We start from the raw sequence: 115,343 nt of genomic DNA, 5'->3' as shown, positions 1-115,343 counted from the left end.
CAGGTGGTCGCGAAGTTCGCCGACATCGACCTGCACCCGGACGTGGTCTCCAACCACCAGATGGGCTACGTCTTCGAGGAGTTGATCCGCCGCTTCTCCGAAATCAGCAACGAGACCGCCGGTGAGCACTTCACGCCGCGCGAGGTCATCAAGCTGATGGTCAACCTGCTGCTCGCGCCTGACGAGGACGAACTGGTTACGCCGGGCATTGTCCGTAAGGTCTACGACCCGGCCTGTGGCACCGGCGGCATGCTCAGCGAGGCCCAGGACCACATCCAGGAGCACAACCCGCATGCCACCGTCGAGGTGTACGGGCAGGAACTCAACGGCGAGACGTACGCGATCTGCCGGTCCGACATGATGCTCAAGGGCGGCGACCCGACGAAGATCGCCTACGGCAACTCGTTCAGCCAGGACGGCCACGAGGACGAACGCTTTGACTACATGCTCGCCAACCCACCGTTCGGGGTGGAGTGGAAGAAGGTCGAGAACTACATCAAGGCGGAGCACGCCCGCGGCCATGCCGGCCGGTTCGGCGCGGGCCTGCCCCGGATCAACGACGGCTCGCTGCTGTTCCTCCAGCACATGGTTTCAAAGATGAAGCGCCCCGAGGACGGCGGCAGCCGGCTTGCGATCGTCTTCAACGGCTCGCCGCTGTTCAGCGGGGCTGCCGGGTCGGGGGAGTCGGAGGTCCGCCGCTGGGTCCTGGAGAACGACCTCCTGGAGGGCATCGTCGCTCTGCCTGACCAGCTTTTCTACAACACCGGCATCTCCACCTACTTCTGGATCCTCACCAACCGGAAGGACCCGGCCCGCCGGCGCAAGGTCGTGCTGCTCGACGGTCGAGACTACTGGACCAAGATGCGCAAGAGCCTTGGCGACAAGCGCAAGATGCTCACCGACGAACACATCGCCGAACTGACCCTGGCGTACGTCGACGCATTGTCCATCGCGGACGACCCGGAGCACCCGCAGCACGCCAAGGTGAAGGTCTTCAAGACCACAGACTTCGGCTACCAGCGGATCACCGTCGAGCGCCCGCTGCGGTTGCGCTTCGAGGTCACCGAGGAGACGGTCGCGCTGCTTGCGGAGGCGAAGGCGGTACTCAAGTATGCAGAGCGGGAGTCGCTGCTGGCGGCGGCGAAGTCGCTAATCGGTGTGAAGTCTGGGACGCGTGCCGAGTTCGCGATGGAGCTGAACGGGCTTGGCAAGTTGCCGGCGGTGTTGGAGAAGGCAGTGTGGGAGGCGTTCTCGGTCAGCGACCCGGAGGGGGAGCTGCAGACCGACCGCAAGGGCAAGCAGATGGCAGACGCAGACCTGCGGGACAACGAGAACGTGCCGCTGGACGAAGACATCCACGACTTTCTTAAGCGAGAGGTGGTGCCGCACGTCCCCGACGCCTGGATCGACGAGACAAAGACCAAGATCGGGTACGAAATCCCCTTCTCGCGCCACTTCTACGTCTACAAGTCCCCACGCCAATTGGTCGAGATTGATGCGGATATCAGGGCGCTCGAAGCGGAGATTCAGGCTCTCTTGAGCGAGGTGACCCTATGAGGTCGCTGCTCCACCTCGCCCGTTATCAAAATGGGCGTGCGTTCGGTTCCCAGGAGCTGGGACAAGTAGGTGTTCCCATTGTGCGCATCCGTCAGCTAGTGGACCCTGCCGCGGATATAGACTACTTCGACGGCTATGTCCATCCACGGAACGTCATTGATAATGGTGACTTGATCTTCTCGTGGTCTGGCTCGTTGGTGGTCCGTCTCTGGGACCGAGGACAAGCTGCTCTGAATCAGCATCTCTTCAAGGTGCTGCCCGCCTACGACGTCGACAAGCGATGGCTCCGATGGGTACTGGAAGGCTCGATGCCACGCTTTTTGGGGCTCATGCATGGCTCGGCAATGACCCACCTCACAAGCAATATGCTACGAGACGTCAAGGTCGATGTCCCGTCCCTGGATGAGCAGCGACGCATTGCCGATTTCCTCGACGACGAGATGGATCACATCTCAAAGGCTTCATCGGCACACCAGCGCCTACGAGCAACCTTGGCGGAGCGGCGCTTTGCGTTCGTTCATCACGCAGTAACAGGGGCCCACATCCCAAGGGCTCGTGTCGCTTCTGATCTTGGCTGGCTCTCGTCGCTTCCGTCGGGCTGGCGAACTGTCCCGCTGAAGTACGTAGCCAAGCTTGGGAGCGGACACACGCCGAGTCGGACCGTGTCCGAGTATTGGAAAGATTGCAACATACCCTGGATATCTCTATTCGATGTGGGTCGAATGCGGGACGTACGCCAAGAGTGCATGACGAATACCAGTCAACAGATTAGTGAACTGGGGATGGCAAACTCTTCGGCCTGTCTGCATCCTGCTGGCACCGTCGTCCTATCTCGCACCGCATCCGTCGGGTTCTCAACGATAATGGGAACGAATATGGCGGTCAGTCAGCATTTCGTCACTTGGACCTGTGGTCCGCGGCTTCTGCCTGAGTACCTGCTCTTCCTGTTGCGGAGCATGAGTCAGTACTTCGAGAGCGTGCAGGTGGGGACGACCAATGTGACGGTCTTCATGCCTGATTTGCACTCGATCCGTATCCCTCTGCCGTCTGTGGTTGAGCAGCGATCGATCGTTGAAGAAATTCACACTAGGACCGGCCGCATCGATGCGCTAGATGATGTCCTGAAGCGTCAAATCGCACTACTTGAAGAGCGACGGCAAGCGCTGGTAACGGCGGCGGTCAACGGCCAAGTCGGAGTGACGACGACGCGGGGGGTGGAGGTATGAGTCCTCTCCATCACGAGCGGTCGTTCGAGGCGACGATAGCGGCGTCATTGCTCCTCACGGGGTGGTTGCGTGGGGCGGCCGGCAACTTCGACCGACAGCTCGGGCTTGACACCGCTGAACTGTTTGCCTTCATTAAGGCCACGCAGGCGGACAAGTGGTCGAAGCTGCTGGCGTACCACGGCAACAACCCGGACGAGGCGCAGCGGGACTTCGCCCAGTACCTCGCCAGGCAAGTCGACGAGCGTGGCCCCCTCGATGTCCTCCGCCGTGGCGTCAAGGACAAAGGCGTCCTCATCAAGCTGGCCTACTTCAAGCCCGCCCATGCCATCACTGAAGACGCGCTCAAGCTATACCGCGCCAACCGTCTCACCGTCATCCGCCAGCTCGCCTACTCGACGAGCAGCAAGAACACCCTCGACCTGGTCCTCTTCGTCAACGGCATCCCCCTCGCCACGGCCGAGCTGAAGAACCCGCTCACCGGTCAGACTGTCGAGGATGCCAAGAAGCAGTACCGCGAGACCCGCGACTCGAAAGAACTGCTCTTCGCGAGGCGTACCCTCGTGCACTTCGCCGTGGATCCCGACCTGGTCTTCGTCACGACGAAGCTGGCGGGCGACAAGACCCGGTTCCTGCCCTTCAACACCGGCTCCGAGGGGCCGGGCGTCTCCGGCGGCGCTGGCAACCCCCCGGCGGGGGCGTCCGGTTACCGCAGCTCCTACCTCTGGGAGCAGATCTGGCACCCGGACACCTGGATGGACCTCGTCCGGCGGTTCCTGCACACCGACAAGGAATCCAAGGCGCTGATCTTCCCGCGCTACCACCAGTGGCACGCGGTGACCAACCTGGCCGACCACGCCGCCCGCAACGGCTCCGGCCACAACTACCTGGTTATGCACTCGGCCGGATCGGGCAAGTCGAACACCATCGCCTGGCTGGCGCACCGGCTCTCTAGCCTGCACACCGCGCCCACCCTTGACGAAGACGCCCGGGCCAAGGGGCTGCGCCCCAACGAGCCGGTCTTCGACAAGGTCATCATCATCACCGACAGGGTAGTGCTGGACCGGCAGTTGCAGGACACGGTCTTCCAGTTCGAGCACGTGCCCGGCGTGGTGCAGCGAATCGACAAGGACTCTGCCCAGCTCGCTGCCGCTCTCCAGGGCGAGACCGCCAAGGTCGTCATCACCACCATGCAGAAGTTCCCCTACGTCCTCAACCAGGTGCAGGGGCTCCGCGGGAAGCGATTCGCCGTCATCGTCGACGAGGCACACTCGTCGCAGTCCGGCGACTCGGCCGCCGCGCTGAAGAAGGTGCTGCTGAAGCTCGGCAGCGACGACGTCGACTCGTCTGGTGACCTGCTCACCGCGTCGGCGCTGGCCCGGGGTCGACACGAGACGCTGTCGTACTTCGCGTTCACCGCCACCCCGAAGCCGAAGACCCTGGAGCTGTTCGGCACGCCGCACCCGGTGGCCGGCAACCCGCAGCCGTTCCACACGTACTCGATGCGGCAGGCCATCGACGAGGGCTTCATCCTCGACGTGCTGCGCAATTACCTGACCTACAAGTCGTACTGGAAGTTGGCCAACGCCAACCCCGACGACCCGGAGGTCGACCCGAAGAAGGCCGGGGCTCAGCTCGCCCGCTTCGCCAGCCTGCACCCCACCATGCAGGCGCAGAAGGCCGAGATCATCGTCGAGCACTTCCGCAAGCACACCGCTCCGCGCCTGGGCAACCGCGCCAAGGCCATGGTGGTCACCAGCTCGCGCGAGGCCGCCGTCCGCCTGCACACTGCCATCAAGAAGTACGTCGAGATGCAGGGCTACGTCGGGTGCGACGCCTTGGTTGCCTTCTCCGGCGACTTGGAGGTCGACGGCGTCGAGCACACCGAGGCGCGGAGCAACGGCTTCAGCGAGGGCGAGTTGCCCGAGCGGTTCGCGTACACCGCCGCCGACGACAAGCATGCTGGCACGCCCAAGGCCAAGCAGCCGACCGAGTATCGGATCCTGGTCGTTGCCGAGAAGTATCAGACCGGCTTCGACCAGCCGTTGCTCACCACGATGTACGTCGACAAGCTGCTCAAGAACGTTGCCGCCGTGCAGACCCTGTCCCGGCTAAACCGCACCCATCCGCTCAAGGCCCAGGGTGACGTCTTCGTCCTCGACTTCGTCAACGAGGCCGGCGACATCGCCGAGCACTTCAAGCCGTACTTCGAAACCGCCGCCACCACCCCCACCGACCCCAACCTGCTCTACACCGCCCAGAACGCGGTGACGGCCTATCCCGTCCTGGTCAACTCGGAGATGCAGGCGTACGTCGACGCCCTCCTCGCCGCCGAGCAGAAGGCAACCAGCGACACCGCGCTTCAGCGGGCTCACGGGGCGCTCTACCGCTTCACCGAGCCGGCCGTCCAGCGCTTCAACGCCCTGGCCGCCGACGACTCGGAGGCTGCGGATGCCTTCCGGTCCGCGCTGCGCGACTACACCCGGATGTACGCGTTCCTCAGCCAGGTAGTGCCCTACCACGACGAGGATCTGGAACGGCTCTACCTGTACGGGCGCGCACTGCTCAACCGGTTGCCCCGGCGGCAGGATCCGAGTGTCGACATTGGTGAGGTGGAGCTGACTCATCTGCGGGTCAGCAAGACCGGCGAGCATGACGCGTCGCTGTCGCCCGAAGGTGAGCAGATGCTGCCTGGCTTCCTCGGCGGGGCAGCGGGCCAGCAGCACGACCTGGAAAAAGTCGTGTTGTCTGAGCTGATCGACGCGTTCAACGACAGGTTCGGCATCGGGCTGGGCGAGTCGGACAAGGTCTGGGTCGAGCAGCAGATCGTCGCGCTCGCCGAGGATGGCACCCTTGAAGCCGCCGCGATGGTCAACGACGAGAGCAACTTCGGTGTGGTCTGCGACAAGCGTATCGAGGACGTGATCCTGTCCCGGCATGACGACAACGGCAAGCTGATGCAGCGCTATCTGGACGATGACAGCCTGCGCTCCCAACTGAACCAGTTCGCCCGCCGGCAGGCGTACCAGATGATCCGCCGCCGCAAGGGCATCGCCTGAGCGCTCAGACCTGCCGCCTGCCGAATCCCTCGAGAAAGGCAACGTCCTCTTGGTGTCGTCAGAAAACTACGTCCACTTGTGGATTGCCAGTGACGCGAAGGCCACCGCGGCCGCGTTGACCGAGGTGGGAGTCAGAGGCCGAGCCCGTGTGCACGAGTGGGGCAGCGTCACCGACATCACCCCGGAAGCCCCGATGAGCCGGGAGGCCGCGAGCCGCCGGGCCGCCCAGCAGATCATGCTGCTGGCGGTCGTCTTCGGTGGACTGTGCATGGCCGGCGGTGGGGCGTACGCCGGGATGCTCATTTCAGGCGGGCTCGTTCTCGCCGTGGTGGCGATCGTCGGCTCGGTCAGGGCCGAGCAGCCAGGCAGGGTCAGGACGCCGAACATGCGTAGCTTCCCCGACATCCACCGGGTGCTGACCACACCCCAGGAGCAGCGGACATTCCGGGCGCTGGTCAAGCTCGCCGAGCGAGTTGGTCGCACGCTGCCTGAGCTTGACGAGCTGGTGGAGCCGAACGAGGCCGGGGAGCTTTTGGCGCAAGCCCTGTGGGACGGTGCCAAGGACCTCGCTCGCAAGCAGGAGATCCGGGCTGTTCGCGACGACCTGCGACGGCACGAGACGCACGCCTCAGACGAGTCGAGCCGTGCCCATCGCGATCTCATGCACCAGCGGCAGCAGGCAGACGCGCTGTGGGAAGAGGTCAACGGCGACCTCGCAAGGCTTGTCGCGCAGCTGACCGCCGCTGCCGAGTCTGGCGAAATGTTCATCCGGGACCGTGACCTGGATGTCACCCTGCAGCGGACCGAGAAGGCGCTCGCCGAGCTGTCCACCGACCTCATGGTCGGCACCTCCGGTGCCAGTGAACAACTCGCAGACGAGACGACGGCGGTGCTCAACGCCTACCGCGAACTGAATGACTTGTACGGTGGCAAGCACTAACAGCACCCACAGCTGCAATTGACCGCGACAGTGAGGGCTTGATGCGGGCACAGGAGCGCGTCGCCGACCGGTACGAACTGACGTACCCGCTCGGTCATGGCGGCATGGGGGAGGTGTGGGGTGGTTTCGACGAAAAGCTCGACCGGCCCGTCGCCATCAAGTTCCTCCGCAAGCTCACCATTCCTGAGAACGAGCGGGACAACGCCGTCGAACGGTTCATGCGGGAGGCGCGAGTCACCGCCCGGCTGGACCACCCCGGGGTGCCCAGCGTCCACGACGTCGGCCACCACGGCGACGACGTCTACATCGTCATGCAGCTCGTACCGGGCTTGCTTCTCTCTGATCTGATCGCCGAGCGTGGCCGGCTCGCCGTGCCCTGGGCAGCCGCCATCGGCGCGCAGATCTGCTCGGTGCTCGCCGTCGCGCACGCCGCCTCTCTGGTGCACCGGGACCTCAAGCCGCAGAACCTGATGGTTACCCCGACCGGATCGGTCAAGGTCCTCGACTTCGGGGTGGCAGCGCTGCTCGGCCCGGACGTGCCCCGGCTGACCGCCACCAGCCACACGCTCGGCACGCCCACCTACATGGCTCCCGAACAGGCGCTCAACAGCGCCGTCGGGCCTCGGGCCGACCTCTACGCGCTGGGTTGCGTGCTGTTCGAGCTGCTAACGGGCCAGCCGCCGTACCGCGCGGAAAGCGCGCTCGGCCTGCTGCACCGACACCTGAACGACCCGATTCCGTCGGTCAACGACCATCGCGCCGGTGTGCCCGATGGTCTCGTGCGGCTTGTCGGCCGGCTGCTCGCCAAGGACCCGCAGGACCGGCCCGGATCCGCCGCCGAGGTGTATGAGCTCTTGGCGCCGCTCGGAGTAGTCGAGCCTGGCGTGGCCGACGACCTGGCGGTAGCGGTCGCGGACGGTCACTCCGTCGATCCGACAATGCCCCACCGTTATCCGTTCGGCCCGCTACCGCCCCGTGCGCCGATGGTGCCGACCAGAGTGGACATCGTCAGGCCGCGCTCGGTACCAGAGGTTGTCGGGCCGTTGTCCCTCGACGAGTTGGCCGAGGTCGAGGAGCGTGCCTGGGAGTTGGCCGAGGATGAGCGGTTCACACAGGCCGCCGACCTGCTCGAAACAGCGTTGCGTCCGGTGAGGCAGGGGCACGGCGCCAAACAACCGAGGATCTTGGAGCTGCGCCTCCACCTAGCCAACCTGTATGTCCTCGCCGGGGCGTTCCGGCAGGCGCTGCCAGAGTTTCAACGACTCGTTCCCGACTTGGGGGAACGCCCGGTCCCCGACCAGGAGCTGATCTGGCAGTGCCGGCAGCAGGCAGCGGTGTGCCAGGCCGAGCTGGGCGAGACGACAGCCGCGCTTGCCGAGTTGCGGTCGCTGCTCGCCGAGCAGCAGCAGCTCATGTCGCAGGACTCGCCAGAGCTGTTCGCGCTGCGGCAGCAGATCGCCATGCTCGCCGCCGGCGTCGGCGACGTCACCGACGCATGTCGCCAGCTCAAAGGCCTCCGGTGGGACGTGCACCGGCAGTACGGATCGCACTCAGCCGCTGCCGCTGAAGTGGAGGCGCTGCTGGATCACCTCGACCGGCTGGGCGAGGACTCGATGCGTACAGAACGCTGACTACCGCTCGACCTGCGCCTTTCTGGCACCCCGTACGCCGCGCTCGTTGACGCCCGGCTCGACACCGGGCACCGTGCATCTTCCCGTGAGCGGGAAGAGTCGGGCCGAGATCGCCCCCGCCGACGGAAATTCGTCGCCGTACTCCTCGCTGCGGTGGGTTCTGATTTGGTTGATCGTCAGGAACCCGCCCGGGGCGAGTGAGGTGAAGGCCGAAATGATGTGGGCGCCGATGTCGCGTCGCTGGGACCGGCGGATGTGCGGCGCTTCCTCGGTCAAGGCATGGCGCGTGTCGTCCCCCTGATCGCGCGCCTCGGCGGCCGCGGCCGGATCGATCCCGAGAAGCTCGAGGAGACGCTCGCGCATCAGCGCTCGCCGCCGATCGTAGAACGCCAGGAAGTCGGTCAGCGGCGGCAGCTCGCCAAGGTCGTTGCGGTACAGGTAACCGGCCTGAGCGGCGGGATCAGGGTAGGCCCGTTGGACCCACTCCCAGGGCAGGGCAGCCCGCTTGTCGACATTCTCCGTGCCCTCCAGGAGCTGGAGGTTGGCCAGCCGGTCGACCCGCTCGAGGTAGGCGGGAATGTCCTGGTCAGCGATCCCCGCAGCGCGCAGCCGGGCTGCGGTGAATCTGCTGCGTGGGTATACGTGGTCGACATGGAACGCGTTGCGTACGTCGATGCCCGGATAGAGCAGCGCCAGCAGCGCGAACGACTTCGTCGCTCCGTACTTGAGGTCGAGCAGATCGTCGATCTCGAGTGGATCGAAGCGGAGAGGTTTGCTCTGTCGCGACATCTCCCGTTCGAGGGACTCACGGGGAAACCCGGTGCGCGCTTCCGCGTCCAGCACCGCTCGGAGCCCACCGAGCAGCGTGTCGAGCCCGCTGCCCCAGATGCCACCCTTGATCACGGCCCGGAGCAGCCATCGGCGGATTTCCGCTCGGTCCTGGGCGTCGGCCGCTCGGCGCAGGTAGCCCGTGTCGAGCCGGCGGAGGTGTGCGTAGTGGGCGAGTGGGATGATCACGCTGTTTGCGGGCAGCGTGGCGGAGGAGAAACCGAAATCGCTGAGTAGCTGGGCCGCGAGTCGTAGCGCTCGCTCGATGTCGTCCCAGCCCTCTTCCATGGCGAGCATCGTGTGGCGGTCGAAGTTGTCGACCCTGAACCGGATGTCGCTTCTGCCCAGCAGGACCAAGCCGCTCTTCAGGACGCTGTTCTTGTCGAGGCTGAAGCCCTGCCCAGTGCGGTTGAGGTCGTCAACCAGCGCGTGAATCTCCTCCCGTGCGTCCCGCTCTCGCCACTGTGACGTGGCGATGCTCAGCAGCAGGTCGCTGAAGGAGAGGGGGACCGCGCCGCTGTTGACCCGAATGAAGATGTTGAGCACCTTCTCGAGACTCTGATCCTCTTCCTCGAAGTAATTGATCAGCGTCTGGCGTTTGACGACCTCGTAGAGCTTGAAGAGCACCCGTCCGGCGGCGTTGGGTAGCTCGTGGCGAGCCGTGATGTCGAAGACCTGGTCACCCTCGCTGATGCTTCGGATCTCCGAGACCGGGAACCAGAACGTGCCTGCGTCGCGGGCCTTGGCCTCATCGGAGGTCAGGAAGCGGAAGTGGTAGGCAAGCTCCAGCTCGTCATCGTCGCCCCGGGCCAGCAGGTTGATGTGGAGCCGCTTCGTCGGGTAGGCGAGGGGATTGTTCACCCTCATTCTCGGCAGCCTCTCGGCGTACGAGCCACGGAGGCCGATGTTAAGTGCCGTCAGCCGCTGCTGACCGTCGAGTATGGCGGTCACGTCCTTGCCGCGTTCGACGTCGAGAGTCGGGCAGTGCGGCGAGTTCTTTGCGTGATAGGTCCGCACGAAGTCGTAGAAGGTATAGGACTTGACCTTGTCCCCGTTGACCTTCCAGAACAGGAACGATCCGATCGGGTAGCCACGCATGAGGCTGTCGAACAGCTTGCAGATCCGGTCGGGTCCCCAGACGAACTCGCGCTGAATCGCGGGAAGGACATAGTCGTGCCGGGCCATCCGCTCAAGCGCGGCGGCAATCGTGATGGGTGCCTGAAACGGCACGTGACCTCCCTGGTCCGTCACCGGCAAGTGCGGAAAATTAGCGGGTGAACGAGCACCTTCCCATGCGGGGGCCGGTGCCGCCAGGCCGCTTGGATCGGCTCGGCGTGCGTCTCAGTAGGAGCGCGTGATTGCTGCGTGGGTGCCGGCGACAACGCTGGCGTTGTGTCGCTCCACGGCACGGGCTGCGAGTAGGGAGCCTAGGACCAGGTAGGCGATCCAGGTCAGGGGCATCGTCACGATGCCGACGAAGAAGAATAGGAGGAGGAAGTTGATCCAGAAGAGCCCCCAAAAGGACAGCATCAGGATGACACCGGAAGATGTTCGACCGGCATACAGGTTGCCCACGCCGAAGATGCCGAAGAGGCCCAGGACCAGCTCAAGGGCGACGGCAGCACCGGCAGATTTCTGCGGTACGAGCACCGCCTGGGGCACGACGTACACCGACTGCGTCGGTACCGGAACGTGATGGTGCTGAGCAACGGGGACTGGTAGATGCTCGGTCTGCGCCGGCTGCCACTGTTGGTAGGGGTCGGGATGAGTCACTGCACGAGTCTCGCGTGAGAATAGTCCGCGAGTCACCCGCCGTTTGGTCCCGCGCATCGGACTGCAAGGGCCGTCCCCACGTCCGTGCGGTCACGAGGGTATACGACTTCAGCGGGTCAACGTGTTGTGGCGGGCACCGTCGACGAAGGCGCTCCAAGCGATCGGGCGAAAGGTGAGAGCCAATCCGGCCTGATCCTTGGAGTCGCGCACCGCGATGATGCCGGGAAGATTGTCGGCAACCTCGACGCAGTCGCCACCGTTGTCGCCGCTGCGGGTGCTCTTGCGCCAGATGGCGCCGGTCAGGTCAGTCATGCCGCATCTCCCAACGATCCGCTTGATCATGTCAGTCGATTCTGCCTCGCCGAGGGCCAGCGCATCCAGCCCGCGCCAGACGCGCTCATAGGCGGCCAACTCGTCGGGCTTGTCGAGGTAGAGCGCCCCGGTCAGCGATTCGCTGTAAACCACTGAGGGCTCTGGCGCGGCACGGCCGCCCTTGGTGGGCGGAAAGTCGAGGATCACGAAGGATCCCGCAACCGCGCCGGGCTGCGGGCCTGCTGCCAGTGGCAGCACCCGGACGCTGACGTTCGGTAGCTCGGACAGTTTGGTGAGGTGAGCGAGCTGTTCGGTCATGACCGGCGAGCCACCAACGCCACGGCGGAGTACCGCCTCAGACAGCACGGACTCAAGCGTGGGAGCTGCCGGAAACCGCCGAAAGAGCAATGCCTGCCGTTGAAGTCGGACCTGTACGGCCCGCTCGCGTTCCTCCTCGCTCAGGATCCCGCCGAGGCGGTAGAGCGCGTGGGCGTACTCCTTGGTCTGCAGAAGCCCAGGGATGAGCGATTCGTCATAACGACGGAGGTGGGCGGCGGCGGATTCCAGCCCCACGTACAGCTCGAACCAGTTCGGCACCGCATCCCCGTACGCGTGCCACCAGCCCTTCGACTTCGTCTCCACGGCCAGCCCGCGCATCGCCTCGGTCATCTCGGGCGACACCCCGTACAGCTCGCACATCGCCTTGACGTCGAGCACCCGGACCGAGCCCTGGCCGCATTCGAGGCGCCAGATTTTCTGCCGGCTGTATTCGAGGGCTTCGGCGGCGGCGTCGAGGGTCACCCCGGCCTCGTTGCGGAACTGTCGCAGGAGCCGGCCGAGTTGTCGGCGTGGCACTGTCGATCCGATGTCGTCGGGCATCCGCACACTCCCTGGTTCCGCCACGCAACACTGCGTGACCTTCTCCTGCAACTCCTACGGGTTGCAGCAAAGAAAGTCAATGCACAACGGCGAAAACGCTGTCTGGAACGTTGCGTTTCCACTGCGGAGTGTCGCAGGGTGGTCACAGCACGGCGGCCGGCGGGTCCCCCCGAACGGCCGCCGTGCTTCCCGAACACCCCTCGCTCCTCCGCGTCCGGAAGGCAGGCAGATGAACCCCAGAAACCAGCGACCAGGGCCACCTACCTACCACTCTGCCGCGTACACCAGTCTGCTGCCGTGGCAGGTGCGCGAACGCCGCTTCCCGCCGACCGGGTTCGGACGTCGCGGTCTGAACCCCGACGACGTGTACGCCTTCCTCGACCGGGGCGCCGGCGACATGGCCGCCGTCTACGCCGCTCTCGCCGAGAGCCGCCGCGAGACTGCCCGGATCAAGGCCGGCCTGCTTCGCGGGCAGACCGATCAGGCCCGTGCCCGCAACGAGCGGGGCCACACCCGGTGAGCCAGCGGTATGTCATCCACCTGCCCGTCGTCGCCAACGACCTGCCTGCCGCGCAACGCCTGGCCCGGGTCATCGGCCGGTGGATGCTGGTGCTGCCGATGGCAGATCCGGGGGAGACCACCGTCTCCGAGGAGGACCAGCAGTTTCTCCGCCACCGGGTCTTCTGCGACCTGCGGATGCCCGGCGGCCGACGCTGCCTCCTCCACGACGGCCACGACGGCCACTGCTCCCGCCGCTTGCGCCGATGAGGGAAGCGATGCCAGCGGTCGGACAGTATGGACGAGGCCGATCTGGCGGGCCATGATGCGGCGGCAGGCCGGGGCTGTGGCAGGCTCCGCCGGTGACGATCACGACGGCAGGTGCGCGATTTCTCGCCGCCTTCAACGACATTGAGAAGCACTTCCGGTCTACTCTGCGGGCCGATGTGGCGGTCGGGTTCGCCCAGCTGATCCGGGACTATGGGCAGCGGAGGCCTCTGTCGCACCATCAGAAGAATGCCCTGGTCGCGTTTGCCTCGCTGCGGAACGCGATCAGCCACGGCACCTATTACGGCGGCCGGCCGATCGCCGACCCGGTCGAGGTCGTCGTGCAGGAGATCGAGCATCTCCGACAGCAGATCATCGAACCGCCGTTGGCGCTGACCGTCCTCAAATCCGGCAATGTCTGCAGGGTGCATCCGGACGATCCGATTAGCATCGCGCTGGAACACGTCCGTGCCTTCGGGTACTCACAGTTGCCGGTGTACGACGACGCCTACGTGGGCGTGCTGACCACCAACGCCATCGCGCGGTGGCTCGCCGATCAGTTGGTCAAGAACACGGGAATCGCCGAGGAGGAGCCGGTCCGGCAGGTGCTTAGTTTCGCCGAGCCCGGGGAGAACGCCGTTCTGGTCTCCAGGGCGATCACCGTGGTGGAGGCGATTGACCGGCTCAGCCGAAGCCGGCTTGCCGGGCAACTGAATACGACGCTCATCATCACTCAAAACGGGATGCGGACCGACAAGCCGTTGCGCCTGGTGGTTCCGTTCGACCTACCGATCTTGAGTAAGGCGCTCGCCTTCAACTGAGCTGTCCAGGCATGGGGCGGCGTCTCGGACTCGGAGGTGAATTCCAAGCCGGCGACGCCGCCGCTGTGTGGAGGAGCCGGTCAAGCGGCGGGCGAGCCCAGGCGGAAGCCGCCGAGCTGGTTGATCAGCGCGTCGTCGCGGGTCACCTCGTAGCCGCGTTCACGAAGCTCGGCCACCAACCCGCCCTCGCCAGCAACCGGGATCTCGAGGTAGTCGCCGTCATGGACGGTGACCTGGCGCTTGCCGCAACGGTCCTGGAGGTCCTGCGGCAGCACCGTGAACGCCCGCTTGGTGACCATGGGCGGCCAGTTTCCGTCCGCGACCGCACCCACTTCGGTGATGTCGAAGGGCATGTCGTCGGCGTACCCGTCCTTCGGGTCGTGGTATTCCCGGCCGGCGGGGTTCCACAGGTGGGTCATCCGGACCTGGCGGGCCTCGCCCCAGGTTCGCGCGTCGGCGAGCGCCTGGATCTCCGCGGCCTCCTCGGTCGCGGTGCCGGCGTCAGCGAAGACGAGGCAGTCGTGCGCCGTGGCGTGGCCGTAGACCAGGTGCTGGTGTTGCGTCGTCATGGCGGAGATCCTGCCTCAGACAGAAGACTTCCAAGATCGTCGTACGGCCGGGGCCCTCTCCACCTGTCGGTCGACCGCTAGGCTGGCTCTCCACGGTCTCCCCACCTGGAGGGATGCCCATGTCCGACAGCGTCTTCGCGCAGTTCACCGTCACCGACGACCAGCTCGACGTCGGGCTGATCGTGCAGCCGGCCATCAACGCGGCCCTGGTGCACAACCGGGTGCCGCTGGTCCGTCACCTCACGCTCGTCAACCGAGGTGCGGTGCCGCTGACCGATGTCACGGTGACCCTGGAACTGCGCGGCCCGGACGGCGCCCTGACAGAGCCGTGGACGCGTACCCTCGCCGCGCCGTTGCGGCCCGGTGCCAGCACGAGCTGGGACGACTTCCGCGACTTCACCCCCGACCGCACGCTGCTGTACCGCACCGACGAGGCATTCCCGGTCGACTACACCCTTCGGGTGCAAGCGCAGGAGGAGGCACTGACGCTTGTCGCCCCGTCGCGAGTGTTGGCGCACAACGAGTGGTTCAACAGCCCTGTCCTGTACGACAGCCTGGCGGCCTTCGTGCAGCCGAACACCAAGGCCGTGGAGGCGGTCCTACGCGCAGCCGCCCAGCTCCTGCTCGCGCGGACCGGCTCCGGCTCGTTGCAGGGCTACCAGGAGGGCTCGGCGCGAGCGGTGCTGATCGCCGGCGCCGTGTACGAGGCGCTGCGCCAGCTCGAGATCACCTACCAGACGCTGCCGGCGTCCTTCGAGCACACCGGCCAGAAGGTGCGCACCACGGCGGCGGTGCTCGACGGGCGGCTCGGCAACTGCCTCGACCTGTCCGTCACGTACGCCGCGTGTCTGGAGGCGGCGGGGCTGCACCCGCTCATCTTCATCAGCGCGGGGCACGCCTTCGGCGGCTTCCTGCTGGAGGAGGAACGGCTGGGCTCGGCCGCGGTGACCGAGACCAACCTGCTGATCTCCATGGTGGACTCCGGCCGGGCCGTCCCGGTCGAGCTGACCCGCATCGGGCCGGGCGCGCAGTCGGCGACCTTCACCGAGGCGGTACGCGTCGGGCTCGGCCACTTCCGCGGCGACGGCGACCGCATGCAGGGCGTCGTCGACGTGCACCTGGCCCATCGCTCGGGGATCCGCCCGCTGCCGTCAGCCGACGAGTTGGTCGCCACGCCGCTGCTGAAGGAAACGACTGCCGAGGCGACGCCAGAGACAACAGCGTCCCTCGACCTGCCGCCCGGCGTCGCCGCCGCGAAGCTGCGTCAGTTCGCCGACGAGGGCGAGGAGGTGCCGTACCAGTCCGACGGGTCGCCGGCGCGCGTCCAGCAGTGGAAGAAGTCGCTGCTCGACCTGAGCCTGCGTAATCCGCTGCTCAACCTGCCCAAGCGCGGCCGTGGGCTGGACCTGCACGTGCCCGCCGGTGCGCTGGCCCTGCTCGACGACCTCATCCACGACGGCCGCCAGGTGCAGGTCATCCCGCAGGACGACATCAGTCACGTCCACGAGCTGGCCGGGTCGCGCCGGGCGCAGGACCTCGACGGCGAGATCCTCACCCGGGAGCTGCGTACCGACCGGCGGGTCTACGGCGCGGTCACCGACGCCCGCTACAAGACCGCGATGCGGGCGCTGCAACGCGAGGCGCGCACGATGGAGCAGGAGACCGGCAGCAACTACCTCTACCTGACCATCGGCACCCTGGTGCACACGAAGACGACCGGGGGAGAGGCGTACGCGCCGCTGTTCCTCCTGCCGGTGCGCATCGAGGGCGGCAACGGCCGTCGTCCGTACGCGATGGTCATCGACGGCACCGAGGTCGCCAGCCCGAACTACTGCCTGATCGAGTGGTTGCGGGTCAAGCACAGCGTGCGGATCCCGGAGCTGGAGCGACCGGTCCTCGACGAGCACGGCATCGACATCGCCAAGACCCTGGCCGCGATCAACACCGGGCTGCTCGACAACCGGCTCAACTACCGTATCGACGAGACCGCAAGCCTTCGGCTGGTGCAGTTCTCCACCTTCCAGATGTGGCGGGACCTCACCGACCACTGGCCCCGGTTCCTGGAGAACCCGGTCGTCCGGCACCTTGTCGAGTCCTCCGGCGCCACGTTCGACGATCCCGCCCGCCCGGAGCACGACGTCGAGATCGCCGTCGACGAGGCCGACCTGCACCTGCCCATCCCCGCCGACGGGTCGCAGATGCAGGCCATCGTGCGCGCCGAGCGCGGCCACTCGTTCGTCCTGGAGGGCCCGCCGGGCACCGGCAAGTCCCAGACCATCACCAACATGATCGCCCGGGCGGTCAGCGCGGGCCGGTCGGTGCTGTTCGTCGCCGAGAAGCAGGCCGCGCTGGAGGTGGTGAAGCGCCGCCTCAGGCAGGTGGGCCTCGGGCCGTTCGCGCTCGACCTGCACGGGCGCAAGCAGTCCCTCAACGCGATCCGCCAGCAGCTGCGCGACGCCCTCGACCAGTACGACCAGGGCGGCGACGGCTCGTGGACGGCCGTCGAGACGGCCTACCGGACGCGGCTCGCCCCGCTGGCCGAGTATCCGGCCCAGGTGCACACCGCAAACCCCGTCGGGATGTCGCTCTGGTCGGCCTACGAGCAGACCCTGGCGTACGGAGACGGCCCGGTCGCCCCGATCCCGGTGGCCTACCTGCACGCGCCCGCCCCGGCACGCGCGCAGGTCGAGACGACCCTGCGGGAGTTTCCGGCGGCCGCACGATCGGCCCGACTCCGGGCCGCGCACCCGTGGGCGCTCAGCGGTTGCCGCACCCTCGACGGGTTGCACGGCGCCGCGGTCACCGAGATCGCCGGTGAGCTCGAACGCCTCCGCGCCGACCTCGCCACCCACCCGCACCTGGTCGAGTTGCTGCGGACGCTGCCCGCCCCGGAGACCGTGAGCGAGCTGCAGGCGGGCGCGTGGCTCGCCGTACGCGGACTGCTGCCGGACCGGCAGACCACCCTGCACGCCAGCGACCGACGGTGGGACGAGGCGGTGGCCCGGCTCCAGGCGGACCTGGCGGCCTTCCGGCAGGGCTTCGCCGGTGAGCTGGCCGACTTCCGGCCGGACGTGTTCGCCCGGCCGGAGTTGACCGCCTGGCACGCCGAGGCGCAGGGGGTCGCCAAGAGGCTCTTCGGCAAGCGCAAGCGTTGGCAGGCAATCGTGGATCGGCTGGCGGTGCACCTGGTCGCCGGTGCGACGCTCGACGTCGATCGGGTGGAGGTCACAAGCGGTCGGCTGGTGGCGGCCCAGGCGCAGGCGGCGGCCCTCGATCAGCAGTGGGTGGCGGTGGGCGGACTGCGGCTGTCGCAGTGGCAGCCCACGGACCCCGACGCGCAGGAGCGGCTGGCCGAGGCGATCGAGGCGACCCAGGTCGGTCGGACGCTCCTGGCCCGGCACCCGCAGGCCTGGGAGCTGTTCTACGGCGGGTTCACCGATGTCGACGCGGTGTTGCTCGACCGGGTCGCCTCGCGGTGGCGGGCCTGGCGCGGCGTGTTGCGCTCCGGCGGGTCGGAGCTGAGCCGGTGGGCCGCCGGAGCGCACTGGGTCGACGCCTGGCAGCGCGACGGCGTGGCCTGGCTGCACGAGCTGCGGAGCGAGGAGTTGTTCCCGCTGCGCCGGTGGGCGACCGTCCTGACCCATGCCGACGTGCTCGCCTCGGCCGGTCTCACCGACTACCAGGACCAGCTACTGCGCGCCGAGGTGGCCGGGCATCTCGCCGAGGAGGTCTACCGGCGGGGAGTCGCCGCGGCGTCCCTCGCCGAGCGGATGCGGGCCGGCGGCCTGCAGTACTTCGACCCGGAACTGCACGACGACGAGATCAGCCAGTTCGAGGCGGCCGCCGGTGAGCTGCGGTCCGCGCTGCCGACGCAGCTGCCGTCGGTGCTGGTCCGCCGCCGCCCCTTCAGCCCGGCCGACAGGCGTGGCCGCTTCGCCGACTTCGCGGCGGAGCTGCGCCGCAAGCGGGGCGGGCGGTCCTTCCGGGAGCTGTTCGAGCAGTACCCGGACGCGGTGCTCGCACTGACTCCGTGCGTGCTTGTCAGTCCCGCGTCTGCCGCGAACTTCCTGGCGCCGGGGAGCCAACGGTTCGACCTGGTCGTCTTCGACGAGGCCTCGCAGATCCGCGTGGCGGAGGCGATCGGCGCGATGGGCCGGGGCAGCGCAGCGGTGGTGGTCGGTGACTCCCGGCAGATGCCGCCAAGCAGCATCATGCAGGCCAGCCACAGTGTGGACGAGGTCGACGTGGGCGACGGCCCGGTGCCGGAGGACCTGGAGAGCATCCTCAGCGAGGCCGTCGAGTCGGGGCTGCCGCAACGGTGGCTCTCCTGGCACTACCGCAGTCACGACGAGTCACTGATCGCCTTCTCCAACCGCTACTACTACGACAACAAGCTCTCCAGCCTCCCGTCGCCCGGTGCCGCCAGCTCGGCGGGCGTCAGCTGGCGGCGGGTCGACGGCCAGTACGACCGGGGCGGGTCCCGCACCAACGAGGTCGAGGCGCGGGCGATCCTCGCCGACATCACCCGGCGGCTGCACGAGCCGGCGACCGCCACCCAGTCCGTCGGCGTGGTCACCTTCAACATCCAGCAGCGGGACCTCATCCTCAACCTGCTGGAGGAGAGCACCGATCCGATCATCCGCGAGCACCTCTCCGGCGCGGTCGCGGAGCCGATCTTCGTGAAGAACCTGGAGAACGTGCAGGGCGACGAGCGGGACGTCGTCCTGTTCTCCCTGGCCTTCTCCACCAACCCGGAGACCGGTCAGCTCCCGCTGAACTTCGGTCCGCTCAGCCAGGCCGGCGGCGAGCGGCGACTCAACGTCGCCATCACCCGCGCCCGCCGCCAGGTCGTCCTCTACTCGTCCTTCGACCCGTCGGACATCGACCTGTCCCGTACGTCCGCGTTGGGCACGCAGCACCTGCGGGCGTACTGCGAGATGGCCGCCGCCGGCGCGGAACGCCTGGGTGACCTCACCGCCGACCGCACCGAGCGGCGCAGTCGGATCCGCGCGGAGGTGGCCGCGGCGCTGCGCGACCGCGGCCACGAGGTCCGTACCTCGCACGGTCTCTCCGACTTCACAGTGGACATCGCGGTACGCAGACCAGGCGCACCGCTGTGGCAGGTGGCCGTCATGCTCGACGGTCCGGAGTGGGGCGCCCGCCCGACGGTGGCCGACCGTGACTCGGCGCCCGCGCTCCTCCGCTCGATCATGGGTTGGCCGGAGGTCGTGCGGTTCTGGCTGCCAGCGTGGATCCACGACCGGTCGGCGCTGCTCGACCGGGTCGACGAGGCGGTCACCCGGGCCGACGCCGCCACGACCGCCGAACCGGAGCCGTCGGCGGTCGCCTCGGCACCCGACACCATCGCGTTGCCACAGCCGCGCTCGGAGTCGGATGTGGAACCGCCGCGCCCGACACCGCCCGCCGAGGTGCCCCAGCCGCGCCTCGCGCTGGACGAGGAGCCGTTCCGGGAGGTGTCGGCGCCACCGGTCACCGCACTCGCCGCACCGCAGGTCACGGCACCCTCGGATGCGGACACGATCACGGTGAGCCCGTTCGTTCCGTACGTCCCGACCCCGCTCGGAGACCAGGCCGACCTCGACCTGCTGGCCACCGATCGGGCGGTACGTGAGCTGATGCGGACCGCCCTCCACGAGATCATCGAGGCCGAGGGACCCATCGAACAGCACCGGCTCGCACGCCTCGCCCTCGCCCGGTTCGGTTTCCTCCGGACCCGGGAGGACCGGCGTACCGCAGTGCTCTCGCTCGTCGACTCCCGTCGTCTGTACCCGCACCCGAGCGTGAGCCGGTACGCCTGGCCCGAGGACACCGACCCGCAGACGTACCGCGCGTACCGGGTCACGCAGGCGAGCAACGACCGCGCGTTCGAGGAGGTGCCACCCGAGGAGGTGGCCAACGCCCTCGTGCACGTGCTGCGGGGCGTACCGAGCATGGACGAGGAACGGCTGTTGCGCGCCGGCCTGGAACGGCTGGGCTACCGCCGCCGCACCGAGAAGATCGACAAACTACTCCGGTACGGGCTGCACGTCGCGGTGACAAGCGGTCGCCTCCGCTTCGACCAGGACGGTCGCCTCACCCAGGGTTGACCAGAGCCCTTCACTCGTACGGGTACCAGACCGTGTTTCAGCCCGCGGCGTGCAGCGGCCGTTCGTAACGGCTGACAATGGTGACGGGGCCCTGTTGTTCCCGCTGGCCGGGTGCACCACCCACGGCCACGTCACCGCGGTGAACGAACCCGGAGGCCTCGTAGTAGGCGCGTAGCCGACGATTGGATGCCACGCAGTCCAGGCGGAGAGCATCCCGGCCATCAGAACGGGCGGTGTCCGCAGCCCAGGCCAGGATGACGGCGCCGAGACCGCCTGCCCAGCGGCACACGGCCATCCTGTGCACGTACGCCGCCTGCCCGCTGATGTCGGCCCAGACGGGATCCGCCCAGTCCAGCGTGACGGTCCCGGCGATCCTGTCGTTGATCGCGATCAGCCAGGTCTCACCGCGGCGACACGCGTCATCGATCCAGCCCGCCTCGAAACGCGCGGGCCACTGACTGATCCCGCGTTCGCGCAGCCATGCCGCCGCCTCGTCGAGGACGCGGAGCACGTCGGGTATGTCGTCGACTCCGGCACGCCGAAAGGTGACCGTGTCGTCGCTGCCACCGCCAACCATCCGGACATGATCGCAGAGACTGCCGAGTGACCGGGCAGGGTGGCACCCACCGCTCGCCAGCCGTAACCAGCCCGCTGCCTCCGAACTATCTGTCGCGGTGCACTATCTGGTCTGTCCGGAGCGTGACCATGGCGACCGTACGGCCATCGGCGTCGGCGAACTCGACTTCGTACGCAGGCGGTGGGCCGTTGAAGACATGCACGACGGTTCCCGTTGCCCCGGCGGGCAGTTCTTCTCCCGGAATGGCTTCTCGGAGTTCAATCACGTCGTACAGCTCCACCATGTCAACCTTCCTTTGGCGGGAACGATATTGTCACCATCCGAGGTGCAGGTGCCCCGCTCTCCAGTATCCAGGCTGTGCGGACTGTGATCGTGCCATCGGGGCCGCTCAGGGGTAGGTCCACGTTCCACCGCTGGCCGAACTCGTCCGCCTTGCCGAGCAGGGGCTTGCCGGCGATTACGCCTTCGCGAATCTGCTGCAGGATTGCGTCGGCGTCGTCCGGGCCGAGGCCAGTGGCGGAGTTGATGACGCGATACTTGTTCTTGCCGACAGGGTGGTCCGGGTTCATGGCGTAGGCGGTGATCTTCCGTGAGTCGATCTCGGCCTGAGTGAAGTCCGGTCGGCTGGGATCAGCCGAAATCTTCGTCGGCCCGGGATTGTCGGGCCTCGGGGGATCGGGCGACTGCTTCTGGAGCCGACCCAGCGCCTGCTTGAGTTTCTCGATGAGGTCGCCGAGCCGGCGCATCTCCGGAATGAGCCGCCGCAGGCTGGCCAGCAGCCCGCGCAGCAGCCGTGCGATCCGCGCACCCCACGACGCGACCAACGTCGTCACCTGCTCAACGACCAGCGGCGCGGCCAGTCCGCCGGTGATGACGAGTTCGCTCGCGTACACGATGAGGCGGGACACGCAGGTGGCGATGGCGTCGCGGACCAGGAGCCGGACGGCGGCCACCAGGCCGGCGGCGCCTTCGGTGATCGCGGCCATGGTGTCGGCGCCCTGGGCGAGGCCACTGATGGCCTGCTGTTGTTCGGCGGCCCAGCCCCGGTAGGCGGGACCGGCGCTACCGCCCCAGCCGGCGACGTCGGTGCGAACGGCGCGGGTCAGCGCGCCGGCCTCCTCGCGCAGCGATGCGGCGACGTTGCGCCAGGTCTGGGCGTGTGCGGTGATCTGCGCGGGGTCGCCGGCGAGCCAGTCCAGCGCCTCACTGAGCGGCTTGACGTGCTCGATGAGCCAGGCGATCCCGTACTGGAGCAGGGCGCCGACCGGGTCGGAGACGAAGGCGAGGGCGTCCAGGCCGGCGCTCACCACGCCGAGGCTGCCGTCGATCCAACTGCCGTTGCGGACGCCCTGCGCGATGAGTTCGATGTCCTCGCAGATCCACACGCCCGCCCAGGCGCTGGGCGGGGTGTCCGCAGCGGCGGCGACGAGTGGATTGGACGTCACCGCTGCTGCCGCACCCCGTCGAGCAGTTGCCTGGCGTGGGCGTCCGAGTGTCGGTAGCGGTCCGCGCTGGTCCGCAGCCTCCCGGCGGTGTCCCGCACGGACCCGGCCGCGGAGCCGATGCCGTCGACCAGGGTTCGCTGCAGGCCGTCGAGCAGCGTCGGCATCAGCGCGCAGAGCTGCCCGTAGGCGTCGGTGCCCAACCGGACGTGCTGGCCGGCCTGCTGGGCGGTGTCGAGGCTGTCGGCACAGCGATCGAGACGTGCGGCGTGGGCGGTGAGGTCGTCCGGGTCGACCTCGATGCCGTCACCGGCGGGCATCGTCTGATCCCTGGTCGGGGAGAAGTCGGCTGCGGTACGAGTCGATGATCGCCCGGGTGCTCGCGTCGTCGCCCAACGACTCCGTGGCCGCGTCGCTGACCTGTCGGAGCAGGTCGGCGCGCGCGGCGGTGGTGGTCTCCAGGATCTGCCGAGCGGTGTGCGCCGCGGGTTGGTGCCGGATGAGCTCGTCGAGCCGCAGGTCGACGAGCAGACCAGCCGAGTCGACGGTGACGTGGACAGTCCGAGCGGCGTTGCGGGCGGTGCCGGTCAGCTCCCGCATCGTCGCCGACAGAGTCCTGGCTCGTTCCGCCCGCTCGGCGAGCGATGATTCCCACTCGTCAAGTCGGCCTTCGGCCGCGTCGAGCGCGGCGTCGTCCACCCACATGTCGACCCTCCCCAGGAACCGACGACATCACCGGCACGCTACCAACCAGTCGCACTGCGTGCGTGCCCTCAGGGTGGTCGCCGGCCCTCCGCGCGATCTTGCACTTGCTGTCGCGACAAATGACGCAGAGTCCCGCATCTCGGCGACAGAAAGTGCAAGATCGACGCAACAGGCGCGGTGGGCCCGGGTCCGCGGCGGCCCGTCACGAGGTGTCCGATTCCGAACCACGTGCCGATCGGCTCGACAAGGATTGTTCCCGTGACGAGCAGCAGTCCCCTGCGGGGATGGAGCAGTCGGACCGCCTGGGAGGGGCGGTTCAACGCTCCGCTGCGCGCGTTCCTGCGCACCGAGACCGGCGGTGCCCGGGTGGTGCTGGTCGCCGCGGTGCTGGCCCTCGGCTGGGCCAACCTGCACGTCTCGTCGTACGAGTCGGTGTGGGGCACCTCGCTCTCGGTTCGGCTCGGCGACTGGTCCGTGTCACACGACCTGCGTACCTGGGTGAACAGCGGCCTCATGACCTTCTTCTTCCTGGTGGCCGGGCTGGAGTTGCGCCGCGAGTTCGACATCGGCGAGCTGCGGGAGCGGCGACGGCTGGCGTTGCCGATGCTCGCCGGGTTCGGCGGCATGCTGCTGCCGATCGCGATCTATCTCGTGATCAACGCCGGCCACACCACGGCCGGGGGCTGGGGCGTGGTGATGGCCACGGACACGGCGCTCGCGCTCGGCGCGCTGGCCGTCTTCGGGCCGCGCTTCTCGGATCGGCTGCGGGGTTTCCTGCTGACCGTCTCCGTCGTCGACGACGTGCTCGCGATCGCGGTGCTGGCCATCGCGTACCCGCATCATCCCTCGCTGTCGGCGCTGCTCGTCGCGGTGGTGATCTTCGGTGTTGTCCTGGTCGTCCGGGCCCTGGGTGTGCGGTTCGGGCCTGTGTACGCGGTGCTGGGGGTGGCCGCCTGGGTGGCGGTCTCGGAGTCCGGTGTCGATCCGGTCGTGGTGGGTCTGGTGATGGGGTTGCTGACCTACGCGTACGCCCCGGACCGGAGCGACCTGCGGCGGGCCAGCGACCAGTTCCGCCTCTTCCGTGAGCAGCCCACCCCGCAGCTCGCCCGGATGGCGCGGGCCGGGCTGATTTCGGCGGTGTCGCCCAACGAGCGGCTCCAGAGCATCTACCATCCGTGGGCGAGCTACCTGGTCGTGCCGCTCTTCGCGCTGGCCAACGTGGGGATCGTGATCGACGGCGACCTGCTCGCCAGGGCTGTGGTCTCGCCGGTGGCGCTCGGTGTGGTGGTCGCGTACGTCGTCGGTAAGCCGGCCGGGATCGTGGCCACCTCGTGGTTGGTGGCCCGGCTGAGCGGTAACCGGTTCCGGCCACCCGTCGGCTGGGCCGCCGTCGTGGGGGTCGGCACGGTTTCCGGCATCGGGTTCACCGTCGCGCTGCTCATCGCCACCCATGCCCTGAGCGGCCCGGCCCTGGACGAGGCGAAGCTCGGCATCCTCGTCGCCACAGCCGGCGCGTCCCTCGTCACCTGGCTGGTGTTCCGCGCTGTCGGACGACTGTCACCGGCACGGCGTGCGCGGGCGCTGTTGGGCGTCACCGAGGGGATCGTCGACCTGATGCTGCCGGTCGACCCGGAGCGTGACCACATGCGCGGGCCGGTCGAGGCGCCGGTGACGGTCGTGGAGTACGGCGACTTCGAGTGCCCCTACTGCGGGCAGGCCGAGCCGGTGGTCCGGGAACTGCTGGCCGACTTCGCGAACGTCAGGTACGTCTGGCGGCACCTGCCGCTCACCGACGTCCACCCGCACGCCCAACTCGCCGCCGAGGCCGCCGAGGCGGCGGGGGAGCAGGGCGCGTTCTGGGAGATGCACGATCTGCTGCTCGCGCACCAGGACGCCCTCGACCCCACCGAGGTGCTCGGCTACGCCGAACGGCTCGGCCTGGACCTCGACCGGTTCCGGGAGCACATGGTGAAACGGATGGGCGTCGACCGGGTCGCCGAGGACGTCGACTCCGCAGACCTCAGCGGTGTCACCGGCACCCCCACCTTCTTCATCAACGGCCGGCGGCACCACGGCGCGTACGACATGACGGCGCTCTCGGCGGCGGTGCGGGGGGCGTTCGCCAGCGCGAGGCTCCGCCCGGAGTACCACCCTCGACCTCCCGGACGACGCGAGGGCGGGCCGTCGTACCCGGCGTGATCGGTCGTGGGGGCGCGGGCGGCGCACGGGCCGCCACCTGATGAGGGGCGTTTCGGGCCGTTGTCGCACCTGCGTGGCGGGCCAAGACCCATGCTGCACGGGGGGACAGGAGCCGCGATGGCCCGCAGCAGGGGCGTCCGAGCCCGAAGGGACCGATCATGTCCAACGCCAGCCGTGCCGATGGCGCAACGACACGGTCGGGTTCCACGTCCGGCGCGGTGCGGGTCACGTTCGCCTTCTGGATCACGCTTGTGGGCACCACCGTGCCGACGCCGCTCTACCCGCTCTACGAGATGGAGTTCGGCTTCTCGTCGTTGACGGTGACAGTGGTCTACGCGCTGTACGCGTTGGGCGTGGTCGTCGGGTTGCTGGTGTTCGGTCGGCTCTCCGACCAGATCGGTCGACGCCCGGTGATCCTCGTCGCGCTGCTGCTCTCGGTCGCCGCGGACGCCGTGTTCCTGGCCGCCGTGGACCTGGCGATGATCATCGTGGGTCGGGTCCTCGCCGGTCTCTCCGCCGCGCTGATCATCGGCGCGGCCACCGCGGCGCTGGCCGAGTTGATCAGCCCGCGGCACCCGAAGCGGGCCGCCACCGTGTCGATCTTCGCGAACCTGGGTGGCCTCGCCACCGGCACCCTGCTGTCCGGGATCGTGTCGGACGTGGCGCCCGACCCGCTCCGGCTGCCCTGGGTGATCGTGCTGGTCCTGGCGGTGGTCGCGATCATCGCGTTGCGCGGCGTACCGGAGACGGTGCGGGAGCGCTCGCCGGTGACGCTGCGGGTGCAACGGCTGCACGTGCCGGCGACCATTCGCGGCGCCTTCGTCCGCTCGGCGATCACCGCCGGCTCGGGGTTCGCCGCACTCGGGGTGCTCACGTCGGTCAGCGGGCTGTTCCTCGGCATGGTCCTGCACGAGACCTCGCACACCCTGGCCGCGCTCGTGGTCTTCGTGGCGTTCGCCGGTGCCGCGTTCGGGCAACTGCTGACCCGCGTCCTGTCCTCGCGTGCCGCGCTGGCCAGCGCCTGCGTCGGTCTGATCGTGGGGGCGGGCCTGCTCGCGTTCAGCATGTGGATGGCGCTGCTGGCGACGCTCGTCCTCAGCGCGGCGATCATGGGGGTCGCGTCCGGGGTGGCGGTCGGCGACGGCATCGCGACGATCACGATGAAGACCGAACCGCAGCATCGGGCCGAGGCGGTGTCGACCTTCTTCGCGATCCTGTTCGCCATGCTCGGCGTGCCCGCCGTCGGGGTGGGCCTGCTGATCCAGAGCGCCGGCCTGCGTCCCGCCGGTGAGATCTTCAGCGCGGTGGTGGCGGTGCTCGCCCTTGTCGTCCTGCTCAGCCTCTTCCGCGGCGACCGGACGCGCCCCGCGCACTGAACGCCGACCGGACGCGCCCCGCGCGCTGAGCCTCGGCCGCTCCCGGCCCGCGCGCGGCGCACCGGCCGGGCCGGTGTGCGTGCGGATCCGGACGTCTTGCGTTCGCACCGCGGAGCCGAGTGAGGTGTGGTCATGACGTTCACCACCCGGCCCACGCTGCGGGGCACCTTCGGCATGGTCTCCTCGACGCACTGGCTCGCCAGCCAGTCGGCGATGGGCATCCTGGAACGCGGCGGCAACGCCTTCGACGCGGCGGTCGCCGCCGGGTTCGTCCTGCACGTGGTCGAACCCCACCTCAACGGGCCGGGCGGCGAGGTGCCGGCCATCGTGGCCACCGCGCGGGACCCCCGGCCGAAGGTGCTGTGCGGGCAGGGCCCCGCGCCGGCCGGTGCCACAGTCGCGCACTTCCGGTCCCTCGGGATGGACCTCGTCCCCGGCGCCGGACCGCTCGCGGCGGCCGTACCCGGCGCCGTGGACGCCTGGCTCCTGCTGCTGCGCGACCACGGCACGTGCACCCTCGCCGAGGTGTTGGAGCCGGCCATCGGCTACGCGGGCGCCGGCCACCCGCTCGTGGGCCAGGTCGGTGCCACAGTGGCGGCCGTCCGGTCGCTGCTCGAGAAGCACTGGCCCACCTCCGCCGCGCTCTGGCTGCGCGGCGGCCGCCCACCGGCCGCGGGGGAGTTGTTCGCCAACCCGGCGTACGCGGACACCCTGCGCCGGCTGGTCGAGGCGGGACAGGCGGCCGGCGCGGATCGGGAGACGCAGATCGAGGCCGCGCGCCGGGCCTGGAGCACGGGTTTCGTCGCGGAGGCGATCGACACGTTCAGCCGCCAGCCGTTCCGGGACTCCACCGGACGGCCGCACGCCGGGCTGGTCACCGGCGACGACCTGGCCGCGTACTCGGCGACCTGGGAGGCACCCGCCACCCTCGACTGGCACGGCTACTCGGTGGCGAAGACCGGCTTCTGGGGTCAGGGCCCGGTGCTGCTGGAGGCGCTTGCCACCCTGGACGCGCTCGACGACCCCGGCGCGTACGACCCGGCGACGGCGGCCGGTGTGCACGCCCAGGTCGAGGCGCTCAAGCTCGCCTTCGCCGACCGGGAGGCCTGGTACGGCGACGGCGTCGACGTGCCCGCCACGGCCCTGCTCTCCCGGGAGTACGCGCGCGAGCGGGCGGCCCTGATCGGCGATCGCGCGTCGGCGGAGTTGCGGCCGGGGCGTCCCGACGGGGCGCGGCCACGCCTGCCGGCCCACGTCCGAAGCGCTGCCGCGCGGCGTGGGCACGCGGCGGACCCGACGACGGGGGAGCCGACCGTGCGGTCGGACGGGGTGACCCGGGGCGACACCTGCCACGTGGACGTGGTCGACCGCTGGGGCAACATGATCTCCGCGACGCCCAGTGGTGGCTGGTTGCAGAGTTCGCCGACCATTCCGGAACTCGGCTTCCCGCTGGGCAGCCGGTTGCAGATGTGCTGGCTGGAGGAGGGGCTCGCCTCCTCGTTGGTCCCGGGCCGTCGACCGCGTACGACGTTGAGCCCGACGATCGTGCACCGCGACGGCGAGCCGGTGCTGGCCTGCGGCACCCCCGGCGGGGACCAGCAGGACCAGTGGCAGTTGGCGTTCCTGCTGCGGCATCTCGTCGGCGGCCAGCCGCTCCAGGAGGCGATCGACGCGCCGGCGTGGCACACGCTCAGCCTGCCGGGGTCGTTCTATCCCCGCGACGTCGAGCCCGGCGTCCTGGTGGTGGAGGACCGGCTCGACGAGGGCGTGCGGGCGGCCCTGCGGGCGTACGGGCACCGGGTGCGCGTCACCGACGGGTGGAGCCTGGGCCGGCTCTGCGCGGTGACCCGTGATCCGGCGACGGGCGTGCTGTCCGCCGGTGCGAACCCCCGGGGGATGCAGGGTTACGCGTGCGGCCGTTAGACGCCGCGCGCGAACAGCGCGAGGCGGACCCGGTTGGGGCTGTCGGTCTTGGTCATCAGGCTGGTGATGTGGGTCTTGACCGTGGTGACGCCGATGTGCAGCCGGTCGCCGATCTCGGTGTTGGACAGGCCCTCGGCGACCAGGTCCAGCACGTCCCGTTCGCGGGCGGTCAGACCCTGCACCACCCGTGGCGACTCGGGTCGGGCGTGCACCGCGCGCTGGACGAGCCGCCGCAGCACCTCCGGGCTGAACGGGCTGTCACCGACGGCGGCCCGCCGGATGCCGTCGAGCAACTCGGTCGGGGGCGCGTCCTTGAGCAGGAACCCGCAGGCGCCGGCGGTCAGGGCCGGGTAGAGGTGGTCGTCGTCGCCGAACGTGGTCAGCACCAGGACGCGGGTGGCGGGGCGGTCGGCGAGGATCCGGCTGGTCGCGGTGATCCCGTCGACACCCGGCATCCGCAGGTCCATGACGACGACGTCGGGCAGGAGCCGCCCGGCCAGCGGGATCGCGTCCCGACCGTTGTCGGCCTCACCGACGACCTCGATGTCGGGTTGGGCGTCGCAGAGCATGCGCAGCCCGGCGCGGATCAGGTGCTGGTCGTCGACCAGCAGCACCCGGATCACGCCGGCTCCGGCGCGGGTGATCCGGCGGAGGCCGTGCGTTCCCGGGGCACCGGGTGGCCGGGCGACTCGGCGGCGGAGGCCGGGAGCACGGTACGCACCCGCCACCCCGTCGGGGTTCGGCCGGCCTCCAGCCGACCGCCGAGGACCTCGACGCGCTCGCGCATGCCGGTGATGCCGTGCCCGCCGCCGGTCGGCACGCCCGCCGGCACCCCACCGTGCCCGGTGTCGGCGACCTCCCAGTGCACGGCACCGTCGCGCACGGCGATCACGACGTGCGCGCGCGCGGACGTACCCGCGTGTTTGGCCACGTTTGTCAGCGCCTCCTGGGTCAGTCGCAGCACCGCCAGACCACGGACCGCGTCGAGCGAGCCGATCGCCGGGTCCAGGTCGGCCTCCACGGTGACACCGGCCTGGCGGGCCCGGTCGATGGACGCGCCGATCGCCGCCGGCAGCGCGGAGGGCTCGATCGCGGTCAGCGCCGCGTCACCGCGTACCCCGTCGGGGTTGCGCAACACCGCGACCAGCCGACGCAGCTCCGCCAGGGCCGCGGTGCCGGTGCCGTGCACGTCGTCGAACACCTCGCCCACCCGGGGATCCAGGTCGGTGAGCACGTGCCGGGCCACGCCGACCCGCAGGACCATCGACGCCACGTGATGCGCGACGACGTCGTGCAACTCGCGGGCGATGGCCGCGCGTTCGTCGGCGCGTGCCGCGCGGTTCTCCGACGCGTGCTGGCGCTGCTCGGCCACGGCCCGCTCGACGGCCTGTCGACTCAACTCCCGGTTGGTGCGGATGACGAGGCCGAGCAGCACCGGCACGCCAACCTCCAGGGTCAGCCCGACGACGCCGGAGGCGACCTGGTCGCTCGGGGCGCCGATCGTGTCGGCCAGGTCGACCGCCACCAGCAGCGCGCCGCAGAGCCAGATGACCCGGGGGCGGTGTGCCCGCATGGTGACCTCGAGCAGCGCCCAACTGGCACCGACCTGGTTGATCGTGAAGTCCTCGACCAGGCCGAGCGCGACCGCCAGCAGGGCGGTCTGGATCACCAGGTTGACCACCGGCCGGCGGTGTGCCGCCAGCGCCACCGCGAACGCGACCACCGCGAGGATCCACTGTGTCGTGCTGGTGGTGCGGCTGTGGGGGATGAGGAGCAGGAAACCCAGCCCGCTGAGGTCGAGCAGCACCATCCGTACGAGCGTGTCCCGCATGTCGAACAGTCGCCCCGGCCATCCCACGGTGGTCAGCCTAGGTGCTGCGCGCCGGTGGCGGCAGCCGACGGTCGCCGCCACCCGGTCCGGACCGCGAGGTACGCGGCCAGGCCCAGCGGTCCGAGCAGGATGGTCAGCAGCAGCACCGGCGCCATCACCAGCGCCGGCACCCCCCGTTCCCTGCTGTCCAACCAGGCCCAGCGCCCGACGAACAGATCGAAGGCGATCATGTGGGCCCAGCCCGCCGCCGCCCCGGTGGAGGTGCCGAGCAGGTCACGCACCCCGTCCACGGTCGGCGACCGCACGGCCGTCAGCACGTCGCCGAACGCCGGGATCACCAGCAGGGCGTAGATCACCACGACCGGCAGCACGATCAGCGGCGAGGAGATGATCCGGGCGGTCCACGACCAGCGCGGCAGCAGGATCATCAGCGCCCAGAACGGCGCGGCCACCGTGAACGTCAGGGAGAACAGCGTCTCGGTCACGCGGCCAACGCCAGTTCCGGGCGGCGTCGGCGGACCAGCACCATGCCGCTGGCGGCCGCCGTCGCGACCACCAGGGCCGCGACCGCGGCCAGCGTGCCGGCGTCCGGGCGCAGCAGCGGCTGTCCGCGCAGCGCCTGCCAGGTCAACAACACGATGAGTACGCCGTACGCGCTGCCCGCGACGACCAGCAGGCGGACGCGGGTACGCGCGTCCAGCCGCGTGGCGAACCGGGTCAGCAGGATCGCCAGGATCGGCAGCGACTGAAGGGCGTGCAACCCCACGAAGTGCCCGATCCGCAGGTCACCACCCGTGGTGCTCCAGCCGACGATCGGCAACCCCGGCCCGCCGTCGGGCACGCCGACGCTGTGCGCCCCGCCGATCCCCTCGATCCCCGGGTCCTGCATCGGCAGCACCATCGGCACCGCCGCGAGCATGCCCAGCAGGGACAGGCCGAGGCCCCACCCGACGGCGGTCGCGGCGACCCGGTCGGGGATCCGCTGGATCAGGACCACGATCCCGATGATGAGGTGCGCGACGAACAGGAACATGATCGCCAGGCCCGTCGACGCGGTCAATACGATGTTCAGGGGGGAGGAGATGTTGTAGTGGCTGGTCTCGCCGCGGAGCATCTGACCGACGATCCACGCGTTCTCGACGACCGCCACCGCGACGATGACGACGGCCGCCCTCTCGACGGCCCGGCTGCGTCGGGGCAGCAGGGAGAGCATCCAGGCGAGCGTCGCGCCGTACAGCACGAAGGACACGCCGAACTTGAACGGCTTGAGCCAGACCGGCGCCCCGGTGAGGACGCGCGAGTCGGCGAAGACGCCGACCGCGGCGATGACGGTGAGCACCGCCATCACGGAGACCAGGACCATCAGTGGGCGGTTCCAGTGCGTCGCCCGACGCAGCACGGTAGTCATGCCTGTAGATGCTCGCGGACCCTCCCGTGGAAAGCGTCCGACCGCGAGCCCCGGTTGCGGCCGGCGGTCGGAGCGGGCCTCCTCCCTGGGTAGGAGATGAATGCCGTCGAGTTTCGGCCCGGCCGGGCCGGCCGTCCGCTTTGCGATATGCCATCGGAGCGCGTACGTCCTGTCATTTCATGGAACGGCACGAAATTACCCCTTTAGGGTAAGGGCGCCTATCACGACTACATCCTCCGATAGCTTTCGAAGTAGAGGAAAACTCGTATTCCTCCCTTCGTGTGCGTAAAGGAGTCAGTGATGAAGCGCAGCGTTGCGCTCGCGGCAGCCCTCCTGGCGGGTCTGACCAGCGTCGGATCAACCCCCGGGACCGCTCTCGCCGACGGTGGCGGCCCCGGATACCACGACGACCGCAAGGGGGGTGACTACCACCACGGCGACGAGGGCGCGCTCTTCGTCCAGACCAACAAGGCCGAGGGCAACACCATCAAGGTGTACGACCGCGACGAGGACGGCCGTCTCACCAAGGCGGGTGAGTACGAGACCGGCGGGCTGGGCGGCTTCACCATCGGCGCGCCGCTCGACGCGCTGGCCTCGCAGGGCTCCCTTATCTACCACAAGGGGTTGCTCTTCGCCGTGAACGCCGGCAGCAACACCGTGACCGTCTTCGGTGTCGAGGGCACCAAGCTGCACAAGCTCCAGGTCGTCTGGTCCGGGGGCCTGCTGCCGGTCAGCATCGCCGCCCGTGGCGACCTCGTCTACGTCGTCAACGCCGGTGGCGAGGGTTCGGTGCAGGGCTTCGAGCTGAACAAGGGCCACCTGTCGCGGATCGAGGACGCCAACCGCTCGCTCGGGCTGCACAACGGCAACCCGCCCGCGTTCGCCACCGCCCCGGCCCAGATCAAGATCGACCCGGACAGCGAGTTCGTCCTGGTGTCGACGAAGGGCAACAACGTCATGTTCAGCTACGAGATCGGCCGCCACGGCGAGCTGGCCTCGAACCCCGTCATCAGCGACGCCGGGAACACCCCGTTCGGCTTCACCTTCGACAGCGAGGACTCGGTGCTGGTCACCGAGTCGGGCGCGAACGCGGTCAGCCGGTTCGAGCTGGACGACGACGGCACGCTCGACCAGGTCGGGGAGTCGGTGCCCAACGGTCAGCAGGCGCCGTGCTGGATCCAACGCGTCGGCGACTACTTCTTCGTCGCCAACGCCGGCAGCTCCACCATCAGCTCCTACCGGGTGAACGACGACGGCAAGCTCGAAATCGTCAAGAACGTCGCCGCCGACACCAACGGCGGGTCGATCGACATGACCACGAGCGACGGCTTCCTGTACGTACAGAACGCCACCGCCGGCAACGTGCAGGGCTACGAGGTGAACGAGGACGGCTCGCTGAAGCTCGTCACCACCGTGGAGGGCCTGCCGAAGTTCGAGAACGGCATCGGCATGGAGGGCATCGCCGCCTCCTGAACGGCGTCACCCGCTGGTCCCGGTCGCTCGCCGACCGGGACCAGTTCCGTGTGCTGCCCGCCCCGAGGACCACGCCCTGATCCGACGCTACGAACCGTCGGCCTGCCGGAGCGCGGCGGCCAACTCCGCCGAGCTGTGGTTGGCGCCGACTCCCTCGACGAGGATCGCCTCGCCCGCGAGGTGCCTCGTCCGCAGGGGTTTGATCTCCTGGTACGCGGGCGAGTGGTACCAGGAGCGGGCACTGGCCAGATCGGGGAACTCGATGATGACCAGGTCGCCCGGCCAGCTACCCTCCAGCACCTCGATGGGCCCGGCGTGGACGATGAACCGGCCACCGAAGGGCACCAGCGTGGCATCGATGCGCTCCAGATATTCCAGCACCTCGGCATGGACGGGTGCCCGGCGCAGATGAGCAAGCGCGTACGCGGTCATGATTCTCCTTCGTCGCGGACGGGGTTGTCGCCCTGCCGGAAATGATGGCGAGCGCCCGTGTTCCCTGTCGATTACGTCGCAGGTAATGGGGCCAACCCCGTGCTGTTCACTAAGGTCGGGGCGTGACGACCAGGACCGGGCCGGGCCGAACGGTGGGGGAGCTGCTGCGCGACTGGCGTCGAACCCGCGGGTTGAGTCAGCTCGACCTGTCGATCGGGGCGGGGGTGTCGACCCGGCATCTGAGCTTCGTGGAAACCGGGCGGTCCCGGCCCAGCCCGGACCTGATCCTGCGGCTGGCGGAGCAGCTCGACGTGCCACTGGCCGAGCGCAACACGGCCCTGCTCGCCGGCGGATACGCCCCCGCCTATTCCCGCCACGAGTTGGGCGACCCGGAACTCGCCCCGCTCCGGGCCGCCGTACGGCAGATGCTCGACGGGCACGACCCGTACCCCGCGGTGCTTGTCGACAAGCACTGGCGGCTCGTCGAGGCCAACCCCGCCGTCGCCCTGTTCACCGCTGGCGCGAAACCCCATCTGCTGACCCCACCGATCAACGTGCTGCGGCTCAGCCTGCACCCCGACGGCATGGCGTCGCGAATCACCAACCTGTCCGAGTGGCGGGCTCACCTGCTCGCACGGCTGCGTCAGCAGGCCGCGACGACTGGCGACCCGGTCCTGTCCGACCTGCTCGACGAGCTTCGCGGCTATCCCGGTGGCGACGACGCCGTGGCGCCGACCAGCGCCGACCGGCCACGTGTCGTCATCCCCCTGCGGTACCGCCACGGGGAGCGGGAGCTGTCCTTCATCAGCACCACCACCCTCTTCGGCACCCCGCTGGACGTCACCGTCGCCGGGCTGGCTGTCGAAGCCTTCTTCCCCGCCGATCCGGTGACCACCGCCGCGCTGCACGCCCTCGGCGCGCCCGGAGCAGGCACGCGCTGACCTCGGCGCCCACCGTCACGGCCGGGGCGCCGGTCGGCGCGCCTCGGCCGAGGCGACTCCTCCGTGTCCGCCGTGCCAGCGTGGCGGCGTGCGTTTCAGAATGAACCGATCGGTCATATTTTCCGTGTTCCCGGTGAGTCACCCCCCTGAGTCGCGGAGGCACGATGTCAACGGTTCGAACTGGTCCGGTCATCGGACTGCTCGTGCAGATCGCGCTGCTGGCGGTGCTTGCCGGGACTGTCGGTCTGGGCGCCGCGGGTTGGGTGGCCGGCCTGGCGTACGGGGTGGGCCTGTGCCTCCTGCTCGGTCGGGGGTTGTCCCGGTCGGGTGCGCGGGGCCTCGGCCCGGCCGACCGGGTGACCCTGGGCCGGGCGATCCTCGTCGGCGGCGTGACGGCCCTGGCCGCGGACGCGCTCACCCGGCCGGCGCCGATCGCGGTGCTTGTCGTCCTGACGGCCGTGGCGTTGGCCCTCGACGCGGTGGACGGGTACACGGCCCGACGCACCGGGACCACAAGTGAGCTGGGCGCCCGCTTCGACATGGAGATCGACTCCTTCCTGGTGCTGGTGCTCTGCCTCCACGTCGCTCCGGCGGTGGGCGCCTGGGTGCTCGCGATCGGCGCGATGCGCTACGTCTTCGTCGCCGCGAGCTGGGTGCTGGGCTGGATGCGCGGGTCCCTGCCGCCGCGCTACTGGCGCAAGGTGGTCGCGGCGATCCAGGGCGTGGCGCTGCTGGTGGCCACGGGAGACGCGCTGCCCGGACCGCTGACGACAGTCGTGCTGGTGGCGTCACTGGCGCTGCTGATCGAGTCGTTCGGCCGCGACGTGGCGTGGCTGTGGGTGACCCGGCACCGTCGCCGCACCCCGCTCCACACCATCCCGGGCGTACCGGCCACGATGGTCCACGTGAGCGGCCACCGCCCGACGGTCGCCGTGGCTCGCGGCGACATCGCCCGCGTCTGAGTCGCCCGTACGCCGCACACCGCAGGACCATGGAAGGATGCCCGGGTTGTCGCTCTTGACGCGAGTACGTGAGCTGCCGAGCCAACGGCGAAAGGCGATGAGGGACGGACTCCCGGCTGCTACCGCCGACGACGGCACCGAGGGCGCGGGGCGAGCGGCGCGTACCGTCGTCGCCCGGCTGACGACAGTCCTGGCCGCGCTGCTCGTGGTGTTCGTCCTCACCGTGCCGTACGACTTCGGCCGCCTCACCCCGGCGGCGTTCGTCCGGATCCCCCTGGAGGCGCTGCTGGTCGTGGCCCTCCTGCTCGCCCTGCCGCGGCGGGGCAGCCGACTGGTCGCCACCCTCGCCGGCGTGGCCCTCGGCCTGCTCGGCCTGCTGAAGCTGCTCGACCTGGGGTTCACGGCCGCGCTCAGCAGGGCGTTCGACCCGGTGCTCGACTGGGCGTTGCTCGACGAGGGGTTCGCCTTCCTCAGCGAGTCCTACGGCCGGCCCGCCGCCATCGGCGTCGCGGTGGTCCTGGCGGTGGTGCTCGTGGGACTGCCCGTCCTGGTGACGTTGTCGATGCGGCGACTGCGGCGGCTGGTGGTCGGGCACCGCACCGGGACCACCCGGGTGGTGGCCGCGCTCGTGGTCGTCTGGGTGGCCTGCGCCGCCTTCGACGTGCGGGTGGGGCCGGCCGTACCGGTCGCCGACACGTCCGCGACGACCCTGGCCAACGGCCACGGCTTCCAGGTGCGTCTGCGCCTCGACGACCGGAAGACGTTCTCCACCCTGATCGAGGCCGACAGGTTCCGTGACACCCCGGGCGACCAACTGTTGACCGCGCTGCGGGGCAAGAACGTGGTTGTCGCCTTCGTGGAGAGCTACGGACGGGACGCCGTCGAGGACCCGGAGTTCGCGCCGCAGGTGGGTGCCGTCCTCGACGGCGGCACCAGCCGGCTGGGCACGGCCGGCTTCGCCGCGCGGAGCGGTTTCCTCACCTCACCGACGTTCGGTGGCGGCAGTTGGCTCGCGCACGACACGTTGCTCTCCGGCCTCTGGATCGACAACGACCAGCGGCACCGCACCCTGCTGGCGAGTGACAGGTTGACCCTCAACGGTGCCTTCCGGCGGGCGAACTGGCAGACCGTGGGTGTGATGCCCGCGGTCAGCAGGGCGTGGCCGGAGGGGTCCTTCTTCGGCTACCAGCGGTTCTACGACGCCAGGGCGCTCGCGTACCGTGGCCCGAAGTTCAGTTTCGGCACCATGCCGGACCAGTACACCCTGGCCCGCTGGCAGCGCCTGGAGCAGGCGAGGCCGGACGGCAACGTGATGACGGAGCTGGCGCTGGTGTCCAGTCACGCGCCCTGGACGCCCGTTCCGCCGATGCTCGACTGGGCGTCCCTGGGCGACGGCGCGGTCTTCCGCTCCGCCGGGGCGGGCGAGTCGGACGACGACCGGCGCCGCAGCGCCACCCAGATCCGGGCGGACTACCGCGCGTCCATCGAGTACACGCTGAGCACGCTCATCTCCTACGTGCAGACCTACGGAGACGACGACCTCGTGTTCGTCTTCCTCGGCGACCACCAGCCCGCCGCGGTCGTCACCGGCGAGAACGCCAGCCACGACGTTCCGATCTCGATCATCACGAAGGACCGGGCGGTCCTGGACCGGATCTCCGGGTGGGGCTGGCAGGACGGGCTGAAGCCGGGACCGTCGGCACCGGTCTGGCGGATGGACAGCTTCCGGGACCGGTTCCTGACCGCCTTCGGACCGTGATCCGGCCCCCGTCGTACCCCTCTCACGGACTGGACCCAGACGCATGACGGCTACCACCGACACCAGGATCGCCGCGCTCCGGAGCGATCCGGCGATGTCCCCGCTGCACCTGTCACTCGACGTCTACTACGGCGATCCCGCACGGGACGCGCGGATGGACGCCTTCTACTCCCGGTTCGTCACCAGCGGGGATCTCGTCTTCGACGTCGGCTCCCACGTGGGCGACCACATCGGCAGCTTCCGTCGCCTCGGCGCCCGCGTCGTCGCCGTGGAGCCGCAGCCGCTGTGTCTGCGCGCCCTGCGTGCGATCTACGCCGACGACGACCAGGTGACGCTCGTCGGAGCCGCGTGTGGCGCGGTCCCCGGCCGCACCCGGTTGCACGTGAACTCGGCCAACCCCACCGTGTCGACCGCCTCGCCCGACTTCGTACGGGCGGCCCGGGGCGCGGGTGGGTGGGAGGGCGAGGTGTGGGACTCGGTCATCGAGGTCCCGGTGGTCACCGTCGACGCGCTGATCGACGAGTACGGCACACCACGCTTCACCAAGATCGACGTGGAGGGTTTCGAGGACGAGGTGCTGGCCGGCCTGAGCCGGCCGCTGCCGGCGCTCTCGTTCGAGTTCACCACTATCGCGCGCGCGGTTGCCGGGCGGTGTCTCGATCGCCTGACCGTGCTCGGTCTCGACGGCTTCGACGTCGCGCTGGGCGACGACAAGTCGATGACCTTCGAGCGGTGGGTGCCCGCGAGCGACATGGCGGCACACCTGCGCGACCTGCCACACGAGGCGAATTCCGGCGACGTCTACTGCGTGTCCGGTGTGCGCCAGACCGCCGCCGCCGTCTGAGCATCGAGGTCGGCGGGTTCCGAAGGATCGGCGGGCACCCCGACCAGCGGGGTCACCAGCGCCTCCGGCGCAACGGATCGCGTACCCTCCGTGGATGACGCTCGATGATCTTCCACTGGCCGAGTTCGCGTTTCCGGGGCCGTTGCGCGACAGCCTCGTCGCCGCGATCCTGTCCGGGGCGAAGACGTCGACGGCCGGGCTGCTGATCGGGTACGAGCGCGCGAACGAACCGCTCCCCGAGGTGGGGCAGCGGTCCGCCGTGGTGGACTCCGCCGGCCGTCGGGTCGCGGTCATCGAGCTGACCGACGTACGAGTGCTCCGGCTCGCCGACGTCGACCTGCGGCACGCCGTGGCCGAGGGCGAGGGGGACGAGTCGGTGGCGCAGTGGCGGGCGGGGCACGAGATGTTCTGGCACAGCCCGGAGGTACGCGCCGAGCTAAACGACCCCGGGTTCACCGTCGACGACGACACCCCGGTGGTCACCCAACGCTTCCGACTGGTGCACGTCGTCCGAACCGCGATCGGTCCACCGTGGAGCGAGGGGTCACCTATGCTCGGCGCGTGATCACCCCAGCACTGGAGATTCGCGGCCTGGTGAAGTCCTTCGGGGCGCATCGCGCGGTGAACGGGATCGACCTGACGGTCCACTCGGGCACGTTCCACGGCATCGTCGGTCCCAACGGTGCGGGCAAGTCCACCACCATCGGGATGGCCGTCGGACTCGTCACTCCGGACGCCGGTGAGATCCGGATCCTCGGGCACGACGCGCTGCGCGACCGGGCCCTGACCCGCGCGCTGACCGGGGTGTTGCCCGACGGCCTCGACTTCCCGGAGCGCCTCACCGGCGCCGAACTGCTGCGCTACAGCGCCGGCCTACGGGGGCTGCACCGGGTCGCGGCAACCGAACGGGCCGCCGAGCTGATCGAGGTGCTCGGCCTGGCCAAGGGCGCCGGCACACCGCTCGCCGACTGCTCGACCGGCACCCGCAAGAAGCTCGGCCTCGCCCAGGCGCTGCTGCACGCGCCACGGCTGCTCGTGCTCGACGAACCGTTCGAGGCGGTCGACCCGGTCTCCGCGGCCACCATCCGCCGGGTGCTGCGCCGGTTCGTGGCCGGCGGCGGCACCTGCGTGCTGTCCACCCACTCGATGCTGCTCGTCGAGCAGATGTGCGACGAGGTCACAGTCGTCCATCAGGGCCGGGTCGCCGCCGCCGGGCCGGTCACCGAGGTCGCCGCCGGCAGCAGCCTGGAGGAACGGTTCGTCGAGTTGGTCGGCGCCGACGCCTCCGGCAGCGCCGGCCTGGACTGGCTGACCGAGGCACGATGAGCGCGCAACCTGACGCCGCGCTGGCCGGCGCCCTGCGGACGATCGCGGTGCCGGCCCGGATGCGCGCGGCCATGCTGCGTCGCTCACTGCGCGAGCATCCGGGACCCACGGTGGCCGGCCTGGCCGGTCTGCTCGCCGCCGGCTGGCTGATCCGGTACGCGCTGCGCGGTGACCAGCACACCCTCGCCCTGCTCGTCGGGGCGTGGGTGCTCGGCTGGATCGTGTTGCCGCTGCTGCTCGGCGGCGGGCGTGGCCGGGTCCGTCCAGCACACCTACGGTTGGAGCCGATCGGCGGCGTCCCGGCCGCGACAGGTCTGCTCGCCGCGTCGGCGATCGGCATCGGCCCGGCCGTCTCGCTCGTAGCGCTCGCCGCGCTGCCCGTGCACGCCGCTCGGCACGGCTTTGTCGCGGTCCTCGTCGCCGCCGTCGGCGCGGTGCTGCTCTGGCTCTGCGGACTGATCGGCTCGGCGATCGCACTGGAGATCGTCGGCCACGCGGGCGGTCCGGCCGGGGCGCTGCTCACCGGCGTCTTCACCGGCACGGCGATGGGTGTCGCCGGGTCGCTCTGGGCGGTCTTCCCGTGGGTGTCGGTCCTGCTCGTGGCAGCGCCGGAGGAGGTCGTCCAGGCCATGGGGTACGTGCCGAGCGCCTGGCCGGTCACCGCCGCGTCCGGACCAACCGGGCAGGGGGTGCGCCTGATGGCGGCCCTGGTGGGCATCGTGGCGCTCGGCGCCGCCGCGTACCTCATGCTGGTGCGAAGGGTGATCACCACGGGCGTGCCGTTCCGGCCGCGCGGGACCACCGCGCTCCCGCTCGTCCGGCGCGGCGGCGACCAGCCGGCCGCGCGGCGCGGGACCACGGCAGCGGCCGGGGACCGGCGTCCGGAGCGCGGTTGGCGGGCGTGGGTGCCGGCGGCGACGCGGGCGGTCGCCGGCCGTGAGCTGCGGGCCTGGATGCGGCATCCGCTGCGGGTGCAGTACCTGGCGTTCGCGGTGGTCTACGGCGCGCTGCTCGCCGGGCTGCCGCTGCTGTCCGACGTCGACCTGCTGCTGCCGTGGGCCGGGTCGTTCGCCGTGCTCGGCGCGGCGGCGATGTCGGCCGGGCTGGTCGGGCTGGACGGCACCGCGTTGTGGCTGCCGCTCACCACGCCGGGCGGCGAACGGGCCGAGGTCCGGGGTCGGGCCCTGGCCTGGCTGGTGCTTGTCACCCCGATCGGGGTGCTGCTTGCCGTCGCCGGTGTCCTCCTCGCACCCGACGTCGACCCGCTGGCCGCGCTGTCCACCCTGCCGGCGCTGCTCGGGGCGGGCGCGGCGGTGCCGGTGTGGGTGTCGCTGCTGCGGGTGCGGCCGGTCGCCGACCCACGGCACCCCACCTCGGCCGACAACCCCACCGACATCGTCAGCGTGCTGGTCGCCACCGGGTCGGGGCTGGTGGCCGCCGCGCCGGTGCTCGCGCTTGTGGTCTGGGGTCCGCCGGAGGTGGCGCCGCTGCTGCCGCTGGTCGGGCTGGTCAGTGGTGCCGCCGCCTGGTGGAGCGGCATCTGGTTGGCCGACGAACGCCTCGCCCGACGCGCGACCGACGTGCTCGCCGCAGCCGGCCAGCGGAGTCGGCCCCCGGAGACGGTGCTCCCGCTGACCTGGGACGCCGCGTGGTACCGGGAGAACAAGCCGACCGCCTGGGCACTCGGACTGCTCACGGTGGGGTGGATCCCGGTGATCCCCCAGGGGGTGCTGCCGTTGGCGTTCGGGATCGACAGCGGATGGATCGTGGCCGGTCACCTGAGCGGGAGCGCGCACACGGCGGTGGGGTTGGCCATGGTCGGGCTGGGCGTCGCGATGCTGCTCGCCGGCCTGGTGCTGTGGGACCGCCGACCGCGGCCGGCGGCTCTTGATCGCCAACGTATCTTCTAGTCATGAGAATGGATGGCGCCTCGGCGTACGTGGTTCGGCGGAGCCGGACCCGGACCGGGCTCACGTTGGCGCTGTACAGCCTGTTGCCGGTGACGGCGATCGTGATCGGCCTGCAGGACCTGTCCGTGCGCTTTCTGTTCGTCATCCTCGGGGTGCTGTTCGAGGTCATCTTCCTCGCCACGTCACGTCGTCGCGTCAGCAGCGCGATGCGGCGGGAGCTGCTCTTCGCCATCGATGAGCAGGGCGTCTACCTGGGCCCGGACGACTTTGGTCGGCCGGCGATGCGCGAGAAGTGGTCAAACATCGACGCCATCGTCTACTTCCAGGGTCGGGTGTGGACGACGCAGAATCTGCCACCCACGACCCGTCACGTGGGCATCGTCCACGGTGGCAGGATCGTCATGTCCCGGGGGAGGGGCGGCTGGTGGTTCAACGTCAGGCGGGCCTCCGCGGCCGCCGCCCGGTTCGGCGGGGGAACGCCGGTGCTCAAGGCGCCATTTTACGGCCACATCTCGCGCGAGTGGTTCCACACCATCCCCCTGCCGCCAAACTGGCTCGCCACCCACGCCGGATCTCGCGCCAGGTGACTCCCCGGCACACGAGCTGATCAGAGCGGGCTTTCCCGCAGGCGTTACAGCATCGCCAGCGGGGCCAGGGTCACGCCGTCGACGCCGTCGAGCCCGATCAGCTCGCCCACTCCGGACCCTTCTCTGTTCAGGGGCATCTCGAACCGCCACGACTCGTGCGTCATCTGCGGTTGGAGCTGCGTGGACAGGTCACCCTTGCCCTTGCACCGCTCGCGCAGGCGCTCGTACGCGGCGTTGCGGTCCTCAAGCTTGATCGACTTCGCGGTCGGCAGCGCCCGGACGGTCTTCTCCACGGCGGCCCGTTGTTCGGTGGTCGCCGACGGCTTCAGCCGGACGACGACGCCGATCCGCGATGGCTGGGGGTCGACGCTCGCGATCCTGAGCGTCACGTCCTCCACGCCGTCGACCTCCGCGATCACCGCCTCGACCGCCTCGGCGATCGACGCGTCGGTGACGGTGGCGTGCAGAAGCTCACGCACGTACTCCGGCTTGAGGGCCGCCAGCAGGTCGGGCTTGTCCTTCAGATCCGCCTTCTGACGCTCGTACGCCTGCTCGCGGGTTTCGAAGGACACCTCCGTGACGCTGGGCATCGATCGAAGCCGCTGCTCCACGGTGTCCTTCTGCGCCACCGTCACGTCGGCGGCGAGGAAGACGGCCACGTCGACCTCGGCGGTCTCCTCGGGCGTCGAGGTGCAGGCGGACAGGGCCAGTAGGGCTGCGAGTGCCAGTGACGGTCCCATGCGACGCATGAGCGGAGATCGTAGTTGCCGTTCACGGCCTTCGCCGCCCGCGCCGGCGTCGCCCGGATCTCGGGGCCATGGCTGGTGTTCGTAACCTCGATCCGCCAGACTTCGCGGTATGGCTGATCGTTGGCGCCGGTGGGCGTGGGTCGGAGTGCTCGTCGTCGGGCTGATCCTTTACCTGGCGGTGCTGCGGACCCTCGTCGGCACCAAGAATCCGAACTTCGTCCCGGCGTTGATCCTGCTCGGGGCGACGCTCGTGCCGTTGACGTTCCTGACGTTCGCGCAGGCGCGTACCGGTCGGTGGCAGGTGCCGGCGTCGGTCCTCGTGATCTCGGCGTTCTTCGGCGGGGTGATCGGCACGGTGGTCGCCGGCATGCTGGAGTACGACACGCTGCGCGGTCTCGGCGCCCTGCCCATGCTGTTCGTGGCACTCATCGAGGAGTCGGCGAAGCTGATCGTCCCGGTGGTGCTGCTGTTCACGGTGGTGGCCCAGCATCGCCGCCGGGTGCCCTCCGACGGGTTGATCATCGGTGTCGCCGCCGGCATGGGATTCGCCGCGCTGGAGACGATGGGTTACGCCTTCACCGCCCTGCTGAGTTCGCAGGGCAACATCGGCGCGGTGGAGCAGACGCTGTTCATCAGGGGCCTGACCGCACCCGCCGGTCACACCGCGTGGACCGGGCTCACCGCCGGCGCGCTGTGGGCGCTGTTGGCCAGCCCGAGCGTCGGCCGGCTCTTCGGCTTCCTCGGCACGTTCCTGGGTGTCGTCGTTCTGCACACCCTGTGGGACACGTTCTCCGGTTCACTCGTCTTCGTCGTGCTGGCGATCGTCAGCATCGGCTGGCTGTTCTGGGAGCTGCGCCGCTACCGCGCCTTCGGTGAGCACCGGGTTGGTCAGCTCCAGCCGAACTGACCCCCGCCGGACACCATGCCTTCCCCGGCCTGCTCGATTAGGCCGGGGAAGGCATGACTCTTTGTGATCTCGCTGCGACCCGGTCGGGGCCTCGTCTACTGTCAGGCTGTTCACATTTGGTGTGATTGGTCGGGAAGGTGCGGCGATGGGGGTGCGGAGCTGGATCGAGGGCTGGCCGGTCTACCGCCAGCTCACCGGCACCGACCCGCTCGGACGGGGTACGGCTGCCGAATCCGACGGGTCCCGGGCGCTCACCGCCCGCACCGAAACCGCCGACTCGATGGCCCGGTCCGTCTGCCCGTACTGCGCCGTCGGCTGCGGTCAGCGGGTGTACGTCAAGGACGGCCAGGTCACCCAGATCGAGGGCGACCCGGACAGCCCGATCTCGCGGGGTCGACTCTGCCCGAAGGGCTCGGCCAGTAAGAGTCTGGTGACCAGCCCTCTGCGGCAGACCACGGTCCGCTACCGCCGGCCGTACGGCACCGAGTGGGAGGACCTCGACCTCGACACGGCGATGAACATGATCGCCGACCGGGTCCTGGCCGCCCGGGACGAGACCTGGGAGGACGTCGACGCCGAGGGCCGCCCGCTGAACCGGACGCTCGGCATCTCCAGCCTCGGTGGGGCGACGCTGGACAACGAGGAGAACTACCTCATCAAGAAGTTGTTCACCGCGATGGGGGCGCTCCAGATCGAGAACCAGGCCCGTATTTGACACTCCGCCACCGTCCCCGGTCTGGGGACCAGCTTCGGTCGCGGCGGCGCCACCCAGTTCCAGCAGGACCTGTCGAACTCCGACGTGATCGTCATCCAGGGCTCGAACATGGCTGAGGCGCACCCGGTGGGCTTCCAGTGGGTCATGGAGGCCAAACGCCGCGGCGCGAAGGTGTTCCACGTCGACCCCCGGTTCACCCGCACCAGCGCGCTGGCCGACTCGTACCTGCCGATCCGGGCCGGGACCGACATCGCCCTGCTCGGCGGGGTGATCCGCTACATCCTGGACAACGAGCTGGACTTCCGGGAGTACGTCGTCGCCTACACCAACGCCGCGACGCTCGTGACCGACGAGTTCGTCGACACCGAGGACATGCACGGGCTCTTCTCCGGCTTCAACGACGACAACGCCACCTACGACCAGGCAAGTTGGCGCTACGAGGGGCACAGCCAGACCCAGACGACCCGCGACAGCGAGACGCAGCGGGAAACCGCGGCCGGGTTGGAGAACGAGTCGCACGGCGCGCCCGTCGGCGGGCAGACCGAACGCGACGAAACGTTGCGGCACCCGCGCTGCGTCTACCAGATCCTCAAGCGGCACTACGCCCGCTACACCCCGGAGATGGTGGAACGGGTCTGCGGCATCCCGCAGGAGAAGTTCCTCGAACTGGCCCAGGCGTGGACGGAGAACTCCGGCCGGGACCGCACCGGCATGCTCGTCTACTCGGTGGGCTGGACGCAGCACAGCGTGGGCGTGCAGTACATCCGTACCGGCGCGATCATCCAGCTGCTGCTCGGCAACGTGGGTCGCCCGGGCGGCGGGGTCATGGCCCTGCGGGGGCACGCCAGCATCCAGGGCTCCACCGACATCCCGACGCTGTTCAACCTGCTGCCCGGCTACCTGCCGATGCCGCACCACGCCAACCACCCGACCCTGGCCACGTGGGTGGACAGCATCGCCCACCCCGGGCAGAAGGGTTTCTGGGGCAACGCGCGCACCTACGGCGTCAACCTGCTCAAGGCGTACTGGGGTGACGCCGCCACCGCCGACAACGACTACTGCTACGGCTACATGCCGCGGATGACCGGTGACCACGGCACCTACCAGCAGGTGCTCGACATGATCGACGGGAAGATCAAGGGGTACTTCCTGCTCGGTCAGAACCCGGCGGTCGGCTCCGCGCACGGCCGGGCGCAGCGTCTCGGCATGGCCAACCTGGACTGGCTCGTGGTTCGGGACCTGTTCGAGATCGAGAGCGCCACGTTCTGGAAGAACGCTCCGGAGATCGAGACCGGCGAGATCATGACGGGGGAGTGCCGTACCGAGGTGTTCTTCCTGCCCGCCGCGTCGCACGTGGAGAAGGAAGGCACGTTCACCCAGACGCAGCGGCTGTTGCAGTGGCGGGAGAAGGCCGTCGAGCCGCCGGGCGACGCCCGCTCCGAGCTGTGGTTCTTCTACCACCTCGGGCGGATCGTCCGGGAACGGCTGGCGTCGTCGACCCGGCCCCGCGACCGCGCGCTGCTCGATCTCACCTGGAACTACCCCACGCACGGTCCGCACGCCGAGCCGAGCGCCGAGTCGGTGCTCTACGAGATCAACGGGTACGACGTGGCGACCGGCCGGCCGCTGTCGTCGTTCACCGAGATGAAGGCCGACGGCTCGACCGCGGGCGGTTGCTGGATCTACACCGGGGTGTACGCCGACGGCGTCAACCAGGCCGCCCGCCGCAAACCCGGCGCGGAGCAGTCCCTGGTGGCCCCGGAGTGGGGCTGGGCCTGGCCGGCGAACCGGCGCATCCTCTACAACCGTGCCTCCGCCGACCCGGACGGCAACCCGTGGAGTGAGCGTAAACGCTACGTCTGGTGGGACGCGGAGAAGTCCGAGTGGACCGGCTACGACGTGCCGGACTTCGAGAAGACCAAACCGCCGTCGTACCGGCCGGAGCGCGACGCCTCGGGTGTGGCGGGCATCGCCGGCGACGACCCGTTCATCCTGCAGGGCGACGGCAAGGGCTGGCTGTACGCGCCCACCGGCGTGCTCGACGGACCGATGCCGACGCACTACGAGCCGGTGGAGTCGCCGGTGCGTAACCCGCTCTACCGGCAGCAGGCCAACCCGACCCGCAAGGTCTACACGCATCCGATCAACACACTCAACCCGAGCCCACCGGAACCGCACAGCCAGGTGTTCCCGTACGTGTTCACGGTCAGCCGGCTCACCGAGCACCACACCGCCGGTGGGATGAGCCGGACCGTCCGGACGCTTGCCGAGCTGCAACCGGAGATGTTCGTCGAGGTGTCACCGGAGCTGGCGGTCGAGCGCGGGCTCACCCACCTGGGGTGGGCGCACGTGGTGACCGCCCGGGCCGCCATCGAGGCGAAGGTGCTGGTGACCGACCGGCTCACGCCGTTGCGGGTGGACGGTCGGATCATCCACCAGGTGTGGTTGCCGTACCACTTCGGGTTCGAGGGTCTGGTGACCGGCGACTCGGCAAACGACCTGTTCGGCATCAGCCTGGACCCGAACGTCCTGATCCAGGAGAGCAAGGTCGGCACCTGCGACATCCAGCCGGGGCGACGCCCCCGGGGACTCCAACTCCAGGAACTCGTCGTCGACTACCGACGGCGGTCCGGGGACCTCAGCCCGCACTACCCACCGCAGGTCACGACCGACTCCGCCGACGGCGGCCCGGACCAGGAGGTCTGACCCATGCCCCACGCCAACGCCCTGTACGGCCCGTTGGATCCGGCGCCGGACGCCGGTTACGAGGACGCGCCGCCGCGGATGGGGTTCTTCACCGACACCAGCGTCTGCATCGGCTGTAAGGCGTGCGAGGTGGCCTGCAAGGAGTGGAACGGTGTGCCGGAGAGCGGCCTGGACCTGCTCGGCATGTCGTACGACAACACCGGCGCGCTGACCGCGAACTCGTGGCGACACGTCGCGTTCGTCGAGCAACCCCGCCGCGCCGGCCTGGCGACCCCGGCGTTCGCGCAGAACCCGGACGGGCCGGCGGTCAGCCCGGCGACGGCGGCGCTCGGCGCGCTGACGAGCGTCGACACCGGCACCAACCCGGGGCTGCCCACCGGGTCGCCCGCCGCGGCGGCGCGCATGTCGGCCGGCCCGCAGCCGGAGTTCCTGGGGATGCCGGGGGCGCAGCCCCCGGGCCGGGGCACGGGTGTGGAGGAGCGTTCGGATTTCCGGTGGTTGATGATGTCGGACGTCTGTAAGCACTGCACCCATGCGGCGTGTCTGGATGTGTGTCCGACGGGTTCGTTGTTCCGGACGGAGTTCGGGACGGTGGTGGTGCAGGAGGACATCTGCAACGGTTGCGGTTACTGCATCTCGGCGTGTCCGTACGGGGTGATCGACCAGCGTAAGGACGACGGTCGGGCGTGGAAGTGCACGTTGTGTTACGACCGGTTGGGTGCGGGGATGACGCCGGCGTGTGCGCAGGCGTGTCCGACGGAGTCGATCCAGTACGGGCCGCTCGACGAGTTGCGGCAGCGGGCCGCGGAACGGGTCGAGACGCTGCACGAGCGGGGCGTGCCGGAGGCCCGTCTGTACGGGCACGACCCCAACGACGGTGTGGGTGGTGACGGGGCGTTCTTCCTGCTGTTGGACGAGCCCGAGGTGTACGGGTTGCCACCCGACCCGGTCGTGACCACCCGCGACCTGCCGGCCATGTGGAAACGCGCGGGCCTCGCCGCCCTCGTCATGACGGCCGCCACCGTGTTCGCGTTCGTCGGCGGTCGACGATGACCGACAGTCCACCGAACGAGCCGGCCGGCGCCCGGTTCCGCGAGTTCCAGGACCGCGTCGACCAGGCCGTCGGGCAGCGCCGGGGCGGCCGAGGTCGCGGTCACGACGGCGAGCAACTGACCGTGCCGGTGGCCGACTTCACCTCCTACTACGGCCGCCCGATCCTCAAACCGCCGGTGTGGAAACACGACATCGCCGGCTACCTGTTCACCGGAGGCCTCGCCGCCGGCGGCGCGCTGATCGGCGCGGGCGCCCAACTGACCGGCCGCCCCGGCCTGCGTCAGGTGGGGCGGTGGACCGCCCTCGGCGGCGTCACCGCCAGCGCGTACCTGCTGGTACACGACCTCGGGCGCCCCGCCCGGTTCCACCACATGCTCCGGGTCGCCAAGCTGACCTCGCCGATGTCGGTCGGCACCTGGATCCTCACCGTGTTCGGACCACTCGCCGGTGTCGCCGCGATCACCGAACTGGCGCCGCGGCTGCCGCAACACGGCGTGCTCGGCCTCGCCCGCCGGCTGATGCCCCCGGTCGGCAACGTCGCCGGCCTGGCCGCCGCGGCCACCGCCCCGGCGCTTGCCACCTACACCGGGGTGCTGCTCGCCGACACCGCCGTACCGTCCTGGCACGACGCGTACCCGTCGTTGCCGTTCGTCTTCGCCGGCAGCGCGCTCGCCGCCGCGTCCGGTGTCGGACTGATCGCGGCGCCCGCCGCGGAGACCGCCCCGCTGCGGCGACTCGCCCTCGCCGCGGCGACCACCGAGGTGGTCGGCGGTCGCCGGCTGGAGCGGATGGGCCTGACCGGGGAGCCCTACACGCAGGGTCGCAGCGGCCGACTGATCCGGGCCGGGCGGGTGCTGCTGGGCGTGGGCACCGTCGCCGCGTTGTTCAGCCGGCGCAGCCGGATGCTGTCCGCGCTCTCCGGCGCCGCGCTTGTCGCGTCGTCGGTCGCCACCCGGTTCGGCGTCTTCGAGGCGGGGATGGCGTCGGCGCGCGACCCCAGGTACACGGTCGTGCCGCAACGGGAACGGCGCGACCGCAGGGAGGGCCGGTCGCCGGCCGAGGAGCGGACATAGCTCGACCAACAGGCGCCAGCCAATGAGCCAGCAGACGGGGGACTCAGCTCATGGCACACACCGCAACCGATCAAGGAAGATCCGCGCCGACGCGGGGCCGATGGGGTCTCGTCGTCGCCGCGGTGCTCGTCCAACTCGCGCTCGGCGCGGTGTACGCGTGGAGCGTGTTCAACAAGCCGTTGCAGGACGAATTCGGCTGGGCCAAGTGGGAGGCCGTGCTGCCGTTCGAGGTAGCGATCGGCACGATCTTCATCGGCAGCCTGATCGGCGGTCGCATCCAGGACCGGCGTGGCCCGCGACCGGTCGCGCTCGGCGGTGGGGTGCTCTACGCGGTCGGCAACATGCTGGCCTCGCTCACGTCGTCGGAGGACGACCTGTGGCTGCTGGTGCTCACCTACGGCGTGCTGGGGGGAATCGGCCTGGGGGCCGCGTACATCACCCCGATCGCGATGCTCGCCAAGTGGTTCCCGGACCGGCGCGGCCTGATCACCGGCATCGCGGTCGCCGGGTTCGGCTTCGGCGCGGTGATCGTCGCGCCGGTGGCGAAGAGGCTGCTCAACGGCACCGACGACCCCACCCACGTGTTCTTCCCGCTGGGCGTCGCGTACCTGATCGCGATCCTGCTCGGGGCGTCGTTCTTCCGTAACCCGCCGGCGGGCTACCAGGTGCCCGGGTTCACGCCGAAGACCGCTGGTCGCGCCCTCGCCGGCACCCGGGTCTACACCCTGCGGGAGGCCCTGCGCACCCGGCAGTGGTACCTGCTCACCGGCATCCTCGCGCTCAACGTCACCTGTGGCATCGCGCTGATCTCGCAGGCGTCCGATGCCGCCCAGGTCATCACCGGGGCCAGTGCGGCGGCTGCCGCCACCCTGGTCGGCGTGCTCGGTCTGTTCAACGGGGCCGGGCGGGTGGCCTGGGCGTGGTTGTCCGACCGCACCGGGCGGATGCCGGCGTTCCTCGGGATGCTGCTGCTCCAGGCGATCTGCTTCTTCATCCTGCCGCACGCCGCGTCCCTGGCGCTCTTCGCGGTCCTGGCCGCCCTGGTCTACCTCGCCTACGGCGGTGGATTCGGCACGATGCCCGCCACCGCTGCGGACTACTTCGGCACGCCCAACGGCGGCGCCATCTACGGCGCGATGATCGTGGCCTGGAGCATCGGCGGCGTAGTCGGCCCGCTTGTCACGTCGGTGCTCTACGAGGCGAGCGGCAAGAGCTACACGCTGCCGTTCACGGTCATCGCGATCGTCGCCCTGATCGCCCTGGTCCTACCGCCGATCACCCGAATGCCCTCCGAGCCAGGACTACCAGGGTCACCGGGCGGCGCAGGCCGCTGAGCCGGCCGGCAAGAGCGACGTGGGTGCGGGCCGGGAACCGGCCCGCACCCACGTCGACATCACTCGCGAGAGAACCCGCCCTTGGGCGCGATGATCTCCAGGTTGGTGCCGTCGGGGTCGTTGAAGTACGCGACCTCGGTGCCGACGGCGGCCGGCGGGTTCACCTCGCCGGGCGCGAACGTGTACGGCTGCCCGAGGAACTCGATCCCGGCAGCGCTCATCCGGTCGAAGACCGACCGTACGTCGTCGACCTGGAAACACAGGTGCATCGAGCCGGGCCGGTTGGCGGCGACCTGGGCGGCGTCACCGACCGGCTCCTGGAACTGGATCAGGTCGATCCCGAGGTTGTCGAGGTTGAACGTGGCGTACCGCAGCTTCGTCGTCGGCAGCCCCTGCGACTGCGCGAACCCGGCGCCGTGCATGCTCTCGTCCCGGACGACCGGCTCCGCGCCGAGCAGGGCCCGGTAGAACGCGACCGAGCGGTCAAGGTCACTCACCGCGATTCCGACGTGCGCGGCCGACGTGAGGCCGATGGACACCGTCGAGGTGTTCGGGAATGCCATGCTGACTCTCCTTACCTGCGTTCTGCGTCGCATCGGTGATGCTGATCTTGGTCCCGTACCCCGATGGGGCCGGTTTATGCGGCGACGTGTCCGGCCGCACGCGCCCCGCCTGCCCACATCAGGCAGGCGTCAGGCTCTTTCGATGCGTGGGTGGCGACGGTCGGTCAGCCGCAGCCCGACGCCTCGGACGGCTTCGATGCTGGCCCCGGTGTCTAGCTCGTGCAGCTTGCGTCGTAGCCGCTTCACCAGGGACTGCACGTCCGCCCTGCGCTCGCGCCCCTCGTCCCGCCAGACCGACCGGTGCAGGTCGGCGTAGCTCCAGACCCGGACCGGCTCGGTGGTCAGGCAGATCAGCAGGTCGTGCTCCAGTCGGGTGAGGTCGACCTCGCGATCCCGGTAGCGGGCGACGGACCGGGCGGAGTCGATCACCAGGGCCGTGTTGGCGGCGGGCGTCGGCCCGGACGAGGTGGTGGACGGCTGCTGTGGCGCGGCGATCAGTCGGCGTAGCTCGTCGAGGTCGGCCACCAGCAGCAACGGCGCGATGCCGTCGAGGCGTTCGGCGAGCCGGATCCGTTCGGCCGGCGACGAGGTCACCGCGATCAACAGCGGAAACGGCTCGTCGGCCGGATCGCCCCGATCCAACGTCGCCTCGTCGTCCTCGGCCACAGCACCGCCCGGGATCGATGGGCATCCCTGCCCAGCTATCGTCATGGTCCTGACAATGATTGGCAAGCGCGTCACCAGCGGGGCAACTCTTAGCGACAAGTTGCTCACGGCAAGTTCTTGATCGTCCGTTCTTCTCGATCATAGTGTCCAGTCGGGCAACCGGCGTGACCCGCGCGGTGCATGGGGAGGCATGGGGGGTTCGATCTCTCGGCCCGCCGAGACGATCCTCCCGCACCCTCACCATGGCCCATTGACACCCTGGGTCGTTCTGAGGGAGGCAGCACCGATGTTCAGACGTCCACAATGGGGGCGCGCGGCCAGATCGCTGGTCAGCGCCGGGGCGGCGACGATCCTCACCGCCACATGCTTGGTCACCATCGGATCCGGCGCGCAGGCCGCGCCGGGCGGCGCGGTGGGGGCGGGAGACAAGATCCGACCGGAGCTCGCACAGCAGCTCCAGGCCAAGAGTGAAGGGGACTTCTGGATCCGGTTCAAGGACCGGGCGGACCTGAGCAAGGCCAGCGCCATCAAGGACTGGTCGAAGCGCGGCACGGCGGTCGCGGACGCTCTGCGCAAGACCGCCGCGGCGAGCCAGGGCAAGATCCGGGCCGAACTCGACAGCTCGGGCGCGAAGTACCAGACCTTCTGGGTCACCAACGCGATAAAGGTGAACAGCGGCTCCCTGGCGATGGCGCAGACGTTCGCCAACCACGCCGAGGTCGAGGGCCTCTACGCCCCGGTCACCTACAAGGTGCCCGAGACGATCAAGGGCACCGACGAGAAGACCGCGAACGCCGTCGAGTGGGGCATCGCCAACATCAACGCCGACGACGTCTGGTCCCAGTTCGGCGTCAAGGGCGAGGGCATCACCGTCGCGAGCATCGACAGCGGGGTCCAGTTCGACCACCCGGCGCTCGTGAACTCCTACCGCGGCAACAACGGCGACGGCACGTTCGACCACAACTACAACTGGTTCGACGCCGCCGGCACCTGCGAGACCGGCCCCTGCGACGACGACGGCCACGGTACGCACACGATGGGCACCATGGCCGGCTCCGACGGCGCGAACCAGATCGGTGTCGCCCCCGGGGTCAAGTGGATCGCGGCGAACGGTTGCTGCCCCAGCGACGCCGCTCTCATCGAGTCCGGGCAGTGGATGCTCGAACCGCTCGACCTCAACGGCCAGAACGCGGACGCGAGCAAGCGACCCAACGTCATCAACAACTCGTGGGGCACCCGGGACCCGTCCAACGAGCCCTTCATGACGGACGTGACGGACGCCTGGGCCGCGTCCGGGATCTTCGGCGTCTGGTCCAACGGCAACAGCGGGCCGGCATGCCAGACCAGCGGCTCGCCCGGCAGCCTCGCCGACAACTACTCGACCGGCGCGTACGACGTCAACAACAACATCGCCGGCTTCTCCGCCCGGGGCACCGGGCAGGACGGTGAGATCAAGCCCAACATCTCGGCCCCCGGCGTGAACGTCCGGTCGAGCATCCCGGGCAACGCCTACGGCAGCAGCAGCGGCACCTCGATGGCCGCGCCGCACCTCGCGGGCGCGATCGCGCTGCTGTACTCGGCGGCCCCGTCGCTCATCGGCGACATCGACGCGACCCGTGCGCTGCTCAACGGCACCGCGATCGACAAGGCCGACGCCCAGTGCGGCGGCACCGCGGCCGACAACAACGTCTACGGCGAAGGCCGGCTGGACGCCCTCGCGTTGCTCACCGCCGCGCCCACCGGCGACATCGGCACCCTGGCCGGCACCGTCACCGACGCGGCCACCGGCGCCCCGATCGCCGGCGCGACAGTGACGCTCACCGGCCCGACCACCCGTGAGGTGACCACCGGCGCCACCGGCACCTACTCGACCCAGCTCCCGACCGGCGACTACCAGGTCACCGTGGCGGCCTTCGGCTACGGCAGCACCACGAAGCCGGCGACTGTCACCAAGGCCACGACCACCACGCTCAACGTCGCGCTGACGCCGGTGGCGAGTGTCAACGTCACCGGGGCGGTCACGGACGGCTCCGGCCACGGCTGGCCGTTGTACGCGAAGGTGACGGTCACCGGGGTGGCCGGCGTCTACGACTACACCACCCCGTCGAACGGCCGGTACAGCCTCAAGCTGCCGGCCGGGCAGACCTACACCCTGAAGTACGAGTCGCAGTACCCGGGCTACCAGACCGTCACCAAGCAGGTCGTGGTCGGCTCGGGCAACGCCACCGCGAACGTCGCGGTGCCGGTGGACACCACCGTCTGCACCACCGCGCCCGGATACACGACCGGCTCCGACGGTGAGTACGAGACCTTCGACGCCACGACCACGCCGGCCGGCTGGACCGTCGTGGACAACGCGGGCAGCGGTCAGGTCTGGACGTTCACCGACGACGGCGACCGGGGCAACCTGACCGGCGGCAGCGGCAACTTCGCGATGATCGACAGCGACAACTACGGTGCCGGCACCAGCCAGGACACCTCCCTGGTCAGCCCGGTGGTCGACCTGACCGGCGTCACGGCCCCGGTCATCCGGTTCAACCAGGACTTCAACCAGCTCAACGACGACACCGCCGACGTGGACCTCAGCATCGACGGCGGTGCCACCTGGACGAACGTGCTCCGGCAGGAGACCGACGTCCGGGGCCCGAAGCTGACCGAGATCCCGATCCCGCAGGCGGCCGGTCAGGCGCAGGTGCAGGTCCGGTTCCACTACTACGACGCGTCCTACGAGTGGTGGTGGGAGGTCGACAACGTCCTGATCGGCAGCCAGATCACCTGCGTGCCGGTCGACGGCGGGCTGGTCGTCGGCAACGTCCGCGACAAGAACGACAACAGCTACGTCAACGGCGCGACCGTCACCAGCAAGGACCGGCCGGCCGAGAAGGCCGTCACCGTGGCGACCCCGGACGACCCGGAGTTGGCCGACGGCTTCTACTGGATCTACTCGACGCTCACCGGCACGCACCCGTTCACGGCGACGGCCGGCAACTACGTCAGCCAGACCAAGCAGGTCGACGTCGAGGCCGACTGGGCGACCGTCGCGAACTTCCAGCTCGCGGCCGGCCGGCTGTCGGTGACGCCGACGCAGGTGAGCGCCACGCTCCAGATGCCCAGCGGCAAGGCCAGTAAGACGTTCACGGTGACCAACACCGGCGGCGCGCCGGTCGAGGTCAAGTTCGGTGAGCGGGACAACGGGTTCGAACTCCTGCGGGCGGACGGGTCCAAGGTCACCAGGCAGCAGGTGCTCGGCGGCTCCGGCGCGCCGGAGCAGCGGCTCAACGCCGCGACGTCCTTCGCCGCGAAGGCGTCCGGCAAGGCGGCCAAGGCGGCCACCGCGGGGGTCGGCCCGCAGGCCGCGCCGTGGACCGACATCGCCGACTACCCGTCCACGATCATGGACAACCGGGTGGTGAACCTGGCCGGCAAGGTCTACTCGCTCGGCGGTGGGGACGGGAGCGCCTCCACCACGAAGAACTACGCCTACGACCCGGTCGCGCAGACCTGGACGGCGATCGCCGACCTTCCCGGCGCCCGTAACGCCCTGACGGCCGGCGTCGTGGAGGGCAAGATCATCGTCACCGGTGGCTGGGGTGAGTCGGGGCCGGACTCGGCCACCTGGTCGTACGACCCGGGGGCCAACGCCTGGACCGAGCTGGCCGACAACCCGGCGCCGCGATCGGCGGCCGGTCAGGCCGTCGTCGACGGCAAGCTGTACGCCATCGGCGGCTGCACCACCGCCGGCTGCACGCCGATGTCGAACAGCGTGGTCCGGTACGACCCGGCCACTGACACCTGGACGACGCTTGCCAACTACCCGAAGTCGGTGGCCTTCGCCTCCTGCGGCGGGATCGACGGCATCGTCTACTGCACCGGCGGCAACGACGGGGCCGCCGCGCTGAAGTCCAGCTACGCCTACGACCCGGGCGCCAACACCTGGAGCACGGTCGCCGACGCGCCGACCGACAACTGGGCCAGCTCGTACGCCGTCGCCAACGGCAAGCTCCTCGTCGTCGGCGGTTCGCAGGGTGGTGCCATCAGCAACGCGGGCTTCGCCTTCGACCCGGGCACCGGTTCGTGGTCGAACCTGCCGAACGCCAACACGCCGCGCTACCGCGGTGGGGCGGCGTGCGGCTTCTACAAGATCGGCGGCTCGTCCGGCAGCTTCGACGCGGCGGCGGACAGCGAGGCGCTGCCCGGCTTCGAGGGCTGCGCCGAGTCGGCGGCCGACGTGAGCTGGTTCGCCATCGACAAGTCGGCGGCCACCCTCGCGCCGGGTGCGAAGGTCACGGTCACCGTCACGATGACGGCGAACGTGGACCAGCCGGGCACCTACTCCGGCGCGGTCGCGATCTCGGAGAACACGCCGTACTCGGTCGCGCCGGTCGCGGTGACCATGACCGTGAACCCCCCGAAGACCTGGGGCAAGCTCATGGGTACGGTCACCGGCACCAGCTGCCAGGGTGCGACCTCGCCGCTCACCGGCGCGGTCGTGCAGGTCGACTCGTGGGCGTCGTCGTGGACCTTCGCCACCGACGCCCAGGGCAAGTACGCCTACTGGGTGGACCGCCGCAACAACCCGATCACGATGATCGTCGCCAAGGACGGTTGGAAGCCGCAGACCCGTCAGACGAAGATCAACAGCACCACTCCGACCGTGGAGGACTTCGGGTTGGCGCCGATCCGGTGCTGACACCCGAACGGTAGCGAGCACGTCCGGCCCGCCTGGTGTCCGACCAGGCGGGCCGGACCGTGTCCGGCGGATCAGACCGGGACGAGCCGGAAGCCGACCCCGCGTACCGAGTGGATCGTCGCCGCGGCGTTCAGCCTGGCGAGCTTGCCGCGCACCCGGCGGACCACCGAGTGCATGTCGGAGCCGCGGCCGAGGTGCCGGTTGCCCCAGACCTCGAGGTGCAGGCGCTCGTAGGTCCAGATCTGCCCGGGCGCGTGCACCAGGCAGAGCAGGACGTCGTGCTCCAGGCGGGTCAGGTTGATCTCCTGGTCGCGCCACCGCAGCACCCGCCGGTCGGAGTCGACGGTCAGGTCCGGTGGCGGCGGCGGTGGGCTCGGCGCGACGTCGGCGAGCACGCCGGTGACCGGGGGAGTCGGAACGGGAGGTGTCTCGACCACCCCGAGGAACTCCCGTGCCTGGTCGACTGTCGAGACGATCAGGAAGGCGTCGCTTCCGCCGAGTAGTCGGGCCAGCTGTCGGCGTTCGGCCGGTGACGACGCGATGCCGATGACCAGGCTGTCGACAGAGATTCCCTGCATTCCCCCAACCCCTTCCGGTTCCCCAACTCACTCCGGATGGATTTGTCGCACCGTCGATGCCAAACATCGATCGGCGCCCTGACCCTAGTGGCGGCTGATCTCGCCCGGGTAAAACATCGTCGATGCAAGCAGATGAATTCGACCACGTCGCGGTGGTCAGCAGCCGGTCGCCGGCGGTCCGGAAGCGGTTGTGACAGAACCAAGACAATCCGCGCACGGTGTACGGACCTGCCGGGGCGAGCATTGTCGCCATGTCCATCGGATCGTCGTACCCCGTCGGGCGGTCGACGCCCGGCCCGCAGCCGGCGCGACCCCTGCCGCACGCCCGCGCGGCCGTGCCGCTGGGTCTCCGGCTGCTCGCGGCGTCGCTGTGCGGCCTGCTCGCCCTAGCCCTCACCGCGGCCGTCTTCGTGCGCACGTACCCCGGTCAGTGGTGGGACGGCGCGCTCCTGCCGCGCGCCGAGCGGGGCGGAGGCTACGAGCAGCAGACGGTGCTTGTGGGTCCGGCCAAGACCGTACTGGCCGCCTTCGGCAGCCCGACACTCCTGGCCGCCCTGCTCGGCGCGGTGCTGGTGGTGGGTGCGCTCCGCCGGCGGTTGGCGGCCGGCGTGGTCGGCGTGGGCATGGTCCTGTGCGCGGTGGTGGTGGCCGGCGCGGTGAAGTCGGCGCTGCCCCGCCCGGACCTTCAGATCGAGAGTTCGACCACCCACAACAGTTTCCCCAGCGGCCACGTCACGGCGGCCACGGCGCTGCTGCTGGCGTTCATGCTGGTCCTTCCCGGGTGGGCCCGGCGATGGCTGGTGGTGCCGGGCGCGGCGGGTGTCGCCCTCATCGCGGCGGCCACCATGATCGCGGGCTGGCACCGGTTCAGCGACGCGCTCGGCGGCGTACTGCTGGGGGTGGCGGTGTTCTGCCTGGCCGCGGCGGCCCTGGTGGTCTGGCGGGGGGACCAGGGCGCGGACGACCGACCGGTTGGCGGCAGCCCGTGGCGCGGGCTGACCGAGGGGGCGGCCGGCCTGGTCGTGCTGGTCGGGGCGCTCGCGGTGGTCGTGCCCGACCTGGCCACGTCGGTGCGGCGCGGGGCGCTCGTCGCCATCGTCGTGGTCGGCGCGGTGACGATGGTCCTGGTGGGCTCGGTGGTGTTCCTGGTACGCGCCACTGATCTCGCCTGCCCGCGTCCCCCGCGGCCACGGCCGTCGACCGGATCCCAAAAGATCTCATGATGGGATACTTGACGACATGTCCCAGGTGCTGCTGATCGAAGACCACCAGACGGTGCGCGACGGACTGCAGCTGGCGCTCACCCGGCAGGGCCACACCGTGCACGCCGCGGGGACCGGTGAGCAGGGGTTGGACCTGCTGCGCACGACCTCGTCCGACGTCGTGGTCCTCGACCTCATGCTGCCCGGGATGGACGGGTTCGAGGTCTGCCGCCGCATCCGGCAGCTCGGCGACCTGCCGATCATCATGCTCACCGCCCGCAACGACGACATGGACGTGGTGGCCGGCCTGGAGGCCGGCGCCGACGACTACGTGGTCAAACCCGTGCAGGCCCGGGTGCTCGAGGCGCGCATCCGCGCGGTGCTCCGACGGACCGGTGGTGAGTCCCGACGTCCCGCCGGTGAGCGCGCCGGTGTGGAGGAGTACGGCCCGTTGACCATCGACCGGGCCGCGCTCGTGGTCAGCAGGGACGGGACACCCGTCGGCCTGGCGCCGACCGAGCTGCGCCTGCTGCTCGAACTCTCGCACACGCCCGGCCAGGTGCTCAGCCGCCAGCAACTGCTGGAGGCCGTCTGGGAGCACGGATATCTCGGGGACTCACGGCTCGTGGACGCGTGCGTCCAGCGGCTGCGCGCCAAGATCGAAGTCGACTCGTCGGCGCCGGTCTTCATCCAGACCGTGCGCGGTTTCGGATACCGGTTCGGGCCGCTGTGACCCGCTGGGCCAGTGCCCGGGTCCTGGGCCTGCGGGTGCGGCTGCTCCTGACCTTCGCGCTGCTGGGCGTGACCACGACGGCGGTCGTGGCCAGTGGCAGCTACTTCCAGGCCCGGACCGTCATCCTGCAACAGGCGCAGGACGCCGCCGTGATGTCGCTCACCGACCAACTCGCGAAGGTCTACCCGATCGTCCAGCTCCCACCGACCCAGGCCGACCTCGACCTGCTGGCCCAGCGGCTCTCCGACCGGCAGGGCTCCGCGGTGGTCGTCTACCGGGACATGCGCTCACAGGGCGGTGTGGAGATCGCCGACCCGCTCACCCCCGAGCTGCGCCGGGAGGTCGGTGACGGCCGGATCGCCTGGCAGCGTGTCTCGCACGACGGACAGCCCTGGCTGCTCATCGGCACCCAGTTGACTCTCGAGGAGTCCGACGGCACGTCCCGGTCGTCCGGGCTGGAGGTCTACTCGGTGCGCAACCTCGTGCCCGAGCAGCAGAGCATCAACCGGCTCGCCACCCGGGCGTGGCAGACCGGCGGGCTGTCCCTGGTCCTCGCCGTCCTGCTGGCCCTGCTGGCCGCCCGCGGCGTCCTGCGGCCCGTCCGCGACCTGGGTCGGGCGGCCCGCCGCCTCGGCGAGGGCGACCTGAGCACCCGGCTGACCGTCCGGGGCGCCGACGAGCTGGCCGACGTGGCGCGGACCTTCAACGACACCGCCGGGACGCTGGAACGGCAGGTCGATGAGCTGCGGCGGATGGAGTCCGACGCCCGCCGCTTCGTGGCCGACGTCTCGCACGAACTCCGTACGCCGCTGGCGGCGATGACGGCGGTGACCGACGTGCTCGACGAGGAGGCGGACCACCTGCCCGGCGACGCGGGCCGAGCCGCCCGGCTGGTCAGCCGGGAGACGCAGAACCTCACCCACCTGGTCAACGACCTCATCGAGGTCAGCAGGTTCGACTCCGGCACCGCGCGGCTCGCCCTGGACGACGTGGACGTGGCCGCGGCGGTGACCGCGACCCTGCGGATCCGGGGCTGGGCCGACCGCGTACGCGCCGACCTGCCACCGGGAGTCATGGCCCGGCTGGATCCCCGCCGGCTCGACGTCATCGTCGCCAACCTGGTCGGCAACGCCTTCCGGCACGGCGCCGAGCCGGTGTCGGTACGCCTGCGCGCGGACGCGGACTGGGTCACCGTCGAGGTCGCCGACCAGGGTCCGGGTCTGGACCCGGCGGTCCTGCCGCACGTGTTCGACCGCTTCTACAAGGCCGACACCGCGCGGACCCGCTCCGAGGGCAGCGGCCTCGGCCTCGCCATCTCCTGGGAGAACGCGCGCCTGCACCACCACGGCGACCGGCGGGGGAGCCTCGTCGCGGGCAACGCCCCCGGTGGCGGCGCGGTGTTCACCCTCCGACTGCCCCGCGACCCGGCGGACGACGGAGGTGCCAGGTGACCAGGCGCGCGCTGCTCGCCGGTGGCGTTCTGCTCACGCTTCTCGCCACCGGCGGCTGCGGGGTACGGCCCAGCGAGGTCATCACCGGTCGGCCCGCGGTCAGTGGCCCGTCCCGGGGCGTCGGGCTCTACCTGCTCGGGGACGGCGAACTCGTGCTGGTCCTGCGCCCGGCGTCGGCGGACGCCTCGCCCGCCAACGCGCTCGCCCTGCTCGCGGCCGGTCCGCTGGGGTCCGAACGCGGCCAGGGTCTCACCAGCGAGGTGCCGGCCGGGCTCGACCCGGTCACGGTGACGTCGGGGGCCAACGGGTCCGGTGACCTCACGGTGCGCACCACCGGCGCGGCCCGGTCCCTGTCGCCCAGGGCGGCCGACCAGATCATCTGCACCGTGGCCGACGCCGCGGCCCAGGTCGGCCTGGCGGGCAACTCCACACCGGTCGCCGTCGTCGGGTCCGACGGCGCCCGACCGGCCCGGCCGTGCCCGCTCAGCTGACCGGATGCCGACCACCGCTGCGCGCCAGGTCGACGGGTCGCGCCTGCCGGGGCAGCCCGGTGTGGCGGCCCCGGTCCTCGTCGACGAGCGCGCCGGCGATCAGGATGTCGATGAGCGCGGCGAACCCGAGACCGGCCTGGGCCCAGATCTGCGGGAACTGCGACGCGGCGGTGAAACCGGGGAACGTGTTGACCTCGTTCACGATCGGCTCGGGGGACCCCTCGGCGGGCAGGAAGAAGTCGACCCGGAGCAGGCCCCGGCAGTCCAGGGCGCGGAAGGCGCGGATCGCCCGGTCCTGGAGCACCTCGGTGGTCTCCGCGTCGAGCGGGGCGGGGATCTGGAAGGCCGCCCCGCCGTCGTACTTGGCGTCGTAGTCGAAGAAACCGGGCCCGGTCACCCGGATCTCCAGCGGCGGGCCGGCCTGCACCCGCCCGTCCGGGTGCTCGAGGACGGCCACGTCGATCTCCCGCCCGCGCGCCCCCTGCTCGACGAGCACCTTCGGGTCGACCTGACGGGCCTGCTCCAGCGCTGCGGGCACACCCGCCCACTCGTCCACCTTGACCACGCCCAGGCTGGAACCGGCCCGCGCCGGCTTGACGAAGACCGGCAGGTCCAGCCGTTGCCGGTCGGTGGACGACAACTCCTCGCCGGGACGCAGGGTCACCCCCGGGCTGACCCGCAGGCCCTCCGCCGCGAGGAGTCGCTTGGTGACGCCCTTGTCCATGCCGGCGGCGCTGGCGAAGACACCGTTGCCGACGTACGGCACGCCGAGCCACTCCAGCAGCGACGCCACAGTGCCGTCCTCGCCGTACGGGCCGTGCAGGGCCGGGAACACCACGTCCTGGGTACGCAGCACGCGCAGCGCCTGGGGGAGCGTCGTCGGGCGGCCGCCCACGTGCCACCCGCCGGCACGGTCGATGAGCACCTCGGTGACCTCGTACCGCTCCCGGTCCAGGTTGGCGAGGATGCTCGCCGCCGAGCGGCAGGACACCTCGTGCTCGCCGCTCTGCCCGCCGTACAGCACTGCCAGTCGGGTTGTCATGAATTCCGTGCCCTTTCGTGGAGGTGGTCGCGGGCCACCCGGGGCCCGATCCCGGTCAAGATCTCGTGCGGGTTGGTGTCGGCCCAGCGCGCCCACTCGACGACGGTCGGTGGGGCCTGGTCACCCTCGCCGGGGCCGAAGACCACCACCGGGTCGCCGATCGTCACCGGTTGGTCTCCGGCGTCGACCACGCACTGGTCCATGGCGACGCGCCCGACGACGGGGCACCGTCGGCCGCCGAGCCACACCTCGGCGCGACCGCCGGTGACGCGGGGCAGCCCGTCGGCGTAGCCGAGCGGCAGCAGCGCCAGCGTGGTCGGCGCGCCGGTGACGTGGTCGGGCCCGTAGGAGACGCTCGTGCCGGCGGGCACCCGCTTGACGTTGACCACGCTCGTGCGCACCGTCATCGCCGGGGTCAGCCCGAACTCGCCCGGACCGCTCGCCCCGAAGGGGTCCACGCCGTACAGCGCGATCCCGATTCGGCAGAGGTCGTAGCGCGTCCGCGGTGCGGACAGCGCGGCCGCCGAGTTGGCCAGGTGCACCAGGTCCGGGTCGAGGCCGGCCGTGCGGGTGACCCGCAACGCCTCCTCGAAGGTCGCCACCTGCCGACCCAGCTCGGGTGTGCCCGGCAGGTCCGCGTCGATGAGGTGGGACCACACCCCGCGTACCCGGATCGCGCCCTCCCGCTCGTACTTGCGGGCCCACCGCACCAGCTCCGGCCAGTCGTCCCCGGCTGCTCCGTTGCGGGACAGACCGGTGTCCGCCTTGAGCTGCACCATCGCCGGTACGCCGAGCAGGTGGACCGCGTCGACGACGGCGTGCAGGTGCGTGGTGGTGGACACCCCGACGTCGACGCCCGCCGTGATCAACGCCCCGAAGTCGTCGTTCGGCCGGTGCAGCCAGCTCAACGTGGGCGCGGTCACCCCCGCCGTACGCAGGGCCAGCGCCTCGGCCGCCGAGGTCACCCCCAGCCAACGCGCGCCGGCGCGCAGCGCGGCACGGGCCACCTGCACCGCGCCGTGACCGAACCCGTCCGCCTTCACGACGGCCATCAGGTCGGTGCCGGTGAGCGACGTGATGGCCCGCACGTTGTCGGCGATCGCCCCGAGGTCGACCACCGCCTCGGCCAGCGCGCTCATCCGGCCGCCCCTCCCCGGCGGGGACCGGGGAGCGCGAACAGCCAGCGCGCGCGCACCGCCACCAGCCCGCGGTGGACGGCCAGGCTCACAGCGATCACCAGCCCGCTCAGCAGAATCGGATAACCGAGCACGATCAGGCCCTGGGCGGACCGGTCCAGCCCGGAAATCGGTACGAGCAACAGCCGGTGCAGCAGGGCCAGGACCGGCATGTGGATGACGTAGATCGGCAGTGTGATGCGGCCGAGCCTAGCCAGCGGATCACTGAGTGCCGACCACCGGGCCAGCCGGGCAGCGGCGGTTATGCCGAAGATCACTGCCACCGCGGACACCGCCGTCCACACGCCGAACCACTGCTGGGCGCCGGCCGCCGCCATCGCGGCGAGCGCGAGCGCGTAGGCGCCCGAGGTCAGCACGAGGCGGCGCCTGCTGGCGGTGGCCGCCCACCGCTCGATCTGCGGTCGCAGGGACAGGCCGGCGAGGAAGAAGACCAGGTTCTGATAGAGGCCGGCCCGATTGCCCGGGGTGTCGAGCAGTCCGGCGGCGGCGATCGCGGACAACGCCGCGGCGGGCACGAGGACCAGCGCCCGGGGGAGCCGGCGGGTCGCCTTGGCGACTGTGAAGTACAGCGCCAGCGCGTACAGGTACCAGAGGTTCGACGGCGTGATGGTGAGCTGCTCCAGCAGGCCCAGGGCGGAGGTGGCGCGGTCGGTCGGCAGTTGCGGGGCGGCGGCGAGGACCGCGGTGTGGATCAGCAGCCAGACGACGTACAGGTAGAGGAACCCGGCGATGCGGCCGCGGGCGACGACCCGCCACGGCCGCTGGGCGGCGTTCGCCGCGAAGACGCCCGAGATGGTGAAGAACAGCGGCATCCGCAGCGGCAGGAACTGCTCACCGAGCGTTCCCCACAGGCCCGGCACCGGTACGCCGACGTGCCAGTCGATCTGCAGGTAGTCCTTGACCACCACGTGCCAAAGGACGACGAGGATGATGCAGACGCCCTTCGCCGCGTCGGCCCACCGCGCCCGGTGTGACTGCCGGTCGGCGGGGACCGTCCGGGTCCAGTACCGGTGGCGAAACCGGACGCGCGTCGCCTCGGGCTGCGTGTCGACGGGCCGGGACTCGGTGGGAGACAACTGTTGGATCACTCAGCAGAAGCTGCCAGCCGGATATCCGCGCGTGATCCACGAATTGTCATGATCTGGTAATGGACGCGGCCAGCCCTCGACACGTCCCCTAGGCTCGTTGCGGAGGTGCCACATGAAGCTCGGGCTGCACTACTGGAACTACTCGACCCCGGCCGACCCGACCGCGATCGCGCCCACCCTGGCACAGGCGGCCACCACCGCCGAGCAGGCCGGCGTCGCGTCGTTCACCGTGATGGACCACTTCTTCCAGATGGACGCGGTCTTCGCCGCCGAGGAGCCGATGCTGGAGGCGTACACGACGCTCGGCTACGTCGCGGCGAAGACCGAGCGGATGACGTTGGGCGTGCTGGTCACCGGTGTGATGTACCGGTACCCGGGGTTGCTGGCCAAGACCGTGACGACCCTCGACGTGCTCTCCGGCGGCCGGGCCCGCCTCGGCATCGGCGCCTCCTGGTACGAGCGGGAGCAGCTCGGGCTGGGCGTGCCGGTGGTCCCGGTGGCCGAGCGGTTCGAGCGGCTGGAGGAGACGCTGCGCATCTGCCTGCAGATGTGGAGTGCCGACGACGGGCCGTTCGACGGACGCCACTACCAGCTCGCCGAGACCATCAACTCGCCGCAGCCGCTGCGCCGCCCGCACCCGCCCATCATGATCGGTGGCGGGGGCGAGAAGAAGACGCTCCTGCTGGTGGCGCGCTATGCCGACGCCTGCAACCTGTTCGGCCGTGCCGGCGTCGACGACGTGGCGCGCAAGCTGGACGTGCTGCGCGGGCACTGTGCCTCCGAGGGCCGCGACTACGACACCATCGAGAAGACGGTGGTGGCCTCCCGGTCGCCGCTTGACGACACCGACGCGTTCCTCGCCGAGGTCTCCGACTACGCCGCGCTCGGTGTGAGCGAGGTGCAGGTGACGCCGGACCGGCACCCGGTCGAGTTCGCCACGCGCCTCGGCGACGAGGTGCTGCCCCGGCTGGCGGACATCGGCTGATCCCACGACGACGATGCGGGGACGCCAATTGTGAACGGAATTGTCGGTGGCCCCGCGTCGATTAGGGTCGCGGAAGCGACGATGCGTGCCACGTACAGTGTGGACCGTGTGGATTGAAGAGCATCTGACCACGGTCCCGGACGTGACTGATGTCGTTCTCGATCTGTCGAACGTGGTGCGCGAGCGTGGGCTGTGCAGTGCACGGGAAGCCGACATGCGCCGCCTGCCGGCGTTGATCAACGGTCTCAAGAGCTACCTGCAGGACGAGACCGTTCGGGTGTACGCCGTGACCGACTGGTCGCTCTGGCGTCGAACGGACCTGCTGCCGCCGACCGACAGGCGCAACCTGAAGCGCTGGATCGATCTCGGCTGGGTCGAGGCCCGCGAGGGCGCGGACGATCGCGTCGTCGAGATCGCCGACGTCACGGGCGCCAGGATTGTCAGCCACGACACCTACAAGGGCAGGCATCGGGCTTTCCCCTGGATCCCGGGCAGCTCCGACCGCTTCCTCGGCATGGAGCCCGACGGCGACGGCGTCCGGGTCGTCGCGCGGACGATCCCGATCTACCCCGAGCGGGTGCTGTCCAGCGCCGAGGAGCAGGATCTGCTGCGGGAGGCAGGGCTGTACGACCGGGAACGCCAGTTGCGGCGCGCGCCTCTGTCGCGTGCCTGGTTGTGCCCCGAGCCGGAGTGCCCACTCTTCGGCGCCGGGCGTGCCGATGGTCAACCGCTTCCGGTGTACCGCAACGGTCGGGTGTGCTGCCCGACGCACCGACAGGCGATGGCCGACCTCGGCCCGCTCGTACGCCCGTTGCAGATCAAGGTATCGGTGGACCGTAAGGTGGTCGATCGTTTTCAGGTGCCGCCGGGCGAGCCGGTGGTCGTCGGCCGGGAGCTGCTCCAGCGCGTGCCAGCGGCGCTCCTGGAGTGGATCAGCCGGCGGCACGCCGAGATCCGTTGGGACGGTCAGGCGCTGACGGTCGCCGATCTGCGCAGCAGCCACGGCGTGCGCGTCAAAGGCCGCCGGCTTCCGCCCGGCCGGCCGGAGCGGTGGGACTTCCGCGACGCGGTCGCCCTGCATGACCGGGTCAAGCTGGTGGTCAGCGGCCGACACTACGTCTTCGACGTCGGGCCGTCATCGCCTGTCGAGCCGCCCGCTGTGGCGTTCGACGCGCAGACCCGCCAGCACCGGGATCACCGGTGATCGGCCGGCGGTTGGATGATCGCTACACCCTTGGTGAGCGCATCGGCGCCGGCGGCTTCGGGCAGGTGTTCCTGGCCCGGGACACGAAAATGGACCGGGATGTCGCGATCAAGGTGGTCCGGGACGAGGGCGAGCCTGCTCACCTCGCCCGGTTGCTGCGCGAAGCGCGGGTGCTCGCCGGGATCCGGCACCCCAACATCGTCTACATTCTCGATGTCGGTGACGATTACATCGTCATGGAGCGGCTCACCGGTCCGAATCTGCTGACGTTCGTGAGGCCGCGGCTGCCGCTCCCGGTGGACGAGGCGGCCAGCTACGGGGTCGCGCTGGCCGGCGCGTTGACGGTCCTGCACGACCGGCCGGATCCGATCGTGCATCGCGACATCAAGCTGGAGAACATCATGCTCGACGGTGAGCGCGGCCGTCAGCAGGTCAAGCTTGTCGACTTCGGGCTCGCCGCCGCCCCGAACCTGACCCGGGTGACCCAGATCGGTGTGGTGATCGGCACGCCCGGCTATCTGGCGCCGGAGCGGCGCGACGGCCTCCCGGGCGGTCCGCCCTCCGATGTCTACGCGCTCGGCGTCACCCTGCACGTGCTACTCAGCGGGTCTATGCCGGTCGCGGCGGACGCGAGCTCCGGACGGGCCGCCCGGTCGCTCGCGCAGCTGCGGCCGGCGCTGCCGCCAGGCCTGGCGGACCTCGTCGATCGCATGCTCGCCGCCGACCCGGCCGTGCGACCCGGCGCGGCGGAGGTCCGCGACGCCCTGGCCGGTGTCGGCGGGGCGCGGGTCGCGGCGGAGGCCCTCGCCTCCCGGCTGGCCGGCCAGTTCACCGAGATTCAGGTCCAGTTCGGTCAGGGACGCGAGGCTCTGGCGGCCTTCGCGCTGGTGCGACTGCTGGCTCGGGCTGGGGCGGAGCTGGGCTCGGACCATTCGCTTGTGCGTCGGATCAGGGCGTATGCCGACCTCAGGCGAACTCCGTAGTGGCCCACAGCGTCGCCGTCGCGGTGTCCCCCGCGGTGAAGCCGCCACTGATGGTCTTGACGGTGGCGTAGCCCACCAGGCCCTTCTCGGTCTGGAAACAGAACACCGAGTTCTTCTGGACCGTGACGCGGGTGGTGCCGACCGTCGCGATCAGGTCGTGGCAGGCCCGGGGCGATGGCTGGGTGTTCGCGGGCAGGTGCGCGACGCTTGTCTCGTCTCCACCGCCGATCCCGCCGATGGTGGACTCCACGTTGTTGGTAAGGCCGAGTTTCAGATCGACCACGCCGGCGTCCGGGTCCACGGTGGGCGGGAGCTGGTCCAGGTCGATGCCGTCGCCGTTGATCCGGATGTTGCCCGTCCACCGGACCTCGTCCGCTGTCGGAGATGGAGATGGAGATGGAGTTGGAGACGGGGACGGAGGTGGCGGGCTGGCCGCCGGCGCGGTGCTGCTGATCTGCGCCGCCGGCGTTGCGGACGAGCTGGCCAGCCCTGCGGTGTCCCTTCCCGGGTCGGTCGAGTCGGGGAGCAGTTTGACCGTGACCACTGTGGCCGCCGTCAAGACCACGGCCGCGGTTCCGGCGGCGACCAGCCACCGCCGGACGCTGTTTCGGCGGGGCGGGACCGTGGCCGGCGGAGCGGGTTGGGCCGCGACGCGCGCCAGCTCCGCCGTACGTGCGGCGATGTCGGCCGTCAACGCCGGAGGCAGCCAGCCCTCGGCCGGCCTGGGCGTGCCGGCGCACTCGGCGATCACCTCGGCGGTGGTCGGCCGATCGGCGGGGTCGACCGACAGGCACCGCTCGATCAGGCCTCGCAGCTCCGGTGGACAGCCGGTCAGATCCGCCTCGCCGTTGGTGATCCGCAGGAGCTGGCTGGCAAACGTCCCCTCACCGAAGGCTGACCGGCCGGTCGAGGCGAAGTACACGACCGCGCCGAGGGCGAAGACGTCGGAGGCGGGCACGGCCTCCTGACCGAGCGCGACCTCCGGAGCCATGAAGCCGGGCGTGCCGATGGGCGTGCGTGAGATGAGGCTCTTGGTGATGTCCGTCGCGCGGGCGACGCCGAAGTCGATGACCGTCGGACCGTTGGCGGCGAGGATGACATTGCCGGGCGAGAGGTCCCGGTGGATGACATCGCAGGAGTGGATGTTCTGCAGCGCGGCGGCAATCGTGGCGATGAGCGTCTGCGCGCTTGGCAGCGGCAGGGGGCCGTGCGCGCGTACCGCGTCCAGCAGCGTCGGCCCGATGACGTATGCCGTCGCCAGCCAGGGTACGGGCGCGGCCGGGTCGGCTTCCAGCAGCGGCGCCGTGTACCGGCCCGACACCTCCTGGGCCGCTCGTACCTCGCGCGCGAACCTGGCTCGGAAGTCCGGATCATCGGCGTACTCCGGGCGGATCACCTTGATCGCCAGCGGGCGTCCCCCCGGTGCGAAGCTGAGGTAGACCTCGCCCATGCCTCCGGCACCGAGTCGGGCGCGCAGGCGGTACCCGCCGATCTCGCGCGGATCGCGATCGTTCAAGGTGGACAGCACGGGCATCAGCGTAAGGCAATGCCGTCTGCACCGGGCGGCCCTGGTGGTGGTGGGCTGCTCGCCGGCGGCAACGAGGGCTGCCCCCCGCTTCGCGGGTAGGGCAGCCCTCGGCACTGCTCGACGACGGTCAGGCGACAGTGGCGGGGAACCTCTCCCACACCCGGTGCGCGGCCATCAACTGCTGCACGGCAGCCAGCGCCTCGGCGCCGGAACCCGCCGTCACGACGCCGGGCGTGCCGGCCACCCCGACCTGCTCCAGCACCGCGACGCCGGCGCCCCAGGCGCCCACGGCCTTGGCGTGCCGCCAGGACTCCTCGACGAGGAGCAGCACGCGGGGATCGACGGCGGCCGGCGCCGGCGTACCCGCCTTGGCGTCGCGGGCCGGGACGGCATCCGGCGCGGGCGCCGGCGCTCCGGCCAGCAGGACCGCGTCGAACTCGACGGACCGGCCGGTGGCGAAGGTGCGCTGCACCGGCATACCGCCCACCACGCCACCGTGCGGGGCGATCAGCAGCGGCACCATGCCGGCCGCGAACACGGCCCGCCGGACCTCGTCGACGCCGTCCAGGTCGCCGTCGGGGTCGACGACGATGCCGACCATCCGACCGTCACTCGGCCACTCCCGGCCGACCTGTGACAGCGCCGGGCTGGGCGTGACGTCGGCGAGCGGCTCCGTCGGCTGCGGGGTGGGCAGACCCAGCCCGGTGGCGACCTGCTCGCAGAGCACCGGGTCGATGTTGGCCAGGCACTGGAGCTGACGCTCCTTGATCGCCTGGTGGTAGCACTTGCCCAGCTCGAAGGTGTACGCCCGGATGATGTGCTCCTTCTCCACCGGCGACATGCTCGACCAGAACAGGCGTACCTGGCTGTAGTGGTCGTCGAACGAGGCGGGGTTGGCGCGTACCTTCGGCGCCTGCGCCACCGTGACCGGCACGTCGACGAAGGCGTGCTCGGCGTCGCCGGCCGGGAACGGGTTGCCGCCGTCGAGCGAGTTCGGCCGGTACGGCGCCACGCCGGCGTGCACGGCGTGCTGGTGGAAGCCGTCGCGCAGCATGTCGTTCACGGCGGCGTGCGGGCGGTTGATCGGGATCTGGGTGAAGTTGGGCCCGCCCAGTCGGGTGAGCTGCGTGTCGACGTAGGAGAAGAGCCGGCCCTGCAACAGCGGGTCGTTCGTCACGTCGATGCCCGGCGGCAGGTGGCCCAGGTGGAAGGCGACCTGCTCGGTCTCGGCGAAGAAGTTCGTCGGCGTCCGGTTGAGCACCAGCCGCCCGATCGGCTGTACCTCGGCCAGTTCCTCCGGCACGATCTTCGTCGGGTCCAGCAGGTCGACGCCGGCGAAGGTCTCCTCCGGGGTGTCGGGGAAGACCTGGATGCCCAGCTCCCACTCGGGGTACGCGCCGGCCTCGATCGCGTCGTAGAGGTCGCGCCTGTGGAAGTCCGGGTCGATGCCCCCGATCAGCTGTGCCTCCTCCCAGGTCAGCGAGTGCACGCCCAGCTTGGGCTTCCAGTGGAACTTCGCCAGCACCGTCTCCCCGGCCTCGTTGACGAGGCGGAAGGTGTGCACACCGAAGCCCTCCATCGTCCGGTACGACCGCGGGATGCCCCGGTCGGACATGTTCCAGATGGTGTGGTGCTGCGCCTCGGTGTGCAGCGACACGAAGTCCCAGAAGGTGTCGTGGGCGCTCTGCGCCTGGGGGATCTCCCGGTCCGGGTGCGGCTTGCCGGCGTGGATGATGTCCGGGAACTTGATCGCGTCCTGGATGAAGAAGACCGGAATGTTGTTGCCGACCAGGTCGAAGGTGCCCTCGTCGGTGTAGAACTTGGTCGCGAAGCCGCGGGTGTCGCGGACCGTGTCGGCCGAACCCCGCGAGCCGAGCACTGTGGAGAACCGCACGAAGACGTCGGTCTCGCGCCCCTTCTTGAGGAAGCCGGCCCTGGTGACCGCCTCGGCGGTGCCGTACGCGGTGAACACGCCGTGCGCGCCGGCTCCCCGGGCGTGCACCACGCGCTCCGGGATGCGCTCGTGGTCGAAGTGCGTGATCTTCTCGCGGAGGTGGTGGTCCTGCAGCAGCACCGGGCCGCGCGGCCCGGCCTTGAGCGAGTGGTCCGTGTCGCGCAGCCGCGCTCCGTTCGCGGTCGTGAGGTAGGCGCCCTGCTGCCCCTTCGCGGTCGCCGGGACGCCGGTCTCGGCACCGGTCGGCGTCCGCGTCTGCGGTGCCCCCTGCTCCGGCTTCGGTGGTAGCGGGTCGTGTGGCGTCGTCGGCTCCTCGACGCTTGGTGGCGCGCTTCCCGGCGCGCCGGGGACATCCGGGGTGAGGGCGTCGGCGATCTTGCCGGAGGCCGTCTTCACGGCGTTCTTGACCGCCTCGGCGGGCTTGCTTGTTTCCACTTGACGAACCCCTCCAGGGAGCGTGTGCGGGCAGGCGAGAGCCCTGCTACCCCTGGTCAGAGGGTCGAAACACCATCGATCCCGGCAACCTGCGCCGGAACTGGTGATTTCGCCGATGCGCGGACCGGTGGACCGGCCAAAACTCATGTACGTCGATTTCCCTCGACCCTAGGGAGTGCCCGACGTGTCCTCACCAACCACCACCCGTCCCCGTTCCGTCGCAGCTCGGCTCGCGGTGACCGCCGTCCTGGTCGCCGGCGGCGTTCTCTCCGGCCCGACCGGCGCCGCGCAGGCCGCCGGCCCGTACGAGCGGGGTCCGGCCCCGACCACCTCGATCCTGGAGGCCAGCCGCGGCCCGTTCGCCACGGCCTCGCAGAGCGTGTCGTCGCTGAGCGTCACCGGCTTCGGCGGCGGCGTCATCTACTACCCGACAAGCACCAGCGAGGGCACCTTCGGCGCCATCGCGATCTCGCCCGGTTACACCGCCGCCTGGTCCAGCATCAGCTGGCTCGGACCGCGCATCGCCTCGCACGGCTTCGTGGTGATCGGCATCGAGACCAACACCCGGCTGGACCAGCCGGACAGCCGGGGCCGGCAGCTCCTCGCCGCGCTCGATTACCTCACCCAGCGCAGCTCGGTGCGTACCCGGATCGACAGCAGTCGACTCGCGGTGGCCGGGCACTCGATGGGTGGCGGGGGCACCCTGGAGGCGGCCTCGTCGCGGCCGTCGTTGCAGGCCGCCGTGCCGCTGGCACCGTGGAACACCGACAAGAGTTGGTCCGAGCTGCGGGTGCCCACGCTGATCATCGGCGGGGAGAGCGACACCGTCGCGCCGGTGGCGACGCACTCGGTGCCGTTCTACAACAGCATCCCGGCCTCCGCCGAGAAGGCGTACCTGGAGCTGAACGGGGCGAGCCACTTCTTCCCGCAGACGACGAACACGCCCACCGCCCGGCAGATGGTGGCCTGGTTGAAGCGGTTCGTCGACGACGACACCCGCTACGAGCAGTTCCTCTGCCCCGGCCCGAGCGGTTCGCAGATCGAGGAGTACCGCAACACCTGTCCCAGCTCCTGAGCGTGGTCGCGGGGCGGTCGCCGGTGGCGGCCGCCCCGTCGGCGTGCGGACGAGGGCCATTGAAGGTCTTGACGCGATACCCGAGAAACGTACACTGCGAGTGTAAATAAACACCCGCCACGACAGAGGGATGGGTGATGGAGCGAGGCCTCGAACTGCACCACATCGGCGTCCGTTTCGGCGGCCTCACCGCCCTCGACGACGTCTCGCTGCGCGTCCCACCCAACCGGGTGGTGGGCGTGATCGGGCCCAACGGCGCCGGCAAGACCACGCTGTTCAACGTGATCTGCGGGTTCGTCGCGCCGGAGACGGGCTCGCTCACCCTCGACGGTCGGCCGCTGCGGCCCCGGCCGCACCGGCTGACCCGGCTCGGCATCGCCCGGACCCTCCAGGGCACCGGCCTCTTCGCCGGACTGACCGTGCTGGAGAACGTGATGGCCGGCGCGTCGCACACCGCCCGGGCGGGCTTCGTCCCGGCGCTGCTCGGGCTGCCGGCGAGCGACCGCGACGAGCGCCGGCTGCGTCGGCACGCCCTGGACATCCTCGACGACCTGGGCATCGCCGGGCACGCCGAGGCCGCGCCGACCACGCTTCCCTTCGCGGTACGCCAGCGGGTCGCCCTGGCCCGCGCGCTCGCCGCCCGACCCCGGCTGCTGCTGCTCGACGAGCCCGCCGGTGGCCTCGGCGCCGACGACATCGCCGAGCTGGCCGAGCTGGTCCGGCGCCTGCCCCGGCGCGACGACGACCCCTGTGCGGTGCTGCTCGTCGAGCACCACATGGACCTGGTGATGGCGGTCTGCGACGAACTCGTGGTGCTCGACTTCGGCAAGGTCATCGCCGCCGGCACCCCGGACGAGATCCGCGACGACCCGGCGGTCACCGACGCGTACCTCGGCGCCACCGTCGAGGAGGTCTCCCCATGACCGCGACCGACCTGCTCGTCGTGCGAGGGCTGGTCGCCGGTTACGGTGCCGCGCCCGTGCTGCGGGCCATCGACCTCACCGTCCCGGCCGGCACCATCGCCGCGGTCGTCGGCGCGAACGGCGCCGGCAAGACCACCCTGCTGCGAGCGCTCTCCGGCATGATCCGCCCGGTCGCCGGCCAGGTGCTGCTCGCCGGGGAGGACCTGCGCGGCACGCCTGTGGAGCAGCTCGTCCGGCGCGGCATGGCGCACGTCCCGGAGGGGCGGGGCGTGATCAGTGAGCTGACCGTCGACGAGAACCTGCGCCTCGGCGGGCTGTGGCGGCGGGACCGGGCCGACGCGCGGCGTGCCCTCGACGAGGTCTACGACCTCTTCGAGCCGCTGGCCCGACGCCGCCGGCACCTCGGCCACCAACTCTCCGGCGGTGAGCGGCAGATGCTCGCGCTCGGCCGGGCCCTGGTCGGCCGACCCCGCCTGCTGCTGCTCGACGAGCCGTCACTCGGCCTGGCGCCACGGGTGGTCGCCCGGACCATGGCCCTGCTCCGCCAGCTACGCGACCGCACCGGCCTGACCGTCCTGCTCGTCGAACAGAACGTGCGCAGCGCGCTCGCCGTCGCCGACCAGGGCGTCGTGATGTCCCTCGGCCGGGTGGTGATCGCCGCACCGGCCGTGCAGTTGCGTGACGACGTCGACCTGCGCCACGCGTACCTCGGTTTCTGACCACCACCTCGTCCCCCGGAGGGAGGACTGTTGGACCGCTTCGTCTTCCTCACCATCGACGGCCTGTCCCGGGGCGCGGTGTACGCCGCGTTCGCGCTGGCCCTGGTGCTCATCTGGCGGGCGGCGCGGGTCGTCAACTTCGCCCAGGGGGCGATGGCCGTCGCCGCCGCGTACGTCGCCTACACGGTCAGCGCCACGACCGGCTCCTACTGGCTGGGTTTCGTGGTCGCGATCGTCGCCGGCCTGCTGCTCGGCGCGCTCGTGGACCGCGTCGTGATGCGGCACGTCGACCACACCTCGCCGCTCAACCCCGTGATCGTCGCGCTCGGGCTGGTGCTGTTGATCCAGGCCGTGCTGGGCATGGTGTACGGCAACGAGTTCCGTCCCGCCGAGGCGCCGTTCGGTAGGTCCGCGCTCACCGTCGGCGGGGTGGCCGTGCTGTCGCCGTACGACCTGTTCGTCTTCGCCACGATCGCGGTGGTGGTCAGCGGCCTGGCCTGGATGTTCGCGCGTACCCCGGTGGGGTTGCGGATGCGGGCGGCAGCCTTCGCCCCGGAGGTGTCCCGGCTGCTCGGGGTCAACGTCGGTGGCATGTTGACCCTCGGCTGGGCACTCGCCTCCGGGGTGGGCGCGCTGGCCGCCATGCTGGTCCTGCCGACCGAGTTGGGCCTGCACCCGCACGCGATGGACCTGGTGTTCGTCTCGGCGTTCACCGCGGCGGTGGTCGGTGGGCTGGACAGCCCACCGGGCGCGGTGGTCGGTGGCCTGGTGGTGGGTCTGCTGCTCTCCTACGTGAGCGGTTACGCCGGCAGCGACCTCACGCCGCTCGCGGTGCTGGTCCTGCTGCTGGCGGTGCTGCTGGTCCGGCCCGGTGGGCTGTTCGCCCCGGTCGCGGCGAGGCGGGTGTGAGCGCCACGAGGGCGGCGGTGCCGCCGAAACAGCAGCTCGTCGACGTGGGCCGCCCCGTCGACCGGCGACGCGGCTCGACCCTGCTGCGCCACCTCGCGATCGTGCTCGTCGTCGGGCTCCTGCTGGTCGGGGTCAGCTACGCCGTCGAGCCGTTCCGTAACTTCCAGCTCGCCACCGTGGCCGCCTACCTCTGCGCGACCGCCGGGCTGACCGTCCTCACCGGACTCAACGGTCAGCTCTCGCTCGGGCACGGCGCGTTGATGGCCACCGGGGCGTACACCCTGGCGCTGTGCCAGAACGCGTTCGCCGACCGGGGGATGACCGGCGGCTGGCTGCTGCCGCTCTCGTTGGGCGCGGCGATCGTCAGCACCGTCGCGGTCGGGGCGGTGGTCGGGGTGGCGGCGGCCCGGCTGCGCGGCCCCTACCTGGCCGGGGTGACCCTCGCGGTGGCCGTCGTCGTGCCGGCGCTGGCCGTCACCTTCGACGGCGTCTTCAACGGCGAGCAGGGGCTGTCGGTGCCGGTGGAGCCGCCGCCGCTGTCGCTCGGCCCGTACTTCCCCTACGAGCGGTGGCAGCTCTGGCTCACCGGCGCGGCCACCCTGCTCGCGTTGCTGCTGCTGGCCAACCTGACCCGCAGCCGGTACGGGCGTACCTTCCGGGCGGTTCGGGACGACGAGGTGGCGGCCCGCCTGGCCGGCATCCACGTGGCCCGTACCCAGGTCCTCGCATTCGTGGTCAGCGCCGCCACCGCCGGACTCGGCGGGGCGCTGCTGGCGGTGCTCGCGCAGAGCGTCTCACCCGGGGCGTTCTCGCTGACCCTGTCGCTGTTCCTGCTGATGGCCGTGGTGATCGGCGGCCTGGGTCGGCTCACCGGCGCGCTCTGGGGGGCCATCCTGCTTGTCGCCCTTCCCGACCTCACCCACTCCGCGACCGAGTTGCTCACGCTCTCGCCCGCGGTGGCGCAGCGGCTGGAGGGAAACCTGCCGCTGGCGATCTTCGGCCTCACCCTGATCGTCGTCATGATCGCCGCACCCGGTGGCATCCAGGGGCTGCTGTCGCGTCTTGGTCGGCGCCTGCGGGCCCGGCGTTCCTCCTGAGCTGCTCCACGCCCGGCCCCGGTCGGGCGTACCACCACCCACACCGTTCCCCGAACCGGACCGAGAAAGGTCGGTGTTCTCCATGCACCGTTTGGCACAACGTGGTCTCGCGATCGCCAGCACCATCGCCCTGTTGGCCGCCGCCGCCGGTTGCGGTGGTGACGACGGCTCCGGTCCCGGCGGGGCGTCGGTGCCGGGCGTCACCGACACCGAGGTCGTCGTCGGCACCCACATGCCGCTCACCGGGCCGGCGTCGGCCGGCTACTCGAAGATCGCCCCGGCGACGAAGGCGTACTTCGACTACGTGAACGCCAACGGTGGCGTACACGGCCGGAAGATCACCTACAAGATCATGGACGACGGCTACAACCCGGCCAACACCCAGCAGGTGGTTCGTCAGCTCGTCCTGCAGGACAAGGTCTTCGCCATCCTCAACGGTCTCGGCACGCCCACGCACAGCGGAGTGCTCGACTTCCTCAAGAGCAACCGGGTGCCGGACCTCTTCGTCGCCTCCGGCAGCCGCAGTTGGGACCAGCCGGACAAGTATCCGGGCACGTTCGGGTTCAACCCGGACTACACGGTCGAGGGCAAGATCCTGGCCACCTACGCGAAGGCGAACCTGGCCGGTCAGAAGGTCTGCTTCCTCGGCCAGGACGACGACTTCGGCCGGGACAGCCTGGTCGGCGTGGAGAAGGTGCTCGGCGCCGGGACGGTGGCGGTCAAGCAGACGTACGTCACCAGCAACACGAACGTGGCGCCGCAGATCGGCGCGTTCAAGGCGGCCGGGTGCAAGGTCGTCGTGCTCGCCACCGTGCCCGGCTTCACCGCGTTGTCGATCGGCACCGCGGCGCGGCTGGGCTTCAAGGCGCAGTGGCTGGTCTCCAACGTCGGCGCCGACTATCCGACCCTGGCCAAGCAGCTCGGTTCCGCCGCGCCGATCCTGGAGGGCATGGTCGGCACCAACTACCTGCCGATGCAGAACGACACCGCGAACCCGTGGATCCAGCTCTTCACGAAGATCAACAAGGAGCACAACGGGGACGCGCCGTTCGACGGCAACACCGTCTACGGCATGTCGGTCGGCTACCTCTTCGTGCAGACGTTGCTCGCCGCCGGCAAGGATCTCACCCGGGAGAAGGTGCTGGACGCCGTGCAGAAGGGCGGCTTCCAGGGCCCCGGGCTGGTGCCGCTGCGCTTCTCCGCCAAGGACCACTCCGGGTACGGCGGTCAGCGGCTGAGCCAGGTGAGCGGGGGAGTGCAGAGCTACTTCGGGCCGGCGTACGAGACCGACGAGGCGGACGGGCCGGTCAACGAGTACACCGCCACCCCGGCCGCGCCACCGGCGAACGGGGTGCCCACGGTCTCCTGAGCGCACGCCTCCGTACCGCGCCGCCGTACCGCACCTCCGTACTCCCGCGATCTTGCACTTTCTGTCCCGATACAAGGGGCATTCCAACCATATCGACAACCGAAACTGCAAGATCGACGTTAGGGGTGTCCGGCCGGGCGTGGTCACGTGTGACCACGCCCGGCCGGCTTCGTGGTGCCTTCGAGGCGTTGACCGATGCCGATGAGCACTTCTAATATCTGCACTGTGAATGCATATTTTGTTCGGCTTGCGATCCGCAGCGTCATCGTCACCGGCAGCGCCATCGTCACCGGCGTCGTCGTCGGTGGCGGTGGCGTCTCGCGCACCGGTCGAGCCGGATGAGCACGCCGGCGGTCGGTCCGGGGCCGCTGATCACCGCCTGTCTAGAATTGTCGCTGCGTCAGGAGACGCCGTGGCGGTGAGAGGGCGGGGGCGGATGGACGGGGTCGAGGTCGCGAGCCGGGTCGACGGGCGCACCGCTCGGGCCGAGCGCACCCGCGCGGCCATCGTCGAGGCTCACCTCGCGCTCATCGGCGAGGGGGACCTGCGCCCGACCGGGGAACGCATCGCCGAGCGGGCCGGCATCTCGCTGCGGACGCTCTGGACCAACTTCAAGGACATGGAGACGCTCTTCGAGGCCAGCGGCGCGGAGGTGCTCCGGCAGCAGGACGCCGCCCACCGGCCGATCTCTCCCGGGCTGCCGCTGGCGAAGCGGGTCGACGCGTACTGCCGGCAGCGGGCCCGGTTGCTCCAGCTCATCGCGGCGTCGGCGCGGGCCGCCCAGATGCGCGAGCCAGTCTCCGAGCAGTTGCACCGCAACCGCCTCAAGCACATCCAACGGGTCCGCGACGAGGTCGAGGAGCTCTTCGCCGTCGAGCTGGCCGCGGCCGGGCCGGAGCGGGAGCAGTTGCGCAACGCCCTGGTGGCGGCGAGCACGTGGCAGGCCTGGTCGATGCTGCGCTACGGCCTCGGGCTGGGCGTGGACCAGGCGCGCGCCGTGATGACCCGGACGGTGGGCGCCCTGCTGGCCGAGGTCGCGGCCGGCTGATTCCGGCTCGGCCCGATTTCGCCATCTCTTTCCATTCGGTTACCAATAGGTGACACTTCATGCATGGTTGCTGCATCGAGAGTGCAACTAACCGTGCTGCGTGGCCGGGACGACGAATGCCGCGCTGTCCGGCGCCTGCTCGACGGCGTGACCAACGGCGGCGGTGCCCTGCTGCTGCACGGCGAACCGGGCTCGGGCCGTACCGCGCTTGTCGGCCACGCCCACCGCCACGCCGAGGGCTGCACGGTGCTCGCCGCGAGCGGGCTGGCCGAGGAGGCCGCGCTGCCGTACGCGGGTCTGCAACGGCTGCTCGACCCGCTGCCACACCACGCCACGGCCCTGCCGACGCCGCAGCGCGACCTGCTCCGGCGGGCACTGGGCGGGGACGGTTGCCCGGACAACCGTCGGCTGGCCCTGTCGATGGCGGTGCTCGGACTGCTCGCCGAGGCGGCACGGGACCGCCCGCTGCTCGTCACCATGGACGACGTCGACCGGGGTGACCCCCTGACCGCGCAGGTGCTGGCCTTCGTGGCCCGCCGGCTGCGGCAGCTACCGGTCGTCGTCCTGCTCACCGCGGACGTCGCGGTCACTGTCGACGGGATACCGGCGCACCGCCTCCGGCCGCTCGACACGCCCAGCAGCGTCGCCATCCTCACCGATCGGCTCCCCGAGCGGCCGGCCGCGTCGGTGGTGACCGCCCTGGCCGCGATCGGCGGCGGCAATCCGCAGGCCCTGGTGGACCTCGCCGAGGTGCTCAGCCCGGCACAGTGGCGGGGCGAGGAGCCGCTGCCCGCCGCGCCGCCGGAGGACGGTGCGCTGGGCCGCGCGTACCGGGCCCGGCTGGACCGGTTGCCGCCGGACACCAGGCGGATGCTGCTGCTCGCCGCGCTCGACGAGGACGGTACGCCGGGCACGCTGATCCGGGCCGCCGCAGCCGCCGGCACCGAGATCGAGGCGCTCGCCCCGGCGGAGGTCGCCGGCCTGGTCCGTGTCGAGCCGCAGGGCGTCACCTTCCCCCAGCCGCTGGTCCGCACGATGATCGCGGCCGGTGCGCCACTCGCCGCGCGCCGCGCCGCACACCGGCTGCTCGCCGCGGTGCTGGTCGCCGACGGGCAGCGGCTGCGCCGGGCGATGCACCTCGCCGCCGCCGCGGCAGGCGCCGATCCGGCCCTGGCCGCGGAGCTGGAGGAGGCGGCCTCGGGCGGGACCGGTGGGTGGGCCGTCGCCTCGGCGGCCCTGCGCTGGGCCGCCGAACTCAGCGATCATCCGACCCAGACGGCCGCCCGACTGCTGAGCGCCGCCCACTATGCCTGGGTCGGCGGGCAACCCGAGACGGCCCGGCTGCTGCTCGACCGCCTCCGCGCGGTGTCCAGCGACCCGGAGGTGCGGGCCCGCGCCGACCTGCTGCGCGGCGAGTTGGAGCTGCGGTGCGGTGCGGCGTCGGACGCCTCGGCCCGACTGCTGGCCGCGGCCACGGCGGTGGCCGACACCGATCGTGCCCTGGCGTTGTCCGGGCTGGTACGCGCCGGCGAGGCCGTCTGCTTCGCCGGCGACCAGTACCGGTACGCCGAGGTCGGCCGGCGGGCGCTGGCCCTGCGGCGGCCGACCGACCCGCCGGCGATGGAGCTGATGGGCAGCTTCGTCGCCGGGGTGGCGGCGACCCTGCGGGGCGACCACGAGCGGGCCGGCCCCACGCTACGCCGGGCCGTCGTGCTGGGAGCCCGGTTGAACGGGCCGGCGCTGACCCCCACGGCGCTCACCTGTGCGGCGGCGGCCGGCCTGGTGGTCGCCGTGGACGGCGCGGCGCACCGGCTCGCCGAGCGTGCCGTCGCGCTGGCGCGGGATCGGGGCGAGGTGTCCACGCTGCCCCGGGCGCTGGAGTTGCGGGCGGTCGCCGAGTACTGGCAGGGCCGGCACGAGGCGGCGGCGGAGACCTCCCGCGACGGGGTGCGGGTCGCCCGCGCCACGGGTCAGGTCAACTGCGCCAACATCCACCTGGGCATGCTCGCCGTGCTCGCCGCGATAAGGGCCGACCGCGACACCAGCCTGCGGCAGATCCGTGAGATCGGTGAGTCGCCGACGCCGGGCAGCCGTCCGCACGCGCTCGCCGGGTGGGCACTCGCGGTGCTCGACCTCATCGACGGACGGCACGCCGAGGCCGCCGACCGACTGGCGTCGCTGGCTCGGCTCGGCACCGGTCGCGGTCAGGTCCTGGTGCAGGTGATGGCGACGCCGTATCTGGTGGAGGCGGCGGCGCACCTGGCACACCGGCCGGCGGCCGCGGCGGCGCTCACCGTCTTCGACAGATGGGCCAGCGGCACGGCGAGTCCGCTGCGCCGGGCCCTGTCCGCCAGGTGCCACGCGCTGCTCGCACCCCGGGGCAGTGTCGAGGCGGAACACCATTTCCAGGTGGCGCTGCGGCTGCACCCGGCGGAGGCCGGCACGTTCGAGCTGGCCCGTACCGAGCTGCTCTTCGGCCAGGAGTTGCGGCGCAGCCGACGCCCGCGCGACGCGCGTACGCATCTGCATCAGGCCCGGGAGATGTTCAGTCTGCTCGGGGTGGCGTGCTGGGCCGAGCGGGCCACCACCGAGCTGCGGGCCGCCGGGGAGTCGGTCGGCCCGCCGGACCTGCCGGCGGCGCGGCTGCTGACCGGCCAGCAACTGCGGATTGCGGAGCTGGTCGCGGAGGGCGCCACCAACCGGGAGATCGCGGCCCGGATGTTTCTCTCGATCCGCACGGTCGACCATCACCTGCGCAACGTGTTCCACCGCCTCGGCATCCGCTCGCGGACCGAGTTGGCCCGCGCGTTCGCGGGTGAGCGGCACGCCGGGCTGGCCTCCGACCGATGATCCGGGGTCCGCTCTGGACGGCCTAAACTATCACCGCTAGTTTGATGGCCATGGACCTCACCCTCTCCGCCGAGCAGGCCGCGGTCCGCCAGGTGGCCGCCGAATTCGCCGACCGCGAGCTGGTGCCGCACGCCGCTGTCTGGGACCGGCGCGAGTCGGTCGACCCCGCCATCGTCGGCATGCTCGGCGACCTGGGCTTCCTGGGGCTGACCATCGCCGAGGACGACGGCGGCTCCGGCGGCGACCACCTCGCGTACTGCCTCGTGTTGGAGGAGCTCGGCCGGGGCGACTCGGCGGTGCGCGGCATCGTCTCGGTCTCGCTCGGCCTGGTCGCGAAGTCGATCGCCGCCCACGGGTCGCCCGAGCAGCGTGCCGAGTGGCTGCCCCGACTCTGCGCCGGCACCGCCCTCGGCTGTTTCGCGCTGACCGAGCCGGACAGCGGCTCGGACGCGGCCGCGCTGCGGACCCGCGCGGTCCGCGACGGCACCGACTGGCTGCTCACCGGCACGAAGACGTTCATCACCAACGGCACCACCGCCGACGTCGCGCTGGTCTTCGCCCGCACCGGCGGCCCCGGGCACCGCGGCATCACCGCGTTTCTGGTGCCCACCGACTGTCCGGGGCTGGTCCGCCGGGAGATCCACGGCAAGCTGGGCCTGCGCGGTCAGGCCACCGGGGAGTTGAGCTTCGAGGGGGTACGCGTGCCCGACACCGCCCGCCTCGGCGACGAGGGCGGGGGGTTCCGGCTGGCCCTCGCGACCCTCGCCAAGGGCCGGATGTCGGTGGCGGCCGGGTGCGTCGGCATCGCCCAGGGCTGCCTCGACGCGGCGGTCGGCTACGCCGGGCAGCGCACCCAGTTCGGCAAGCCGATCGCGGGGCACCAGCTCGTCCAACAACTGCTCGCCGCCATCGCCGTGGACACCGCCGCCGCCCGGCTGCTGGTGTGGCAGGTGGCCGACCTGATCGACCGGGACCAGCCGTTCGCCACCGAGGCGTCGATGGCCAAGCTCTTCGCCAGCGAGGCCGCCGTCCGCGCGGCCAACAACGCGGTCCAGGTCTTCGGCGGGTACGGCTACATCGACGAATACCCGGTCGGCAAGTACCTGCGTGACGCGCGGGTCGCCACCCTCTACGAGGGCACCAGCCAGATCCAGCAACTCCTCATCGGACGCGCGCTCACCGGCGTCAACGCCTTCTAGTCTCGGGAGACCTGACATGAGAGTCTTCAGCTCGTTCGAGGAACTGGCCAGCGCGGTCGGCGAGACCCTCGGGCCCGGTCCGTGGGAGCGGATCGAGCAGAGCCGGGTCGACCTCTTCGCCGACGCCACCGACGACCACCAGTGGATCCACCTCGATCCGGTGCGGGCCGCGGCGGGGCCGTTCGGCGGGACCATCGCCCACGGGTACCTGACGCTGTCGCTGCTGCCGGCGCTTGCCGGCCGGCTCTACCGGGTGGAGGGGGTGGCGATGGGTGTCAACTACGGGCTGAACCGGGTGCGCTTCCCCGCCCCGGTGCGGGTCGGCGCCGCCGTCCGGGCCGCGGCCACCATCGCCGAGGTGTCCCCGGTGGCCGGCGGCGTGCAGGTGGTCGCGACGATCACCGTGGAGAGCGACGGCGGCGGCAAGCCCGTCTGTGTGGCCGAGACCGTCAGCCGGCTCTACCGCGCGACGACTTGATGATGGCCTAGCTCGTCGTTGCGGCGAGCTCCGCCTTGCGGAGAAGTTCCGGAACTTGCGGCTCTTCCGCCTCCGTCGCTCCGCCTCGCTCGTCGGCTCACCAGATCGCGTTCCGGCCGGATGACCGCCCACCTGGACGGCTGTCTCTTCGGCGGATGAACGGCGTCCTGCGGCTCTCGTAAAACTTCCGGAAATTGTTGCTCGTCGATCAGCGGCGCTGACATACTCCACATCCATCGGAGTCGATGATCGAGGGCTCGCGCCTCTTCCCGGGCGCGCCCCGGCGTGCGTGGTCTCGACCCGATACCCCACCACCCGCCGGGGTGCTGCGTCAGACGCCCCATCCCGGGTCCCACCGGAAGGAAGAGACATGACCGAGAGGTGCCACGGGGACACCCGCCCACCGGCGGGCCCACGAGCGCGTACGGCTATCGTCCTCGCCGCCGCGGCGCTACTCGCCGCGACAAGTGCCGCGTTCCTGCCGACCACGGCGAGCGCCGGCACCACACTGGGCGCGTCCGCCGCCGAGAAGGGCCGCTACTTCGGCACCGCGGTGGCCGCGAGCCGGTTGAGCGACAACGCGTACACCACGATCTTGAACCGTGAGTTCAACATGGTCACGGCCGAGAACGAGATGAAGATGAACGCGACCGAGCCGCAGCAGGGTCGGTTCAGCTACGGCGCGGCGGAGCAGATCGTCAACCACGCGCGCAGCCGGGGCATGAGCGTGCGGGGCCACACCCTGGCGTGGCACTCGCAGCAGCCCGGCTGGATGGAGAGCATGAGCGGCAGTGCGTTGCGGCAGGCGATGCTCAACCACGTGACGCAGGTGGCCACGCACTTCCGGGGTCAGGTAGTGGCGTGGGACGTGGTGAACGAGGCGTTCGCCGACGGCAGTTCGGGGGGTCGCCGTGACTCGAACCTGCAGCGCACGGGCAACGACTGGATCGAGGCGGCGTTCCGGGCGGCGGACGCGGCGGATCCGAACGCGAAGCTCTGTTACAACGACTACAACACCGACAACTGGACGCACGCGAAGACCCAGGGTGTCTACAACATGGTGCGGGACTTCAAGGCCCGCGGCGTGCCGATCGACTGCGTGGGTTTCCAGTCGCACTTCAACAACAACTCGCCGTACGTGAGCAACTACCGCACCACGTTGTCGAGCTTCGCCGCGCTGGGTGTGGACGTGCAGATCACCGAGCTGGACATCCAGGGCGCTCCGGCGAACACCTACCGCAGCGTGGTGGAGGACTGCATGGCCGTGCCGCGCTGCAACGGCATCACGGTGTGGGGCATCCGCGACAGCGACTCGTGGCTGGCCTCGCAGACGCCGCTGCTGTTCAACAGCAACGGTTCCAAGAAGGCCGCCTACGACGCGGTGCTCGCCGCACTGAACAACGGCCCCGCGGTGCCGACGACGGCCCCGCCGACAAGCGTCCCGCCGACCACCGTCCCACCGACCACCGCGCCGCCGACCACCGCGCCGCCGACCACGGCCCCGCCGACCACCGCTCCGCCCACCACGCCTCCGCCCGGCGGCGGTTGCAGCGCGACGCTGCAGGACAGCACCCGATGGGGCGACCGGTTCAACAGTCAGGTCACCGTCAGCGGGGCGAGCACCTGGAGCGTCGTGGTGGTCGTCACCCCGCCACAGAAGGTGTCCGCCACCTGGAACGGCAGCCCCAGCTGGGACGGCAGCGGCAACGTCATGACGATGCGGTCGAACGGCAGCGGCAACGTCTTCGGCTTCACCACGATGGCCAACGGCAACTGGACCCGCCCACAGGTGCTTTCCTGCACCGCCTCCTGACCGGCACCGCACGCTGATGGGGCGGCGACGGAACTCGTCGCCGCCCCATCCGCCCAGGCCGAACCGGGTCGGTGGGTCCAGCGGCCGGCCGTGTGGGAGACGTCAGCTCAGCGCGGCGGCCTTGGCCAGGAGCACCGAACGTTCGCGCTTGTTGGCGCAGAGCCGGGCCGCCAGCTCCAACTCGGTCCGCGCTTCCGGCCGGCGGCCGAGGCGGGTCAGTAGCTCACCGCGTACGGTCGAGAGCAGGTGGGAGCCGGGGAGCCGGTGCGCGGCGACCAGCTCGTCCACGATGGTCAGGGCCTGCGCCGGACCCGAGGCCATGGCCACGGCGACGGCCCGGTTGAGCTCGACCACCGGCGAGGGCGCGGCCCGGCCGAGTGCCTCGTAGAGCAGCACGATCCGGTCCCAGTCGGTCTCCTCCACCGAGGGCGCCGCCGCGTGGGTGGCGGCGATCGCGGCCTGCAGGCCGTACGGGCCGCGCGTCGATGCCCGGGCCAGCGCGGCGAGCCCGCGGCGGATCGCCGAGGTGTCCCACAACCTGCGGTCCTGATCCGCGAGCAGGACCGGAGCGCCGTCCGGGCCGGTCCGGGCCGGGAAGCGCGCGGCCGTCAGCTCGCACAGCGCGAGGAGGCCGTGCACCTCCGGCTGGTCCGGCTGTAGCGCGGCCAGCGTGCGGGTCAGGCGGATCGCCTCGTACGCGACGTCGGGGCGCAACAGTCGGTCGCCAGACGTGGCTGTCGACCCTTCGGTGAAGATCACGTAGAGGACGCTGAGCACGCCGCCCAGCCGTTCCCGGCGCTCACCGGCCGGCGGCAGCTCGAACGGCACCCCGGCCGCCGCGATCGTCTTCTTGCCCCGAGTGATGCGGGCCTGCACGGTCGGCACGGGCACCAGGAACGCGCGGGCGATCTCCTCGCTGGACAGGCCGCCAACCACGCGCAGGGTCAGCGCCACCCGGGTCTCGGGGGAGAGCACCGGGTGGCAGCTGACGAACATCAGCGCCAGGACGTCGTCGTCGATCCGGTCGGGATCAACGGTGTCGTCGACCGCCGAGTCGACCGTCGGGTCGGCCGCCAGCAGGGCGTATCGGTCCTGCAGGGCCACCCGACGGCGGATCGCGTCGATCGCCCGCCGTCGGGCCGTGGCCATCAGCCAGCCGGCCGGGTTGGCCGGAGAGGCACGCGGCCACGACACCAGCGCCTCGGCCACCGCCTCCTGGGCCGCGTCCTCGGCCAGCCCGAAATCGCCTGTGAACCGGGTCAGCGCGGCGACGATCCGGGCCGACTCGACGCGCCAGACGGCCTCGACGTCGGCCGTACCCATCAGATCTGGCCGTTGTTCTCGCTGCCGTGCGGGACCTCGTCGGGCTCGGCCACCCGCCGGACCTCGATCTTGGACCCGCGGCCCGCGGGGAACCGCTTGGCCCACTCGAGCGCCGGGAACCGCTTGGCCCACTCGACCGCCTCCTGTTGGGAGGCGACATCGAGCAGGAAGTAGCCGCCGAACAGTTCCCTGGTCTCGCCGTACGGCCCGTCCGTGACCACCGGGGCCTCGCCGCTGAAGTCGACCACGACGCCCCGGCCCGGATCGTCCAGCCCTTCGGCCGCGACGAGAACACCGGCCTCCATCATCTCCTCGATGAACCGGCCGGTCGCGGCCATCGCCTCGTCGATGTTGGCCATCATGGCCGCGTTCGTCTCGTCGGTGCCCCGCATGATGAGCATGTACTTCGACATCGCGTTCCCCTCGTCCGGCGGGGCCGCCTCCCGGCCCTCGCACCTCCATGTCGAACGAGCGGCCCGCGGATCGACACGGCGCCCCCATGATCTCTCGCTGCGGCGGTGCCGGGCCGGTGCGGCCCGGCACCGCGACAGCGTCGTCAGGCGAGGGCGCAGGCGGTGCCGTTGAGGGTGAACGCGGACGGTCGGCCGGCGTTCCCGGTGTGGGTGGCCTGGAAGCCGATGTCGACCGAGGTGCTCGGCGCGATCGTCGCGTTGTAGGAGACGTTACGCGCGGTCACCTCCCCGCTCGACGGGGAGTAGCTGGCATTCCAGCCGTTGGTGATGGTCTGCCCGCTCGGCAGCGTGAACGCCAGCGCCCAACCGGTGACGGGGGTGCTGCCCGTGTTGGCCACCGAGACGGACGCGGTGAGCCCGTTGCCCCAGGCGTTGACCGTGTACGTGACACGGCACGCGCCGGACGGGGGCGGGGTGGTCGGTGGCGGCGTGGTGGGCGGCGGCGTGGTGGGCGGCGGCGTCGTGGGTGGCGCGGTGGTGGGCGGTGCGGTGGTCGGTGGCGCGGTGGTCGGTGGCGTGTCGCCGCCGATGCTGCCGGGCACCGACCGGAGCGCGTCGTACCAGGCCACGGCCATCTTGCGATAGCCGGTGGCGTTGGGGTGCACCCCGTCGGCCAGGTCGCTGAGCGTCAGGGCGCGGTACATGTCGACCAGGTGGACGCGTTTGCCGGCGGCGGCCCTGGTCTGCACGATCCCGGGGATCGCCGCGTTGTACCCGCGGACCACGTTGTCCGCGCCCGACTTCGGGATGATCGTCGCGACGAACACGTCCGCGTTCGGGGCGGTGTTGGTGATCCGGTCGACGAGGGTGGCCAGCCGGCCCGGGGCGCCGGAGGTGTCGCCGTACATGTCGTTGGTGCCGATGTGCAGCAGCACGGTCCGCGGATTCGTGGCCCGCAGCCAGTTGACCACGTTGGCGTCGATCTGGGCGATGGTCCATCCGGAGTGGCCCTGGTGGTCGTGGTCGCCGAGGCTGGCGGGGCCGTTGAACTGGGAGCCGACGAAGTCGATCCGGTAAGCACCGGCCGTGAACCGCTGCCAGAGCTCGATCCGGTATCCACCCGGGACGTTGAACCCGTCGGTGATCGAGTCGCCGAGGGGCATGACGCGTACGCCGCCGTTGGATTCCGCGTTGGCCGGAGACGTCGCGATCGGCACGACGGCGGCCACGGCCGCGACGGCGGCCAGGGCCGCCCACCACAGGCGGGCTCGTCGGGGCCTGGGCGTCGTCGCGGTGGCGGTGGGTGGCGGAGGGACGGGGTGGGCGAGCGGTGCACTGCTCATGGGACTTCCTCTGGTGGTGAGGGTGCGCGACGTCGGCGGCCACCGGGAGGACGGTCGCCGCCAGGACGCGGTACGCGGGGAGCGGGCTGCGGGAAACGACAGAGAACCCGGACATCCGCACTGGTGGTCGTGGCGCTGACACGTGCCATCGGTGGTCGGAGGCGACAGACCGACGAGTGGCGGAAGTGTGCCCTGCACCTCGCCTGACGCACCTTAACGTGTTATCGCTAACACCGGCAACAGATCGGTGTCCGACTATGAGTAGTGGGTCGGAAGCCGTCCGGCCGGGTGCGGCATCGAGCCGAGCCAGCGCAGCTGACGTCGGACGTGCACGGCCTCGCCGCCCTCGTGACCGTTGAACGGGTAGACGTGCATCTCTCGCGCGGGCGGCACCGGCGGCCGGGCCGCCGCGGCGTACTGGTTGTAGGCGGCGAAGCCGGTGCTGGGCGGGCAGACGGTGTCGCGCAGCCCGATCCCGAAGTGCGCCGGCGCCGTCGCACGCCTGGCGAAGCTCACCCCGTCGACGTAGGACAGGGTGCGCCACACCGCCTCCTCGGCCTCCCGGTGCACGGCCAGGTAGCGGGCGATCTCGCCGTACGGCGCGGGTTCGCTGAGCTGGACGGCCCGCCGCATGTCGCACAGGAACGGGGCGGTGGTCAGCACCGCGTGAAGGTCGCCGACCAGGCCGGCCACCGCCAGCGCCAGTCCGCCGCCCTGGCTGTTGCCGACCACGGCGACCCGGGCGCCGTCGACCCCCGGCAGGGCGCGGACCGCCTCGACCGCCCGGACCGCGTCGGTGATCAGACGCCGGTAGTGGTAGTCGCGCGGGTCGAGGATCCCCCAGGTGACCGGCCAGGGCCCGCCGGGTGCGCCGTGCGGGTCGGGGGTGTCCCCGGCGCCGTACTGGCCGGCTTGGCCCCGGTTGTCCATCAGCAGGTGGGCGTACCCGGCCGTGGGCCAGGTCAGGCGCTCGTGGGGCAGGCCGCGACCACGGCCGTAGCCGGCGTACTCGACGACGGCGGGCAGTGGCCCCGACGCCCCGGCGGGGCGGGTGTACCAGGCCCGGACCGGGTCTCCGCCGAAGCCCGCGAACGTGACGTCCCAGGTGTCGAGCAGCCGCAGGTCGGTGGGCTCTGGACGGACAGCGACGAGGACCGGCCGGGCGGTCGCCTCGGTGAGGGTGTCGTGCCAGAACGTGTCGAAGTCGTCGGGTTCGACGATCTCCGGCGCGTACCGCTGGAGGTCGTCGGGCAGGGCGGCGGCGTGGGGCACGGGTCCTCGCAGGGGCTCGGGTCAGTGCGGGCTGGCGGGGGGCGCGGTGCTCTCCCGGACGACCAACTCGGTCACCAGGTCGATCCGGCTGGTCGCCGGCTCGTTGCCCCTGGTCAGGTCGAGCAGCATCTGGGTGGCGATGCCCGCCATGTCGCGCAACGGCTGGTTGATCGTGGTGAGGGCCGGGTCGGTCCAGGTGGAGACCGGCAGGTTGTCGTACCCGATCACCGACAGGTCCTCGGGCACTCGCAGGCCGCACTGGCGGGCGGCCCGGAGCACCCCCATGGCCTGGGTGTCGGAACCGGCGAAGATGGCCGTCGGTCGGGACGGCAGGCGGAGCAGTTCGAGCCCGTGGGCGTGCCCGGCGCCGGCGGAGAAGCTGCCGTAGCGGATCAGCTCGCGGTCCACCACGAGCCCGGCTTCCTCGTGGGCCGACTGGAAGCCGGCGGCGCGGGCCCGGCTGCAGAGCACGTCGGGCGGCCCGGAGATGATGGCGATCCGCCGGTGGCCCAACTCCAGGAGGTGCCGGGCGGCCAGCAGGCCACCGTTCCAGTTGTTCGAACCAACAGTGGGTACGGAGGCCGAGGTCGCGCTGTCGGTGTCGACGACGACGAACGGGATGCCCTGACGCCGCAGGTGCTGCTGTTGCGTCTCGGCCAGGTGGGAGAGGACGAACACCACGCCCAACGGGCGGTCGGCGAGGATCGCGTCCAGCCAGCGGGCCGGGGGGCGGTGCGCGCCGTTGAGCTGGGCCACCGACAATCCGATGCCGGCCGCGGCGGTCACCGCCTCGACGCCGCGCAGGATCTCCATGGCCCACCCGGTGTCGAACTCGTGGAACACGAGATCGATCCGCCCGCCGCTGGTCGAGGGTCGCCGGGTCCGGCGCTGGTACTGGTGGCGGTCGAGGCTCGCCTCCACCCGCGCTCTGGTGCCGGGGGCGACGTCGCCGCGTCCGTTGAGGACCTTCGACACCGTGGCGACCGAGACGCCGACGTCGTGGGCGATTGTCGCGATGGTGGTGGACGCGGGTTGATCGAGCGGACGGTGCTCTGTCATCGCAGCCCCAGACAGCATCCGAAATTTTCGGGAGACCTTAACACGATTGGCCGATCACACCAGCCGTTGCGGCGGTCGTCCGGCCCGTTCGCGGGCCGTTTCGCGGAGAATTCGCGACGGAGTGCCGATGGCGGAGTCACCGTGTGCAGGAAGTGGCCGCCGGGGTCCAACTGAGACCCTTGACACTCATCGATGGGGCACTTAGGTTGCCGAAAAGGTTGCGCAGGCTTCCGGAAAGTTTCGGATCGCGTGGACGTCCGCCACGGAACTGGTTCCACCAGGGCACGGGGATGTGGCCGGAGCTAGGGGGTCAAGGCATGAGAAGTCAGTTGCCCGTGCACAGCGACGCCGCGCCGTGGCGTGATCCGCGGCTGTCGCCGACCGAGCGGGCCGAGGCACTCCTGCCGTTGATGACACTCGAGGAGAAGGTCGCGCAACTCATCGGGGTCTGGGTCGGCGCGAGCGCCTCCGGCGAGGGCGTCGCCCCCCACCAGTCCGACATGATCACCGAGCTTCCACCGTGGAACACCCTCATCCAGTACGGGTTGGGCCAGCTCACCCGCCCCTTCGGCACCGCGCCTGTCGACCCGGTGCTCGGCGCCCGGTCGCTCGCCGCCTCCCAGGCGCAGATCGTCGCCGCCAGCCGGTTCGGCATCCCGGCCCAGGTGCACGAGGAGTGCCTCACCGGGTTCGCGGCCTGGCGGGCCACCGTCTACCCGACCCCGCTGAGCTGGGGCGCGTCCTTCGACCCCGAGCTGGTCGAGGCGATGGCCGACCGGATCGGGCGCTCCATGCGCGCCGCGGGCGTGCACCAGGGGCTCGCGCCGGTCCTCGACGTCACCCGCGACTACCGCTGGGGCCGCACCGAGGAGACGATCGGCGAAGACCCCTACCTGGTGGGGACGACAGGCGCCGCGTACGTGCGGGGCCTGGAGGGCGCCGGGATCGTCGCCACCCTCAAGCACTTCGCCGGCTACTCCGCCTCCCGGGGCGGGCGCAACCACGCGCCGGTGCCGATGGGTCGTCGGGAGCTGACCGACGTGATCCTGCCGCCGTTCGAGATGGCCCTTCGCCTCGGCGGCGCGCGCTCGGTGATGAACTCCTACGCCGAGATCGACGGCCTGCCCGCCGCCGCCGACGAGGAGCTTCTGACCGGCCTTCTCCGCGACGAGTGGGGCTTCACCGGCATCGTGGTCGCCGACTACTTCGCCGTCCGTTTCCTGCAGACCCTGCACGGGGTCGCCGCCGACGCCGCCGACGCGGCCCGGCTCGCCCTGCGCGCCGGGATCGATGTCGAGCTGCCCACGGTGGACGCCTTCGGCGCTCCGCTGGTCGAGGCGGTCCGCAGCGGCGACGTCGACGAGGCGCTCGTCGACCGGGCGCTGCGACGGGTGCTGATCCAGAAGATCGAGATCGGCCTGCTCGACGAGGACTGGCAGGAGCTGCCCGACGACGTGGCGAACCTGCGACTCGACGACGAGGTCAGCCAGGACGTGGCCGTCCGCCTGGCCCGGGAGTCCGTCGTCCTGCTGCGCAACAGCGGCGTCCTCCCGCTGCCCGTCGGCAGCCGGGTCGCCCTGATCGGCCCGGTCGCCGACGACCCGATGGCGATGCTGGGCTGCTACTCGTTCCCCAACCACGTGGGCATCCACCACAGCGAGCACGGGCTCGGCCTGGAGATCCCCTCGCTGCGCGACGAGCTGGCCCGACGCGTCCCCCTGCTCAGCCACGAGCCGGGCTGCGCCATCACCGGCGAGGACACCGCAGGCATTCCGGCCGCGGTCGCCGCGGCGGCCGCCGCCGACGTGTGTGTGCTCGCCGTCGGCGACCGCGCGGGGATGTTCGGCCGTGGCACCTCCGGCGAGGGCTGCGACGCCGTCGACCTGCGGCTGCCCGGCGTACAGGCGGAACTCGTCCGGGCCGTCCTGGCCACCGGCACCCCGGTCGTCCTGGTGCTGATGACCGGCCGCCCCTACGCGCTCGGGCCGGAGTTCGACTCCGCCGCGGCAGTGGTGCAGGCGTTCTTCCTCGGGCAGCTCGGCGGGCAGGCGCTCGCCGAGGTGCTCACCGGAGCGGTGAACCCGTCCGGGCGGCTGCCGGTAAGCGTTCCCCGTGATGGCGGCGGACTGCCGGGCACCTACCTGTCGCCGCCGCTCGGGCGTCGCACCAAGGTCTCCTCGGTCGACCCGACCCCGGCGTACCCGTTCGGCCACGGGCTGAGCTACACCACCTTCGAGTGGTCCGACGCCGGTGTGGTCGATCCGGTCGACGAGACGCCGGACGCCCCGGCGGCCTGGCCGGTCGACGGCGAGGTGCGGGTGCGGATCACCGTCACCAACACCGGTGACCGCGCCGGCACCGAGGTGGTGCAGCTCTACCTGCACGACCCGGTCGCGCAGACCACCCGCCCGGTGGTCCGGCTGGTGGGCTACACCCGACTGCCGCTGGAGCCCGGCGAGGCGGCGCACGTGACGTTCGGCGTACCCGCCGACCTGGCCTCGTTCAGTGGGCTGTCCGGCCGGCGGGTCGTCGAGCCCGGCGAGGTGGAGCTGCGCTTCGGCCGGTCGAGCGGCGACCCGGTGGCGACCCTGCCGCTGCGACTGACCGGCGTCGAGCGCCAGGTCGGCCACCAGCGGGAACTGCTCACGTCGGTGCGGGTGGAGCCCCTCGTGGCCGTCCCGCATCCCGCCTAGGAGGGGCCGAGGATGACATCGACCTTACGGCCACCGCCGCCGGCGCCACCCCGGTCGCCGGCGGAGGCCGCCAGCCCCGCCCCGCGGGCGCCGCGCCGCCGCCGCAGCTGGCGACAGGCGCTGCGCCGGGACTGGCAGCTCTACTCCCTCGCCGTCCTGCCGCTGCTGTTCTTCCTGGTCTTCCGCTACCTGCCGATGCTCGGCAACGTGATCGCGTTCCGCCGGTTCAAGCCGGGCGGCAGCGTCTTCGGTGAGTACTGGGTCGGCCTGCGGTACTTCCGGATGTTCCTCTCCGACCCGACGTTCTGGGATGTCTTCACCAACACGCTGGTGCTCGGGACGCTGACCCTGCTGTTCTGCTTCCCGCTGCCGATCGTGCTGGCGCTGATGCTCAACGAGGTGCGCGCCCGCCGGTTCAAGCGGTTCGTGCAGTCGGTGTCCTACCTGCCGCACTTCCTGTCGATCGTGATCGTGGCGGCGATGGTCATGCAACTGACCTCGGTCGGTGGCGCGGCCAACCAACTCGTCGGCATGTTCGGCGGGGAGCCGGTGGCCTTCCTGCAGAAATCGGAGTGGTTCCGCACCATCTACGTCTCGTCCGAGGTCTGGCAGACAGTCGGTTGGGGGACGATCCTCTACCTCGCCGCGCTCACCACGGTCGACGAGGACCTGTACGAGGCGGCCCGGATCGACGGCGCGAGCCGGTGGCGGCAGACCTGGCACGTGACGTTGCCGGGGATCCGGCCGACGATGATGACGCTGCTGATCCTCAACATCGGCAACTTCCTGGCGGTCGGGTTCGAGAAGATCCTGCTGCTCTACAACCCGCTGACGTACCCGACCGCGGACGTGATCTCCACCTACCTGTTCCGGATGGGCTTCCAGTCCAGCAACTTCAGCTACGCCGCGGCCGTCGGTCTCTTCGAAGCGGTGATCGGGTTGATCCTGGTCCTGACGGCGAACCTCATCTCCCGGCGCACGGTGGGGACGAGCCTGTGGTGATCATCGGCGCCAAGAGCGACGCCCCGAAGACGCGGGGTCCGGTGGACAGTCGGGGCTACCGGATCTTCCGGATCGTCAACACGGTCGTCCTGATCGGCGTCGTGGTCGTGACGCTGTTCCCGTTCCTCAACATCGTGGCCCGCTCGCTCAGCGACGAGGCGTACATCATCACGGGGAAGGTGAGCATCGTCCCGCGCGGGTTCGACCTGACCGCGTACAAGCTGTTGATGTCCGACGGGCTGTTCTGGACGAACTACCGCAACACGGTGGTCTACACGGTGGTCGCCACGCTCATCTCGATCGTGCTGACCACCTGTTACGCGTACGTGCTGTCGAAGCCACAGCTCAAGGGGCGCCGCGTCCTGGTCGGCATCGCGCTGTTCACCATGTTCTTCTCCGGCGGCCTGATCCCCAACTACGTGCTGGTCACCAGCCTGGGGATGAAGAACACCATCTGGGCCGTGGTGGTCCCCAACGCCATCAGCGTGTTCAACCTGCTGGTCATGAAGGCGTTCTTCGAGAGCCTGCCCAGCGAGCTGGAGGAGGCCGCCGCCGTCGACGGGCTGAACACGTACGGCATCCTGCTGCGGATCGTGTTGCCGCTGTCGAAGGCGATCATCGCCACGATGGTGCTCTTCTACGCGGTGTCGTTCTGGAACTCGTGGTTCACCGCGTTCCTCTACATCGACCAGCAGGACCTGCTGCCGGTCACCGTCTATCTGCGCAACCTCATCGCGGGCGCCACCAGCGCCGAGTCCGCCGCAGCCGACGCCGACAAGGTCCAGGCCGCGGCCACCCTGGAGGCCGTGACGATCGTGCTGACCACCCTGCCGATCCTGGCGGTCTACCCCTTCGTCCAACGGTACTTCGTCCGCGGCGTGATGCTCGGCGCGGTCAAGGGGTGACGCGGACGCCACACCGATCCACATTCGAATCCCCACCACCGAAAGGACGAGCCATGCTCCACAAGACGTGGCGCCGCGTGGCGATAGCCACCGCGGGTCTGCTCGCGCTCACCCTCAGCACCGCCTGTTCCGAGGACCCCGGTGAGTCGACGGACCTCTCGGAGAACAAGGTCGGGGCGATGGCCACCTACGGCGTCGGCGACCAGTTCAAGGCCACCGAGGCGCTCTCCTTCTCCACCCTCTACAACAACCACACGTTCTACCCGCTCAAGGAAGACTGGGCGTTCTGGTCGGAGCTGACCAAGCGGACCAACGTCAAGATCGACCCGGTGGCCGTTCCGCTCAGCGACTACGAGCAGAAGCGCAGCCTGCTGATCGGCGCCGGGGACGCCCCGCTGATCATCCCCAAGACGTACCACCCGCAGGAGGACGCGTTCGTGTCGTCCGGGGCGATCCTCCCGGTGAGCGACTACCTGGATCTGATGCCCAACCTCAAGGACAAGATCGCCAAGTGGAACCTCAAGCCGGAGATCGACAACCTGCGACAGGCCGACGGTAAGTTCTACCTGCTGCCCGGCCTGCACGAGAAGCCCACGCAGGACTACACGGTGCTGGTGCGCACCGACATCATGCAGGAGCTCAACCTCCCGGTCCCGAAGACCTGGGACGACCTCTACACGGTGCTCAAGGCGATGAAGGCGAAGTACCCGAACGTCTACCCGTACTCCGACCTCTTCAGCAAGCCCAACCCGACCGGCGCCCTGCTGAACCTCCTCGGCTCGTCCCACGGCACCTACGCCGGCTGGGACTACCAGCACGCCACCTGGAACCCGGCGGAGAAGAAGTTCACCTACACCGGTTCGTCCGAGCAGTACAAGCAGATGGTCACGTTCCTGCACAAGCTCGTCGCCGAGGGTCTGCTCGACCCGGAGAGCTTCACCCAGACCGACGACCAGGCCCGCCAGAAGCTCGCCAACGGCAAGTCCTTCGTGGTCACCGGCAACGCGCAGACGCTTGTCAACAACCACCGGCCCGACCTGGCCAAGACCCTGCCGAACGCGAAGATGGCAAAGATCCCGCTGCCGATCGGCCCGGCCGGCGAGGTCAACCCGTTCCCCCGGCTGGAGAACGGCATCATGATCTCCACGAAGGCGCGGGAGAGCAAGAACTTCGTGGCCATGATGCAGTTCATCGACTGGCTGTGGTATTCGGACGCGGGTTTGGAGTTCGCCCGCTGGGGCGTCGAGGGCACCACCTTCACCAAGGACGCGTCCGGCAAGCGCACGCTCGTCCCTGACGTCAGCTTCCTGGGGCTCAACCCGAAGGCGTCCAAGCACCTGCAGAAGGACTTCGGCTTCCAGAACGGCGTCTTCGCCTACGGCGGCGCGCCCGACCTGGTCCGTGGGTTCTTCTCCCCGGAGGAGCTGGAGTTCCAGAAGGTGATGGACGCGCGCAAGCCGAGGGAGGTCCCCCCGCCGCATCCGTTCACCGACGAGGAACGCGAGCAGGTGTCGCTCTGGGAGACCCCGCTGAAGGACTTCGTCACCCAGAACACGCTCAAGTTCGCCCTCGGCCAGCGGCCCCTCAGCGAGTGGGACGCCTACGTGGCCGAGCTGAAGGCCAAGAACTCCGAGCAGTACATCGACCTGGTCAACAAGGCGTACGAGCGGTTCCAGAAGAACAACGGCTGATCAGCGGGGAGTCCGGTCGGGCGGTCCAGCAGGCCCAACCGACCGGACTCCCCGGCGACCACCGGCCCGGGGCGTGCGTCGACCCGCTCGCCCGCGGGCCGGACGACCAGAGGACGGCAATGCGCAGTTGCGACCGGAGGGGACAGCCGTGAGCGCCGCGCGCACCTGGCGACAGTTCGGCGACGGGCCACTGTCGCGGATCACCTCCCGGGTCTACATCCTGCTCGTGGTCGAGCTGCTGCTGCTGCTCACCACCCTGCCCGGCCTGCTGTCGATGCTGCTGCTGGGCCGCGACGCGAGCAACCTGCCGCTGGCCGCACTCCTGCTGGTGCCCGTCGGCCCGGCGCTCTCGGCCGCCCTGTACGCCCTGCGCCACCAGCGCGCCGACCTGACCGACCTGCGGCCCGCCGCCCTGTTCTGGCGCGGCTACCGGGCCAACCTGTCCGGGGTGCTGCGCGTCTGGGTGCCGACGCTGCTGTGGCTGACCGTGCTCGCCGTGAACCTCGCCTACCGGGGCGCGGTGGGACTGCCGGGTTGGTGGGCGGTGCCGCTGGTCCTGCTCGCGGTGGGCGTGACGCTCGGTGCGGCGAACGCCCTGGTGATCACCTCGCTGTTCGACTTCCGCACTCGCGACGTGCTCCGACTGGCCGTGCACTTCCTCGTGCGTACCCCGGGTGTCACCGTCGGCAACGCGCTGCTGGTGGCCGCGGCGGCCGCGGTCACCGCGGTCTTCTCCGAGGCGGTGCTGGCGATGTTCGCTTCGGTCGCGGTCCTGGCGCTGCTGCGCGTCAGCGACCCGATGGTCCGGCTGATCCAGAAGGAGTTCCTCCGATGAGCCCGCCCGGCACCGACACGGCGCCCCTCGGGGGCGACGACAACCGGACGTGTGCAAGCAGGCGTACGGTGTCCTCGTGCTAGGGGAGGATTGATGAACGCCGAAGAGTGGGTGGATCTGGAGCAACTGATGTTCGTCGAGGAGCCGCTGGGCACGGACGAGCCGCGCGTACATCCGGCCTGGCTGCCGCCCGAGGCGTTTCGGACCCTCGGCGCGCGCCGCGTTCTCGTCCACGGTGACGGGTTGCTCGTCGACACCGTGCTCGACGAGGTGTCGCGGGCCTGCGCCCGCTATGGCGGGCGGGTGTGGCACAACCCCTCCTGGGACGTCGACGTGGACCTGGTGCTCGCCGTGCGTGGCGCGGGCGAGCTGCCCGGCCCGGCGGTGGAGGCGGCAGGTGACGAGGTCGGCGACGGGACGCTCGGCAAGGAGGGCTTCCTGCTGACCCACGCCGGTCCGGTGACCGTGGTGCTGGCCGACGCGCCCGCCGGCCTGCTGTACGGGCTCTTCCACGTGGTCCGGCTCTGCGCGGCGGCCTTCGAGCCGACCCGCCCGCCCGAGCGGCACCGGCCCGCGCTGCGCCGGCGGATGCTCAACCACTGGGACAACGTGGCCGTGCACCCGGTGATGGGCCAGGTCGAACGGGGGTACGCGGGCGGTTCCATCTTCTGGCAGGACGGCCGGACGCGCGGCGACCTCGAGCGGATCCGCGAGTACGGACGACTGCTGGCCGCGAGCGGCGTCAACGCCATCTCGGTGAACAACGTCAACGTCGCCCGAACCGAGGCGCTCCTGCTCACCGAGCGGCTCGGCGACGTGGCCGAGATCGCCGACGTGCTGCGCCCGTACGGCATCCGGGTGCACCTCTCGGTCACCTTCGCCGCGCCGCTGGTCCTCGGCGGCCTGCCGACGGCCGACCCGCTCGACGAGGAGGTGCGGGCGTGGTGGGCGGAGACCACCCGCGACGTCTACGACCGCATTCCCGACTTCGGCGGCTACGTGGTGAAGGCCGACTCGGAGGGGCAGCCCGGCCCGTTCAGCTACGGGCGCGACCACGCCGACGGGGCGAACCTGCTGGCCGACGCGCTCGCCCCGCGCGGGGGAGTGGTGCACTGGCGGGCGTTCGTCTACAACCACCACCAGGACTGGCGGGACCGCTCGACCGACCGGGCCCGCGCCGCGTACGACCACTTCGCCCCACTCGACGGGCGGTTCCGCACCAACGTGGTCCTGCAGGTGAAGTACGGCCCGGTGGACTTCCAACCCCGGGAGCCGGTCTCCCCGGTGATCGCCGCGATGCCCGCCACCCGGCTGGCCGTCGAGTTGCAGGTCACGCAGGAATACACGGGCCAGCAGCGGCACGTCTGCCACCTCGGTCCGCTGTGGAGTGAGGTGCTGCGGTTCACGCCCTGGGGGCCGGGCGGACGTTCGGTGGCCGACGTGGTGGCGGGGGCGGCGGGCGCCGGCGGTGGCCTCGTCGCGGTCGCCAGCACCGGCGACGACAGGTTCTGGACCGGGCATCCGTTGGCGCAGGCCAACCTGTACTCGTTCGGGCGGCTCGCCTGGAACCCGGGGCTGGACCCGACGGCGGTCCTCGACGAGTGGATGACGCTCACCTTCCCACCGTCGGCGACCGCGGACCCGGACCTGGTTCGGCGGACGCTGCACGAGATCATGGACGAGTCGTGGCGCACCTACGAGCGGTACACCGCCCCGCTGGGCGTTGGCTTCATGGTCAACCCCGACGGCCACTACGGCCCCGGCGTCGACGGGTACGAGTACTCGCGGTGGGGCACCTACCACTTCGCTGACCGCGACGGCGTGGGCGTGGACCGCAGCCGCGCGTCGGGCACCGGCTTCGCCGGCCAGTACCCGTCGTACTGGGCCGAGATCTACGAGACGCCGGAGAGTTGCCCCGACGAGCTGCTGCTCTTCTTCCACCATGTGCCGTACCAGCACGTGCTGCACAGTGGATCGACAGTCATCCAGCACATCTACGACACGCACTTCGCCGGTGTCGAGGAGGTGGCGGCGATGCGCCGGAGGTGGCAGACGCTGAACGGGATGATCGACCCGGCCGTGTACGAGCGGGTGGCCGACCTGCTCGATGAGCAGGTGCGGTCCGCCACCGAGTGGCGCGACCAGATCAACACGTACTTCTTCCGCAAGTCCGGGGTGCCGGACGAGCGGGGGCGGCGCATCTACTGAACCGGCCGGGCGGCGGTGTCGCGGTCACCAGGGGTGGACCGTGCCGTCCTCCAGCCGGTTCACCGGCAGGTACGCCGGCGAGTACGGGTAACGGGCCGCCGCCTCCTCGTCGATGTCCACGCCGAGCCCGGGCGTCTCGGCCGGGTGCAGGTAGCCGTCGGCGAAGTGGTAGCCGTGCGGGAACACCTCGTCGGTCTGCTCGGTGTGTCGCATGTATTCCTGGAGGCCGAAGTTGGGGATGGAGATGTCGAGCTGCAACGCGGCGGCCATGCAGACGGGGGAGAGGTCGGTGGCGCCGTGCGATCCGCTGCGGACGTGGTGCAACGCCGCGAGGTCGAAGATGCGGCGTAGGTGGGTGATCCCGCCGGCGTGCACCACTGTGGCCCGGATGTAGTCGATGAGCTGTTCCCGGATGAGCTGGGCCGCGTCGAAGATGCTGTTGAACACCTCCCCGACGGCGATCGGGGTGGTGGTGTGCTGCCGGATCAGCCGGAAGCCCTCCTGGAGGTCGGCGGGGACCGGGTCCTCCATCCAGGTCAGCGCGTAGGGCTCCAGGCTGCGGCCGAGCCGGGCCGCCTCGATCGGGGTGAGCCGGTGGTGCACGTCGTGCAGGAGCCGCAGGGTCGGGCCGAACTCGTCGCGTACCTGGGCGAACACCTTCGGCACGTGCGCCAGGTAACGCGGGGTCGACCAGGTCGCCTCGCTGGGCAACGCCGCGTCCGCCGGCTCGTAGAAGAACTTGTCGGTGCTGACCCCGTACGTCTTGGGCAGGCCAGGCACCCCGCACTGCACCCGGACCGCCCGGTAGCCGAGGTCGACGTAGCGGGCGACCTCGACCAGCACCTCCTCGACGGTCTCGCCGTTGGCGTGGCCGTACACGGTGACGCCCTCGCGGGAGCGACCGCCGAGCAGTTGGTAGACCGGCAGGCCGGCGACCTTGCCCTTGATATCCCACAGCGCCGTGTCCACGGCGGCGATGGCGCTCATCGTGACCGGTCCGCGTCGCCAGTACGCCCCCTGGTACAGGTACTGCCAGGTGTCCTCGATGCGGGCCGGATCCCGGCCGATCAGCAGGGGCGCCACGTGGTCACGCAGGTACGACGCGACGGCCAGCTCCCGGCCGTTGAGGGTGGCGTCCCCGACCCCGGTCACCCCCTCGTCGGTGACGATCTTGAGAGTGACGAAATTGCGGCCCGGACAGGTCAGGATGACCCGGGCATCGACAATCTTCACGAGATCTCCTTCGTGCCCAGCGGCGTCGTCAACTGACACGCACCGAGGGGCGGGAGGGATGTGAACGTCCGGCACGTTTCGAGAACATCCCGATAATAGCCCGCGAGCGGCCATCGGCGGCCGGGCCCACCGCTGTCCCCGGTCGTGCAGGTGGGCCCGGAATCCGTTGCAGCGAAAGGTTTCCGGAAGTCTTGACAATCGAGTGTGCTCGATTGAAGCTGACTTCGTCACGCGAGCCGCGGTCAAGGGTCGGGCGAAGGGCAGTCCTCGACTTCAGTCCCCTTCCACGCGCCTATCTCCCGAGGGATCGCGATCGATGACACTCAAGACACGGCTGCTCGGCGCCGCCATGGCGGCCCTGACGATGGCCGCCGCCGCGCTGACCTTCGCCGCCCCGGCGTCGGCGGCGACGCTGACCCAGGTGACCGGCTTCGGCACCAACCCCACAAACCTCCAGATGCACCTGTACGTCCCGGACCGGGTGGCCACCCGACCGGGGATCCTGCTGGCCCTGCACTACTGCACCGGCTCGGGTCCGGCATTCCACTCCGGCACCCAGTACGCGTCCCTCGCGGACCGCTACGGATTCATCGTGATCTACCCGTCGGTGACCCGCAGCAGCAAGTGCTGGGACGTGGCCTCACCGCAGGCTCTTCGCCGTGGCGGAGGCAGCGACCCGGTCGGGCTCATGGCGATGGTCGACTACGTGCGGCAGCGCTACGCCGCCGACCCGGCGCGGATCTTCGCCACCGGCACCTCCTCCGGAGCGATGATGACGAACGTCATGCTGGGTGACTACCCGGACGTGTTCGCGGCGGGCGCTTCCTTCGCCGGTGTGCCGTTCGGCTGCTTCGCCACCGGGGGCAGCTCCGAGTGGAACAGCGAGTGCGCGAACGGACAGCTCATCAAGACTCCACAGCAGTGGGGAGACCTGGTCCGTGGGGCGTACCCGGGCTACACCGGCCAGCGGCCACGCATGCAGATCTGGCACGGCACCAACGACGAGACGCTGCGCTACCCGAACTTCGGCGAGCAGGTCAAGCAGTGGACGAACGTGCACGGGTTGAGCCAGACCCCGACGTACACCGACTCGCCGCAGTCCGGCCACACCCGCACCCGGTACGGCGGCAGCGGCACGACGGCGCCGGTCGAGGCGATCAGCATGCAGGGCGTCACGCACAACCTGCCGGTCGACGCCGCGCAGGTCATCCGCTTCTTCGGCCTGGACGGCGCCACGCCGACCACGCCGCCCCCGACCACGCCACCGCCCACGACTCCGCCGCCGACCACCCCGCCGCCGACGACTCCACCCCCGACCACCCCGCCCCCGACGACTCCGCCACCGACCACGCCACCGCCCAGCGCGGGCGCCTGCCGGGTCGGCTACACGGTCAACGCGTGGAACAACGGACTCACCGCGAGCGTGGCCATCACCAACACCGGCACGGCCGCCGTGAACGGGTGGGCGCTGGCCTTCACGCTGCCCAGCGGGCAGGTCATCACAGGTGGATGGAACGCGCAGTACGCACCGACGAGCGGCGCGGTGACCGCCCGCAACGTCTCCTACAACGCCACCATCGCCCCGAACGCGTCGGTCGAGATCGGCTTCCAGGCCACGCACACGGGCGGCACCGGCAAACCCTCGTCGTTCGCCCTCAACGGGGCTACCTGCTCGGTGTCCTGACCGTTCCTGCCACCCCCACCACCCAAGGAGTCGCACGATGAGAAACACGAGATGGAAGGCGGCATCGAGAGCCGTGGTCGCGGCGACCGGCGCGGGCGCCCTCGCGGTCGGCATGGCGCTGGTCGTGACGGCACCCGCCTCCGCCGGGACCACGCTCGGCGCGTCCGCCGCCGAGAAGGGCCGCTACTTCGGGACGGCGGTTGCCGCGTACAAGCTCTCGGAGAACGCGTACACCACGATCTTGAACCGTGAGTTCACCATGGTGACGCCCGAGAACGAGATGAAGATCGACGCCACCGAGCCGCAGCAGGGTCGGTTCAGTTACGCCAATTCCGAGCAGATCGTCAACCACGCCCGCAGCCACGGGATGCAGGTACGTGGCCACACCCTGGCGTGGCACGGCCAACAGCCGGGGTGGATGCAGAGCATGGAGGGCAGCGCGCTGCGCAACGCGATGCTCAACCACATCACACAGGTGGCGACCCACTTCAAGGGGCAGATCTATTCCTGGGACGTGGTGAACGAGGCGTTCGCCGACGGCAACTCCGGTGGTCGTCGGGACTCGAACCTGCAGCGCACCGGCAACGACTGGATCGAGGCGGCGTTCCGCGCGGCCCGCGCGGCGGATCCGGGCGCGAAGCTCTGCTACAACGACTACAACACCGACAACTGGACCTGGGCCAAGACGCAGGGCGTCTACAACATGGTGCGGGACTTCAAGGCCCGTGGCGTGCCGATCGACTGCGTGGGTTTCCAGTCGCACTTCAACAACGACTCGCCGTACGCCAGCAACTACCGCACCACGCTGTCGAGCTTCGCGGCGCTGGGTGTGGACGTGCAGATCACCGAGCTGGACATCCAGGGCGCTCCGGCGAACACGTACCGCAGTGTGGTGGAGGACTGCCTGGCGGTGGCCCGCTGCAACGGCATCACCGTGTGGGGCATCCGTGACAGCGACTCGTGGCGGTCGTCGCAGACCCCGTTGTTGTTCAACAGCAACGGCTCGAAGAAGGCGGCGTACGACGCGGTCCTCGCCGCGCTGAACAACGGCACCCCGCCGCCCACCACGGCCCCGCCCACGAGCGTCCCGCCAACCACCGCACCGCCCACCACCGCACCGCCGACCACCGCACCGCCCACGACTCCGCCGCCGGGGGAGGGTGGCTGCACCGCGACGGTGACGGTTAACCAGTGGACCGGCGGCTTCGTGGCGAACGTCCGGGTGACAGCCGGCTCGTCGGCTCTCAACGGCTGGACCGTGACGACCACCCTGCCGTCCGGCGCGACCGTCACCAACGCCTGGAGCGCCAACCCCAGCGGTAACACCGGCACGACCACCTGGACGAACGTGTCCTACAACGGCCAGGTCGGCGCCGGGCAGGCCACCGAGTTCGGGTTCCAGGGCACCGGCACCGCCGGCAGCCTGAGCCCCACCTGCGCGGCCAGCTAGAGGGATCACCGGCCGGTGCGGAGGGCCACCCACCCACCCACCCCCCGCACCGGCCCCACCCCAGCCCTCGTTGATCATGAGGTTATTGTCCCCCAAAGCGGCGTGTCATGACGCTAACCTCATGATCACCGGGTGCTGCGGCGGGGCGGACAGCACCGACCTCATGCCTGGGCGGCTACGAGGAAGATCGGCACGACGACGAGGATCCGGTTCGCGTGGGCCCGCTCGCCCTGCTCGGCGAGCCAGTCCTCTTCGTCGGTGATCCGCTTCACCACGTCGAGCGCGGTGTCGTCAGTGAACACAGCAGTGTGCACCTCGACGATCGGGTCGGTGAAACCGGCGTCGAGCAGCAGGTTGCGATACCTACGGGCGACGCGCGGCGACGGCAGCGCATCCGCCTTCTCGTGGATCAGCCGACGGGTGGTTGCCGAGTCGTCCGAGTCGATGGCGATCAGGTCCCAGTCCTGGCCGAGCAGCACGGCTCGGCCGCCCGGCGCGAGCACCCGCCGGGCCTCGGCCACGGCGCGCGCCGGGTCGTCGAGCACGTGCAACATCTTGTCCGCCCGGTAGTAGGTGACCGACTCGGTCTCCAGCGGCAGCTCGGTGGCGTCGCCGACCTGGAACGCGCCGGCCGGCCAGCGCCTACGGGCCACAGCGATCATCTCGGGATCGAGGTCGACACCGAGCGCGTGGGCTCCGCGCTCGGCCAGCTCGGCGACGGCGCGGCCACTGCCACAGCCGACGTCGACGACGGTTCGGCCAGTGAGGTCGCCGAGTAACTCGTAGGAACGGGCGCGCAGTTCGACGGCGGCGGGCTCGCTCTCGATGGCATCGAGGACAGTGAGAAGACTGGACATGCCCGCCATGCTCGGACTTAATGTCGACATGAAGTCAAGCATGATGACGATCGGTGAGGTGGCGGACCACTTTGGGCTGCCGACACACGTACTGCGGCACTGGGAGTCGGTGGGCCTGCTCTGCCCCGCCCGGGTCACCGGCGGTCGTCGCCGCTATACCCGCGACGACCTGTTCCGGGTCGCCTCGATCCTGCGCGCGAAGCAGGCCGGCCTGTCGCTGCCGGACATCCGGGCGTTCCTCGCCGCGGGAAACCCCGCCGTTCGCAAGGACGTGCTCCGCCGCAACCACGGCGCGCTGCGAGTCAGGATGGCCGCCCTGCGCTCGGCGCTCGACCTGTTGGAGGCCGGGCTGAACTGCTCACACGAGGACGTCGCGACCTGCCCGAACTACCGGAGCCAGTTGGCGGAACTGGTGGAGGTCGGGGACAGGTCCTAGTCGCCGGAGCATCCCCAGAAGTAGATCTCCTCCGGCTTGCCCCGCTCGTCGTGCAGGACCGCGCAGCGGCCGAACCACGCCTGCGAGGCCAGCCCCCTGATCGCGTCCAGGTGCTCGCGGGTGAGCCGCTCGGTGCCGGCCTCGCGCAGCGCCTCGGCGGCGCTCACCGGCTCGACCGTGCCGACGTCGGGCTGTCCAGGTCTGGCTGGTACGCCACGAGGTAGCTCCATCCGGATGCGCCCACCGCTGCCTCTCTCCTCCAGGTCCCCACAGTGCCGGCACGGGAGCGGGCAGCACCGACATCGCGAACCTGACGTGCGCGTGGCGTTTGTCGGGCCCAACCCGCACGGCCGCCCTGATCAGGTGTGATGTCCTGGCTGGTCCCGGACATAAGCCCGATAGGGGGTGCTGTGGACGTGGTGGAGGAGCGGTTCACCGAGTTGTACAGGCGTCATCACGACGACGTGCGGCGGTACGTGGCGCGTCGGGTCATCGGGTCCGACGTCGGTGACGTGGTCGCCGAGGTGTTCCTGGTGGCGTGGCGTCGCCTGGCCGACGTGCCGCCCGCCGCGGTGCTGCCGTGGCTCTACGGCGTGGCCCGGCTGGTGCTGGCCAACGAGGCGAGGGGGCGACAGAGGTGGCGGGAGTTGACGCTGCGGGTCGCGGCCGAGCCGGGCCGGTCGGTGGAGGACGACCACGCCGACGAGGTGATCAGCCAGCGGGACGTCGTGACCGCCTTCGCCCAGGTGTCCGATGCGGACCAGGAGATCCTGCGGTTGGTGGCCTGGGAGCGGCTGACCCCGACCGAGGCGGCGGTGGTGCTCGGGTGCACGAGAGCGACGTTCGCGATGCGGCTGATGCGTGCCCGCCGTCGGCTGCGGGCGCGCTTGGATGTGACCGCGGACGGGGCGAGCCGACCATCGGCCGAGACGCCGACGATGAACGTGGGTGGGTGAGATGAAGACCCTCGATGACGTACGCCGGTTGTTGGGCGACCTCGACCCGGCACGCGACCTTGATCCCGCCGACGAGCAGCGGCAGGCCGCGGACCTCGCCCGAATCCTCGCCACGGATCGTGGGCCGTCCACCGGTCGTCGTGCCCTCCCGCGACGCCGCTTCGTGCTGGCGGCCGGCGCGGCGGCGCTGGCGTTGGCAGCCGGGGTCGTGACGCTCGAGACGGTGCGGGAGCCGCAGCCGGTGTGGGCGGTCACCCCGGCGATGCTGACCTACGGCCCGGCGTCGACCACGGAACGGGCCGATGTCCGGCTGCGCCGCCTGGCCGAGGTGGCGGCCGCACAGCCGGCGCCACCGAGGCCGGCGGGCACGGTGGAGCACCTGGAGTCGGCGAACTGGTTCCTCAACTCCTCGATCTCCGGCGGCCGGACGACGTCCGCCGTCGTACCGCAGCAGTGGCGGTCGTGGCGCACCGACGACGACGCCGGCCGGATGGTGAAGAGGGAACTGCCGCCGGTCTTCCGCTCCGATGCCGACCGGGAGGAGTGGCGGCGGCGGGGCGGCCGGGTCGACTCGTCACGGGAGACGACCGACTACGCCGCTGGTGAGTTCACCCCGGGCTGGCCGGGCCCGGTGCCGACGGACGTCGCGACGCTGCGGGAGTGGCTGGACGCGGGCAGCCCACCCGGGGAGCCGGTGCAGGATCTGGAGGACGTCGCCCACCTGGCCGGGGTCCGGCTGCTGAACCCGGCACAGCGGGCCACGACGCTGCGGCTGCTGGCCGACCTCCCGGGCATCACCGTGACCGGGACCGTCACCGACCGGGCCGGCCGCGCCGGTGAGGCGTACTCGATCAGCTCCGCCGCCCATGGGCTGCCCGCCCAGTACACGGTCATCATCGACCCCGACTCGGGTGTGCTGCTCGGCTACGAGGAGGTGCTGACCACGACGGCGGGCAGGTTGAACGTGACGGTCCCCGCGGTGATCACCTACCGAACGTATCTGGTCGCGGAGTATGCCCCGTTGCCAGGCTGAACGGGGTCAGCCGTCGATGCGGGTGATGTTGCGGATCTTGTTGGACGCGTCCAGGGCGGCCACCTTGTACGCCTCGGCCAGGGTCGGATAGTTGAACACGGCGTCGATGAGGTAGTCGATCGTGCCGCCGCAGCCCATCACCGCCTGCCCGATGTGGACGATCTCGGTGGCGGCGGTGCCGAACACGTGCACGCCGAGCAGCCGGCCGTCGTCGGGGGAGACGAGCAGCTTGAGCATGCCGTACGAGTCACCGACGATCTGGCCACGGGCCAGCTCGCGATAACGCGCGACGCCGACCTCGAACGGAGTCGAGGCGTCGGTGAGCTGCGCCTCGGTCTGCCCGACGAAGCTGATCTCCGGAATGGTGTAGATGCCGATCGGTTGTAGGCCGTGCATCTCCCGGATCGGTTCGCCGCAGGCGTGCTGGGCCGCCAGTCGACCCTGTTCCATCGAGGTGGACGCGAGCGCGGGAAAGCCGATCACGTCACCGACGGCGTAGATGTGGTCCACCGCCGTGCGGTAGTTGGCGTCCACCTTGATCCGGCCGCGGCGGTCCGCCTCCAACCCGGCGGCCTCCAGGGCCAGGTCGTCGGTCTGACCCTGCCGGCCGGCCGAGTACATGACCGTGTCCGCGACGATCTTCTTGCCGCTCTTGAGGATGCACAGCGCGGCGGTCTGGTGTTTCTCCACGGCGGCGACCTCCTCGCCGAAGCGGAACGCCACCGACAGGTCGCGCAGGTGGTATTTGAGCGACTCGATCACCTCGTCGTCGCAGAAGTCGAGCATCCGCTCGCGGCGCTCCACGACTGTCACCTTGGTGCCGAGCGCGGCGAACATCGACGCGTACTCCATGCCGATCACACCGGCGCCGACCACGACCATGCTGCGCGGGACGGCCTGGAGGTTGATGACGCCGTCGGAGTCCACGATCGTCCGGTCGTCGAAGTCGACGCTGTCCGGGCGGGCCGGGCGGGTGCCCGCCGCGATGACGATCTTGTCGAAGGTCACCTTCGACTCGCGGCCGGAGCCACCGTCGACCCAGATCGAGTGCGCGTCCGCGAAGCGGCCGGTGCCGGTGATCATCACGACCCGGTTGCGGGCCAGTTGGTTGCGGATGACGTCGGTCTGCCGGCTGATCACGTGCTGGGTCCGGGCGGCCAGGTCGCTGACCGTGATCTCCTCCTTGACCCGGTAGTTGCTGCCGTAGAGGTCTCGCTGGCTCAGCCCGGTCAGATAGAGGACGGCCTCGCGCAGCGTCTTGGAGGGGACGGTGCCGGTGTTGATGCACACCCCACCGATCATGTCGCGGCGGTCGACGATGCCGACCCGCCTGCCGAGCTTGGCGGCAGCGATCGCGGCCTTCTGACCGCTGGGTCCGGAGCCCAGCACCAACAGGTCGTAGTCATACACAACCGCTAGCGTCGCAAGATGTCGCGACTGGCGCCAGACCCCGGAGCCGAGCGTTATTCGTCTGCCACCACGCAGAGGCCACCGTTGAGCGTGATCTCCTGCGGCAGTTGGGTGCCGCTGGCGACGAGCCCCAGCGACACCGTGCCGCCCGGTGGGATCACCTTGTTGCGGCCGGTGTTGCCCACCCGCAGGAGGCCGTAGTTGGGGCGGTCGACGACCTTCGCGCCCCAGATGCCGTGGACCTTCTGGCTGGCCGAGAACCGCCACGTCATCGTCCACCCGTTGACCGCAGTGGTGCCGGTGTTCGTGACGGCGAGGTGCGCCACGAAGCCGTCCGACCACTGCCGCACCACGGACCGGACTTCGCAGCTCGGCGGTGGTGGCAGGGTGGTGACGGTCACCGGTGCCGACAGTGGAGACAGGTTGCCGACCTCGTCGCGCGCACGCACCACGAAGGTGTACGTGGTGTTCGGCGTCAACCCGCTGAGCTGGGTGCTGTTGACGGGCGGGTACTGGGAAACATCGCGGACCAGGGTGAGAGCGCCGCCGGCGTCCACCCGGAACACCTCGTACCGTTCGACCGCCCCGTTCTCCACCGAGTGCGCCCAGCGCAGCCGAACCCCGGTGGCGGTGACGTCGAGCGCCACCGGTTGACCCGGCGCGCCCGGCGGTTGGTCGTCCCCCGGTGACATGGTGAACCGCAGGGGCCCGGTCGACGGTGAGCTGTTGCCGGCCGCGTCCAGCGCCCTCACGAAGAAGGTGTACGTGCGTGACGGCTGCAGGTCGGTGAGCCGAATGCTGTTGGTGTCGGTCGACCAGGTCCTGCCGTTGTCCTCGAACTGCGCGGAGACCGGATAACTGACCACCCCCACGTTGTCGGTCGAGGCAGCCCAGGTCAGCTCGACCCAGGTGGCGTCGATGGCGGCGACGGTGATCGGGCCTGGGGTGGTGGGAGGCTCGGTGTCGGCGGCAGCCGCGAGTGCCGGGGTCGCGCCCGTCGCCACCAGGACCGCCGTGAGCGTGCAGGCGGCCAGTGCGGCGGCCCTGGACCGGACGCCGCGCCACACATGATCGCGCAAGATGATCGCCTCGCTTTCGGGTGACCGCAGCGGACCAGTCATCGACTGCTGACGATGCTAAGCCAGTGGCGGTCGCGTCGCTGTCCCCCTCAGCCGACGAGGCGGCGTTCCCAGGCCCACGCGGCGATCTCCACTCGGTTGCGGGCCTTGAGCTTCATCTGCACGCTGGCCAGGTGGGTCTTGACAGTGCCGACGGCGATAAAGAGCCCGGCGGCGATCTCGGCGTTTGTCAGGCCCCGGGCGACGAGCTTCACGACCTCGAGTTCCCGTGGTGAGAGCCCGGTGTCGCCGCGCGCCGGGGCGGGCGAGCTGAGGTGCTCCAACAGTCGTACCGTGATGGAGGGGCTGATCAGCGCGTCACCGGACACGGCCGCGCGGACCGCCTCCACCAGCAGCGTCGGGCCGGAGTCCTTGAGCAGGAATCCGCACGCGCCGTTGGAGAGCGCGGTGTGCACGTACTCGTCGAGGTCGAAGGTCGTCACCACGACCACCCGGATCGGGTCGGCGACGCCCGGCCCGGCGATCAGCCGCAGTGCTTCGAGCCCGTCGAGACGGGGCATCCGGATGTCCAGCAGCACCACGTCCGGGCGCAGCCGCCGGGCCAACTCCACGGCGACCACCCCGTCGGCGGCCTCGCCGACCACCTCCATGTCCGGCTGAGCCCCGATGATCATGCCGAAGCCGGTCCGGACCATCGCCTGGTCGTCGGCGATCAATACCCGGATCATCGCCCCACCGCCGTCCGCAGCGGGAACGCCGCGTCGAGCACCCAGCCGCCAGCGACGCCGGGCCCGGCGGTGATCGTGCCGCCGAGGGCGCGTACCCGCTCGGTCAGGCCGATCAGGCCGAAGCCGTGCCCCCGGGCGGGCGCGGTGCGCCCGGCCGCACCGTCGTCGGCGACCCGGACCAGCAACCAGTCCTGGGTACGGCGCACGGCGACGTCGACGGAACGGGCGTCCGGCGCGTGCTGGCGGGTGTTCGTCAGCCCCTCCATCACCACCCGGTACGCCGAGGTCGAGACCTCCACCGGCAACCCGTCCAGGTCGCCGTCGACGTGCAGGCGGGCCGGGGCGCTCGCCGTGCCGTTGAAGCCCGCCAGCAGCGGCGGCAACTCGGCCACGCCCGCCAGCGGGGCCAGCGGCGCGTCCGGCGGGGTGTCCGGGTTACGCAGGATCCCCACCATCCGGCGCATCGAGGCCATCGTCTCCGTGCCGGCCCGCTCGATCTGCTCCAGCGCGACGATCACCCGACCCGGGTCCTGCTCGGCGACGAACCGGGCACCCTGCGCCTGCACCACGATGCCCGTCACGTGGTGGGCGATGAAGTCGTGCAGGTCACGGGCGAACTCCGCGCGCTGCTCGGCCCGTACCAGCGCGATCGCCCGATCCCGACCGGCCGCGATGATCCGCAGGTAGAGCCCCACCCCGGCGGCGCCGGCCGCGGCGAGCACCTGCAGCAGTCCGAAGATCACCAGCAGGTTCTCGGTGCCGGCGCGCAGCGGCAACGCGGCGACGGCCAGCCCGACGGCCGCCGCCGACCACGGGGTTAGCCGGGGCGCGCCCCAGCGGGTGACCACGAAGACCACCCCGATCAGCCCGGCCGACTCGGCGAGCCCCCAACTGCCACCGATCAGGTAACTGCCGCCGGAGAGGAACACGACGGCCGCGGTCACGGCCAGTGAGGCGCCGGCGAGCGCCAGCGCGGCCAGCGGCACCACCCGCGAACCCAGCCGGTGCACCGGCAGCCAGAGCGGCACCGTCGCCACCGCCAGCCCCATCCGCACCAGGAGGACCAGGAGAGCGGCCATGCTCTCGGGCGCGCCCCGCCGGAGGTCGAAGAGGGCGAGCAGCCCCATGGCCACCAGGCCGGCGGCCTGGGCCAGGCGTACCCACAAACGTCGAAGATCCGGCGTGCTCATGGTGACCCAGCGTAGCCAGCGGGCGGCGCGGACAGATCGGCCGAAAGACAGACCCGACGCCGGCGATACCCGGCCACGGGCCGATGCGCCCACCCGCCGGCGGCGGCGACGCTATCCGGGCCACATCGCAGCCACCGGCTGTCCAGCCACATCGCACGCCACTGGAGGAACAATGACAACCCACGCCCCGCCGGAGACCAGCCACGCCGCGGTCGCCGCGGTCGACCTGGTGAAGGTGTACGGCAGCGGCGACACCGCCGTCCGTGCCCTGGACGGGGTCTCGGTCGGCTTCGGCCGGGCCGAGTTCACCGCCATCATGGGCTCGTCCGGGTCCGGCAAGTCGACGCTCATGCACTGCCTCGCCGGTCTCGACACCGCCACCTCCGGCCGCGTCCTGCTCGGCGGCACGGAGCTGACCGGCCAGTCGGACCGGACCCTGACCCGGGTACGCCGGGAGCGGATCGGCTTCGTGTTCCAGTCCTTCAACCTGCTGCCGCAGCTCACCGCCGCACAGAACATCACCCTGCCGCTGGACCTCGCCGGCCGACAGCCCGACGCCGAACTCCTCGCGCACCTGGTGCGGGTGCTGGGCCTCGGTGACCGGCTCAACCACCGGCCCAGCGAACTCTCCGGCGGCCAGCAGCAGCGGGTCGCGTTGGCCCGTGCCCTCGTGGCGCGGCCCGAGGTGGTCTTCGCCGACGAGCCGACCGGCAACCTCGACTCCCGCTCCGGCGCGGAGGTGCTCACCATCCTGCGCGACTCGGTACGCGACCTCGGCCAGACCGTCGTCATGGTCACCCACGACCCGATCGCCGCCGCGTACGCCGACCGGGTGGTGCTGCTCGCCGACGGCCGGGTCGCCGGTGAGGTCGAGAGGCCGGACCAGGTGTCGGTCACCGACGCGCTGCGTGATCTGGCGGCCCGCGCATGAGGGCGACGGTGCTGCGTACACAGACGACCGCCGCCGCCCGACGGCCCGGCCGGCTGATCCTGACCGGCCTGGCGATCCTGGTCGCCTCCTTCGTCGTCTTCGGCACCGTGCTGGTGCAGCAGATCACCGAGCGGACCGTGCGGGACAACCTCAGCGGCACCCCGGCCGTCACCGACCTGGTGATCGGCCGCGTCGACCTGCCGCCACCCACAGTGACGGACCTGCGGAAGATCCGGGCCGTGCCCGGGGTGGCCGAGGCGGTGCCCCGGGTGTCGACCGGCGTCTCGATCGGCGAGGGGTACCTCAACCTCCAGTCCGATCCGGGCACCGGCCCGCTGACCACGGTCCGGGTGACCGAGGGACGCTACCCGGACCAACCGGGCGAGATCGCGATCACCCCGCGTACCGCCGAGCGGCTCGGGCTCTCGGTCGGCACCACCACCAGCGGTACGGGCGGCGAACTCACCACGCCCGCCCCGCTCACCGTGACCGGTGTGGTGGACGTCGCCGCCGACGCCGGCTACGACGCGTACGCCCCGGAGAGCGCCGTGATCGGCTGGGCGCACCTGACGGCCGTAGAGCGTGTCGACGTCCGCGTGGCCCCCGGCACCTCGACGGAGGACGTCCGGCAACGGGTTACCGCGGCCGTCGCCGGCCAGCCGATCCGCTCCGGCGCCGAGGTGCGCGACGCCGAGGCCAACGCGGCGGCCGAACAGGTCGGGAAACTCTTCGTCCTGGTCGGCATGTTCGTCTCCATCGCCGTCGCCGCGGCGGCGCTCGTGGTCACCTCGACCTTCCGCATCGTCTTCGCCCAGCGGATGCGGCAGCTCGCGCTGCTGCGGGCCGTCGGCGCGAGTCGGGGCACCCTGGTCGGCGCGTTGACCGCCGAGGGCGCCCTGACCGGCCTGGTCGCCGGGGTCGTCGGGGTCGCCAGCGCTCTCACCCTCGGGTACGCGCTGCCGGTGATCCTGCGCGCCACCGGCCACGAGGTGTCCTCGCCCGGCCTGCCGCTGGCGGCGGCGGTCGCGGTGGTGATCGGCGCTGTGGTGATCACCGTGCTGGCCGTGCTGGCCCCGGCGCTGTCGGCCGCCCGGGTCTCCCCGCTGGAGGCGCTGCGGACGGCGAGCGTCACCGCCGGCCGGCGCGGCATCAAGCTGCCGCGTCTGGTCTTCGGGCTGCTCCTGGCCGTCGGCGCGGTCCTGGCGGCGGTCGCCACGATCAGCCATTTGCCGAAACCGGACCAGGAGAACTACGACCCGTCCAGGCCACTGCTGCTGCTCGTCGCGTCCGGCACGTTCGCGTTCTTCGCGCTGGTGGCCCTCGGTCCGCTGCTGGTGCGCCCGGTGCTGGCCGTGGTGGGTTGGCCGCTGCGCCAGCTCGGGCCGCTCGGACGGATGTCGGTCGGTGGGATCGGCGGGGCGCCGCGCCGGGCGGCCGCGGTCTCCGTCGTGGTCGCGCTGGGCGTGACCCTGATCTCCGGGGTGGTCATCGGTGGCGCGTCGTTGCAGATCCTCGCCGACCGCGAGATGGCGCTCTCGGCGCCGACCGACTTCGAGGTGACCGGCAACGGTCAGACGCTGCCGCCGGACGTGGTGACCCGGGCCGAGGCGGCGCGCGGCGCGCTGGCCCGGGTGGTGCCGTACCGGATGGTCGGAGACGCCACGCTGCTGCGCGGGGCCGACAAGCTCGGCGACGTCGAGTCCGGTTACCCGACAAGCGACCTGGACCTGGCGGCGCTGCCGAGCACCGGTGACCTGGACGTGGCCCAGGGCACCCTGGCCGATCGTGGCCCCGGCCGGATCGTGCTCAACAGTTGGGTCGCCCGGGACGCGGGTCTGCGGGCCGGCGACACCGTCACGCTCGCCGTCGCCACGGGCCGGGTCGAGGTGCGGGTGGCCGCGATCCTGCCCGGCGACGGCCCGCTGCACGCGGGCATCCTCGCCGATCCGGCCGACCTGGACCGGATCGGCGTGCCGGCCGCGTACACGGGTCTGCTGGCCGACGCGGCCGGCGCCGGCGAGGACGGCCGCACGGCCGGCGTGCGGGCGCTGCGCCAGGCCATCGGTGGCAGCGACGGGGTGGGCCTCGCCGTGCTCGCCGACGAACGGGACCGCAACGACGCGCTGGTGCGCACCCTGGTCTGGATCGCGGTGGGCCTGGTCGGCCTGACCGTGTTGATCGCGGTCGTCGGCGTGGGCTCCACGACCGCGCTGTCGGTGGTGGAGCGGATCCGCGAGTCCGGGCTGCTCCGCGCGATCGGCCTGTCCCGGACCGGCCTGCGCACGATGCTGACCGTCGAGTCCGGCCTGTACGGGGTGATCGGGGCGACGATCGGCCTGGTGCTCGGCATCCCGTACGCCTGGTTGGCGGTGCAGGCCCTCGGGATCGAGGCGCCCCTGACCGCGCCGCTGCTGCCGCTGGCCGGGCTGTTCGTGGTGCTGGTCGGGCTGACCGCGCTGGCCGGGGTGCTGCCGGCCCGTCGGGCGTCGCGGGTCAGCCCGGTGGTGGCGCTGGGGGCCGACACCTGAGCACCGCCGTGGGGGGGGGCCCCCGCGGGGGGGGGGGCCCCCGCCCCCCCCGGCGGGGGGGGTGTTTGGGGGGGGGGGGGGGTGCCCCGCCGCGCCCCACGGGTTTGTTGGGGGCCGCC

92 protein-coding genes and 1 pseudogene (1 of these 93 cut by a window edge) are annotated in these 115,343 nt (G+C 70.7%); 57 read left to right on the top strand and 36 right to left on the bottom strand.

Going from position 1 to position 115,343, the window contains the following annotated elements; translation table 11 throughout:
* The 5 genes in view from ACGFH8_RS25790 to ACGFH8_RS25770 are tightly spaced (at most 52 nt apart) and all read left to right on the top strand, a layout consistent with a single transcriptional unit that may run on beyond the window.
* Positions 1–1,557: the 3' portion of an N-6 DNA methylase gene (locus ACGFH8_RS25790; RefSeq protein ID WP_393371684.1), read on the top strand. The gene continues 405 nt to the left of window position 1, outside the view; only the last 1,557 of its 1,962 coding nucleotides appear in the window; its start codon lies off the left edge, out of view; its stop codon occupies positions 1,555–1,557.
* Positions 1,554–2,783, top strand: a complete 1,230-nt coding sequence (locus ACGFH8_RS25785; RefSeq protein ID WP_393371683.1) for a restriction endonuclease subunit S — start codon at positions 1,554–1,556, stop codon at positions 2,781–2,783. Before ACGFH8_RS25790 ends, ACGFH8_RS25785 begins: the two co-directional genes overlap by 4 nt.
* Positions 2,780–5,839 carry a type I restriction endonuclease subunit R gene (locus ACGFH8_RS25780; protein WP_393371680.1) on the top strand — a complete coding sequence of 1,020 codons (3,060 nt, stop codon included), beginning with the start codon at positions 2,780–2,782 and terminating at the stop codon, positions 5,837–5,839. Before ACGFH8_RS25785 ends, ACGFH8_RS25780 begins: the two co-directional genes overlap by 4 nt.
* A 52-nt stretch (positions 5,840–5,891) precedes the next feature.
* Positions 5,892–6,779, top strand: coding sequence for a hypothetical protein (locus tag ACGFH8_RS25775; RefSeq protein WP_393371677.1), 888 nt, complete (start codon positions 5,892–5,894; stop codon positions 6,777–6,779).
* A gap of 41 nt (positions 6,780–6,820) precedes the next feature.
* Complete coding sequence (locus tag ACGFH8_RS25770; RefSeq protein ID WP_393371674.1) at positions 6,821–8,410, top strand: protein kinase; 1,590 nt, start codon at positions 6,821–6,823, stop codon at positions 8,408–8,410.
* Here the strand turns inward: ACGFH8_RS25770 and ACGFH8_RS25765 are convergent, their stop codons facing one another.
* The 3 genes from ACGFH8_RS25765 to ACGFH8_RS25755 all read right to left on the bottom strand — a co-directional run bounded on the left by ACGFH8_RS25765 (position 8,411) and on the right by ACGFH8_RS25755 (position 12,202).
* Complete coding sequence (locus ACGFH8_RS25765; protein ID WP_393371672.1) at positions 8,411–10,468, bottom strand: DUF262 domain-containing protein; 2,058 nt, start codon at positions 10,466–10,468, stop codon at positions 8,411–8,413.
* A 111-nt stretch (positions 10,469–10,579) separates the two neighbouring features.
* Complete coding sequence (locus ACGFH8_RS25760) at positions 10,580–11,011, bottom strand: hypothetical protein (protein ID WP_393371670.1); 432 nt, start codon at positions 11,009–11,011, stop codon at positions 10,580–10,582.
* Positions 11,012–11,119: 108 nt separating this feature from the next.
* Positions 11,120–12,202, bottom strand: a complete 1,083-nt coding sequence (locus ACGFH8_RS25755; protein ID WP_393371667.1) for a Scr1 family TA system antitoxin-like transcriptional regulator — start codon at positions 12,200–12,202, stop codon at positions 11,120–11,122.
* Positions 12,203–12,431: 229 nt separating this feature from the next.
* On the opposite strand from ACGFH8_RS25755, the gene ACGFH8_RS25750 reads away from it, so the two are divergent.
* The 3 genes from ACGFH8_RS25750 (at position 12,432) to ACGFH8_RS25740 (ending at position 13,788) form a co-directional block, all read left to right on the top strand.
* A complete protein-coding gene (locus ACGFH8_RS25750; protein ID WP_393371665.1) occupies positions 12,432–12,722 on the top strand; it encodes a DivIVA domain-containing protein in 291 nt (96 codons plus the stop codon).
* A complete protein-coding gene (locus ACGFH8_RS25745) occupies positions 12,719–12,970 on the top strand; it encodes a hypothetical protein (protein WP_393371663.1) in 252 nt (83 codons plus the stop codon). Before ACGFH8_RS25750 ends, ACGFH8_RS25745 begins: the two co-directional genes overlap by 4 nt.
* A 92-nt stretch (positions 12,971–13,062) precedes the next feature.
* Positions 13,063–13,788: a CBS domain-containing protein gene (locus ACGFH8_RS25740; protein ID WP_393371660.1), complete on the top strand. Its 726-nt coding sequence runs from the start codon at positions 13,063–13,065 to the stop codon at positions 13,786–13,788.
* Positions 13,789–13,868: 80 nt separating this feature from the next.
* Here ACGFH8_RS25740 and ACGFH8_RS25735 read toward each other — a convergent pair whose 3' ends face one another.
* Positions 13,869–14,357, bottom strand: a complete 489-nt coding sequence (locus tag ACGFH8_RS25735) for a hypothetical protein (RefSeq protein ID WP_393371658.1) — start codon at positions 14,355–14,357, stop codon at positions 13,869–13,871.
* A 119-nt stretch (positions 14,358–14,476) separates the two neighbouring features.
* On the opposite strand from ACGFH8_RS25735, the gene ACGFH8_RS25730 reads away from it, so the two are divergent.
* A complete protein-coding gene (locus ACGFH8_RS25730; RefSeq protein ID WP_393371655.1) occupies positions 14,477–20,464 on the top strand; it encodes a DUF4011 domain-containing protein in 5,988 nt (1,995 codons plus the stop codon).
* Positions 20,465–20,501: 37 nt separating this feature from the next.
* Here ACGFH8_RS25730 and ACGFH8_RS25725 read toward each other — a convergent pair whose 3' ends face one another.
* From ACGFH8_RS25725 to ACGFH8_RS25705, 5 genes are all read right to left on the bottom strand, one after another.
* Positions 20,502–21,041 carry a GNAT family N-acetyltransferase gene (locus tag ACGFH8_RS25725; protein WP_393371652.1) on the bottom strand — a complete coding sequence of 180 codons (540 nt, stop codon included), beginning with the start codon at positions 21,039–21,041 and terminating at the stop codon, positions 20,502–20,504.
* A gap of 85 nt (positions 21,042–21,126) precedes the next feature.
* The gene (locus ACGFH8_RS25720) at positions 21,127–21,324 is read right to left on the bottom strand and encodes a DUF4926 domain-containing protein (RefSeq protein ID WP_393371649.1); all 198 of its coding nucleotides are present in this window, start codon (positions 21,322–21,324) and stop codon (positions 21,127–21,129) included.
* Position 21,325: 1 nt separating this feature from the next.
* Positions 21,326–22,486: a WXG100 family type VII secretion target gene (locus ACGFH8_RS25715; RefSeq protein ID WP_393371648.1), complete on the bottom strand. Its 1,161-nt coding sequence runs from the start codon at positions 22,484–22,486 to the stop codon at positions 21,326–21,328.
* The gene (locus ACGFH8_RS25710; protein WP_393371645.1) at positions 22,483–22,803 is read right to left on the bottom strand and encodes a type VII secretion target; all 321 of its coding nucleotides are present in this window, start codon (positions 22,801–22,803) and stop codon (positions 22,483–22,485) included. The genes ACGFH8_RS25715 and ACGFH8_RS25710 overlap by 4 nt, the downstream gene beginning before the upstream one ends.
* The gene (locus tag ACGFH8_RS25705; protein WP_393371642.1) at positions 22,790–23,188 is read right to left on the bottom strand and encodes a YbaB/EbfC family DNA-binding protein; all 399 of its coding nucleotides are present in this window, start codon (positions 23,186–23,188) and stop codon (positions 22,790–22,792) included. The genes ACGFH8_RS25710 and ACGFH8_RS25705 overlap by 14 nt, the downstream gene beginning before the upstream one ends.
* A 258-nt stretch (positions 23,189–23,446) precedes the next feature.
* On the opposite strand from ACGFH8_RS25705, the gene ACGFH8_RS25700 reads away from it, so the two are divergent.
* The 3 genes from ACGFH8_RS25700 to ACGFH8_RS25690 all read left to right on the top strand — a co-directional run bounded on the left by ACGFH8_RS25700 (position 23,447) and on the right by ACGFH8_RS25690 (position 28,686).
* Positions 23,447–25,387: a Na+/H+ antiporter NhaA gene (locus ACGFH8_RS25700; RefSeq protein WP_393371640.1), complete on the top strand. Its 1,941-nt coding sequence runs from the start codon at positions 23,447–23,449 to the stop codon at positions 25,385–25,387.
* Between the two features lie 158 nt (positions 25,388–25,545).
* Positions 25,546–26,763, top strand: a complete 1,218-nt coding sequence (locus ACGFH8_RS25695) for an MFS transporter (RefSeq protein ID WP_393371637.1) — start codon at positions 25,546–25,548, stop codon at positions 26,761–26,763.
* A 132-nt stretch (positions 26,764–26,895) separates the two neighbouring features.
* Complete coding sequence (locus tag ACGFH8_RS25690) at positions 26,896–28,686, top strand: gamma-glutamyltransferase family protein (protein ID WP_393371634.1); 1,791 nt, start codon at positions 26,896–26,898, stop codon at positions 28,684–28,686.
* Here ACGFH8_RS25690 and ACGFH8_RS25685 read toward each other — a convergent pair.
* The 4 genes from ACGFH8_RS25685 to ACGFH8_RS25670 are packed head-to-tail and all read right to left on the bottom strand — an operon-like array spanning position 28,683 to position 31,925.
* Positions 28,683–29,309, bottom strand: a complete 627-nt coding sequence (locus ACGFH8_RS25685; protein ID WP_393371631.1) for a response regulator — start codon at positions 29,307–29,309, stop codon at positions 28,683–28,685. The two genes, ACGFH8_RS25690 and ACGFH8_RS25685, sit on opposite strands and share 4 nt — an antisense overlap.
* On the bottom strand, positions 29,306–30,544 hold the full coding sequence (locus ACGFH8_RS25680) for a sensor histidine kinase (protein ID WP_393371628.1): 1,239 nt from the start codon (positions 30,542–30,544) through the stop codon (positions 29,306–29,308). Before ACGFH8_RS25680 ends, ACGFH8_RS25685 begins: the two co-directional genes overlap by 4 nt.
* A 5-nt stretch (positions 30,545–30,549) precedes the next feature.
* Entirely contained in the window at positions 30,550–31,002 is a 453-nt protein-coding gene (locus tag ACGFH8_RS25675; protein WP_393371626.1) for an ABA4-like family protein, read from the bottom strand.
* A complete protein-coding gene (locus tag ACGFH8_RS25670; RefSeq protein ID WP_393371623.1) occupies positions 30,999–31,925 on the bottom strand; it encodes a hypothetical protein in 927 nt (308 codons plus the stop codon). Before ACGFH8_RS25670 ends, ACGFH8_RS25675 begins: the two co-directional genes overlap by 4 nt.
* Before the next feature lie 300 nt (positions 31,926–32,225).
* Between ACGFH8_RS25670 and ACGFH8_RS25665 the strand changes: the two genes are divergently transcribed.
* Entirely contained in the window at positions 32,226–33,398 is a 1,173-nt protein-coding gene (locus ACGFH8_RS25665) for a lactonase family protein (RefSeq protein WP_393371620.1), read from the top strand.
* Between the two features lie 87 nt (positions 33,399–33,485).
* Here ACGFH8_RS25665 and ACGFH8_RS25660 read toward each other — a convergent pair whose 3' ends face one another.
* Positions 33,486–33,830 (bottom strand): DUF1330 domain-containing protein, encoded by a 345-nt coding sequence (locus tag ACGFH8_RS25660; protein ID WP_393371617.1) that lies wholly within the window; start codon positions 33,828–33,830, stop codon positions 33,486–33,488.
* Positions 33,831–33,952: 122 nt separating this feature from the next.
* Here ACGFH8_RS25660 and ACGFH8_RS25655 point away from each other — a divergent pair, with 122 nt between their 5' ends.
* The 7 genes and pseudogenes from ACGFH8_RS25655 (at position 33,953) to ACGFH8_RS25625 (ending at position 42,159) form a co-directional block, all read left to right on the top strand.
* The gene (locus ACGFH8_RS25655) at positions 33,953–34,771 is read left to right on the top strand and encodes a helix-turn-helix domain-containing protein (protein ID WP_393371614.1); all 819 of its coding nucleotides are present in this window, start codon (positions 33,953–33,955) and stop codon (positions 34,769–34,771) included.
* A gap of 164 nt (positions 34,772–34,935) precedes the next feature.
* Positions 34,936–37,492, top strand: a pseudogene (locus tag ACGFH8_RS25650) (CDP-alcohol phosphatidyltransferase family protein).
* Positions 37,493–37,535: 43 nt separating this feature from the next.
* Positions 37,536–38,336 (top strand): FkbM family methyltransferase, encoded by an 801-nt coding sequence (locus ACGFH8_RS25645; protein WP_393371611.1) that lies wholly within the window; start codon positions 37,536–37,538, stop codon positions 38,334–38,336.
* 94 nt (positions 38,337–38,430) lie between these two features.
* Positions 38,431–38,901: an ASCH domain-containing protein gene (locus ACGFH8_RS25640; protein ID WP_393371608.1), complete on the top strand. Its 471-nt coding sequence runs from the start codon at positions 38,431–38,433 to the stop codon at positions 38,899–38,901.
* Positions 38,898–39,662, top strand: coding sequence for an ABC transporter ATP-binding protein (locus ACGFH8_RS25635; protein WP_393371606.1), 765 nt, complete (start codon positions 38,898–38,900; stop codon positions 39,660–39,662). The genes ACGFH8_RS25640 and ACGFH8_RS25635 overlap by 4 nt, the downstream gene beginning before the upstream one ends.
* Positions 39,659–41,572: a hypothetical protein gene (locus tag ACGFH8_RS25630; protein ID WP_393371604.1), complete on the top strand. Its 1,914-nt coding sequence runs from the start codon at positions 39,659–39,661 to the stop codon at positions 41,570–41,572. Before ACGFH8_RS25635 ends, ACGFH8_RS25630 begins: the two co-directional genes overlap by 4 nt.
* Before the next feature lie 2 nt (positions 41,573–41,574).
* Complete coding sequence (locus ACGFH8_RS25625; protein WP_393371601.1) at positions 41,575–42,159, top strand: hypothetical protein; 585 nt, start codon at positions 41,575–41,577, stop codon at positions 42,157–42,159.
* 44 nt (positions 42,160–42,203) lie between these two features.
* On the opposite strand, the gene ACGFH8_RS25620 is transcribed toward ACGFH8_RS25625, so the two are convergent.
* A complete protein-coding gene (locus tag ACGFH8_RS25620) occupies positions 42,204–42,908 on the bottom strand; it encodes a permease-like cell division protein FtsX (protein ID WP_393371598.1) in 705 nt (234 codons plus the stop codon).
* Positions 42,909–43,017: 109 nt separating this feature from the next.
* On the opposite strand from ACGFH8_RS25620, the gene ACGFH8_RS25615 reads away from it, so the two are divergent.
* The 5 genes from ACGFH8_RS25615 (at position 43,018) to ACGFH8_RS25595 (ending at position 50,696) form a co-directional block, all read left to right on the top strand.
* Positions 43,018–43,815: a PrsW family intramembrane metalloprotease gene (locus ACGFH8_RS25615; protein ID WP_393371597.1), complete on the top strand. Its 798-nt coding sequence runs from the start codon at positions 43,018–43,020 to the stop codon at positions 43,813–43,815.
* 145 nt (positions 43,816–43,960) lie between these two features.
* Complete coding sequence (gene fdh / locus ACGFH8_RS25610) at positions 43,961–47,236, top strand: formate dehydrogenase (RefSeq protein WP_393371594.1); 3,276 nt, start codon at positions 43,961–43,963, stop codon at positions 47,234–47,236.
* Between the two features lie 3 nt (positions 47,237–47,239).
* Entirely contained in the window at positions 47,240–48,289 is a 1,050-nt protein-coding gene (locus ACGFH8_RS25605) for a 4Fe-4S dicluster domain-containing protein (RefSeq protein ID WP_393371591.1), read from the top strand.
* Positions 48,286–49,362, top strand: coding sequence for an NrfD/PsrC family molybdoenzyme membrane anchor subunit (gene nrfD / locus ACGFH8_RS25600; RefSeq protein ID WP_393371589.1), 1,077 nt, complete (start codon positions 48,286–48,288; stop codon positions 49,360–49,362). The genes ACGFH8_RS25605 and nrfD overlap by 4 nt, the downstream gene beginning before the upstream one ends.
* Before the next feature lie 50 nt (positions 49,363–49,412).
* Positions 49,413–50,696 (top strand): OFA family MFS transporter, encoded by a 1,284-nt coding sequence (locus tag ACGFH8_RS25595; protein ID WP_393371586.1) that lies wholly within the window; start codon positions 49,413–49,415, stop codon positions 50,694–50,696.
* Positions 50,697–50,755: 59 nt separating this feature from the next.
* On the opposite strand, the gene ACGFH8_RS25590 is transcribed toward ACGFH8_RS25595, so the two are convergent.
* Both ACGFH8_RS25590 and ACGFH8_RS25585 read right to left on the bottom strand, forming a co-directional pair.
* Positions 50,756–51,259: a VOC family protein gene (locus tag ACGFH8_RS25590; protein ID WP_393371584.1), complete on the bottom strand. Its 504-nt coding sequence runs from the start codon at positions 51,257–51,259 to the stop codon at positions 50,756–50,758.
* A gap of 129 nt (positions 51,260–51,388) precedes the next feature.
* Complete coding sequence (locus ACGFH8_RS25585; protein ID WP_393371581.1) at positions 51,389–51,970, bottom strand: winged helix-turn-helix domain-containing protein; 582 nt, start codon at positions 51,968–51,970, stop codon at positions 51,389–51,391.
* Between the two features lie 322 nt (positions 51,971–52,292).
* Between ACGFH8_RS25585 and ACGFH8_RS25580 the strand changes: the two genes are divergently transcribed.
* Positions 52,293–56,615, top strand: coding sequence for a S8 family serine peptidase (locus ACGFH8_RS25580; RefSeq protein ID WP_393371578.1), 4,323 nt, complete (start codon positions 52,293–52,295; stop codon positions 56,613–56,615).
* A gap of 71 nt (positions 56,616–56,686) precedes the next feature.
* Here ACGFH8_RS25580 and ACGFH8_RS25575 read toward each other — a convergent pair whose 3' ends face one another.
* On the bottom strand, positions 56,687–57,193 hold the full coding sequence (locus ACGFH8_RS25575) for a winged helix-turn-helix domain-containing protein (RefSeq protein WP_393371575.1): 507 nt from the start codon (positions 57,191–57,193) through the stop codon (positions 56,687–56,689).
* Between the two features lie 251 nt (positions 57,194–57,444).
* On the opposite strand from ACGFH8_RS25575, the gene ACGFH8_RS25570 reads away from it, so the two are divergent.
* The 4 genes from ACGFH8_RS25570 to ACGFH8_RS25555 are packed head-to-tail and all read left to right on the top strand — an operon-like array spanning position 57,445 to position 61,070.
* On the top strand, positions 57,445–58,416 hold the full coding sequence (locus ACGFH8_RS25570) for a phosphatase PAP2 family protein (RefSeq protein ID WP_393371572.1): 972 nt from the start codon (positions 57,445–57,447) through the stop codon (positions 58,414–58,416).
* Between the two features lie 16 nt (positions 58,417–58,432).
* Positions 58,433–59,128, top strand: coding sequence for a response regulator (locus ACGFH8_RS25565; RefSeq protein ID WP_393371569.1), 696 nt, complete (start codon positions 58,433–58,435; stop codon positions 59,126–59,128).
* Positions 59,125–60,579 carry an ATP-binding protein gene (locus ACGFH8_RS25560; RefSeq protein ID WP_393371567.1) on the top strand — a complete coding sequence of 485 codons (1,455 nt, stop codon included), beginning with the start codon at positions 59,125–59,127 and terminating at the stop codon, positions 60,577–60,579. The genes ACGFH8_RS25565 and ACGFH8_RS25560 overlap by 4 nt, the downstream gene beginning before the upstream one ends.
* On the top strand, positions 60,576–61,070 hold the full coding sequence (locus ACGFH8_RS25555; protein WP_393371565.1) for a hypothetical protein: 495 nt from the start codon (positions 60,576–60,578) through the stop codon (positions 61,068–61,070). The genes ACGFH8_RS25560 and ACGFH8_RS25555 overlap by 4 nt, the downstream gene beginning before the upstream one ends.
* Here ACGFH8_RS25555 and ACGFH8_RS25550 read toward each other — a convergent pair.
* The 3 genes from ACGFH8_RS25550 to ACGFH8_RS25540 are packed head-to-tail and all read right to left on the bottom strand — an operon-like array spanning position 61,063 to position 64,396.
* A complete protein-coding gene (locus tag ACGFH8_RS25550) occupies positions 61,063–62,112 on the bottom strand; it encodes a D-alanine--D-alanine ligase family protein (RefSeq protein WP_393371563.1) in 1,050 nt (349 codons plus the stop codon). The two genes, ACGFH8_RS25555 and ACGFH8_RS25550, sit on opposite strands and share 8 nt — an antisense overlap.
* Positions 62,109–63,251: an alanine racemase gene (gene alr, locus ACGFH8_RS25545; protein WP_393371560.1), complete on the bottom strand. Its 1,143-nt coding sequence runs from the start codon at positions 63,249–63,251 to the stop codon at positions 62,109–62,111. The genes ACGFH8_RS25550 and alr overlap by 4 nt, the downstream gene beginning before the upstream one ends.
* Positions 63,248–64,396: an acyltransferase family protein gene (locus ACGFH8_RS25540; protein WP_393371557.1), complete on the bottom strand. Its 1,149-nt coding sequence runs from the start codon at positions 64,394–64,396 to the stop codon at positions 63,248–63,250. The genes alr and ACGFH8_RS25540 overlap by 4 nt, the downstream gene beginning before the upstream one ends.
* A 112-nt stretch (positions 64,397–64,508) precedes the next feature.
* Between ACGFH8_RS25540 and ACGFH8_RS25535 the strand changes: the two genes are divergently transcribed.
* The 3 genes from ACGFH8_RS25535 to ACGFH8_RS25525 are packed head-to-tail and all read left to right on the top strand — an operon-like array spanning position 64,509 to position 67,568.
* Positions 64,509–65,381: an LLM class F420-dependent oxidoreductase gene (locus ACGFH8_RS25535; RefSeq protein WP_393371555.1), complete on the top strand. Its 873-nt coding sequence runs from the start codon at positions 64,509–64,511 to the stop codon at positions 65,379–65,381.
* A 46-nt stretch (positions 65,382–65,427) separates the two neighbouring features.
* Positions 65,428–66,585 (top strand): FHA domain-containing protein, encoded by a 1,158-nt coding sequence (locus tag ACGFH8_RS25530; protein WP_393371552.1) that lies wholly within the window; start codon positions 65,428–65,430, stop codon positions 66,583–66,585.
* Positions 66,582–67,568, top strand: coding sequence for a serine/threonine-protein kinase (locus ACGFH8_RS25525; RefSeq protein WP_393371549.1), 987 nt, complete (start codon positions 66,582–66,584; stop codon positions 67,566–67,568). Before ACGFH8_RS25530 ends, ACGFH8_RS25525 begins: the two co-directional genes overlap by 4 nt.
* Here the strand turns inward: ACGFH8_RS25525 and ACGFH8_RS25520 are convergent.
* The gene (locus ACGFH8_RS25520; protein ID WP_393371547.1) at positions 67,552–69,096 is read right to left on the bottom strand and encodes a serine/threonine-protein kinase; all 1,545 of its coding nucleotides are present in this window, start codon (positions 69,094–69,096) and stop codon (positions 67,552–67,554) included. The genes ACGFH8_RS25525 and ACGFH8_RS25520 overlap by 17 nt on opposite strands.
* 127 nt (positions 69,097–69,223) lie before the next feature.
* Entirely contained in the window at positions 69,224–71,485 is a 2,262-nt protein-coding gene (locus tag ACGFH8_RS25515; protein ID WP_393371544.1) for a catalase, read from the bottom strand.
* A gap of 184 nt (positions 71,486–71,669) precedes the next feature.
* Here ACGFH8_RS25515 and ACGFH8_RS25510 point away from each other — a divergent pair, with 184 nt between their 5' ends.
* The 6 genes from ACGFH8_RS25510 (at position 71,670) to ACGFH8_RS25485 (ending at position 77,577) form a co-directional block, all read left to right on the top strand.
* Positions 71,670–72,560 carry an alpha/beta hydrolase family protein gene (locus ACGFH8_RS25510; protein WP_393371541.1) on the top strand — a complete coding sequence of 297 codons (891 nt, stop codon included), beginning with the start codon at positions 71,670–71,672 and terminating at the stop codon, positions 72,558–72,560.
* Positions 72,561–72,697: 137 nt separating this feature from the next.
* Positions 72,698–73,483, top strand: coding sequence for an ABC transporter ATP-binding protein (locus tag ACGFH8_RS25505; RefSeq protein WP_393371539.1), 786 nt, complete (start codon positions 72,698–72,700; stop codon positions 73,481–73,483).
* On the top strand, positions 73,480–74,202 hold the full coding sequence (locus ACGFH8_RS25500) for an ABC transporter ATP-binding protein (protein ID WP_393371536.1): 723 nt from the start codon (positions 73,480–73,482) through the stop codon (positions 74,200–74,202). Before ACGFH8_RS25505 ends, ACGFH8_RS25500 begins: the two co-directional genes overlap by 4 nt.
* Before the next feature lie 30 nt (positions 74,203–74,232).
* Positions 74,233–75,111 carry a branched-chain amino acid ABC transporter permease gene (locus ACGFH8_RS25495; RefSeq protein ID WP_393371533.1) on the top strand — a complete coding sequence of 293 codons (879 nt, stop codon included), beginning with the start codon at positions 74,233–74,235 and terminating at the stop codon, positions 75,109–75,111.
* The gene (locus ACGFH8_RS25490) at positions 75,108–76,208 is read left to right on the top strand and encodes a branched-chain amino acid ABC transporter permease (RefSeq protein WP_393371530.1); all 1,101 of its coding nucleotides are present in this window, start codon (positions 75,108–75,110) and stop codon (positions 76,206–76,208) included. The genes ACGFH8_RS25495 and ACGFH8_RS25490 overlap by 4 nt, the downstream gene beginning before the upstream one ends.
* 82 nt (positions 76,209–76,290) lie before the next feature.
* Positions 76,291–77,577: an ABC transporter substrate-binding protein gene (locus ACGFH8_RS25485; protein WP_393371528.1), complete on the top strand. Its 1,287-nt coding sequence runs from the start codon at positions 76,291–76,293 to the stop codon at positions 77,575–77,577.
* A 143-nt stretch (positions 77,578–77,720) separates the two neighbouring features.
* Here ACGFH8_RS25485 and ACGFH8_RS25480 read toward each other — a convergent pair whose 3' ends face one another.
* Positions 77,721–77,903 carry a hypothetical protein gene (locus ACGFH8_RS25480; protein WP_393371526.1) on the bottom strand — a complete coding sequence of 61 codons (183 nt, stop codon included), beginning with the start codon at positions 77,901–77,903 and terminating at the stop codon, positions 77,721–77,723.
* A gap of 110 nt (positions 77,904–78,013) precedes the next feature.
* Between ACGFH8_RS25480 and ACGFH8_RS25475 the strand changes: the two genes are divergently transcribed.
* From ACGFH8_RS25475 to ACGFH8_RS25455, 5 genes are all read left to right on the top strand, one after another.
* Positions 78,014–78,625, top strand: a complete 612-nt coding sequence (locus ACGFH8_RS25475; protein ID WP_393371784.1) for a TetR/AcrR family transcriptional regulator — start codon at positions 78,014–78,016, stop codon at positions 78,623–78,625.
* A gap of 63 nt (positions 78,626–78,688) precedes the next feature.
* Entirely contained in the window at positions 78,689–81,475 is a 2,787-nt protein-coding gene (locus tag ACGFH8_RS25470; protein ID WP_393371523.1) for an AAA family ATPase, read from the top strand.
* Between the two features lie 50 nt (positions 81,476–81,525).
* Positions 81,526–82,674, top strand: a complete 1,149-nt coding sequence (locus ACGFH8_RS25465) for an acyl-CoA dehydrogenase family protein (RefSeq protein ID WP_393371522.1) — start codon at positions 81,526–81,528, stop codon at positions 82,672–82,674.
* 16 nt (positions 82,675–82,690) lie between these two features.
* Positions 82,691–83,152, top strand: a complete 462-nt coding sequence (locus ACGFH8_RS25460) for a MaoC family dehydratase (RefSeq protein WP_393371518.1) — start codon at positions 82,691–82,693, stop codon at positions 83,150–83,152.
* A 370-nt stretch (positions 83,153–83,522) separates the two neighbouring features.
* Entirely contained in the window at positions 83,523–84,965 is a 1,443-nt protein-coding gene (locus ACGFH8_RS25455) for an endo-1,4-beta-xylanase (protein WP_393371516.1), read from the top strand.
* Between the two features lie 102 nt (positions 84,966–85,067).
* On the opposite strand, the gene ACGFH8_RS25450 is transcribed toward ACGFH8_RS25455, so the two are convergent.
* From ACGFH8_RS25450 to ACGFH8_RS25430, 5 genes are all read right to left on the bottom strand, one after another.
* Entirely contained in the window at positions 85,068–86,288 is a 1,221-nt protein-coding gene (locus tag ACGFH8_RS25450; RefSeq protein WP_393371513.1) for an RNA polymerase sigma factor, read from the bottom strand.
* Entirely contained in the window at positions 86,288–86,701 is a 414-nt protein-coding gene (locus tag ACGFH8_RS25445; RefSeq protein WP_393371511.1) for a YciI family protein, read from the bottom strand. Before ACGFH8_RS25445 ends, ACGFH8_RS25450 begins: the two co-directional genes overlap by 1 nt.
* Before the next feature lie 143 nt (positions 86,702–86,844).
* Positions 86,845–88,044, bottom strand: coding sequence for a cellulose binding domain-containing protein (locus ACGFH8_RS25440; protein ID WP_393371509.1), 1,200 nt, complete (start codon positions 88,042–88,044; stop codon positions 86,845–86,847).
* A gap of 255 nt (positions 88,045–88,299) precedes the next feature.
* On the bottom strand, positions 88,300–89,316 hold the full coding sequence (locus tag ACGFH8_RS25435; RefSeq protein ID WP_393371506.1) for an acetylxylan esterase: 1,017 nt from the start codon (positions 89,314–89,316) through the stop codon (positions 88,300–88,302).
* 21 nt (positions 89,317–89,337) lie between these two features.
* Positions 89,338–90,375: a LacI family DNA-binding transcriptional regulator gene (locus tag ACGFH8_RS25430; protein ID WP_393371503.1), complete on the bottom strand. Its 1,038-nt coding sequence runs from the start codon at positions 90,373–90,375 to the stop codon at positions 89,338–89,340.
* Between the two features lie 317 nt (positions 90,376–90,692).
* Here ACGFH8_RS25430 and ACGFH8_RS25425 point away from each other — a divergent pair, with 317 nt between their 5' ends.
* From ACGFH8_RS25425 to ACGFH8_RS25400, 6 genes are all read left to right on the top strand, one after another.
* A complete protein-coding gene (locus ACGFH8_RS25425; RefSeq protein ID WP_393371501.1) occupies positions 90,693–93,068 on the top strand; it encodes a glycoside hydrolase family 3 N-terminal domain-containing protein in 2,376 nt (791 codons plus the stop codon).
* Positions 93,069–93,080: 12 nt separating this feature from the next.
* Positions 93,081–94,070, top strand: a complete 990-nt coding sequence (locus tag ACGFH8_RS25420; protein ID WP_393371499.1) for an ABC transporter permease — start codon at positions 93,081–93,083, stop codon at positions 94,068–94,070.
* Positions 94,064–94,975: a carbohydrate ABC transporter permease gene (locus ACGFH8_RS25415; RefSeq protein WP_393371496.1), complete on the top strand. Its 912-nt coding sequence runs from the start codon at positions 94,064–94,066 to the stop codon at positions 94,973–94,975. Before ACGFH8_RS25420 ends, ACGFH8_RS25415 begins: the two co-directional genes overlap by 7 nt.
* Positions 94,976–95,028: 53 nt before the next feature.
* The gene (locus ACGFH8_RS25410; protein ID WP_393371493.1) at positions 95,029–96,666 is read left to right on the top strand and encodes an extracellular solute-binding protein; all 1,638 of its coding nucleotides are present in this window, start codon (positions 95,029–95,031) and stop codon (positions 96,664–96,666) included.
* 148 nt (positions 96,667–96,814) lie between these two features.
* Positions 96,815–97,501, top strand: a complete 687-nt coding sequence (locus tag ACGFH8_RS25405; RefSeq protein WP_393371490.1) for a DUF624 domain-containing protein — start codon at positions 96,815–96,817, stop codon at positions 97,499–97,501.
* Positions 97,502–97,594: 93 nt separating this feature from the next.
* On the top strand, positions 97,595–99,709 hold the full coding sequence (locus ACGFH8_RS25400; RefSeq protein WP_393371488.1) for an alpha-glucuronidase: 2,115 nt from the start codon (positions 97,595–97,597) through the stop codon (positions 99,707–99,709).
* 24 nt (positions 99,710–99,733) lie between these two features.
* On the opposite strand, the gene manD is transcribed toward ACGFH8_RS25400, so the two are convergent.
* Positions 99,734–100,942 (bottom strand): D-mannonate dehydratase ManD, encoded by a 1,209-nt coding sequence (gene manD / locus ACGFH8_RS25395; protein WP_393371486.1) that lies wholly within the window; start codon positions 100,940–100,942, stop codon positions 99,734–99,736.
* Positions 100,943–101,258: 316 nt separating this feature from the next.
* Between manD and ACGFH8_RS25390 the strand changes: the two genes are divergently transcribed.
* Both ACGFH8_RS25390 and ACGFH8_RS25385 read left to right on the top strand, forming a co-directional pair.
* Complete coding sequence (locus tag ACGFH8_RS25390) at positions 101,259–102,626, top strand: PHB depolymerase family esterase (protein ID WP_393371485.1); 1,368 nt, start codon at positions 101,259–101,261, stop codon at positions 102,624–102,626.
* 37 nt (positions 102,627–102,663) lie between these two features.
* The gene (locus ACGFH8_RS25385) at positions 102,664–104,076 is read left to right on the top strand and encodes an endo-1,4-beta-xylanase (protein ID WP_393371482.1); all 1,413 of its coding nucleotides are present in this window, start codon (positions 102,664–102,666) and stop codon (positions 104,074–104,076) included.
* A 161-nt stretch (positions 104,077–104,237) separates the two neighbouring features.
* On the opposite strand, the gene ACGFH8_RS25380 is transcribed toward ACGFH8_RS25385, so the two are convergent.
* Positions 104,238–104,975 (bottom strand): methyltransferase domain-containing protein, encoded by a 738-nt coding sequence (locus ACGFH8_RS25380; protein WP_393371480.1) that lies wholly within the window; start codon positions 104,973–104,975, stop codon positions 104,238–104,240.
* Between ACGFH8_RS25380 and ACGFH8_RS25375 the strand changes: the two genes are divergently transcribed.
* Complete coding sequence (locus ACGFH8_RS25375; protein ID WP_393371478.1) at positions 104,962–105,369, top strand: MerR family transcriptional regulator; 408 nt, start codon at positions 104,962–104,964, stop codon at positions 105,367–105,369. The genes ACGFH8_RS25380 and ACGFH8_RS25375 overlap by 14 nt on opposite strands.
* Here the strand turns inward: ACGFH8_RS25375 and ACGFH8_RS25370 are convergent.
* Positions 105,366–105,536 carry a hypothetical protein gene (locus tag ACGFH8_RS25370; protein WP_393371476.1) on the bottom strand — a complete coding sequence of 57 codons (171 nt, stop codon included), beginning with the start codon at positions 105,534–105,536 and terminating at the stop codon, positions 105,366–105,368. The two genes, ACGFH8_RS25375 and ACGFH8_RS25370, sit on opposite strands and share 4 nt — an antisense overlap.
* 243 nt (positions 105,537–105,779) lie before the next feature.
* Between ACGFH8_RS25370 and ACGFH8_RS25365 the strand changes: the two genes are divergently transcribed.
* Together ACGFH8_RS25365 and ACGFH8_RS25360 are read left to right on the top strand one after the other, a co-directional pair.
* Entirely contained in the window at positions 105,780–106,325 is a 546-nt protein-coding gene (locus tag ACGFH8_RS25365; RefSeq protein WP_393371474.1) for an RNA polymerase sigma factor, read from the top strand.
* A 1-nt stretch (position 106,326) separates the two neighbouring features.
* Positions 106,327–107,358, top strand: a complete 1,032-nt coding sequence (locus tag ACGFH8_RS25360) for a CU044_5270 family protein (RefSeq protein ID WP_393371471.1) — start codon at positions 106,327–106,329, stop codon at positions 107,356–107,358.
* Between the two features lie 6 nt (positions 107,359–107,364).
* On the opposite strand, the gene sthA is transcribed toward ACGFH8_RS25360, so the two are convergent.
* From sthA to ACGFH8_RS25340, 4 genes are read right to left on the bottom strand one after another with little or no spacing between them, the layout of a single operon-like run.
* Positions 107,365–108,768, bottom strand: coding sequence for a Si-specific NAD(P)(+) transhydrogenase (sthA, locus tag ACGFH8_RS25355; RefSeq protein WP_393371468.1), 1,404 nt, complete (start codon positions 108,766–108,768; stop codon positions 107,365–107,367).
* 53 nt (positions 108,769–108,821) lie between these two features.
* Entirely contained in the window at positions 108,822–109,889 is a 1,068-nt protein-coding gene (locus tag ACGFH8_RS25350; protein ID WP_393371467.1) for a fibronectin type III domain-containing protein, read from the bottom strand.
* Between the two features lie 47 nt (positions 109,890–109,936).
* Complete coding sequence (locus ACGFH8_RS25345; RefSeq protein ID WP_393371465.1) at positions 109,937–110,575, bottom strand: response regulator; 639 nt, start codon at positions 110,573–110,575, stop codon at positions 109,937–109,939.
* A complete protein-coding gene (locus ACGFH8_RS25340) occupies positions 110,572–111,765 on the bottom strand; it encodes a sensor histidine kinase (protein WP_393371462.1) in 1,194 nt (397 codons plus the stop codon). The genes ACGFH8_RS25345 and ACGFH8_RS25340 overlap by 4 nt, the downstream gene beginning before the upstream one ends.
* Before the next feature lie 172 nt (positions 111,766–111,937).
* On the opposite strand from ACGFH8_RS25340, the gene ACGFH8_RS25335 reads away from it, so the two are divergent.
* Entirely contained in the window at positions 111,938–112,696 is a 759-nt protein-coding gene (locus tag ACGFH8_RS25335; protein ID WP_393371459.1) for an ABC transporter ATP-binding protein, read from the top strand.
* Between the two features lie 8 nt (positions 112,697–112,704).
* Entirely contained in the window at positions 112,705–115,224 is a 2,520-nt protein-coding gene (locus ACGFH8_RS25330; protein ID WP_393371456.1) for an FtsX-like permease family protein, read from the top strand.
* Positions 115,225–115,343: the final 119 nt, after the last annotated feature.

This window comes from Micromonospora sp. NPDC049175, assembly GCF_043197345.1.
GTDB lineage: Bacteria > Actinomycetota > Actinomycetes > Mycobacteriales > Micromonosporaceae > Micromonospora.
The sequence above is the reverse complement of the archived record's forward strand: the minus strand, read 5'-3'. Positions and strand labels throughout refer to the sequence as shown.

Bases quoted from the DNA above. Each gene is read 5' to 3' on its own strand.
- ACGFH8_RS25640 (WP_393371608.1), top strand. From the start codon at position 38,431: ATGACGCTCGATGATCTTCCACTGGCCGAGTTCGCGTTTCCGGGGCCG.
- ACGFH8_RS25770 (WP_393371674.1), top strand. From the start codon at position 6,821: ATGCGGGCACAGGAGCGCGTCGCCGACCGGTACGAACTGACGTACCCG.
- ACGFH8_RS25660 (WP_393371617.1), bottom strand. From the start codon at position 33,830: ATGACCGCGTACGCGCTTGCTCATCTGCGCCGGGCACCCGTCCATGCC.
- ACGFH8_RS25605 (WP_393371591.1), top strand. From the start codon at position 47,240: ATGCCCCACGCCAACGCCCTGTACGGCCCGTTGGATCCGGCGCCGGAC.
- ACGFH8_RS25505 (WP_393371539.1), top strand. From the start codon at position 72,698: ATGGAGCGAGGCCTCGAACTGCACCACATCGGCGTCCGTTTCGGCGGC.
- ACGFH8_RS25755 (WP_393371667.1), bottom strand. From the start codon at position 12,202: ATGCCCGACGACATCGGATCGACAGTGCCACGCCGACAACTCGGCCGG.
- ACGFH8_RS25615 (WP_393371597.1), top strand. From the start codon at position 43,018: ATGGCTGATCGTTGGCGCCGGTGGGCGTGGGTCGGAGTGCTCGTCGTC.
- ACGFH8_RS25500 (WP_393371536.1), top strand. From the start codon at position 73,480: ATGACCGCGACCGACCTGCTCGTCGTGCGAGGGCTGGTCGCCGGTTAC.
- ACGFH8_RS25725 (WP_393371652.1), bottom strand. From the start codon at position 21,041: ATGGTTGGCGGTGGCAGCGACGACACGGTCACCTTTCGGCGTGCCGGA.
- ACGFH8_RS25350 (WP_393371467.1), bottom strand. From the start codon at position 109,889: ATGACTGGTCCGCTGCGGTCACCCGAAAGCGAGGCGATCATCTTGCGC.
- ACGFH8_RS25410 (WP_393371493.1), top strand. From the start codon at position 95,029: ATGCTCCACAAGACGTGGCGCCGCGTGGCGATAGCCACCGCGGGTCTG.
- ACGFH8_RS25590 (WP_393371584.1), bottom strand. From the start codon at position 51,259: ATGGCATTCCCGAACACCTCGACGGTGTCCATCGGCCTCACGTCGGCC.
- ACGFH8_RS25735 (WP_393371658.1), bottom strand. From the start codon at position 14,357: ATGACGACGCAACACCAGCACCTGGTCTACGGCCACGCCACGGCGCAC.
- ACGFH8_RS25575 (WP_393371575.1), bottom strand. From the start codon at position 57,193: ATGCAGGGAATCTCTGTCGACAGCCTGGTCATCGGCATCGCGTCGTCA.
- ACGFH8_RS25690 (WP_393371634.1), top strand. From the start codon at position 26,896: ATGACGTTCACCACCCGGCCCACGCTGCGGGGCACCTTCGGCATGGTC.
- ACGFH8_RS25460 (WP_393371518.1), top strand. From the start codon at position 82,691: ATGAGAGTCTTCAGCTCGTTCGAGGAACTGGCCAGCGCGGTCGGCGAG.
- ACGFH8_RS25730 (WP_393371655.1), top strand. From the start codon at position 14,477: ATGTCCGACAGCGTCTTCGCGCAGTTCACCGTCACCGACGACCAGCTC.
- ACGFH8_RS25465 (WP_393371522.1), top strand. From the start codon at position 81,526: ATGGACCTCACCCTCTCCGCCGAGCAGGCCGCGGTCCGCCAGGTGGCC.
- ACGFH8_RS25670 (WP_393371623.1), bottom strand. From the start codon at position 31,925: ATGACTACCGTGCTGCGTCGGGCGACGCACTGGAACCGCCCACTGATG.
- ACGFH8_RS25475 (WP_393371784.1), top strand. From the start codon at position 78,014: ATGGACGGGGTCGAGGTCGCGAGCCGGGTCGACGGGCGCACCGCTCGG.
- ACGFH8_RS25645 (WP_393371611.1), top strand. From the start codon at position 37,536: ATGACGGCTACCACCGACACCAGGATCGCCGCGCTCCGGAGCGATCCG.
- ACGFH8_RS25625 (WP_393371601.1), top strand. From the start codon at position 41,575: ATGAGAATGGATGGCGCCTCGGCGTACGTGGTTCGGCGGAGCCGGACC.
- ACGFH8_RS25785 (WP_393371683.1), top strand. From the start codon at position 1,554: ATGAGGTCGCTGCTCCACCTCGCCCGTTATCAAAATGGGCGTGCGTTC.
- ACGFH8_RS25380 (WP_393371480.1), bottom strand. From the start codon at position 104,975: ATGCTTGACTTCATGTCGACATTAAGTCCGAGCATGGCGGGCATGTCC.
- ACGFH8_RS25705 (WP_393371642.1), bottom strand. From the start codon at position 23,188: ATGTGGGTGGACGACGCCGCGCTCGACGCGGCCGAAGGCCGACTTGAC.
- ACGFH8_RS25565 (WP_393371569.1), top strand. From the start codon at position 58,433: ATGTCCCAGGTGCTGCTGATCGAAGACCACCAGACGGTGCGCGACGGA.
- ACGFH8_RS25440 (WP_393371509.1), bottom strand. From the start codon at position 88,044: ATGAGCAGTGCACCGCTCGCCCACCCCGTCCCTCCGCCACCCACCGCC.
- alr (WP_393371560.1), bottom strand. From the start codon at position 63,251: ATGAGCGCGCTGGCCGAGGCGGTGGTCGACCTCGGGGCGATCGCCGAC.
- ACGFH8_RS25420 (WP_393371499.1), top strand. From the start codon at position 93,081: ATGACATCGACCTTACGGCCACCGCCGCCGGCGCCACCCCGGTCGCCG.
- ACGFH8_RS25430 (WP_393371503.1), bottom strand. From the start codon at position 90,375: ATGACAGAGCACCGTCCGCTCGATCAACCCGCGTCCACCACCATCGCG.
- ACGFH8_RS25345 (WP_393371465.1), bottom strand. From the start codon at position 110,575: ATGATCCGGGTATTGATCGCCGACGACCAGGCGATGGTCCGGACCGGC.
- ACGFH8_RS25375 (WP_393371478.1), top strand. From the start codon at position 104,962: ATGAAGTCAAGCATGATGACGATCGGTGAGGTGGCGGACCACTTTGGG.
- ACGFH8_RS25360 (WP_393371471.1), top strand. From the start codon at position 106,327: ATGAAGACCCTCGATGACGTACGCCGGTTGTTGGGCGACCTCGACCCG.
- ACGFH8_RS25390 (WP_393371485.1), top strand. From the start codon at position 101,259: ATGACACTCAAGACACGGCTGCTCGGCGCCGCCATGGCGGCCCTGACG.
- ACGFH8_RS25340 (WP_393371462.1), bottom strand. From the start codon at position 111,765: ATGAGCACGCCGGATCTTCGACGTTTGTGGGTACGCCTGGCCCAGGCC.
- ACGFH8_RS25630 (WP_393371604.1), top strand. From the start codon at position 39,659: ATGAGCGCGCAACCTGACGCCGCGCTGGCCGGCGCCCTGCGGACGATC.
- ACGFH8_RS25780 (WP_393371680.1), top strand. From the start codon at position 2,780: ATGAGTCCTCTCCATCACGAGCGGTCGTTCGAGGCGACGATAGCGGCG.
- ACGFH8_RS25620 (WP_393371598.1), bottom strand. From the start codon at position 42,908: ATGCGTCGCATGGGACCGTCACTGGCACTCGCAGCCCTACTGGCCCTG.
- ACGFH8_RS25470 (WP_393371523.1), top strand. From the start codon at position 78,689: ATGGTTGCTGCATCGAGAGTGCAACTAACCGTGCTGCGTGGCCGGGAC.
- ACGFH8_RS25710 (WP_393371645.1), bottom strand. From the start codon at position 22,803: ATGCCCGCCGGTGACGGCATCGAGGTCGACCCGGACGACCTCACCGCC.
- ACGFH8_RS25720 (WP_393371649.1), bottom strand. From the start codon at position 21,324: ATGGTGGAGCTGTACGACGTGATTGAACTCCGAGAAGCCATTCCGGGA.
- ACGFH8_RS25335 (WP_393371459.1), top strand. From the start codon at position 111,938: ATGACAACCCACGCCCCGCCGGAGACCAGCCACGCCGCGGTCGCCGCG.
- ACGFH8_RS25455 (WP_393371516.1), top strand. From the start codon at position 83,523: ATGACCGAGAGGTGCCACGGGGACACCCGCCCACCGGCGGGCCCACGA.
- ACGFH8_RS25570 (WP_393371572.1), top strand. From the start codon at position 57,445: ATGTCCATCGGATCGTCGTACCCCGTCGGGCGGTCGACGCCCGGCCCG.
- ACGFH8_RS25400 (WP_393371488.1), top strand. From the start codon at position 97,595: ATGAACGCCGAAGAGTGGGTGGATCTGGAGCAACTGATGTTCGTCGAG.
- ACGFH8_RS25385 (WP_393371482.1), top strand. From the start codon at position 102,664: ATGAGAAACACGAGATGGAAGGCGGCATCGAGAGCCGTGGTCGCGGCG.
- nrfD (WP_393371589.1), top strand. From the start codon at position 48,286: ATGACCGACAGTCCACCGAACGAGCCGGCCGGCGCCCGGTTCCGCGAG.
- ACGFH8_RS25595 (WP_393371586.1), top strand. From the start codon at position 49,413: ATGGCACACACCGCAACCGATCAAGGAAGATCCGCGCCGACGCGGGGC.
- ACGFH8_RS25445 (WP_393371511.1), bottom strand. From the start codon at position 86,701: ATGTCGAAGTACATGCTCATCATGCGGGGCACCGACGAGACGAACGCG.
- ACGFH8_RS25450 (WP_393371513.1), bottom strand. From the start codon at position 86,288: ATGGGTACGGCCGACGTCGAGGCCGTCTGGCGCGTCGAGTCGGCCCGG.
- ACGFH8_RS25535 (WP_393371555.1), top strand. From the start codon at position 64,509: ATGAAGCTCGGGCTGCACTACTGGAACTACTCGACCCCGGCCGACCCG.
- ACGFH8_RS25585 (WP_393371581.1), bottom strand. From the start codon at position 51,970: ATGACGATAGCTGGGCAGGGATGCCCATCGATCCCGGGCGGTGCTGTG.
- ACGFH8_RS25485 (WP_393371528.1), top strand. From the start codon at position 76,291: ATGCACCGTTTGGCACAACGTGGTCTCGCGATCGCCAGCACCATCGCC.
- ACGFH8_RS25550 (WP_393371563.1), bottom strand. From the start codon at position 62,112: ATGACAACCCGACTGGCAGTGCTGTACGGCGGGCAGAGCGGCGAGCAC.
- ACGFH8_RS25695 (WP_393371637.1), top strand. From the start codon at position 25,546: ATGTCCAACGCCAGCCGTGCCGATGGCGCAACGACACGGTCGGGTTCC.
- ACGFH8_RS25750 (WP_393371665.1), top strand. From the start codon at position 12,432: ATGAACCCCAGAAACCAGCGACCAGGGCCACCTACCTACCACTCTGCC.
- ACGFH8_RS25425 (WP_393371501.1), top strand. From the start codon at position 90,693: ATGAGAAGTCAGTTGCCCGTGCACAGCGACGCCGCGCCGTGGCGTGAT.
- ACGFH8_RS25665 (WP_393371620.1), top strand. From the start codon at position 32,226: ATGAAGCGCAGCGTTGCGCTCGCGGCAGCCCTCCTGGCGGGTCTGACC.